This window comes from Fusicatenibacter saccharivorans, assembly GCF_015557635.1.
Lineage (GTDB): Bacteria > Bacillota > Clostridia > Lachnospirales > Lachnospiraceae > Fusicatenibacter > Fusicatenibacter saccharivorans.
Map to the genome: position 1 here is coordinate 1 of NZ_JADNOP010000002.1, position 115,343 is coordinate 115,343.

Sequence of the window (115,343 nt, forward strand, 5' to 3'; positions counted from 1 at the left end):
GCCGCTTCGCTCGACTTGCATGTGTTAAGCACGCCGCCAGCGTTCATCCTGAGCCAGGATCAAACTCTCTGATAAAAGATTTGTTCCAAGTTCAAAATCAACATACTAGCTAATTTATCCCTTTTACTGTTTTAAAGGATCTTTCGATCGTTTTGAATTACTTATTCAGAACTTTCGAGGATGTGTTTCACTGTTTAATTATCAAGGATCTCTGCCGTTCCGACTCGGATCAGCTCGTTTATTTTATCACAGAACTTTTCGTTTGTCAAGAACTTTTTTAATTTATTTTTTGAAGCTCTTTCGAACTTCTTTGCTGTTCTCTCGATCAGCAACTCGTTTATTTTATCAAACTCATTTGCTTTTGTCAAGAACTTTTTTCAAGTTTTTTTGAAGCAGTTTTTCCAACCCGCGGCAGCCACCCGGCTCCGAACTAGATTTTTCTGTTTCAAAGAAACTCATTCGCATCAGCTCTCACTGACAGCTTAGTTATAATAACACCGCCCAAAGCAAAAGTCAACACCTTTTTTCGAATTTTCTTATTTTTAGAAAAATATAGTTAATTCTGCATATTTTATATTTTATCTGAATTTTTTAAAAAAGACCGTACGCATCACACGCCGGTCCTTTTTCCACAACTTCCTTCTAATTTTTCCCCACGCGCAGAATCGCATCCTGAATATTTTCCACCGGAATCAGTGCGATTCCACCGATTTTCTCCACGGACTTCATGCAGACAGCAGGTAAAATCACCCGCTCGAAGCCCAGTTTTTTTGCTTCCAGTACACGCTGTTCCGCCATGCTGACGGCGCGGACCTCACCGCTTAAGCCGACCTCGCCAAATACGACCGTTTTCTCATCGATCACCTGATCTTTGTAGCTCGATACGACGGCAAGTGCGATGCCAAGATCAATCGCCGGCTCATTCATCTTGATTCCGCCTGCGATGTTGACGTAGGCATCGCTTGTCGAAAGATTGACTCTTGCGCGTTTTTCCAGCACTGCCATCAGCAGGTTCACACGGTTGAAATCGCATCCTGCTGCGGTGCGGCGCGGGATTCCGAAATTACTGTGGCAGACCAGTGCCTGAATCTCGATCAGGATCGGGCGCGTTCCCTCCATGGAGCATGCGACAACCGAACCGGAAGCTCCCTCCGGCCGTCCGTTCAGCATGTATTCCGATGGATTTTTCACTTCCACGAGTCCCTCTGTCTGCATTTCGAAGACGCCGATCTCATTTGTAGAACCAAAACGGTTTTTGACGCCGCGCAGAATCCGGTAGGACGCATGACGGTCGCCCTCGAAGTACAGCACGGTATCTACCATGTGTTCCAGCACACGTGGGCCGGCCACATTACCGTCTTTTGTCACATGACCGACGATAAAGATCGAAATTCCCATTCCCTTTGCAATCTGCATCAGCACATTCGTCGATTCCCGGACCTGGGATACACTGCCCGGCGCGGAGCTGACCTCTTCGTTATACATGGTCTGGATCGAGTCGATGACGGCAATCTCCGGCTTCTCTTTTTCCATGACGGCGCGGATAATGTCAAGATTCGTCTCACAGAGCAAGGACAGATTTTCATTAAATTCTCCGATCCGCACGGCGCGCAGTTTGATCTGGCGCAGGGACTCCTCGCCGGAAATGTATAAAACCTGATGTCCTGCTGTGGACAGCATGCGGCACACCTGCAGAAGGAGTGTGGATTTTCCAATTCCCGGATCGCCGCCGACCAGTGTCAGGGAACCCGGCACAATTCCTCCGCCGAGCACCCGGTCGAGTTCTCCGATTCCCGTCGGGATACGCTCTTCTTTTCCTGTTGAAATTTCCGTCAGATGCACCGGCTTTCTGCCCGCTGCGCTGTGGCTTCCGAGCCCCTGGTTTCCCGCCGGTGTTTTGGCCGCCATCGGTTCCTCCACAAACGTATTCCATTCTCTGCACGCCGGACACTGACCCATCCATTTTGCTGACTCATATCCGCAGTTCTGGCAGAAAAAGGCTGTTTTTTTTGCTTTTGCCATAGTTGTGTCTCCCTTATAATTGTCAAAAAAAGCTGCCGCACACGTTCTGCGACAGCCTTCTTTTCTTATTTCATCATGCTTTTACGATTTCTACTGCTACATCCTCTGCTTTTTCCAGCTCTACGCTGAAGGAAAGTTTTCCGCCGAGATTTGTGGTCATGTGGCCAACGTTTACGCCGTCGAGCAGCACCTTGTATTCGGTCTCTGCTTCCATTTCAACGGTGATCTGTGCATCCTCCGGTCCTTCTACTTTGAAGGTCATGCCGTCGTCGAATACGTTCAGATCGGTAACTGCGGTTCCCGGAACGGATTCGTATACGAACAGTCCGTTTCTCTCCAGCTTTGTGATTTCCTTAAAGGTTTTTACTTTATACAGATCTCCTCTGTGCTCAAAATCAGATTTTTTTGCCTTTGCCGCAAGCTCATAATCTCCGAAGCTGATGCCTCCGTCTGCCTCTGTGCGGATTAATTCTTTTACTACTGACATTTGTAAATGCCCTCCTGGTCTTGTCTTTTGTGGTGTTTCGTTTCTTTGTGAAAATCATACCATAATCAAAAAGATTTTACCATATAATTTATGGAATTTTATATTATTTTTTCTCAAGAACCTTAAATGTAATCTCTTTCTTATTCATTCCAGCCGCAACGGTATCGCCTTTTTTCACTTCTCCGTTCAGGATGGCTTCTGCGAGCGGATCCTCAATTTTGCTCTGGATCGCGCGTTTTAACGGGCGGGCACCGTACTTGCTGTCGAAGCTGTTTTCCACGAGATATTCTTTCACGGTGTCACGGACTTTCAATTCAATGTCCATCTGCTCCTTGCAGCGGCGCTCCAGATCTTTGAGCAGAATCTGCAGAATCTTCTTCATATCCGCCTTGGTAAGCTGATGGAATACAATAATCTCGTCGATTCGGTTCAGGAATTCCGGCTTAAACATCCGTTTGACTTCTTCCATCACCTGGCCCTTCATGTATTCGTAGTCTTTCCGCTCATCTTCTGTCGAAAGGAATCCAAGGCGTTTCGGCGCTACAATGTTCTGTGCTCCGGCATTGGATGTCATGATAATGCAGGTCTGTTTGAAATCAACTTTTCTGCCCTGCGCGTCGGTGATATGGCCATCATCAAGCACCTGCAGCAGAATGTTGAAGACATCCGGGTGCGCTTTTTCGATCTCGTCAAACAGGATCACACTGTACGGGTTGCGGCGCACTTTTTCGGAGAGCTGGCCGCCTTCCTCGTAGCCGACGTATCCCGGAGGGGATCCGATCAGTTTGGAGACGCTGTGTTTCTCCATGTACTCCGACATGTCGACGCGGATCAGGGCCTGCTCTGTACCGAAAACTGCCTCGGCGAGTGCTTTGGAAAGTTCTGTTTTTCCGACACCGGTCGGTCCAAGAAACAGGAAGGATCCTGTCGGACGGTTCGGGTCTTTTAATCCGACTCTGCCTCGTTTTACGGCTTTTGCCACAGCTGTCACGGCTTCTTCCTGGCCGACAACGCGTTTATGGAGTGTCTGCTCCAGTCTTGCCAGACGTTTCGATTCTCCTTCCGCGAGACGCTGTACCGGAATTTTCGTCCAGGTGGATACGGTTTTTGCGATTTCTTCTTCTGTTACCTGCAGTTTTTTGTTTTTGCAACGGCGTTCAAAGCGTTTTCGGATCTGCTCCAGATCTTTTTCGAGCTCCTGCTGGCGCGCCTGCAGTTCTTTTGCCTGCTCAAAATCGCCGGCACTGATCGCGGATTCTTTTTCTTTCTGTACTTCGAACAGTGTCTGCTCCTCTTTTGCCATGTTGTCCGGCACCTGGTAGCCGGCGAGCTGTACGCCTGCGGATGCCTCATCGATCAGATCGATGGCTTTATCCGGCAGGAAACGGTCGTTGATGTAGCGGACGCTCATTTTTACGGCTGCTTCCAGTGCTTCATCGGTGATTTCCACGCCGTGGTGGCGTTCGTAGTATGGGCGCAGGCCTTTTAAGATATCAAGTGCTTCGCTTTCCGTCGGTTCTTCTACTTTGACCGGCTGGAAACGGCGCTCCAATGCGGCATCTTTTTCGATGTATTTACGGTATTCTTCGAGCGTGGTTGCACCGATGAGCTGAATTTCTCCGCGGGAAAGGGACGGTTTTAAGATATTGGATGCATCGAGTGCTCCCTCTGCACCGCCGGCCCCGATGATGGTGTGAAGTTCATCGATGAACAGCAGAATATTTTCATTGTCCGTCACTTCTTTGACGACACGTTTGATACGCTCTTCGAACTCACCGCGGTATTTGCTTCCGGCTACCATTCCGGAAAGGTCAAGGACAACAACTCGCTTATCGCGGATCGTTTCCGGCACAATGCCAAGGGCAATCCGCTGCGCCAGACCTTCCGCAATCGCCGTTTTTCCGACACCCGGCTCTCCGATCAGACACGGGTTGTTTTTTGTCCGGCGACTTAAGATCTGAATGACACGCTCAATTTCCTGCCCACGGCCGACAACCGGATCGAGTTTTCCTTCGCGCGCAAGCTCAGTCAGATCCCGGCTGTACTGGTCCAGTGCCGGCGTTTCGCTGGTCTGCGCTCCACCTCTTGTCTGCGGTCCGCGGCCGGTATTTGCATTTCCGCTTGCACCGCCCTGCAGCGGTGCCTCGCCCATGGCAGTAAGGATTGCTCCATATAGTTTCTGAATGTTGATCCCCATGGTAAAAAGCAAACGGGTAGCAACACAGTCACTTTCTTTTAAGATTGCGATCAGCAAATGCTCGGTTCCCACAGCTCTGCTCTTAAAACGCGCTGCCTCCGCTTCTGCATTTTCAAGCACTCTGCGTACCCGCGGAGTATAGCCCGGTCGGGATTCGGTCACGGTGTTTCCGCCTGGTGCAATCAGACGGTCAATCAGTTCGGTAAGCTGTCCGGCATCTACGTGAAACTCAGAAAGCACCATGCCTGCTGTGCCATCCTCCACGTTCAGAAGTCCGATCAGAAGGTGTTCGGTTCCTACGTAATTATGTCCACATTTTTCAGCTGTCCTAACCGCATATGCCAGTGCTTTTTTTGCCTGACTGGTATATCCTTCTCTCATAATACTATTGTCTCCTTCATGTTTCGTCTGCGTAATTGCTGTAAATTTCATCTACAAGCTGATGTACTTCTTCTTTTGATATATTTTTGCAGACGGCTTTTGCAAGAATCACCTGCAGATCTTCGCGCAGTTCCTGCATGGCATACAGTTTATCCGCATCGATAGAGATAACGGCTCCTTTTCTTCGGTCAATCGAAAGAAGCCCCTCCTGCCGGAGTACGCTGTAGGCCTTATTTACGGTATGCATGTTGATTCCGATATTGTCTGCGAGCTGTCTTACCGAAGGTAGAGTATCTCCTTCCTGAATTCTGGAAGTGGCAATACCCAGAATAATCTGATTTCTCAGCTGGATATAGATCGCTTCATCGCTGTTGAAATCGATCTGTATTGTCTCATAATACATAGTTACACCCTGCTTTCTCGTATCGTTTTGTTATACATATGTTATAACAATTCGCAAACTTTGTCAACAAACGGTTTCCCTACCTGTTTTTCTCGTAGATGATCTGAAGACCTTTCAGGAGCAGATTCTCATCGATGATGATGTCATGTCTGCAGTGCGGAATCACAGCTTTCGCCAGACCTCCGGTAGCCACAATCGTGCATTTGCAGCCAAGTTCTTCTTCCATCCGTTCGATCATGCCGTCGATGCTGGCAGCGTTTCCATAAATCATACCGCCTTTCATACAGTCCAGCGTATTTTTGCCAATGACTTTTTTCGGTGCTGTCAGACTGGTCTGGCTAAGCTGCGCGGCATTTGATACGAGAGCATCCAGCGAAGTACGAAGTCCCGGAAGAATCACGCCTCCGATGAAGCTTCCTTTCTGATCAAGTACACTCATCGTCGTGGCAGTTCCCATATCGATAACAATCTGCGGACATGTGTATTCATTCAGCGCTGCTACTGCTACAACAACAAGATCGCTTCCTGCCGTTGCGGGGTCGTCCAGTTTGATATTAAGTCCGGTCTTCACACCGGGGCCGACAACTTTGACCGGCTTTTTAATCACTTTTTCTGCCGCACTCCGGCAGAGCTCTGTCACCTGCGGAACAACGGAAGAGATGATACCTCCTTCGATCTGCTCCACCGGAATCTCATACAGTTCCAGTACATTTTTCAGGCTGACTGCGTATTCCAGCTCTGTTTTTGCCTTGTCCGTGGAGAGTCTTTCGATAAAGTATGTTTTTTTCCCTTCCACACACCCAAGGACGATGTTCGTGTTGCCGATGTCTATTGCAAGGATCATGATTCAGGTTCCTCCTGTAAAAACTATGAAATGAAATTCTTGTGGTTTTATTATACATGGTGCGGCGCTTTGAGACAAGGAAAAAGACAGCAAGAAAAAGACAATTAAGTCGATTTCATACTGTCTTCTGAATATTTCATTTTGAATTATCTATTCTTGTTGTTCACAAAAATAAATTTTACATCATTCTCAAACGTACGATTTAGCAGAATTTGCCCTGAAAATGTTTGAGTACTATACATTTTTACATCATTCTCAAACCATTACTTACAGATTTAGGGGAGGTGGAAAGTTTGAGTACCATACATTTTTACATCATTCTCAAACAGGCGGTGATGGATAGTGAGCAGCGAGCGGTTTGAGTACCATACATTTTTACATCATTCTCAAACTAGAAGCTGTCATTTACGCGCTCAAATCGTGTTTGAGTACCATACATTTTTACATCATTCTCAAACGTCTTTTACGCCGTCATATGACGTTTTCAGGTTTGAGTACCATACATTTTTACATCATTCTCAAACTTAAAACCATCATTCGCACCATATACAGTAGTTTGAGTACCATACATTTTTACATCATTCTCAAACTGGTTTTCGACTTTCACGTTTGTTCCTGATGTTTGAGTACCATACATTTTTACATCATTCTCAAACATCGTCGATGAAGGCTTTTCTGGACAGGGTGTTTGAGTACCATACATTTTTACATCATTCTCAAACTTCATGCCTGCAGAATAGAAATCGTCCTCAGTTTGAGTACCATACATTTTTACATCATTCTCAAACTTTCCTGCAAGTGGAATAATATTAGAACCTGTTTGAGTACCATACATTTTTACATCATTCTCAAACCATGGAGGTATTAGGTATGGCAATCTATCAGTTTGAGTACCATACATTTTTACATCATTCTCAAACCGCATCATCACTCGATAGGAGGTATCTGGCGTTTGAGTACCATACATTTTTACATCATTCTCAAACCTCAAATTTAAAAATGAACTGCTTTCATCTGCACAAAACAGGTACTCAAACATCCGATGGATATTAATAGACATCACATCCATCTTTGTCAATTATATAATATTCTCTCTGATTCGAAAAGTCCCTTTGTATATTTTCTATGAAAAGCAAGGATATTTCATAGTAGCATGCCATTTGGGAGAGTTTGTTTATTTGTGTTTCGTTCAGATAGGATCGAATATTGACCAAAATCACCAGTTCTTTTTGGAGAAGTTCGGCCATAACTTTGATATATTGCGTTAATTTTTCCAGAAGCCCCATCTCTTTTTCGGTTTCTGTCTGAACTCCCATCAATTTTAGGAGTGCGCTCAAATCGATTTCCTCATTTTGTTCCAATTCGTACCCACTGACAGCTTCCAATTGATAGATGTATTTCTTCAGTTCCGCAATAATTCTCTGCGTTTCCAGAAACATTTCTTCATTTTGCGCACTTTTGACCAGCTCTGTAAATAACCGTTTTTGTATTCTGTGATCCGCAAAATCAAGAGAAAAGGGCGTTAATACCAATTCCACATCTCTTTTCATATTCAGCTCTGTGTCAGCTTTAGAAAGTACGAAATTTCCCTTCTCTCCCTGATTTTGTTTTTGCAGCTGCTCCACATATTTTAAAAACAGCTCCGGTGATTCTATAATCCATTCCGTGGGACAGTTCCGATGAATCGCAATAGGTTTTTCCAAGTCCACATGTACCAGTTTCATAAAATCACCAGCCTTTCATCCGTATTCAACACTTCACTCTTTACGTTCCCAACAATCAGATCCATTTTCGCATACTGCTTCTCAGTCACCGTTAAAAGCTGTATCAGACCTTCTTCCGGCTTATTTTTATGAATCTGATCCACGATTCCATTCACTACAGTTGTATTTAACGCAAGCTTACAGTATACGGATTCCTGGAGCATCAGGAATCCGCTTTTCAATAAAAACTTTCGAAATCTCGCATATTCTCTTCTCTGATCGCCCGTCAGCACCGGAAGATCAAACAGTACCAATACTCTCATAAAACGATAACTCATAGGCCATAAAACCGGATCAATGCACTGTCATTCTCATTTAAGGCATCAAATACACTTTTACAGTAAATTTTTATGGCATTATTCACATACTGTGTTTTCCCGTCTATCATGACTTCGTTGTTTAATACATTGACCAACTGTATTTTTTCCTCATGCGTAAATTCTTTCCTCTGCATTTGGATTACTTCCCGGTCAATCAGAACACGGAACGGTTCCATCAAATCGGACGCCAGATTAAACTGATTAAACATATTATCATGAAAGAGTCCGAGCTGTGTAATATAACCGCTCGCTACAATTTCTCTCGCAAACGCAGACAACAAAATGCTATATCCGTAATTCAGCGCTGCATTTTCCGGACAATCCGCAGTTCTGGTAAATGTCATACCGAACAATGCATTAAAATATACCTTTGCCGCATGCCCTTCCCGGTTTGTCTCATCGTTCCAGCCAATCTCCTGTAAATATGATTCTAACAGACCCGCTTCTTCCTTTCCCATATTTTTTAACAGTTCCTTCTGTTTTCGTATTTTTTCCGTCACAATTTCTGTCCAGATCGCTTCTTTACTGTGCCGGCTCCACTGAATCTGCTTTCTGATTTTATTGCTGGTATCATGACTTCCGTAATACCCAACCAGTTCCGACGATGGATTTCTCTTTTCATCGCAAAAAATCACTTTTATTTTCTTTTTTGTCAGCTCTGCCAGCAGACTTGTTGTGACTGTTGCTGCTGTTGACTCAATCAGAATGGTTGATATTTCACTTAAATGTATTTTTGTTACTTCCTCATTTCGCACCACAAGGTAACCAAGCTGATAGTCCAGCTTTGCCCGTTTGGAAATAACCACAATCCGCCAGCTCATAATGCATTCAGGTCTACTGTCTGCTCGTAGATACCGGTTGGCGATTGATGAATCATTTCGATTCGACTGCAATCGGTTATATTTTTGTTGAGACACAAAATTCCTGCTCTTCCAGATCCTCCAATTAATTTCAAATCAGCGGCAGCACTCTGGCACTGGAAAAAATGTAAAACTTCATACAAAACGATACACTTTTCTTCTATGCATAATTCTTTAAATTTTTCTCTTTTTTCCGTTAATGTCTTTGCCTGTGCTCCAAGTTTTTTTGCATATACCGTATTTGTTAATTTATTTAAAAAGGTTTCATACAGCATCACCACCTTCTTTTCTTCTAAATGGTCGGAATCGTAAATTTTCAGTTCTTTATTCTGTTTTTTACGTTCCACGTACTGTACTATTTTTTTCAGTATTTCTGTTTCTTCCTGGGAAAGTACCAGCTGATTTGCACCTTGCATCAATAGCTGATCCCCTGATCTTCCGGAAACCCACATATAAAATCCGTCCACACAAAACAGAGTATCTATTTTGATTTCCGGCACCAGCACTCGCGGATTCTTTAACTGTCTTTCCTCTTCCAGATACCGAATTATATTTTCTTCTGACTTCTGAATTTCCTTTTTCAGACGAATCGGCACATACTCGATTGTTCGTATTTTCTTTCCCTTTTTGCCCTCCGATTCTGCCAGTACAAAGTAAGCTCCCGCCTCTTTGTTATATCCTCCATACTTCTGTATATCACAAAGCCGTTCATCACTGCTCTTGATCGGAACCTGACCTTTTCCTTTTTTGACAATCTGCTGGTCAAACAATGCACCTGTTGCCTCATACGATCTTCGCGTCACAAGAATGTTGTTCTTTTCCATAAACTTTCGGACTGTCACAATGGTTCCGTTCCCGCCTTCCCAGGCAATTTCTCCGTTTCGTTCAATTCTTTCCTGTTCAAACATCTTCTTCAGATTATAACTTCTTCCCGGATTTTCCTTAATGAAGTGAATCGGATTTGATGTGAATTTTACAAAATATGCGTTGCCAACGACAATATTCAAATAAGCATCCTTCGCATGATGATAATCATTCATCTCCCGTACCTTCAGAAATTTAAAATCCTTACGGAACTTTGAAACGGTTGGCGCTTTTACATAAACAATCTGTGTATCCGGGATCACCTGCTGCAGAATACTTGCTGCCGCTTTTGTACTCTGACGAGTTTCCACCAGCTGCCTGGAAATAAATCCAGCCAATTCAGACGGTTCAAATCCATTTCCTCTTATCAGCCGTTTATATTTTTCTTCACTGATCAATCCGGCATCCACTAAAGATTTCCAGAATGGCTGCATTTTTTTCCGAACTGTTTCATCGATCGGATATTTATCCTCTTTCATCTGATTACACTTTTTCTTTACAAGTACCCGGTTATCCAGGCTATCATCCATCACTTTGGACTGTGGAAAAATATGATCAATGTCATACTTCTGATTATCCCACAATTCCTCCAGTTCAATTGTTTCACCGGAATACATGCATTTTCCTTTTTGCGTATAATACAAATACAGCTTGTCTCTTCTCATTTCCGCATCGGAACGCTTTTCAATCTCATCTATCCAGTCTTTTTCTTCCGCTTTACATTTTTTATAAAGTTCCAGCAGTTTCTTTTTTCTTGAAGAGGTTCTTCCCTGATCGGTTTTTTCTCTTGCCATTTCTATAAAAACACGTTTCGGTGGGTTTCCCATCACTTTACAGATTTCCTTTACAATCAAAAGGCTCTGCCAAATCTGCCGCTTCACTGCCGGTGATACGTAAAGCTCCTCGACTAATTCATACGAAATATCCCGTTTTTTCTGTTCGTTTCCATTCTTTTCTTCGATTGCCGATGCAAACAAATATTTTTCGCTAAGCAGTTGCATCAGATTGTCATTCGTCTCCCACAAAGCCCGAATAATAGACCATGCCTCTCCCGTTTCCGGTGCCGGTGCTTCCATCTCTTCCAAAAACACTTTTGAGAGTCTTCCCCAACCACGATACGGCAGTTTACTTATGCTGTCTCTTTGTTTTTCTGTCAACTCCGGAAACAGTTTCTTTAATCTCTGTTTCAGTATCGCTTTATCATCTCCAAACAGCGTTACGTTCAGGATGATGCATTCTTTTTCCGCCTGGTTCAGTGACAGATTTGTTAATTTCTCTTTAAAGTCATGGTATGCCGTAAGAGAACTCTTGAAATCACCATCAATTCCGGTAATTTCAACTTCTTTTCCGGTAATTCCTTCTTTCACTAAATAGTTTTTCAGTTTTTTCTGTGTAACCTTTCTGCTTTTCTGGAATACTTCTTCATATATTTTCTGTTTCTGCTCTACAGATATCTTTTCTCCATCCAAACGCAGATTATTTAATTCATTTAAAACTTCGTATTTGCTGTACAGCAGAGAATACTTTGGTAAAACATCTTCACTTGGCAGATAAGTACATTTATTCGTCATTCTTCGAATAAACTGCTCTGCACTTGCTTCCAAATCTACCATCTCATCGAAGTTCCATGGATATATTTTGCCTTCTTTTCGTACCGCCCAGTTACTCTTCTCCCCTTTTTTTCGAATTCCGTTTAAGGGTCCTACGTAGTACGGAATGCGGAATGTGAAAATCTTTTGAATCTTCTCTCCATTCTCTTTCAGTAGCGGAACTTTATCTTCCAGATTTTTCAGGATTGCATTTAATTCATATAAATGAATCTGATATGGAATGACACTGTTGTCTTTTACAGTCTGTTTCGGAAGAAACGTTCCCATTTCCATTTCCTTCTGCATGCAGGATGCTTTCGTCACATCTGATATCTTGCCCAGAATATTCTTTTTCAGATAACCGTAAAAGTCTTCCTGACTACATTGTTTTGGTGCCTTGATATACGCATAATAATTAGCTTTTTCATCCTTTTTTGCAAACAGTCTCTGATATTCTTCCCTTGAAAGATTCTCTCTGACCAGCTTTTTCAGATCTTTCAGATCTTTTTTATGCTTTTCATAAAGTGCCACTTTTGCCTCTGAAAGAGAAGAATAGTTCTGCAAAATATCAGCCAGAACAGCCCAATCGTACACTGCTTTTGCGTGTTCAATTAATACATATTTTTCTCCCAGCTCTGCTTCGATCTCTCCAGCGTATTCTTCATAACCTGCATCTGCGAAGCAAAGTTTTGGCCGTTCCAGTGTATCCATCTGTTTTTCCCCAAACAGATTTCCCAGTTTTGCTGTTCCACCGGTAATCAATCCCAGCCACTCTTTTTCACAGGATGTTTCTGCCCGCATTGCTTTTACTGCTTTTGTCTTTTTCGCAGATTTGGTCAATGTTCGGTCTTTTAAAATTGCCTCTATTTCCTTGCTTCTTTCCACTCCAATCTCGGAAGAAAAGCCAAGTTCTTCTGCCCGCACTGCTTCAAGGAACTGTTCAAATGTTGTCTGAAATTCTCTTACCTGTTCGATATTTCCGTTTAATAGAAAATGGCCTCTGTGTTTCATCATATGATGCAGAGCAAGATATATCAGGCGAATATCAGGCGTTTCGTCAGTTTCCATTAACCATTTTCTCAGATGATAGATGGTTGGAAACTGTTTATGATATTCTTTGTCTGTGTAATCATCATCCGCAAACAATGCATAGGGAAGTTCCGGACACTTTCCCTGCCTGTCACGCTTATCCTCTGGCCAGTAACGACTCTCTTTCATTCTGCGAAAAAATCCATCATCTATCTTTTCTACTTCTTCCGCAAAAATTTTCTGCAGCAATTCTATTCTCCAATTACGACGATCCAATCTTCGTTTTGCTGTCCGAAACCCTCTTCTCTCTTCTGCAGTCTGTGCACTGTCAAATAGCCGTACACCCCAAAGTGTTTTTCCATGTGCGCGCAAAATTTCGTACTTCTCATTTGTCACAGCCCATCCAACCGAACTGCTTCCCATATCAAGTCCGAGATAATATTCCCCTTTCATCTGTTCTTTCCTCCATTTTCTACATTTTATCTAATTTTACCATATATTTTGATTTTTTACATCTTTTCTTTCCTATTTTCAACAATTCTACTTCCTGGTTCTTGCTGTTCTCACAGTACTGAATCATAACCATGTTTCATTTCTAATTTTAGACAACAAAAAAACTGCTGTCTATGAAGACAACAGTTTTCGTTCCACACACTGTGGACCATCTAACGATGGCGTTTTCGATAAATCGTTATTTGAACTTATGATGTAAAATTTAGTATGGTACTAAACTATCTACACTATACTTCTATTTTTTCCTTTCGTCAATCTTTTTTAGAAAGTTTTTATGATAATTATTCCATTTTTTTCTCTTGCGTCCTTCTTGTTTTTATGGTAAAATATATCTTGTTCTGATTACGAACACTGCCGCTGTGGCGGAATTGGTAGACGCACTTGACTCAAAATCAAGCGGTGAATAACCGTGCCGGTTCGAGTCCGGCCAGCGGCATAGCTAAAAAAGATCTGCAAAAACGAACGTTGATGCAGATCTTTTTTATTGTCTTCCCTTCAAAAAAACAGCTTTTGAAAGAAAGAAAACCCCTTTCGAAGAACCGGCCATCTGCCGCATGGTTCTTTTTGAAAGGGGTTTTACTGTTGTTATTTCTTATTTATTTCCAAACATCTTCTCATACTCCGGTGTTCCATCCAGTGTAGCGAAGTAGTCCTTCGGGGTTTCTGCGCGGCGGATGACTTCAAAGCTGCCGTCCTCTTTTAACAGAACCTCTGCAGATTTTAATTTTCCGTTGTAGTTGTATCCCATGGAAAATCCATGTGCGCCGGTGTCGTGGATGAAGAGGAGGTCTCCGACTTCCACTTCCGGAAGCATGCGGTCGATCGCGAATTTATCGTTGTTCTCGCACAGAGAGCCTGTTACGTCATATTTGTGGTCGCACGGCTGATCTTCTTTTCCCATCACCGTGATGTGATGGTAAGCGCCGTACATAGCCGGTCTCATCAGGTTGACCGCGCAGGCATCACAGCCGATGTACTCTTTGTAGATGTGTTTCTGATGGATGGCGCGGGTAACGAGTCCGCCGTACGGTCCCATCATGAAACGGCCCATTTCCGTGTAAATTGCAACATCGCCCATGCCGGCCGGAACGAGAACTTCATCGTACACTTTATGTACACCCTCGCCAATCACGCGGATGTCATTGCCTTCCTGATCCGGTTTGTACGGAATTCCGACGCCGCCGGAAAGATTGATGAATTTAATCTTCACGCCCGTCTCTTTCTGCAGCTTTACAGCCAGCTCAAACAGTGTTTTTGCCAGAACTGGGTAGTAATCATTGGTTACGGTATTACTTGCAAGGAAGGAATGGATGCCGAACTCTTCTGCCCCTTTTGCCTTCAGAATGCGGAATGCCTCAAAAATCTGCTCGGTTGTCATACCGTATTTGGCATCTCCCGGATTGTCCATAATATCGGTGCTGATTTTAAACAGTCCGCCCGGGTTATAACGGCAACAGATTTTCTTCGGAATGTAGCCTAATGTTTTCTCAAGAAAATCAATATGCGTAATATCATCAAGGTTAATGATCGCACCAAGCTCTGCAGCCAGTTGATACTCTGCAGCCGGTGTTACGTTGGATGAAAACATGATTTTATCTTTCTCAAATCCCATCGCATCGGAAAGCATCAGCTCCGTGTAAGAAGAGCAGTCGCATCCGCAGTCATATTCACCCAGCATTTTGATCAGTGTCGGGTTTGGGTTCGCTTTTACAGCAAAATACTCACGAAATCCCGGATTCCAGGAAAAAGCTTCCTTTACCGCTTTCGCATTCTCACGAATTCCTTTTTCATCGTAAATGTGAAACGGAGTTGGTACTGCTGCTGCGATTTCTTCCAGTTTTTCTTTTGTTACAAAAGGCTTCTTCGTCATTCTCTTTTGTCTCCTTCTTCTGCTTATTTTGCCTGAATAATGTGAAGCATGTTTGTCATATATCCTTCACCCGTCACCTCGTTAGTAGCAGGGTCTCCGGCCGTAAAAATAACCATATCGCCACGTTCTACAAGCTCCTCACGGCGCACCATATACATAGCATGGGAAATGATGTTCTCCGTAGAATCTTCCTCGTATCCGGTCACCGGACGAACGCCCCAGTAGAGCTGCATTTTTCTTCTTGCCCATTCATATGGGGTAACGCCGTAAATCGGTACGCTCGGACGAAGGTTGGAAATCAGTCTTGCAGTCTGACCGGACATCGTCGGAGTCACAATGCAGGCTGCTTTGATGTGTTCTACCATAGAAACGGCTGCACTTCCGACTGCTGCGGAAACATTTAGCTTTCCTTCCAGCGCTTTTCCATCGCGGTAGTCTTCGAATTTCAGATAACGCTCCGTCTGCTCGGCAATCTCTCCCATCATGGTAACTGCCTCGATCGGATATTTTCCGGCTGCTGTTTCGCCGGAGAGCATGATCGCATCCGTTCCATCATAAATTGCATTCGCAACATCGGCTACCTCTGCACGGGTCGGACGCGGGTTCCGGATCATGGAATCCAGCATCTGGGTTGCTGTGATAACCGGTTTGTATTTATGATTGCATTTTTCAATGATGATTTTCTGTACATGCGGTACTTGGCACGCCGGAATCTCTACACCAAGATCTCCCCTTGCAACCATCACACCATCTGCCGCATCGATGATGCTGTCGATGTTCTGCACACCCTCCGCATTTTCGATCTTGGCAATGATATCAATATGCTCTCCTCCGTTTGCCACAAGGAACTCACGGATTTCGTTAATTGCCTCTGCATTCCGGATAAAGGAAGCTGCAACAAAATCAATATCCTGTTCAATACCAAAAAGAAGATCTCCTTTGTCTTTCTCCGTGAGGTTCGGAAGATTGATCGAAACGTTTGGTACATTCACGCCCTTTTTTTCTCCGAGCTCGCCGCCGTTTACTACGGTACAGACAATTTCCGGTGCATTTACTTTTTCTACGCGCAGACCGATCAGACCATCATCGATCAAAATCGTATCTCCCTCTTTGATATCTTCCGTAAGGCCGGTGTAGCTGACAGAACAGTGATTTTCATCTCCGGTCTCCTGAACGGTTGTCAGGGTAAAAGTCTGTCCGGTTACCAGATTCACTTTTTTTCCATCTTTTAAAACGCCGGTACGAATTTCCGGTCCTTTGGTGTCCAGAAGGATTGCCACAGGAGTTTTCAGCTCTTTTCGAAGCTCTTTCAGCATATCCATACGCATTTTCTGCTCATCGTGGTCTCCATGAGAAAAATTAAAACGAGCAACATCCATTCCGGTTTCAATCAGTTTTTTCATCAGGTCACGGGAGTTGGTATTTGGTCCCATGGTGCAGACAATTTTCGTTCTTCTCATACTTTCTCTCCTTCTTTATTTTACATGTTCATGCGTAAACAGGTGATCCTGGCAGTATTCATAGTTTCCGTTGCATCGGGAACAGAAACGGAACTCCAGATTCGGATCATCTTTTTCGGTCCGGCCACAGATCGCACATTTGTGTTTTGTGATCCCGTTCGGATTGCGGTATTCGGCTTCGCCTCTTGAAACGGCCTTTTTAAATTCCTTCCGGCGTCTGTTCTGCTGGAAAGAGCCGCGTTTTCCTTTTCTTGTCATCAGGAAGAACACAAGGACGTTTGCAAGGGAACAAAGAATAACAACACATCCTGCCCAGTTTCCGCTCATGATGCTGGTAATCATGCTGTAGGCGAGAAGCGCTACGTCAAGGTATGCCAGCCATTTGATTTTGATCGGAATAATGAAATACAGCAGTACCTGCATATCCGGGAAGCTGATCGCAAAGCCAAGGAAAATCGAGAGGCTGATGTAGTAAGTGCTGAATGCCGTTCCCATCAGCGACGGATATCCGTTGACTGCATATAAGATTCCATACAGCAGGAAGGAACCGATAATGGTCATCAGAATGCCGGAAAAGATGTAAACATTATACTTGAAATCTCCCCAGGCTCTCTCAAGGCTTGTTCCGATTGAGTAATAGAAAAACAGCATGATGATCGTAAAGATATCAAGGCTGCTCGGCGGAATCAGAATCCAGCTCACCAGACGCCAGATCTGTCCGTGCAGAATATAATATGGTTCCAGTGTCAGATACTGTCTCATAATGGGGGCCGCAAGCGCAATGATATATCCCGCAATGTACGTTACGATAATGTACATCGTCAGATGGCTTAACGCGTATCTCCCATATTTTCGCTCCATTTTGTCTAAAAAATTCATGCACACTCTTCCTTTTTGTTTGTTTTATTTCACTGCCCGAAAATACATTCTCATTATACGTGCTGCCTTTTCGTTTGTCAAACGGTATAACGGTGAATTTCGTCTCTGAAAAAGAGCTTTACGAATGTTTTACTTTCCGGTATAATTTACTGGAAATACTTGTTAATTTTCACTCAGCAGTGAAACATTTACTGTTTCGCTGCGTAAGAAAGTGATTCAGGTGTGAACAGCCCTCCTTTTGCGAAGCAAAACTTTAAATGAGGGCTGCGAATGATACCGTTTACTGGGTACCAGTGAACGGTATCAAATCTTTTCCAGTTATTTTATAAATATACGAAAAAATTCAGGAGGACTTTATATATGGCAGGATCATCATTTGGTACCATCTTCAGACTGACCACCTGGGGAGAGTCTCATGGAAAAGGCGTGGGCGTTGTTGTGGACGGAGTGCCGGCCGGCCTTTCGCTTTCCGAGGAGGATATTCAGTTTTACCTCGACCGCAGGAAGCCGGGACAGAACCGCTTTACCACAAAACGGAAAGAATCCGATACCGTTCAGATTTTATCCGGCACTTTCGAAGGAAAAACGACCGGTACCCCGATTTCCATGGTGGTATGGAATGAGGATCAGCATTCCAAAGATTACAGCGACATTGCTTCCTATTACAGACCGGGCCACGCCGACTATACGTTTGATGCAAAATACGGTTTCCGCGACTACCGCGGCGGCGGACGCTCCTCAGGACGCGAGACGATCGCACGCGTGGCTGCAGGTGCCATTGCCTTAAAAATGCTCTCTGAGCTTGGCATCACCGTTTCCGCCTACACCCGCTCCATCGGTGACGTGGAAATCCAGTCTTTTGATACCGCTGAAATCGCGAATAACGCCCTGAATATGCCGGATGCAGAGGCTGCCGAAAAGGCTTCCGAGCTTTTAACAAAAGCCATGGCGGAAAAAAATTCCGTCGGCGGTGTGGTCGAATGTGTCGTTCACCATATGCCGGCCGGTGTCGGCGATCCGGTGTTTGAAAAGCTCGATGCCAACCTTGCAAAAGCACTCGTCTCCATCGGCGCCGTAAAAGGCGTGGAAATCGGAGACGGTTTCTCGGTCTGCACAGCTACCGGGCTTACCAATAACGATGCCTTCCATGTAAATGCGGACGGCTCCATTGTCAAGCTGACCAACCACGCCGGCGGTATTTTAGGCGGTATCAGCGACGGAAGCGATATCGTTGTCCGGGCTGGTTTCAAACCGACCCCGTCCGTTGCTGCTTCCCAGCAGACCATCAACAAAGACGGCGAAAATATTGCCATCGAAATCAAAGGCCGCCACGACCCGATCATCGTTGCACGCGCCGTTGTTGTCGTGGAATGCATGACCGCTCTTGTCCTGGCGGACGCACTGCTCGTCGGCATGAGCGCCAAACTGGACAATGTAAAGAAAGTCTGGGCTCTGGACGAGAAATAAAGGCCGGACTGCTTCTTTCTGGCTTCAACACAAAAAATGCCTGCGGGATACAGTTCTTCCTGCAGGCATTTTTGCGTTATTTTTTAGTGAACGCCTTTTTTCGTAATCAGAATACAGTTCGGCGTCTCCACTTTCATCGGGCGGCCTTTCTGAACCAGCACGTTTTTCTCATAATCAACGGTAAATGTTGTGATCGTGTTGGACTCATGGTTTGCCACTGCGATATGTTTTCCGTCCGGGAACATTGCAATATCCTTTGGATATTCGCCGCTGATCGGAAGTGCAAACTTCTTCTCCATGCAGCCGGTCTCCGGGTCGATATGGAACATTGCTACGGTATTGTCTCCGGCTGTAGAAGTAAACAGGTAGTGGTGATCCGGGGAAAGGCACATGCCGGATGCAGCGTCGTGCGCCTGGTCCACGTTCGCGGATGTGGTGCTGATCGACTGCAGTTTTTCAAATTCCGGTCCGTTTCCCGTATCACGGTAGCTGAATACATCGACTTTGTTCATCAGCTCGTAAATGACATACGCGTATTTTCCGGATTCACTGAAAACGATCTCTCTCGGACCGGATTCACGCTCACAGCGCAGGATATCCACCAGTTTCAGGCGGTCACGCTGTGTGTTCAGCTTGTACATTTTGATCTGGTCAATGCCGTTGTCGACTGCGCAGACATATTTGTTGTCCGGTGTAGGAACGACACAGCTGACATGCGGGCGGAAGTTACGCTCTGCCACACTGCCAAGGCCCTTGTGGAACACGCCGTCCATCAGACTTCCGAGGCGGCCGTCCTTATGGGTATGTACAACGGTTACTTTTCCGTCATGATAGCCTGCCACGAACAGGTATCTTCCGGTTTTGTCCACCGACAGATAGCAGCCGCGCATGCCGTCGATGTCTACTTTGTTGATCGGGGTCAGGTCTCCGTCATCCTCCACTGCAAACACTGCAACGCCTTCATCTGCAATCGAATACAGGTATTTGCCGTTTAAGGAACGGGCAATGTGGGAAGAGTTGTTGACCGGTATGACTTTTCGCTCTGTCAGAGTGCCTTCTTCTACATTTACATCATATAAATGAATACCAATGCTGCTTCCATGGGTATAAGTGCCTACATAGGCTACGTACTCATCCTTCATGTTGTTTTCATCCTTTCTGCCTTCTCGCACATCGTGTGAATTTTCTAAAAATATTTTAACACAATTTCCGCGCCACGACAACGAGGAAAACGGATTTTTGATATGTAAACGGTAACACTTTATTTTTAGACACAGGATATTCTCCTGCAGAGAATTTTTTAGATATTTCTATTGTTTTTAGATTGTAAGAGTTGAGGTTTCCGCTGCATACCATTTCCATTTTCTACGCTCTCGTCAGACTGATTTCCTGACTCATCATTCCCTGCAGTTTCTTGATTGCGCGGCTGTACTGGCACTGCAGCGCCTGCTCGCTTTTCTTGCAGAATCCGCTGAGCTCTTTGTAGCTGAATCCATATGCTCTCCCCCAGAAAATGCGCTGATCCATCGGATTCAGGTTCTGGATGCAGTTCTGCATCACCATTCGTTCCTCAATCTCGGCTGTCGCGGCCGCCTCCCCTTCATTTCTGTTCTCTTTCTGATACTGTGTATAGGAAACTTCATTCTGATAATAATGTTTTCTGCGCTGATTCTTGATCTTGTTTTTTGCCACACAGAACAGCCATTTCGTCATCTCTTCTCCTTCGAGATCGGCAACGGTTTCAAATTTTACCACCAATACCTCCCATACATCGTTCAGCACATCCTTCGCCGTCTCCCGGTCATTGTTCAACTGACCGCAGATATAACGGAACAGCACATGACTGTTTTTCTCGAATATGATCTGAAAAAATCGTTCCTCCTCTTGTCTCATACACTTCTTTCTCCCTCCTGTTATTTCGCTGTCCTTCTCTTCCGGGCCCGTCATATATGTAATGTGTTGAGACTATCGAAATCTTTCGTTTTTTCAGAATATTTCTACTATTTGACCTTATTACTTTTGTTAATAAAGCAAAATATTGCGTTATAACTGCACCGCGGCGCATAATCAAATTTTTTCTTTCGAAATCAGAAATTACTGTTTCTGACAAAAAATTCCCGCAGAAAGGAGCTTTCTTCCTCTCTACGGGAATCTTCTATTTTGGTTTTATTTTATTTAAAGTAAGCAACACCGGACTCAAAGATCTTCAGATCCTGCTCTCCGTAGATGTTGACTGCTACGCCGTTGTCGCGGCGCTCTGCGTGTGCCATCTTACCAAAGACACGGCCGTCCGGGCTGGTGATACCCTCGATTCCGCAGTAGGAACCGTTGACATTCCAGTACTCGTCGTTGGTCAGGTTTCCGTTGACATCGCAGTAGCGGGTTGCAATCTGGCCGTTTGCCATCAGCTTGTCGATCCACTCTTTCGATGCTACGAAACGTCCCTCTCCGTGGGATGCCGGGTTGGTGTAAACACCGCCAAGCTCGGTGCCTGCCAGCCATGGGGATTTGTTGGTCACAACCTTCGTGTAAACCATCTTGGAAATATGGCGTCCGATGGTGTTGAAGGTCAGAGTCGGGGAATCCTCCGTCTGTCCGAGAATCTCACCGTACGGAACGAGTCCCAGTTTGATCAGTGCCTGGAATCCGTTGCAGATACCAAGGGCAAGTCCGTCTCTCTCATTCAGCAGTTTGGTAACAGCTTCTTTGATCTTCGCATTCTGGAATGCGGTTGCAAAGAATTTTGCTGATCCATCCGGCTCATCACCTGCGGAGAATCCGCCAGGGAACATGATGATCTGCGCCTGGTTGATGGCTTTTTCAAAGGCATCGACAGAACCGCGGATGTCTTCTGCGGAAAGGTTGCTGAATACCTGAGTGATAACTTTTGCACCGGCACGCTCGAAAGCTCTGGTGCTGTCATACTCACAGTTCGTTCCCGGGAAGACCGGAATGAATACGGTCGGCTGTGCCAGCTTGTGGGAGCATACGTGGATGCTCTTTGCCTGATAGCAGCTGTCTGCAACAATTCCGTTTTCGTCTGCTGCTGCCACATTCAGGGCATCTACCTCCGGAAGCTCTGCACCGGATACGGTCTTGAATACTTTTTCCAGCGGTTTGTTCCATGCGGAAACGGCCTCGCGGATGGTGATTTCGGTGTCTTTATAGGAAAGAACCGGTTTGTCTGTCACTTCACCGATGACGGTGTAGGTGCTTGCCAGCTCTCCGACTTTTTCAGCCGGAACTTCGCAGATCAGATCTGCAATATATGGAGTAAAGAGATCTCTCTCGTCTACATTGTGCTCGATGGTTACGCCGAGAGCATTACCGAATGCCATCTTGGATACGGCTGCTGCGATACCCTGACGGTCTACAACATAAGCGGCTTTCACACGGCCGTTCTGCATATCCTCATGCAGTTTTCTGTAGGTTTCCATGACGCCTTCGTACTCTGGAAGCAGATGTGCGTCGACTGGAAGGTGGATCCACACGAGTTTGTCTCCTGTGTTTTTCAGCTCCGGAGATACTACATCTTTTAATTTTGCAACGTCAACCGCGAAGGATACGAGTGTCGGCGGTACATCGATATGGTTGAAGGTACCGGACATACTGTCTTTTCCTCCGATAGACGGCAGGCCGTAGCCCATCTGTGCGTCGTATGCACCAAGAAGTGCTGCGAACGGCTGGCTCCAGCGGTGCGGATCCTCAGTCATTCTGCGGAAATATTCCTGGAAGGTGAAGCGGACTTTGCTGTAATCGCCGCCGACTGCCACGATGCGGGACAGGGACTCGGTTACGGCATAGACTGCTCCGTGATACGGGCTCCAGCTCGATACGTATGGATCAAAGCCGTAGCTCATCATGGTAACGGTGTTGGTTTTTCCATCCGGAACCGGCACTTTTGCAACCATGGCCTGAGTTTCAGTCAGCTGATATTTTCCACCGTACGGCATCAGCACGCTGGCTGCTCCGATGGAGGAGTCAAACATCTCGACAAGACCTTTCTGGGAGCATGCGTTGAGGTCTGACAGGGTGGACAGCCATTTTTCTTTCACGTCGGCAATGTCACCGCTTCTTTTTAACGGGGTGTCCTCTGCTTTTGGAATCTCTACGAAGACATCATTCTCCTGATGTGCTCCGTTGGTATCCAGGAATGCACGGGAAATATTGACGATCTCTTTTCCTCTCCAGGAGAGTACCAGACGCGGGTCCTCGGTTACGACTGCAACTTCGGTTGCCTCCAGGTTCTCTTCTGCGGCATATTTCAGGAACTGCTCACGGTCTTTCGGGTCGATGACAACGGCCATACGCTCCTGGGACTCGGAGATAGCGATCTCGGTTCCGTCGAGGCCGGCATATTTTTTCGGTACTTTGTCCAGATTGATCTTAAGTCCCGGTGCCAGCTCGCCGATGGCAACGGAAACTCCGCCTGCACCGAAGTCGTTGCATTTTTTAATCAGAAGGCTGACTTCCTCGCGGCGGAACAGTCTCTGCAGTTTACGCTCAGTCGGTGCGTTTCCTTTCTGTACCTCTGCACCGCAGGTCTCGATGGATTCTGTCGTATGTACTTTGGAGGAACCGGTTGCACCGCCGCAGCCGTCTCTTCCAGTACGGCCGCCGAGCAGGATGATGATATCACCCGGATCGGAATTTTCACGGACAACGGCACGGCGCGGTGCTGCTCCAAGGACAGCTCCGATCTCCATACGTTTTGCCACGTAGTCCGGATGGTAAACTTCTTTGACATAGCCGGTTGCAAGACCGATCTGGTTTCCATAGGAGCTGTAGCCGTGTGCTGCTTCTCTTACGAGTTTTTTCTGCGGAAGTTTTCCTTCGAGTGTCTCGCTCTGCGGACGGGTCGGATCTGCGGCTCCGGTCACACGCATTGCCTGATATACATAGGTTCTGCCAGAAAGCGGGTCACGGATTGCACCGCCAAGGCAGGTTGCTGCACCACCGAACGGCTCGATCTCGGTCGGGTGGTTGTGGGTCTCGTTTTTGAAGTTGATCAGCCACTCTTCGTCTTTTCCGTCTACATCTACCGGTACGACGATGGAGCATGCGTTGATTTCATCAGACTCTTCCTGATCTGCGAGTTTTCCTTCGGATTTCAGTTTTTTCATTGCCAGAAGGGCAAGGTCCATAAGGCAGATGAATTTGTCGTCACGGCCTTTGTAGAGTACCTCACGGTCGCTTAAGTAGCGGTCGTAGCTTTTTTTCATCGGCTCGTAGTAGTCGCCTTCGCCGAAGGTCACGTTGGTAAGCTCGGTGGAGAAGGTGGTATGGCGGCAGTGATCGGACCAGTAGGTATCGAGTACGCGGATCTCGGTCATGGATGGATTTCGTTTTTCTTCGCCGCGGAAGTAGTTCTGGATATGCAGGAAGTCTTTGAAGGTCATGGCAAGGCCGAGGGAATCATACAGGGCTTTTAATTCTGCCTCCAGCATGTCGATGAATCCGTCGAAGATTTTGACGTCTGCCGGCTCTTCAAATTTTGTCACGAGGGTTTCCGGTTTTTCAAGTCCTGTCTCTCTGGAGTCTACCGGATTGATGCAGTGTGCTTTGACTGCGTCAAACTGCTCATCAGTCATCTCTCCTTCGATAACATACGTAACGGCGGAGCGGATGATCGGCTGCTCATCTTCTTTTAAGAACTGCACGCACTGTACGGCAGAATCGGCTCTCTGATCAAACTGTCCCGGAAGGAATTCTACGGAAAATACTCTCGCACCTTCTGCACGCGGAAAATCTTCCTGATAGCAGATATCAACCGGCGGCTCTGCAAAGACTACTTTACATGCTTTCTCATATGTCTCATCACTGATATTTTCTACATCGTACCGGATCAGCTCCCGTACGTTGGTTACGGTCTGGATGTTCAGATAGTGCTTGATTTCATGCTTCAGATCTTTCGCCTTAATCGCAAATTCCGGCTTTTTCTCCACATAAACGCGTCTGACTGTACTCATTTTTATCCTCCATTTGTCTGAATCATAGTCCCCCAAAAACGGGACAATCTTTCGTTACTTACAGAATAGCATATTTATCTTTATAAATGAAATTAATATATCTTATATGTTTTATAAGTTTTGTTTCTTAATAGACGGACGCATTCCATTTTTCCTGCACTACCATCCCACTCATCACCCATTCTCTCCCGTCCTAAACCGTCAGGCCCGCGCACTTTCTGGTGCTGGGGGATGCTGTTTCGGGGGATAAGAAATACTTAGAGCCTTGGAATTTGCTAAAAATGTTATAAAAAAGTCAAAACTCGCTGCGCTCAGACAGTTGACTTTTTTATAACAACGCAAATTTCAAGGCTCTAAGTATTTCTAAATCCCCCTGCAAATGCATCCCCCAGCACCAGAAAGTGCGCGGACCGTCCGTTTCCGTTTTTACATTCTATATTTCGCTTTTTTCTCACGTGTCCGCAGTGCATTCCCCGCCTTTGCCGGCCGGTACAGCAGCATACAGGTTCCCGCATTCATAACAAGCGCACAGCACACATCCGATACGGAGTGCTGTTTTAAAAACATGGTCGAAAACACAATCAGCACCGTCAGGCCCAGGCAGACGTTTCGGAATACCGGGCGGTTTTTGAGCTGCTCGCTGTGTTCTACGGCAACAGCTACGGCTACGGAATTATATACGTGAATACTTGGGAATACGTTGGTCGGTGTGTCTGTCAGATAAAGGCCTCTGACCAGATCCGTGAAAATGTTCTCCCGTGGGAATACCGTCGGGCGCAGGTTCTGGCCGTTCGGGTACAGATAGGAGATCACGAGGAACGCCGTCATTCCGATTCCCAGGTTGATAATCAGCTGATAATATTCTCTGCGGTTCTTGTTGCAGAGGCCGAAATAAAGGACAGACCATGCAATAAATCCAAACCACATAAAATAAGGAATCACAAAAAACTCACAGAACGGAATCATATCATCAAACGGAGTATGAATCAGATGATATCCTTTCGTAATGTGCGTTTCCAGATATTGAAAACATTTCAGATAGAAAATGCCATAAACCACTACCGGAAGAAAATGCTTATATTTTTTTATTGTCTTCATAGTTTCCCTCCACTTTTCTGACGAGGTTTTTCTCTTCAACCTGCTGAAATTATAGCACACCGAAAACCGAAGTCAATAAGCTTTATTATTTTTTAAGAAACAATTCATCGGTTTCTGAAAACCGTCCTTGGGATGGAAATGTTCAAAGATCGCCGCGTCGAATTTTTTCCGTGTCCGGTTATATACATGCTCATCTTTTACCGTCCATGCAAATGCCGGTGTCCGAAACAGCATACGGTCGATCAGGAAGCCCGGGCAGTCGGCGTAGCGGTGGTCGTAGGCGATAAAATCCGGTTTCCCGATAAAATTCAGCATCAGATGACGCGCCATTATCCGCAGGATCAGATGCACCTTATCATCCTTTGAAAAACGGCCGGAAAGCTGGCCGCGCAGCGTCTGCGGCATGTGGCGGCGGCACCAGCGGAGGGCCAGGCTGTTGAAGGATTCCATGCAGAACATACCGGTGTACCCCTCCATCTCCTTCTGAAATCCCGCACAGACCGCCGTGGAAAGTCCCGGCATCTTGATTTCGATTAAAAGCGGCACGCGGCCGTCTACCGTCTGCAGTACCTCACGAAGCAGCGGAATCTTTTCCGTGCTGTCGCCCAGATGGAACTGCTGGAGTTCCTCATACGTATAATCGCTGATTTTTCCCTCGTTTCCACACATCCGCTTCATCGTGTCGTCGTGGAACACCACAATCCGGCCATCCTTTGTGATCTGAATATCCAGCTCGATGGCATATCCCTGCTCCGCCGCGCGGGCAAAAGCCGGAAGAGAATTCTCCGGAACTCCCTCCGCCGCGTTCCACAGACCGCGGTGCGCATAATTCCATTCCGCAAATTTCAGACATTCCTGCCGTCTCGATGTAGCCGGCAGAATGGAAAAGAAATAACCTGCTGCCAGGACGGCAAGCACTGCAAAAAATATGATCCAGAACATCATCTTTCCATCCCTTCTTTCACCCAGTCGCCCAAAAGGCGGAGACGCTCCGTTTCCAGTCCGATCCTTTCCTCCGTGCGGTGTCCGCCCGATTCTCCGTCCAGGTGGACCGGTTCCGCGCGGTCTGTCTGAAAGGAAAGGCTGCTGCACCGCTCCATATGTACCTCAGGAAATCCCGTGTGGCGTCCAAACAGCGCCATCGGCAGAAGATAGCTGACTTTCCATTTGGCAAGATTGGAAACCACCATCACGTCGAGCAGATCATCTGTTCCGTCCGCCTCCGGGCAGAAGCAGAAGCCGCCGCCCTCGTACGGAAAATTCATTGCCACTGCAAAAAGAACATTTTCAAACGAACGGTGTTCTCCGTTTTCCAGCGCTGCATCCAGTATGAACGGTTCGAGATAAAAGAGCTGCCGCAGTGCAATCATCACATACGTAAGTTTTCCCAGATGCAGCCGGTTCAGCGTATTCTTGATTTTTGATGCCAGCGCCTCGTGGCAGATGCCTGCATCAAAACCGATGCCGGTGCTGACGAGAAATCTCCGCTTTTGGCTGCCAAGAAGCGCCGTTCCAATGTTGATCTCCTTTTCCTCCCCTTTCAGCACAGCTTCCAGCGCCTGCAGCGGATCGGAGGGAATTCCGGCACCGCGCGCAAAATCGTTGCCGCTTCCCGTTGGAATATAACCGAATTTTACATCCGACAGGCTGGTGATTCCATCGACCGCCTCATTCGCCGTACCGTCTCCGCCGATCGCCAGAAGGACATCGTCGGGATTCCATACCCCTTTCGCGGTCAGCCGTGCTGCCGTCTCCCGTGCGCTTCCGCGATACTTTGTCGGATATACACGAAATTCCGTCCTGCGCCGCTCAAGCTCGCCCTCAATTACCGGCCACAGCTTCTCGCCGCGCCCCGACTGCGATTTTTTATTTACTATAATATGATACATTAAAGTCATACCTTCTTTTTTCTTCTGTAAAAAACCACTTCAAATCACCTGAATCATGTTCTTACGCAGCGAAACAGCAAGTGTTTCACTGCTGAGTGAACAGTAACCAAATCAGCCATATTGTAGCAGTTTTCCCCGCAAACCACAACTATCTTCACAAAATCTTAACTTGTTGCCGCCGTAAAAATTCCCGCACCCCTGTCTTTTCTTTCTTGACAGACCTTTTTGTTCTGCTAAAATAAAAAGTACCGCGGTTTCGTCCGCAGAACGTCACTCATTTCTGAGGAGGTTTTTATGAATTTTTACGATATGACACGCGCAGGGAGGATGATACGATGAAGCTCTCCCCCGCATTTCTCGCTTATAAACTAAGCAGCGCTTTTTCGGTTCTTGCACCGGAAAACCTGCCGCTTTCCGGCACACTGGAGCTGCCTGTTCTTTATCAGACAGGCTCCGCAGCCACTGCGCACCGGGTCTTTCTCTGCATAGAAGAACAGATCGGCTTTCTTTCCTCCCTCCCTGAAGAAAGCAGCTCCCTTTTTCTTCTCTGTACCGAAGAACTGCCGGAGGAACTTCCGGCTCCGGTTTCGATCGCCGTTAAGAGCAGCGTATCCGCTGTTTTTTCGTTCCTGCAGGAGCTTTTCTGGACGTACGATTGCTGGCAGAAGGAGCTGATGCAGGCACGGCTCGACGGAAAATCGATCCAGCATCTTTTAAATCTCTCCCTGCCTGTTTTTGCCCACCCGCTGATGGTGGTCGGCATGGATTTTTCCATCATCGCCGCAGCGTCCGAAGAACCTTCCTTTTTTCCCGAGAAGGTGTTTGGCTCCCTTGATGCAACGCGCCCGTTTCTGCTCTCCTTGACAGAAAGCAGCGAATACGCGTCCGTCCGCGATCTCGATGGATGGTTCCGCTTTCCGGATCACGTAACGGGACTTGGTTCCCTCTGCGTCAACATCACGCAGCATGGTCAGAGCGCCTACCGCCTGCTGCTCCTCGACACGAAAAAGGATCTTTCTGATTCCGAAGGCTTTCTTCTTGAATTTCTTGCAGAAATGATCCATCACGCCTTCCTGCACAATGTGATGCAGAAAACCTCGCCGGCGCAGTCGCTTCACACCGTGCTGCTCCGTGCCCTCGACGACCGGATGGCCGACTATATTGCGGTCAGCCAGGCTCTCGATGCGCTCGGCTGGCATTCCCGCCACACCTACTGCTGCCTCTATCTGCAGCTCTCCGATATGGATCAGAAAAACCTGACGGCAAACTCGGTCTGCGCCTATCTGGAAAATATTCTGACCGGCTGCTCCGCGTTTCCGCACGGCGGCGGTATCGTTGCATTCTTTAACCTCACGCTGTCCGATTTTTCCATGACCGATCTGATGGAACGCATGGTGCACTTTGTGGAGGACAGTTCCTTAAATGCCGGCTTTTCGCGCTGCATGAACGGCCACATGAATCTGCGCCGCCAGTATATCCAGGCAAAAATCGCCCTGCAGTTCGGCACGCGAAAATACCCGGACAAGCGGATGCATCCGTTCAACGATATCTCGTTTGACTACATCCTCGATCAGGCAACAAAAAAGCTCCCAGGCTACATGCTGTGCCATGAGAGACTTCTCTTTCTGCAGGAGCACGACGACAGCTCCGGCAGTGACTATATGCGGACGCTCCGCTGCTATCTGGACAACCACTGCAATGTCGTCCAGACGGCTCGTGAGCTTTTTATCCACCGCAGTACCCTGCTCTACCGCCTGGAAAAGATCAAGGAAATTTTAGAATCTGATCTTTCCAGCCCGGATGAAATTCTGTATCTGATGCTTTCGTTCCGTTTTATCGACCTCGAGAATGAAGAAGAAAACCGTTCTGGATCTTCGCAGCCAGAAAAGCACAGATAAAACCAACCGCAATTCCCGCTAGGACATCAGTCGGGAAATGCACAAACAGATACAGTCTGGAAAATGCAATCAGGCAGGCCAGAATCAGTGCGGCAGCTCCTTCTTTTTTGTGCATCACAAAAATAGAGACTGCCGCCGCAAACGAAGCTGCCGAATGGCCCGATGGGAAGGAATAGTCCTTCGGAGCGGCAACCAGCAGCTTTACCTGCTCGTCAATCCAGCACGGACGCGGGCGCGCTGCCAGCGGCTTTAACACCAGATTACATAAAATCAAATCTAAAATCAGCGCAATCGCCATTCTTACACCGCATTTCCGGTATTTCGGAAGGATTAAGAAAACGGCGGTCAGCGCAATCCAGATCCATCCCGCATTTCCAAGTGAAGTAATTCCCACCATCACCCGATCGAGCACTGCATTGTGAAGATGCTGCAGTACATATAAAATTGAAAAATCCATTCTTACCCCTCTCTGTAAAAAATGGGCATTTTTCTGCTGTACATCTGCTGATCGGCGGCCGCCTCGTACAGAAATTCCGCCAGGGCCTCTCTCGAGTATCCAGGCCGGAACTGGCTGCCGTCCAGCGAAATACTGCAGTTCTGCCCTACCTTTTTCACTTTCCCGTCTCTTCCCGCACACGTCCGCACCAGTGTCCAGTTCAGATCGCTCCGTGCCAGAACCTGTCCCATCTTCTGCATATCTTTATAGACACCTGGCCAGAAAATCTGCATGAATTTCGTACTCATTCTCTGGTATTTGTCCTCGCAGTCTCCAAACGCATGAATGCAGACATGGCCTACCGTCACAAACCGCGTTTTTCCAAGCTGCTTCATGGCCGAAAGAATCATCGCGTTTCCGTCAGCCAGCGGTGTCTCCTCTTCTTTTACATGTTTCACACGCATCGGAGTCAGCACGCTGATGACTGCATCCGCTTCCAGCAGTGCCTCCAGCACGCGTTCCCGGTTCTGAAGGCTTCCCTCAATCACGGTCAGATTTTTTCTCGGCCAGATCGCTTTTGCATCCGGCACGTAGGCGGTCACCTGTGCGCTGTGAAGAAGCGCCGTGTTGGTCACATACTGCCCAAGCAGTCCCCCCAGACTGAATATTGTAATTCTCATGAAATCCTCACTCTCATCTGTGTGTCTTTTGTATCCTCCGCAGATTTTTTGACACACTTTCCTAATGTTATCTCCTATTCTAACACACCGCCCGTATACGATACAATGAAATAAAACTAAAAAAAGTATAACCTTTTTCGTCCTTTCTTCATATCGTAAGTAGAACCGTATTTTCAGGAGCTTTGATCTTATGCCCTATACTATCGTAATCGATGCCGGACACGGGGGAAGTGATCCGGGCGCTGTCTATGAGGGACGCAGGGAAAAGGATGACAATCTTTCCCTCGCCATCGCGGTCGGCGAGCTTCTTTCCCGGCAGGGTGTCTCTGTCATTTATACCCGCACAACCGATGTTTATCAGACGCCGTTTGAAAAGGCGCAGATGGCCAATCAGGCGGATGCCGACTTTTTTATTTCTTTTCACCGGAATTCTTCGGAAGAACCGAACCAGTATACCGGCGTGGAAACGCTTGTCTATGACAACTCCGGCATCAAACAGACAATGGCAGAAAACATTAACGGCGCGCTCTCGGAGCTGGGATTCCGGAATCTCGGTGTCAAGGCACGGCCAGGGCTTGTTGTTCTGCGGCGGACGAAAATGCCGGCTCTTCTGATTGAAACCGGCTTTCTGAACAATGAGCAGGACAATACGCTCTACGATGAAAAGCAGGAAGAAATCGCCCGCGCCATCGCGGATGCAGTGCTTGGAACGCTGGATCTCGAGACGGTCACGGAGGCTGACCGGCGCGCTGCGGAAACGGAAACCGCCCGTCCGTCCGTTTCAACAGCGGATACCGTCACTGCTTCCGCTTCGCCCCATCCCACGCCGCCGGAACAGGAAAATCCTTCCGACACACCGGAAACCTTCTACCGTGTCCAGACCGGCCTTTTCCGCATCCGCCAGAATGCCGACCGTATGCTTTACGACCTTCTCGACCAGGGCTATCCCGCTTTTCTTCTCGCCGAGGACGGCTTTTTCAAGGTCCAGGTCGGCGCTTACCGCCAGCTCGGAAATGCCATTCTGATGGAACGCCGCCTGCGCCGCGACGGCTATTCCACCCTGATTACCACCTGAGCGTCTGACGCACCAGTCGAAAAAAGAGCGTGCCGGAATTTTGTTTTCCGACACGCTCTCGTTCTCCTTATAACTTTTTCAGTTTTGCAAACGAAGCAAACATTTTCTTCGTACCAGCCTGGTCGAAGTTGACGGTAACTTCATAATCTCTTCCGCCGTCCACGATATCCGTGACAATGCCGACACCGAACTTGATATGGCGCACCGTATCCCCGATTTCGTAATCGAGTTTCGTCGCCTTCTGCGCGCTGAAGGTTTTCGCCTGCTGCGGCTTCTCGCGGAATGCCTGCTTCATCGCCGCATAGACGCTGCCTCTCGTCGGAATGTCCATCTTCGGCTTCCGGTCTTCGATCTCCCCGCGCTCCCGCTCCAGGGAAATCAGCTCCCGCGGAATCTCTTTGACAAAACGGGACATCTTGTTGTACTGCACTTCGCCGCGGATCATTCTCTGGCGCGCACACGTCAATGTCAGATGCTGCATCGCACGCGTGATGCCCACGTAGCAGAGACGGCGCTCCTCCTCCAGCTCCGACGGATCATCCCCGGTGATCGTCATGTAGCTTGGGAAAATGCCATCCTCCATGCCGGCAAGGAATACGTTCGGGAACTCCAGTCCTTTTGCGGAATGCAGTGTCATCAACAGCACGTAATCGCTCTCCTCATCCACCGAGTCGATATCAGACACCAGCGCAACCTCCTGCAGAAAACCACCGAGAGATGGCTGTTCGGCGCTCTCCTCATAATCCGCAATCTTTGAAATCAGCTCGTCGATGTTCTCGATGCGGGCTGCCGCTTCTTCGGTTCCCTCCGCCTGCAGATCTGCTACATAGCCGGTCTCCTCGATGATTTCATTCAGCAGCTCTTTGACCGACAGATAATCTGCTTTCGCGCGGAGTACCTGTAAAAAGGACGTGAAGGATTTAATCTTATTTAAAGACCGCATCAGCCCCGGCACATACTCGGCCTCGAGAAGCGCATCGTAGAAACGGATGCCCTGCTCTGCCTCCCAGTCCTGCACTTTGTTGATCGTCGCCGCTCCGATACCGCGCCGCGGAACGTTGATGATACGCAGTACCGCAAGGTCATCCTCCGGGTTCTCGATCACACGCAGATACGCCAGCAGATCCTTGATCTCGCGTCTCGCATAGAAGTTGACACCGCCCACGATTTTATATGGAACATTTGCAATCAGCAGTTTCTCCTCAAAAAGACGGGACTGTGCGTTGGTACGGTAGAGAATTGCATAATCACGATACTTCTTTCCCTCCGTGCGGACGCCGCGCGTGATTTCTCCTGCCACGTACTCCGCCTCCTCAAAACCGCTCTGGAACTGCCGCAGATCGATCAGGTCACCCTCCGGGTTCTCTGTCCACAGGCGTTTTGCTTTTCGTCCCTGGTTATTCGCAATCACTTCATTTGCCGCATTCAGAATATTCTGCGTAGAACGGTAATTCTGCTCCAGTTTAATGACCTTCGCATCCGGGAATACATGCTCAAAACTCAGAATATTTTCAATATTCGCCCCGCGGAATTTGTAGATCGACTGGTCATCATCGCCGACAACGCAGAGATTGCGGTATTTTGCCGCCAGAAGGCTTACAAAGCGGAACTGAACCGTGTTGGTATCCTGATACTCATCGACCATGATATAGCGGAACTGCTCCTGATAATAGTCGAGCACTTCCGGGAACTGCTGGAATAATTTTACGGTCTGTACCAGCAGATCATCGAAGTCCATCGCATTGTTTTTCTTTAACTCTGCCTGATACTCCGCATAAACTGCCGCATACTTCTGCAGCTTCCAGTCGATTCCCGCGTCAATCCGGTACTGGTCCGGCTCAATCATCTCATCCTTTGCGGACGAAATTGCCGCCATGATCGCACGGTCGCGGTACAGTTTCGGATCCATCTGGAGCCGTTTCATGATGTCCTTGATCAGCGATTTCTGGTCATCGGTATCGTAAATTGCAAAATTGTTGGCGTATCCCAGACGTTCAGCATGGCGGCGCAGAATCCGCACGCAGCTGGAATGGAAGGTGCTGACCCAGATCCGCTCCGATCCGTATCCCACGATTTTATCGACACGCTCACGCATTTCTCCGGCGGCCTTGTTCGTAAAGGTGATCGCCATAATATTCCACGGATTGACGCCTTTGTCCCGGATTAGGGAGGCGATGCGGTGCGTCAGTACCCTCGTCTTTCCCGAACCGGCACCTGCAAGGATCAGAAGCGGCCCTTCGGTGTACTCCACAGCTTCCATCTGCATCGGGTTTAATCCTGTTTCTGTCTGATTCATGTTCTTTCTCCTTCATCTGCTTCGAATCTTTTCACATGCATCTCAGTATATAACAAATCCGCCCCGGTTACAAGTAAGAACGAACATACGTTGCATTTTTATCATGGAAACTTTTTTCGCAAAGTCCTTGCTATCTGGTATTAAAAACTATATAATGGGAACAGTGAGGTGATAACAAATGACGATAGACTCAGATAAAATTCTTCATGATTTACTGAATTCACTGGATTCTCTCGAAGGCATCCGCCCGGGGGAAATCCCGAACATTGCTTTATATATGGACCAGGTCACGACCTTTATGGACGCACAGCTCGCTTCTTCGCGCCGCTTCGAGTCCGATAAGGTTCTGACAAAAACAATGATCAACAACTATGCAAAAAACAAGCTGCTCCCGCCGCCGGTCAAAAAGAAATATTCGCCGGAGCACATGATGCTTCTGGTTTTTATTTACTACTTTAAAAACATCCTCTCGATCACGGATATCCAGACACTGCTCGCCCCGATCACCGATCGGTATTTCGGCACGGAGAGCGGCTTTTCCATCAAAGATATCTACGACGAAATTTTCCAGATGGAAAAAGAAGAAATTGCATCCGTAAAAGAAGATCTTCTGAAAAAAGCGGATGTATCCAAGTCCATGTTCGGCAGCTCACCGGAGGAGGACCGGGAATTTCTCCAGCTCTTTTCGTTTATCTGTCTGCTGAGTTTCGATGTCTATCTGAAAAAACAGATGCTCGAGCACATGGTGGATGAACTGGCATCCCTCGCGGCGCCTTCTGATCCGAAAAAGAAAAATTAAGAACAAACGTGTAATTAAAAAAGACGGCTGCGTTGGAATCGCACCGTCTTTTTTGATTTTACACATTTTCTTTCTTTTCCATCCGTTCAAACACCATCTCATATCCGTCGTTTCCATAGCTTAAGGAACGGTTCACGCGGCTGATCGTCGCCGTGGATGCTCCCGTCTTTTCGGAGATTTCCAGATACGTTCTCTTCTCCCGCAGCATTTTCGCCACTTCAAACCGCTGCGACAGCGAAAGCAGTTCGTTGATGGTGCATACATCCTCAAAAAAAGTATAGCATTCTTCCTTATTCTTCAGACACAAAATTGCCTCAAAAAGCTGGTCTACTGCTTCTGAATGAAGTTTCTTGTTCATTTCAAACCCTCCTGTACGAAAATTAAGCCCCCATCTCATTCTTATAACTCGGAATACTACCATTTTAGCACAGTAAAGTGTGAAATACAAGTCCTTTTATCCCTGCATCAGCAAAGCCTGTACCATCGACTCCCGCTGTCTGCGGTAATCGCTCGGCGAACAGGCCTTTACCGTCTTGAAAGTACGGTTGAAGGCACTTAAAGAAGAGAATCCGGAATTCATCGCCACATCCGTGATACTCATCTTTTTGTCGTACAGAAGCTCCTCTGCGCGTTTGACGCGTTTAGAATTGAGGTACTCATAGAATGTCATGTTCATGTACTGCTTGAAAATTCTGGTAAAGTGGAACTTGGAAAATCCGCTGACTGCAGCTACTTTCTCAAGAGAAAGATTCTCCATGTAATGGACATTGATATAACGGCAGGCGCTTAAAACAGCCTCTATATATTCCTGCTGCTTCATTGCCCCGAACGTATTCTGCGCGTTGGCATCCGAAAAGCCCTTGCGGCCAAACTCTGAAAAAAGCTCTTTGAGGCCGGTGCAGATTCTGTGCGTCATCACTGCGCCCTCATTATCGTATTCCCGCACCAGTTCCAGAATCTGGCTGCGTAGAAACAGATAGAAGGGATCTTCCTCATCCTCTTTTTTGAAGTAGATGGCCGGAAGCCGCAGGAAAATCGTTTCCATTTCTTCCTGATTCTCCACACAGCCCGGTTCCACCAGCATGACAATCCGTTCTCCCTGGGATACGAATCTCATTCCGTGTACAACGCCGGAATTGATCATAATGATGTCGCCCTCTTTGAGATTATAGCTGTCTTTTCCGACAACAACCTCATATTCGCCTCTGGTCGGCATGATAATTTCAATTGCGGTATGCCAGTGCTCCGGATAGCCTTCTGTCACGGTGTTGTGAAAGATTTCAAACGCCGGCGGGTTTGCTGCATTCCGGTCAAATGTTTTCCCATGTTCCACTTTCTTCATCTTATTTCTTACCTCTTTTTATTGCAGCAGCTCTGTAAACAGATCTTTTACGGTCGGATAAATCTTTGCAAATTTCCGATACTGGCGCTCATATTTCTCAACCAGTTCCGGTTCCGGCTCGATGGTCTCTGTCACACGAACAATTTTTTCTGCCGCCTCTTCTACGGATGAAAAGACACCGCAGGCAACGGCTGCCAGCATGGCTCCGCCAAGTGCCGGGCCTTCCTCGGACTCAATACGGTCCACTTTGATGTTCAGCACGTTTGCGATCATGCGTCTCCACAGCGGGCTCTTTGCACCGCCTCCGCAGATTTTCGTTCTCTCGATCTGGATACCGAGGGATTTTGCTACCTCAAAGGAATCGCGGATCGCAAAGGCAACGCCCTCGAGAACAGCCTGGGTCATATCCTCTCTTGTGGTGTCCATGGTCAGGCCGATGAAGGTTCCTCTTGCATCCGGGTTGTTGTGCGGGGAACGCTCGCCCATCAGATACGGCAGGAAGAATACATTATTCTCGCCAAGTTTTGTGATGTTCTCCTGCTCTTTTGTATATTCTTTTGTGCGGATGATTTCATCCATCCACCATTTGTTGCAGGAAGCTGCACTCAGCATGCATCCCATCAGGTGATAGTGGCCGTCTGCGTGTGCGAATGCGTGCAGGGCATTGTGGCTGTCTACGCCGAATTTGTTGCTGGAAATGAATACGGTTCCGCTTGTACCAAGGGAAACGTTGCACATGCCGTCGCCTACGGTTCCGGTTCCGACTGCGGCTGCTGCGTTGTCTCCGGCTCCTGCTACAACTTTACAGGTCTCCGGCAGTCCAAGTTCTGCTGCTACTTCCGGTTTTAAGGTTCCGACAGCGTCAAAGCTCTCATGGAGCTCCGGCAGCATCTCCAGGGAAATACCGCAGATTTCTGCCATCTCTTTGGACCAGCATTTGTTCTTGACATCCATCAGAAGCATGCCCGATGCATCGGAGTAGTCGCTTACGAATGCGCCGGAGAGACGGTATGCCAGGTAATCTTTTGGAAGCATGATTTTGCAGATTTTTTCGAAGTTATCCGGCTCATTTTCTTTCACCCAGAGAATCTTCGGTGCGGTAAAGCCTGCAAATGCAATGTTTGCGGTGTACTCGGAGAGTTTTTCTTTTCCGATTACGGTGTTCAGATAATCGGTCTGTTTTGCGGTACGGCCGTCGTTCCAGAGGATCGCCGGGCGGATGACGTTATCGTTCTCATCCAGGATGACAAGGCCATGCATCTGGCCGCCGAAGCTGATGCCGGCTACCTGGGATTTGTCTACGTCTTTTACCAGCTCGCGGATTCCCTCTTTGCTCTGCTCCCACCAGTCTTCCGGTTTCTGCTCAGACCAGCCTGGATGCGGGAAATACAGCGGATACTCTCTCGATACAATATTTACAATTTTGCCTTCCTCGTCCATCAGAAGCAGTTTGACAGCGGAAGTACCAAGGTCAACACCAATAAAATACATGTCGAATCTCCTTTTTCTACTCTTTTTCAAAAAGGGCGGCAGCAGACCTAGATCTCTGCTCCGCCCTTTTGCTTATGCGTTACTGCATATCTTTCTTATTTTTCAGTGATTCTTCCGGAACGGATTAGCCCCACGGATTCTCTGTCGGGTAACGAACACCCTTCGGCTGGTTGTAGCCGATCTCATCTACTTCAACACCGAGCATTTTGAATACTTCGAATAACGGTTTTCCGAAGTGTCCGAATGCTACTGCGCCGTGATGCGGATAGTTTTTCTCTACCAGTACGTGACGGTAGAATCTGCCCATCTCCGGAATAGCGAAGATACCGATGCTTCCGAAGGAACGTGTTGCTACAGGAAGAACCTCGCCCTCTGCGATGTATCCGCGCAGTTTTGCGTCAGATGTGCTCTGCAGACGATAGAAGGTGATGTCTCCAGGAACGATATCTCCCTCGAGGGTACCCTGTGTTACTTCTTCCGGAAGGGTTCTTGCCATGATCATCTGATATTTCATAGAGCAGAATGCCAGTTTGGTGGAAGCGGTATTTCCGCAGTGGAATCCCATGAAGGTATCTTTTAATGTGTAATCAAATTTGCCTTTGATTTCGCTCTCATACATATCCTTCGGAACGGTGTTGTTGATGTCGAGGAGTGTTACGGTGTCTTTGGATACAACGGTTCCGATGAACTCGGACAGTGTTCCGTAGATATCTACCTCACAGGATACCGGGATGCCCATCTTGGTCAGACGGCTGTTGACATAGCAAGGAACGAATCCGAACTGTGTCTGGAATGCCGGCCAGCATTTTCCGGTCAGGGTTACGTATTTTCTGGAGCCTTTGTGTGCTTCGATCCAGTCTAACAAGGTGATCTCGTACTGAGCCAGTTTCGGCAGGATTTCCGGTTTCAGGTTTCCTTCGCCGAGCTCTTTTGCCATATCTTCTACGACTGCCGGGATTCTCTCGTCGCCTGCGTGTTTGTTGAATGCTTCAAACAGGTCAAGCTCGGAGTTCTCTTCGATTTCTACGCCGAGGTTGTACAGCTGTTTGATCGGTGCGTTACATGCCAGGAAGTTGGTCGGACGCGGTCCGAAGCTGATGATTTTCAGGTTCTTAACAGCTACAACTGCAGTTGCAACCGGTACGAAATCTTTGATCATGGCTGCTACGTCTTCTGCATCGCCAACCGGGTACTCTGGAATGTATGCGTGCAGGTTGCGCAGTTTCAGGTTGTAGCTTGCGTTCAGAACGCCGCAGTATGCATCGCCGCGTCCGCCTACAAGGTCGTCGCCGGTCTCTTCTGCTGCTGCTACTACCATGCAAGGTCCGTCGAAGTATTTTACAAGCAGGGTTTCCTCGGTCTCCGGTCCGAAGTTTCCAAGGTATACAACAAGTGCATCACACTCTGCTTTTTTCAGGTCTTCGAGTGCGTTCATCATGTCGATTTCATTCTCGACGATGATTGGACATTCGTAGATTTCTCCGTCGTATGCTTTTACGACTGCTTTTCTTCTGTTCTCGGAAAGGCTGTTCGGGAAGCAGTCACGGCTTACTGCAACGATACCTAATTTGATTTCCGGTGTATTGTTGATCATTTTTGAAGATCCTCCTTTTTTTGGTTTTCTTGGTTTTTGGTTTCTTTTTATGTTCAGAACTGCTCTTTTGGGGCAGTGTTTCTGATTTCTGGTTTTGTCTCTGGTTTTATTTTACCGAGAGGTTTTCTCCTTTGATGCCTGCTACGCTTCCAGCGATGTTTGCATCCGGGTGGCTTAAGAGCCATTTGTTTCTGGCGAAGAGCAGGTCGTCTTCCGGGGTGTGTTTTTCTTCCAGGGTGATGTCGGTATTGGTTCCTTTTGGAAGGACTACGACGCATTTGAAGCCGCTGGCTGCCACGTTGCATGGTGCGTAGTGGAGGGTGGTTGCGTAGACTTCAATGGTGGTTCCGGCCGGGATTAAGAAGGCCTCCATTTTGGATGAGTCGTAGGTGTGGTCTTCGGTGATGTCCTGTTCTTTTCCGAGGATCAGGATCAGGTCGGTTACGGCGATGTTGATTTCGCTGTCGCGGTGGTATTCTACGGCGTTCAGTAAATGGTTGTGGCCGTTGCAGTAGCCGATCTGGATCGGCATGCCGCCGTAGAGGCTGTCGGATACGGACTGGGCGCTTTTGCAGGCTTCGAGGCTTTCAATGGAAGGCTCGTAGACTACGTCGTCGGGACATGGGGTCTCGGACATGGCGGTGATGATGTCGCTGACGTCGAGGTCTTTGATGACTTTGCCGTACTGGCGGAATGCTTCGTCTGTTACTTTCAGAATCTGCATTGTGTTGGTGCTCCTTTCGTACAATTAGTTTAATGATTGAACTAATTGTAATATAGCACTTGTATGTACTTCTTGTCAACATGTATTTGGATGAAAAAACGGGTAGGTTGACAAATAAGGGGGAGGTTGGTATACTTTAATACGTTAAAATAATAAGACGCTAGGGGAGCCTTTGGCTGAGAACGTGGGACAGGGATAAGCTCACGGACCCTCACTACCTGAACGGGATAATTCCTGCGTAGGGAAGCTGGAACGTGGTTTCGGAGGTGATTCGGGACTGTGTTTTTATGTGAGCCCCTCCAAGCGGAATGCGAAGGAGGTTTTTTTATGAGTTTTTTTGTTACTGCTGACGGCGGACTGACGACGGCCGGTTATGTTGGATGCGTGGTGCTGATGGTGGCGCTGGTGGTGATTGCTTCGGTTCTTTCTGCTCAGAAGAGTAAGGGGACGGGAATGGATGCAAGGAAGCTGGCGTTTTGTGCGATGGGGATGGCGCTGGCGTTTGTGACTTCGTATGTGAAGGTGTTTGAACTGCCGTACGGGGGATCGGTTACGTTGTTTTCGATGCTGTTTATTGTGCTGATTGCGAACTGGTATGGGGCGAAGACGGGTATTCTCGTTGGTTTTGCTTATGGACTGCTGCAGTTTATCCAGGGGCCGTATGTGCTGTCGCTGTTCCAGGTGTGCTGTGATTATGTGTTTGCGTTTGCGGCGCTGGGTGTGGCCGGATTCTTTGGAAAGAAGAAAAACGGGCTGCTGATCGGGTATATTGTAGCTGTGCTGGCGAGGGGATTTTTCCATACGTTAGGCGGGTATCTGTACTGGATGGATTATATGCCGGAGAATTTCCCGCAGTCTTTGAAGGCGCTGTATCCGATTATTTACAACTACAGCTATCTGCTGGCTGAAGGTGTGCTGACGGTGATTCTGATCTCGCTGCCGCCGGTGAAGAAAGCACTGCAGACGGTTGCAAGAACGGCACATGGTGCAAATTAAATAGGATTACGTGAAAAAATCCGGGAACGCATGATTTTGCGTTTCCGGATTTTTTACGTGGATATCAAAATTTACTGAGCACTCTCCTCTGCGGCTGTGTCGGCGGCGGAGCTCATGGGGGTGATGACGATGTTTTCTACGCCGATTCCGGTTTTGCGGGTTACGATGTCTTCGATCTGGGCACGCTGTTCCTCGGTTACTTCTTTCATCGGAACGACGATGTCGGCGGTTTCGCCGGTCAGGTTTACGACGACATCGTTGAAGCCTTTGGCTTCGAGGAGGAGTTCGGTTGCCGACTCTTTTTCTACGAGTTCCGTCATTTCCACCATGCTCTGGACGGCGCTCTGGCGCTCGGTTTCGGAAAGGTTGGTGTTGTTGATGATTTCGTTTAAGGTGTCTTTGTTCTGGGAACGGATCTGTTCGCGGTCGATTCTGGCCTGGGCCATGTATGTAGATGCCCCGGCAAGGACAGCCTCTCCCGGTGTTTCTGTGATGGTCCGCGAGGAATCACCAGCGGCTCCGGCGTCCACCTCATCGGTGATGTCAGTGTCAAGGCTGGAGATGTCTTTTAATACGGTGCTTGTGTCTGCGGTGGTTCCGTCTGCCGTTCCTTTGGTGGACAGGGTGCTGTCAGCATAGTTGATGTATCCGGCGACGGCGATCATGATCGCAAGGGCGGTGATGATGACCTGGTTTTTCCGGAATTTTTTCTTTTTCCCGGCCGTCTTTTTCGGCGATGGTGTCTCTGCCATTTTCTCAGGTGCATTCATTTCCTGTTCTAATTTTTCCACGCATTTGACTCCTTTACTTCATTTTGACTACTTTAATCTTATTTGCGCCCACCTGAAATAATGCCATCACGGCCTCCTGAATCTCCTGTATCGTCACCGGGTTTCCCCCGCCTTCTGCGATAACGAGCACGCCGCGCACCGCCGGGTACTCCTCGGAAACCACATACGGTGTCTCGGCTCCGTTCTGTGTCTTTTCATAGACAGTTGCCTCATCCTGCGATGAGGATGTAACGCTTCCGGTCTCCTCTCCCTTCTTGTTTTCCTCCGTTGTGCTCCGCGTTGGGACATCTTTTTCCACAATCTTTTTTCCTGTGGATTCCAGCGTCACCACAACATGCACTGCGCCCACACCGTCCATCTGGGAAAGTGCGTCACAAAGGCGCTGTTCCATCTCCTCCTGCACCGAAAGTCCCGCATCTCCCGCCGGACGCGCAGCCGTCTCCTGCGGCTGTTCTGTCTCCTCACCGGTCTTTTTTGTTCCCGTCGGCAGCAGCAGGACAACGCCGATTGCCGCCAGCAGGAAGTACAGCATCCACTGCTCCTTTTTCTGTTTCCGGAAAAACGCCGCTGCCTTTTCCCTCATAGGCCTATTCCGAAATCTCTATCATAATATGCACCGGATCGGTTCCGTAGACCTCACTTAAAACACTTTTGATCTCTGTCAGCTTTTCATCGAGCATTTCCCGCTGTTTTTTCTGTTCTTCGCGGTAAATGCTCGTCTGCCGCATCGGCGCTTCAATGCGGATCTCTTTTGCCTCACCGGTGTTTCCCGGCTCCAGCGTTACCGAAACGGCTGCCCCCGGAATGCCGCTCTCTGACAGATACATCCGGATCTGGCGCTCCGTCTCTTTTTCCCAGGCGCCCACGTAATACTGTTTTTCAAAGCTTTCTGCACGAATCTGTACATTTTCCATTGCTGCTGCCTCCTCTTCCAGCGTCAGACGGTCGAGCGTCTGCGCCATTTTCTGCTCCAAACCTCCCGCTTTTAGCACGGGCTGGAAAAAAATCAGTACCATCACAATTCCAAGAAAAAACTGAACCGGCTTCTTGTCCTCCTTCTCCGGGATCAGGTTCAGCACAGTTGTCATAAAAATCAGAAAAATTGAAATATTCTTAAGCCACTGCAGAATCTCTTCTACCATGCCGCCTCCCGCCGCTGCCTGCCCAACTACACGCTAGAGCGTGTCTGAAAAACCATTTCCGCAAGCTGCAAGCCCCACTTTGCGGTATATTTTACCCTCATTCGGTTGCCGTAGCCCGCTACGCCGCCCTCATTCGGATAAAATCTCCCACAAACTGGGACTCGCAGCTCACGAAAAGCCTTTTTCAGACAAGCTCTAGGAAAAAGTTCCCGCCAGGATTGCAATCGTCAGCAGAAACAGGACTTCTACGGTCAGAAGGAGACGCAGAAGCATCGCATATCCTTTTCCTGCCGCCGCAAGACATCCCGCAATCCGCTTGTCCGAGACGGGCTGCGCCGCCGCGGCGAGAAGGCGGAAGGAAAGACCCGAAACGAGAAGCTGAACGGCGGGGACCATGCCTGCTGCGAGCAGTACCAGCATTGCCGTCACGCCAAAGCAGTTGCGGATCAGCACCGCGGAGCCTGCCACCAACTCGGTTACAGCATTCACCGCATTTCCGATGCCGGGAATCATTCCGGCAGTCCGCCAGAGTGCCATCTGCCGCAGGGAATCGAGCGCCGGTGCGATCAGATTCCGGATCATCTGCATTCCCACAAGTACGCCGAGCGACGATTTTAAAAGGCCGTTCACGCAGGTTTCCAGCAGCTCTGTCATATGGGACAAAATCTCCTCGCCGGAAAGATCGTTTACAAGGGCGATGAGCAGATAGATATGGATCATCGGGAGAACGAGGGCGAGCAGAAGCTTTTCGACAGCCAGAATCACTAGAAGGAGCATCTGATAAAACATCACGGCTGATGATGCGCCACCGGCGGCCGCGGCCGCCAGATAGTAGGATGGCGTCAGTATCCGCATAAAAGCGACCAGCGATGTGATGACAGCTTTTAGGTTTTCCCCGCTCGACTGGAAATTTTTCAGAATCAGTGCAAGCGCAAGCAGATAGACCATATAAAAACTGGCGTCCCTGACCTGTTTTCCTTCAAAGAGAGAGGAAAAACTGCCGAGCACCGCGCCTGCCAGAACGAGGAGAAACAGCTCCTTCATCAGCCCCTTCTGCGCAAGGAATGCTGTTTTGGCACAGGAGAGAACGGCATTTCCGGCACGGAAGGTGCAGAAGGGATCGCCATCCTGCAAAAGAGAACGCACCGTACCGGCAAAAGAAAATTGCTGGCTGGACAGCAGGCTGTCCACTTCCTGCTGGATTGCATCGAAGTCGAGTTCTGCAAGAAGTTCGTCCTGCGCTGCTGCTGCCTGATCCGTTTCGGTATCCGCTGCTTCGATTTTCTGCGTTCTTCCCGTTCCGAAAATGAGACACAGAAAAAGCAGCGCCATGCCCCATCCGGCTTTTTTACAGAAAATCATGAACCGTTTCCAGCAGAGCGAGCAGCACTGGCATACTGACGGCAAGGACCGCCAGGCGGGCGAACAGTTCAATCTGCCCTGCAATGGAAGAATAGCCCGCATCCTTACAGATCCCGGCGGAAAACTGCCCCACATACGTGATCCCAAGCATTTTCAGCAGCGTATTCAGATACGATGAGTCCACCGGGAGATACGATTTCATTTGTGCGAGCATGCCGAGCAGATACTGCATTTTTCCGACGGTCCCGGCAAGAATGCAGAGGCCGGCACCGACCGTCACAAGAAGGGCAAATTCCGGCTTTGCTCCCTTTACTGTGATTCCAAGCAGCACGCCCGCCGTGCCAAGCGCAGCGATCCGAAGTATATCCATATAATCCCCTCCGTTTTTTCTCCCTGCTCTTAAATTGTAAACAGTTGTTTGATGTCCTCAAACAGCGCGGAAATATAGGGAAGAATCCAGAACAGCACCAGCACAAGACCGGCAAGGCTTGCAAGAAATGCCTGTTCTTCCCGGCCGCTGTGTTTTAATACCTGGCACAGGACCGATACCAGAATCCCGACTGCCCCGATTTTAAATAGAATCCCGACCTCCACGCCTGCTCCTCCGTTTTCAGACACGCCCTAAACCAGAATCAAAAATAAAAAAAGGCCTCCCATGATTCCAAGACTCTGACAGAGCCTCTTCCTTTCCGGCAATCCTTTCTGCAGTTCCGCGATCCGCTGCACAAGGCGTGCCTCATACCGGTCCAGATTCGCCTTCTGCATGGCGCGGTCCCCGGTGCCAAGGCTGCATCCGGCCTCCTGCAGCTCTTCTTTTTCTTCTTTTGTAAGGCGTGTATCCGCCAGGTGGACTGCCGTATTCTCTTCCAGAATCGCCGGCAGTGTCTTTCCGTCCGGGCGGCGCATATCCTCGGAAATATCCTGTAAAAAATCCCGGTACGGATCCCGCATCCGCCTTCCCGTCTCCCAGAACGCATCCGGCAGCGGGGAAGCCGCCGTCACAATCTCTCCACGCAGATACTGGATAATTTTCTGCAGTGTTTCCAGATCTTTCACATGGGCCGACAGCGCCGCACTCTTTGCAAAGCCGATCCCGACGCAGGCAAGAGAAGCCGCCAGTAAAACTGCAAGCCGCATCACAGAAACGCCTCCCTTCGGTACAGTGTCGTTCCTCTTCCGTCAAAAATAGCCTGTACACTTCCGGCGTGGGGTTTCGCATCCAGCACGATGTACCGCTCGAAAACGTGGGATTCCACGAGGCGGTTCAGGAGAGGCTTCTGCTTCATATCCTCCATGGAATTGCCATGCACGGTCGCGAGCAGCTTGCACCCGCAGTTAACGACGGACTCGATCGCACGGATGTCCTCGCCCGTTCCGATCTCATCGACTGCCACCACATCGGGCGACATGGCGCGGATCAGCATCATCATGCCCTCCGCCTTCGGACAGCAGTCGAGCACATCGGTGCGGATGCCGACATCATTCTGCGCAACGCCGAGATAGCAGCCTGCGATCTCGCTCCGTTCATCGACCACACCGACGGTCAGCCCCGGATACGGCGATTCCCCGTCCGAAATCTGGCGGATGATATCGCGCAGCATCGTCGTTTTGCCGCAGCCGGGTGCGGAGACAATCAGGGTGTGCAGGAAACGGCCGTCTTCCCAAAGGTACGGCATCACTCGGTCCGCGCAGCCCTTTTTCTCATGAGCAACCCGCACGTTGATGCAGGATATATGGCTGATGCCTTTCACCTTTTCCCCTTCGATTACCGTCTTTCCGGCAATGCCGATCCGGTGGCCGCCCTCCACGGTCAGAAAACCCTGCCGCAGTTCATCCTCGTAGGCGTAGAGGGAAAAACTTCCTATGTAATCCATCGTATCGCGGATATCCGTCGGTGAGACGGGATAACCTTTCTCCCACTCCCCGGTCAGTGCTCCGTCCTGGGTCAGAAAGTACTCCTGATCCTTTGCGACCACCAGAAGCGGCGCGCCGGTCCGCAGACGGATTTCCTGCAGGTCATCGGCCAGCAGATCTGTGTTTTTCAGAATTTTCCGTATATTCGCAGAAAACAGGCGCAAAAGTTCCCTTTGCTCCTGTTTTTTCTCTGGCGTAACAATATCCTTTTGTCTTCCTGTCCTTTTCATCTTCACCACCTCTTATCGTTATATATATGAGATGGCGGGACAGGTTATGCACGGTTTTTATGGTTCTATTCTTTTCATGCAGATTTTCACGGGCTCCGCTGCCCAGACGGCGCCTTCATATCCTTTCTCCGGACTGAAATGCGTGCAGAAGCCCTCTTTCTTTTCCGTTCCAAGAGAACCCGAAAGACCGGTTCCCCTCCACTTGCCGTAGCTCTCCTCCTCGGTCCAGATCCGGAAAAACAGCGTTTCAGCATTCTCCGCTGCGGCAAGGTGTTTCTGGTCTTCGGCGGAAAAATACCGTTCTGCCATGCGCTCCCAGGCAGCGCGGCGGTGCTGCTGCAGATCCATGCCGATCGGAATGGAAGCAAAAGCGCAGGCAGCGTATTCCCCCGAATGAGAAATATTAAAACAGATCTGCGGATGCCCCGGCAGGTACGGTTTTCCGTGCGCATTCCGTTCGATCGTTATCTTTTCTCCATCCAGCCCATACTGTTCCTGCATTCCCATCCGGAACAGCTCCCATCCGCACTGCGAGAGTTCCCGTTCCAGCTCTTTTTTTTCGCCCTCCGGCTGTGTAATTTTTTTCAGATAAACTACCGTCTCCTGCATCCTGCTTCTCCCTCTTCATAGAAAAAGAGACCGCGAAGCCTTTCAACTTTCGGCTCCCCGGTCTCTTCTCGAAAATTCTTTCTTATGCGTTTTTACCGCAGCAATATTTGTATTTCTTTCCGCTTCCGCACGGGCATGGATCGTTTCTTCCGATTTTTTTGCCTTTGATTACAGTGCCGGATTTTTTCTGCTCCATGTAAAGCGTTTTCTTCTGCTCTTCTGTGAAGATCTCATCCCACATCGGCAGGTTGTACAGCCAGTCTGCTTTTGCGTCTACCATGTTTTTGTACAGAAGCTCTTTATCGTAAGCCAGTGTAACAACGGTATCCTCTTCCATCTCCTCGATCGGGTTCGGGATCACAAGGCTGTCGTTGATGCCGTCCAGGAAACCAACCATGGTCATAACGTCCACTTTGTATTTCTCTGCCAGCTCTTTTACGGTTCCTTTTACCACTTCATCCGGGTTGGAAAGAAGCTGCTCGTAAATGTTTTTCTCAATCAGGAAATAATTGGTCCAAAACTGCTGGAGCTGTTTTTTGTCTGCTTCCTGATTATAGGCGATATCACGCCAATTCTGTAATAAACTCATGTTATTATCCATCCTTTATCTGTTTCTCTGAGCGCGTTTTTTCGCGCCGTCCCCTAGCGGGATTCCGGTTTTTGTAACACGCTTTAGTATATCGGAAAGTCCGCAGAAAATCAACCTTTTTCTTCTTCCTGCTCCAGAATCGGGATTCTGGTATCGCCGAGCGGAATTCCTCTGTGTTCCACCGATGTAGAGAACACGATCTGCGTCTTCGTTCTTCCAAAATGCTGAAGCTGGCCGATAAACTGATCCAGCTCAGATGTCGTGTGGAACACAACCTCCATCAGCATCGAATAGTCGCCGGTCACGCAGTTGCACTCGATCACATTCGGACAGTCGGTGATGTACGGATAGAATTCCTTTTTCCGCACCGGCTCAACCTCCAGATTGATGAATGCCTTGATCCGATAGTCGAAAACCTCCGGGTTCACACTCGCGCGGTAGCCGGTGATCACCCCGTCCTTTTCCAGGCGGTCGATTCTCGCCGAAACCGTCGGCGAAGTGAGACTTACCTTGTCTGCAATACTTTTGAGCGGAAGCCTTGCATCTTCCTGCAGCAGTTCCACAATTTTCCGGTCTGCTGTATCCAATTCACGTTTCATTCCCTCTCCTTACGTTCCTCCTGCTCTCCTTTTTCTTTCGGAGGCAGTTTCTTTACCACCGTATTTTCCACGCGATGTTCTTTGACCCGCATGACCTTGATCCAGAGATCGTCGGTCTCGAGTTCAAACTGGCTGCCGTCATCCGGAACCGCACCGAGTTCGCCGAAAATGTAGCCGCCGAACGTTTCATATTCATCGACCGGCAGTTTGATCTTCAGTTCCTCCGCCACATCATCCAACGAGGCACTTCCCATGATTTTCCAGGTGTCTGTGGAAATCAGCTCAATTTCCGATGGCTGCCCGATCTCCGCCTCATCATTCAAGTCCCCGACAAGCTGCTCGATCAGGTTACGCACGGTGATAATTCCATCCATGCCGCCGTACTCATCCAGAACCACGGCAAAATAGTTGCCGGTCTTTTTCATGTTCTGGAACAGCGTGGCAGCCTTGATGTTTTCAGGAACAAAATAAGGCTGTTTGATTGCTTCTTTCATGACATGATCGCGGTCCTTGGTGCGAAGCCGGAAATAATCCTTGGCATCCAGAACGCCGATGATATCGTCCACAGTTTCGCCGCAGACCGGGTAATACGAGTGGCGGCTCTCATGGATGAGCTGCTCCCACTCCTCAATCGAATCCTCCACCCACAGAAGATCCACATCGGTCCTGTGGACGCAGATTTCGTCGATCGTCAGATCATCGAACTCAAATACGTTCTGAATCATATCTTTTTCTTCGTTGTCGATGGTACCTTTTTCGCTGCCGGCATCTACCATCATCCGGATTTCTTCCTCTGTTACCTGATCATCGTCCTCGTTCGGGTCAATGCCGAAAAGGCGCAGGATACCGTTTGTCGATACCGTTAAAAGTCCGACCAGCGGGGCAAAAATTTTCGAGGCGGTGGTCACAAGACCGGATACGCCAAGTGCGATTTTCTCAGAGTTGTGCATCGCAAGACGCTTTGGCACGAGTTCACCGAAAATCAGGGTAATATAGGATAAAAGCAGCGTAATCAGCACGACGGCAATGGCATCCAGCGTCTTTTCCGGGATCTGCACGCCCGCATCCACCAGGACCGAGACGAATCTGCCCGAAAAGTTTTCTGCCGCAAAAGCACTTCCTAAAAATCCGGAGAGAGTGATGACAACCTGTATGGTTGCGAGGAAACGCGACGGCTGCTCCGTCAGACGGAACAGCTTTGCCGCTTTCTTGTTTCCCTCCTGTGCCATTTTTTCCAGTTTAGCGTCGTTACAGGAGACCACAGCGATCTCCGCGCAGGCAAATACCGCATTGACCGCTATCAATACGACCTGCAAAAGAATACTGCCGACTATGTCACTGTCCAAACGATTCAAACCTCCTCATATCTTGCATTAGATTCTTATGCGTTCTTTAAGAATGCTACATAGGCTTTCTTTGCCTCGTAGATATCTGCTTTGCTGGTTACTTCCCACGGAGCATGCATGCTTAATACCGGTACACCGGAGTCGATGACTTCCATGCCGTACAGGGACATGATGTAAGCGATGGTTCCGCCGCCTCCGACATCAACTTTACCAAGCTCTGCGGTCTGCCAGTTTACTTTGGCATCATCGAAAATAGCGCGGAGTGCTCCGACATACTCTGCATTGGCATCGTTGGAACCGCCTTTTCCGCCGGAACCGGTAAATTTGTTGATGACGATACCTTTTCCGAAGAAGGCTGCATTTTTCTTCTCAAATGCTGCTGCATATAGCGGATCAAATGCTGCGCTGACATCAGAAGAGAGCATTCTGGAGGAAGCAAGGCATCTTCGAAGGGCCAGTTCTGTTCCCTCGCCTGCAAGTGCAAGCAGCTCTGCCATGGTGTTCTCGAAGAAATGAGACTGCATACCGGTTGCACCGACGCTTCCGATCTCCTCTTTGTCTACGAGCAGGCAGCAGGAGGTCTTCTCCGGTGCTTCTACTTCGAGCATTGCAACAAGAGAGGTGTATGCGCATACACGGTCATCCTGGCCGTATGCAAGGATCATGCTGGCATCCATACCAAGCTCGCGTGCTTTTCCGGCCGGTACGATCTCAAGCTCTGCTGAGAGGAAATCCTCTTCTTCGATGCCGTATTTGTCGTTTAAGAGTTTTAAGGTCATGGCTTTGACTGCCTCTTTCTCAGTTCCTTCGAGCGGCTGGCTTCCGATCAGAAGGTCAAGGTTTTCGCCCTCTACAACAGTGTTTGCCGGTTTTGTCTGCTGCTCTCTGGAGAGGTGGATCAGAAGGTCTGTCACGCAGAATACCGGATCGTTGTCGTCCTCACCGATCACAACATCAACGACTTCGCCGTTCTTTTTCGCTACCACACCGTGGATGGCAAGTGGAAGGGTTACCCACTGCCATTTTTTGATACCGCCGTAGTAGTGGGTATCGAGATATGTAAATCCGTTGTCCTCATACAGCGGGTTCTGTTTTACATCGAGACGCGGGGAATCGATGTGTGCGCCGAGGATGTTCATACCTTCGGTCAGCGGTCTTGTTCCGATCTGGAACAGTGCGATGGCTTTTTTCATGCATACGGCGTAAACTTTGTCGCCTGGTTTTAATGCACGGTTTTCTTTTACGTAAGTGTCAAGGTTTACGTATCCAGCCTCTTCCGCCTGGCGCACGCTCTCTTTTACGCACTCGCGCTCTGTTTTTCCGTTGTCCAGGAATGCGCGGTAGCCGGCGTTTAATTTTTCCAGCTTTTTCATATCTTTTTTCTTGTACTCATTCCATGCTGTTTTTCGTTCCATAGCTTTTCTCTCTTTCTGTTTTCTTTATCTGATCCGTGCCGTATTTTTCTGAATCTAATCGGGCTTCCGGTCATGATTGCGATCTCTTTCATTATAATCTGTTTTGACAGGAAACACAAGGACTTTCGATGTACGGAAAAGACAAGGAAGACCCCGCGGCGGACCGTTTTTTGCGGCCGCAGCGGGGTCTTTAAGGGGAGGATAAGTATTTCCTTATTCTTCTTTTGTCTGTCTCATCGAACAGGGGAATTTCGATGATAGTCCTATTCTCCCCGGTATTTTTGTTTTTATACACTTCGTTTTCATCAGCAGCAGAAAAATCCCCGTCCGCCGCAGCAGCAGCAATTGCAGATCGCATTGATCGCCATGCACTCGCAGCACCATTTGCCGAGATCGCCGGCGCTTCTCTCATAGCCGTAGCCGCTTCCCATGTCGGAATACCACTGGCCGCTGCCCTGGAGCTGGTTTAAAAGCTGCTGGTACTGCAGATTCCGCGGTTCTAATTTGACTGCCATCTCGGCATCCTGCACGGCATTGATGTTGTTGCCGAGGCGCGAATTTGCGATCGCATGCAGGAAATACCATTTTCCGCTGCGGTCGGAAATGTCGTTCAGCACGTTCATCGCCTCGCGGAAGTGGCCGCTGTTGATGTAGTTGGCTGCCGCCTGCAGCCGCATTTCCTGCTCGGAATTTCCATAATCATTCCGTGCGGAGCCGCCGTTTCCGTACGCGCCGCCGAATGGGTCGAAGCCGCCGAACGGGCCATAGCCGCCGTAAGCATCTCCGCCATACGACGAACCTCCGCTCTGGTACGAGGTGCCGTGCTCGCGTTCATCCATGATCTGTTTGTACGCCTGCTGCACCTGTTTGAATTTTTCTTCTGCTTCTGCTTTATTCGGATTATTGATATTGGCATCCGGGTGATACGTCCGGCTGAGTTTTCGGTATGCTTTTTTGATTTCATCGTCCGAAGCCCCACGGGACACGCCCAGCACCTCATATGGATCTGTCATCAGTCTTTATTTCTCCTCTTTTTGGCGCTCTTTTGCGCTTTTTCGCATTTCGTATTTTTCCCAGATACCAGCATACAATATATTTCGCAGAATGTCTACATTTTCCAGGATCGGAAGTTTTTCAAATGCACGCGACGCTTCCGCCGTCATCATCAGCAGGATTTTTTCTGCGTTTTCCTCGAAGTCCGGCTGATCGGCGATGGACAGAAACGGGTTGTAGTTTCCGCTCTTTTTATCTTTTTCCACGTCATCAAGCGCATCCATCAGGTAAATGAATTTTCCGATGTAAAAGCCGACCTGGCGCAGATCATCGCTCCAGATGTCCTCCTCCGGAATATAGATCTCCGCCATCACCTCTCCGGTATAGCCTGCCGCAAGATCGAGGTCTGGATTGTTTTCCTTCTCGCATGCATGCAGCTTTTCGAGGTAATCCTGCACTGCTTTCGTCTGGCGCGGATACGATGCCTCGATGCGTGTCACAGATTTTTTCAAAGCCTTTGCCGCTGTAAACGCCGCGTAGTTTTTCTCGTCCTCCCAGTCATCCAGCAGATTGTAATAGGCGAGCAGCACGTTCATGTCTGCGCAGTATTTTGTGTATTTATTCCGCAGGCATTTATGTTTTTTGCCGGGATGAAGAAAGCAGTAATGCTCCTCTTCTTTTGTCTCACACTCATAAAGCCCGGTCAGCAGGATGGAAAGAAATGTCATATCAAACGTCAGCATCGCCTGACCCTTTTTTCCATACGCCTCTTTGATATCCTGACACAGACCGCAGTAGTATGCCTGATATTTGTTGTAATCTTTGACTTTCAGGTCATCCTTTCGGATGGTCACATAACCAAACATGAATCGCACTGCTCCTTTTTATCAGGTGTTTTTGATGAATTTTGTTCCGCATTTCGGGCAGCGGATCTCGATGTGGCCTTTTCCTTTCGGCACACGCACCTGCTGATGGCAGGACGGGCAGCGGAAGTAGCAGTGCTCTTTATCCTTGAATGCACGGGTTCCGCCTCGGAAGAATCCGACGACGCGGTTTTTCAGTTCCAGGAATTTCTGGTTTTCCGCATACCGTTTAGAATGGTTCTTGGACATGATGCGCACATCCGCCCAGACGATCAGGACGAGTGCCAGGGTGTAGATAAGGGAGCTCCGTACAACCGCTCCGAAAATCATCATGGCAACTGCCGCCCACATCATAAAATTGCCCAGCTGATCGATGCCGTAGCGGCCGTACATCAGGCGGGAAAGTTTTTCTTTCAGTTTATCCATTTTGTTCTCGTTTCTCCTTTTTCAAAGTATATGCCAATACTCTATCCCTTTTGAGGGAAAAAAGCAATCGAAAGCGCCATTAATTTTTTCTAAAAAATTCTTAAAACTTGCGGTGGATGTTTCTTTTCAACTGTGCTACACTTGGTTATGTTTCTTTATATTTTATTTTCAGTAAACGATCGGAGATTTTTATGAAACGACTCAAACAGATCGGCGCCCTTCTCTCCATCGCGGTCCTGATCGGATTCGGGCTTGGCGCCATGATTTTTGCGTTTATCGACACGCCGTTTGCACACAAGGCGCTGACGGTCTGCCTCTACTGTGCAATTACCGCACCAGTGCTCATCTATGCCATGATGCTGGTTGCCAAGGTTCTGTCGCACCGCGATGAGAACGACAAATCAGACAAAGGAGAAAAACAGTCATGATTGATACCATTATTTTTGATGTAGGCCGCGTACTCGTCAACTGGGACTACGAGTCCTATCTGAAACGCTTTGCTTTCGGTCCGGAAAAGACGAAAGCAATCGCCGCCGCAACCTTCGAAGGCCCTTACTGGCGCCAGTTCGACCGCGGAATTCTCGCACCAGAGGAGATTGTAAAAGGATTCTGCTCCCTCGCCCCGGAATACACCGAAGAAATCAAAGAGGTTTTCGCCCACTGCGAGGAAACCATCACCCCGCTGCCGTATGCAGAAAGCTGGGTACGCTCCTTAAAAGAAAAAGGCTACCGCCTCTACATCCTCTCCAACTACTCCGGAGACCTCTTCGAGCGCACCAAAGAGAAAATGCCCTTCCTCCCCTACATGGACGGAACCCTCTTCTCCTACACCTGCCATTTAACAAAACCGGAACCGGAGATCCACCAGCACCTGATCCAGAAATTCTCCCTCACCCCGGACCGCTGCGTATTCCTCGACGACACCAAAGCAAACGTCGAGGCCGCAGAGCAGGCAGGGATTCATGGAATTCATTTTATGGGATATGAAGATGGCGTAGCACAGTTGAAAAAACTGGGCGTTCTTTAAAAAAACAGGCTGCCGCATTCGTGCGTCAGCCTGTTTTTTAGTATTAACTTACGCTTTCGCCGCCTCTTCCATCAGCCGCAGCATCAGTCCGACGCTGCCGACGTTATATCCGGCATAAGCGCGTCCGCCGATGTTTCCCGGCAATGCGAGGATCAGCAGTGGGAGTTTTTCTGCATCGATTCCCATTTTTTCGGCGATCGCCGGGGCGTCGTCGGATGGGTCGAGGTAGAGGGACATGTTGTGGATTGCTGCGCGGGCTTTCTGGAAAGTCGTGTTTTCCAGGTCGGCTTTCGTGCGGAGCACGGCTGCCATGGCAGCGTCTTTTGCGTTCCACTTCTCTGCGATTTCGATCAGCTCATTCAGAACATGCTCGGTCGGCTCCTCTCCGGTTCCGAGGAAGGCCAGAAGGATCGGGCCGTCTTTGGTGAGATCGTTCAGGGTATGCGCCTTTCCATCCAGATCCTCCAGCGTGATCTCCGGCAGTTCGATTTGCTCTAACAGCTCATCCAGCTCTTTTTTCACGGTTTCCAGATAAATCTCTTTTGCTTCTCCCGCCTTCAGTTCAAACACGCGGTATGCGGCATGCTGGTCACCGTTCGGCATACGCATACTTGTAATCAAACGATAGCAGCCCGGCTCCAGGGTCAGAGCCAGTGTTTTTCCATCGAATGCGATGTCTTCGTAATTCAGCGTCTCAAACACCGTTCCGTTCCACTTTCCGATGGTCCACGTCTGATAGTATTTCCATGCGCTTCCATCCTCCGCACGCAGTGTCAGAACCGCACTTTCCGTTTCCTCCTTCAAAACAGCTGCTTCTGTTTCCACACTGTGGAATTCCCCATCACGGTAATACTCCGGCTCCAGTGTCACCGGGTTCAGTCTTGCCGCTACATTGAGACTCCGGCAGATTGCCACAAACAGAATCTTCTGCGCCAGAGGACTTCCCTGTTTCATCGTAAGGACGCCGACCGGTGTTGCCATGATCGTGTCATACTCTTCTTCTGCATGGAAGGTAATATTCTTCTTAAGATAATCCAGAATCCGTTCCGGCTGCTCCGCAAAGCTGTGTTTTGTCTCTTCCTCAAAAAATCCGCGGATCACGCTCCGATATGGCGTCAGCTCCTCGAGGAAAATACGCGGGCAAAGAAGATCCTTCCTGAAAATCTCCTCCGGCAGATCCCCCTGCTCACAGTTGAGATGATCCTCTAAAACGGATGCCTTCAAGTCCTTCGCATCCTTTAATGCCAGCGAAAACAGCAGCTTCTTCCGGTTCGGATTTTCATCTTTGGAAAGGAATGTATAAACCTCCTCAAAATTCTCTCCTGCCCGGTGGAAAATCTCTTCCGCTTCCGGATACGCAGCAGCTTTTTTCTCATCAAAGCATGCTGCAAACCGTGCCTTCCGAAGCCGTTCCGCCTCTGCCATCCGTGCCGCATTGCGCTCCTTCTGCCCCTTTGTGGCAACGACATTCCGTACCGGCACCTCCTTCGGTGCCCGGATTTCCAGCGTCTGCCACCTGTCATCCGCTTCCGGAACCGCCTCTTCACGAAGCACCAGTTCCAGCGAATCCTCCTCCTCAATCCGCATCATTGCCTCTGCCCGGCGTATTCCGTCAAATGCCCGTACCCGGATATCGCCAAGGCCAAGTGTCATCTGAACTTCTCCGTCCGCATCCGCAATTACCGCTGCAGCCGGGAAAAACTCTGCCATATTCAGGATTTCAACCACAACATGCGCTCCTGCAGCCGGTTTTCCCTTCTCATCCTTCACAAGAATCTTCACCAGCTTCGTTCTGCCATAAAAATCTGTATGGTTAAAGTAGTACAGCGCCCCTTCTTTTCCAAGATACTCCTCGTTACTTTCCTTCACATAATCCGAGAAGTTCCGCGTATGAATCAGAATTGCCCGATTCGCCGGACCCGAGAACCAGCCGGTATCCAGCACTTCTTCCGGCTCACAGGCACCGAGAAAATGCCACTCGCCGTCCACAAACACCTCAACCCACGCATGATTGTCATCACAGTGCGCCCATCTTGGTGTATAGACCTGCCGCGCCGCAATACCGACACTCCGATACGCCGTAACTGCAAACGTTGACTCCTCGCCGCAGCGTCCCTTTCCGCTCCGATACATCGTCATCGGAGATGCCGTTCTGCTGTCCGTCGCCTCATACGTTGCATGCTCCGCACACCAGTAATTAATCTCCAGAATTGCCTCCCAAAGACTCATTCCGGCTACACGCCCCATAATCTGCTCGTAAAAAAACGGTCTGCAGTCCGTAATATCCTCGGAATTGATCCGGTCATACAGCACATAATTTACAAACACATCCTCCGGCAGTTCCTTACACCATGCCACCTTCTCCCGCAGCATCAGCGCATGCTTCACGTACGAAAGAAAAAGGTTAAATCCATATTCTCCCGCATCCCTTACCGGCATCGTACCATACAGAAACTTCATCAGCACAACCTCTTCTTCACTGCACTGTTTCAATTTTTCTTCGATAACAGGCATCACCGGAGCCAGAAGCTCTCTCCGTCCCTCAAATTTTTCCGTTGCATATTTTTTCAAATTTTCTGAGATCATGATTCTATCTATCCCTTTCTCTTTTTTCCTATCCGTCTCCACAACGTACATCCGCCCACCGGCGGCAGACGCCATGTGAAAAAGGATTCCTTGCGATTTTTCAGGAACACCGGAGCGAGGAGCCTTTTCACATACCGGCTGTGGGTCACTACGCTACATATTTTTCTTTATAAATGAAAGTAATTCTCCGCTGGGATCGCATTTATACTCCCAGAACATAATGCCCCCCATGCCCTTTTCTTTCAGGTACGCAATTTTCACCCCAAGTGACTCGCAGTCCTCATAGCTGATAAATGTTTCCCCGTCAAACAGATACGGAACCTTTGCCTGCTCATCCCAATACCGGATAAATCCCCTCTTTCCGATCCAGCTCTCTTTGAGCTCGCCATAGTCACCGCCATATCCTCCAACCGTCTCTGCTTCCATTCCAAGCCCGTTGCGGCATCCGGCGCCTTTTACTCCATCCCATTTTCTGGAATAAAACGGTACGCCAAGGATCAGCTTTTCCATTGGAACGCCTGCATTTGCAAAACCGTTCACTGCCTTCTCCACACATGCATCAAACAAATTTCCCTCACTGTGATACAGCGCCGCATGATGTCCCGTCACCTTCTGGAAACCGCCCTGCAGATCATACGTCATCAGCTGCACATAATCCAGATACCGGGAAGCCTCCTTCATATCTGTCTGCAGTGCAAAGTAAACATCTCCGCCGACTGCTGTCGTTACAAGCATGCCTTCTCTGTACGCGTCCAGTGTCTTCCGAAGCTCCGCCAGAAGCAGCGTATAATTCTCTTTATCCGATCTGTCCGACGCAATTCCTGCCAGCGATGTGCCCGGATACTCCCAGTCAATGTCAATACCGTCCAGACCATACTCCTTCACAATTGCAAGTGCACTCGCAGCAAACCGCTCTCTTCCCTCTTTTGTTCTTGCAGCCTGGGAAAAGCCGTCTGCTCCCCAGCCGCCTACAGACAATACAATCTTCAGCTCCGGATTGCTTTTCCGAATGGATACCATTCCATCCCGTGCATCCTTTGCATCCCATACAACTTCTCCGTCCCGGATCAGACCAAATGCAATATTGATCACGGTAAGTGCCCGCACATCCTCTTCTCGCATATGATTTAAGTCCGCCGTATTTACATAGCCAATTATTCTCTTCATCTCATAAGCTCCTCTGTCCGAATCGTTTTACTCATTAAAGGTTACGACTTCCCCGTGTCCCAGATTGTAGGTGATCTCATCCTCAAGCTCCACCTTCACAACCGTTGCAAACGGATGAATACTCATCTCTCCGGCCCAGATCCAGAGCGTTCCCGGAATACCGCTCCATGGAAGTGAACCTGTGTAGGAGAACCGGAGCTCCTCTCCCGTATGCAGAACCGTCACCCTTTTTACCGGTGTTTTAATGCCTTTCACACACAGTGTCTCCTGCGGCTTATCATAGACGAAAAGATACATCGTCTTCTTATCCGCCGAAATCGTGCTTCCGCCGAGGAAATGATTGTAATCCAGTCCTTTTTCTGTTCCAAATACCGCTTCCTCGTGGTCATGAATCCATCCGCCCAGATCCAGAAGAACTTTCTCCTGGCGTTCATCCAGCGTTCCGTCCTCCTTCGGTCCGATATCCAGCAGCATTCTTCCTCCAAGGGTGATACAGTCGCAGAACATGCGCACAATCTGACCGCTGCTCTTGTAATCATTGTCCGATGGACGATATCCCCAGGAATCGTTGATTGTCGTACAGAATTCCCATTCACCTTTCGGTCCGTACAGCGGAATTCCCTGCTCCGGTGTCTCATAATCTCCATAGCCCTGCATTCTCGAATTCAATACAACGTTCGGATTCAGGGTATGCAGATATTCCCTGAATTCCGGCATCTTCCACTGTGCCGCGCTCCGTTCCCAGTCACCATCAAACCATAAAAGATCCACCGTTCCGTAATTTGACATCAGTTCTTTTAACTGATGATTGTTGAATTCCAGAAACTCCTGCCATTTCTCCGGCTCCTCCTCTTTTCCGGCCGGGGAACCATAGATATCGTTCAGACAGTCTTCTTTTTTCATTCCTTCCGGGTAAACCGTGCGGTACCGCGGATCCGACCAGTCGATCAGCGAATAATAAAGGCCGACCTTCAGACCTGCCTCACGCATGGCAGCTGTATACTCTTTTACCAGGTCGCGCGCTGCCGGTGTTTTCTTCACAACACTTAAATCACTGTATCCGGTATCAAACAGTGCCACGCCGTCATGGTGCTTCGCTGTCATAACCACGTACTGCGCACCTGCTTTTTGAAACAGCTCCGCCCATTTTTTCGCATCAAACTTCGATGCTGTAAAGCCTTCACACTGTTTCATGTAATCTTCATAAGAAATATTTCCGTTGTGGAACGACCATGACTCTGACACATCACCCACCGCATAAATCCCATAATGGATAAAAATGCCCAGCTTCGCGTTCCGAAACCAGTCCTGCATCATCTCTTCCAGCTCCTCCTTTTTTTGTACTCCCGGATTAAAAGACTCCGGGCATAGCTTTTTTATCCGATCTAATTACCCCTTTATTGTTTCTTCCCATTATATCAGTTCTTGCCCAAAAAGAAAGGCATATTACCGTTTTACACTGTAATATGCCTTTTTTCACGCCACAGGAAATATCGTTACCTTTTCCTGTTTATTTCGCGATTTCCTCGATACCCTGAGTTGCTACCCAGTCCTCAAGTCCCAGAGAGTACATACCATCTACATAAGCCTGCCAGTCAGCATCGTTGTCAATGTCAAGCTCGCCGCATACGAACTGCGCCTGCTGCTGCTCAAAGAAATCTTTGATTGCTGTGTTCGTATCAGAGAAGGTATCAATTTTATCCAAGTCAATCCAGTAGGACGGAATAATTTCTTTGGTCAGATTTGCCTCATAAGCTTCCTCTGTTGCTTTTTTCTCATCATACATCGGATGCTCTTCTACAAACTCGAAGTCTACCGGCAGATATTTCGGCAGAGACTGCGGCCACAGATTGCCCCAGGAATATTTTTCCTGATCTTCCTCAGACAGTGTGGTGGTGTCAATCGCATGGTATCCGTCATCCTCTTTGTTTACAATCACACCAACCGGTCCTCTGTTGCAGCCGATGCCGTTCTCCAGTGCGAATGCATTGTCAAACCAGCGGCAGATGATTTCCGGATGCTCTGCCTTGTTTGTGATGACAGCCTGGGTTCTGTATACGCTGAAGCCTTCCGTATCGCGCAGCCAGATTCCGTCTTTGTCTGTGTTCAGAACAGGCATGGAGTCGAAATCGCCTCTTTCCTCTGCAGCCGGGATTCCGGTAAACTCGTTGCTTCCGTATGCGATGGAAACGCCGTACAGGTCCTGATTTCCTTTACCTTCCCATGTGGAGCTGTCCTGTGTGTAAAGCTCTACGTCTACGAGTCCTTCTGCATACAGTTTGTGGAACCAGGAAAGGAACTCACGGTATGTATCGCTGACACCGCCGTAAACAACCTTTTCATTCTGGATTGCAATACCAAGTTTGTTCATCGGAAGTCCGAAGTAACCGGCCATAGCCTCGATATGTTTGTTGTTCGGGTCGGTAGAGAACGGGATTTCATCGGAAGCGTCACCGTTGCCGTTTGCATCCTGCTCTTTGAAGGCTTTCAAGACTGCCTCAAACTCGTCTGTAGTGGTCGGCATGCTCATGCCAACATTCTCCAGCCATTTCGTATTGATGTATGGGCTGTATCCAACGGTTGTATCGGTACATACGTACGGAATTGTGTAGATGTGTCCGTCCGGTGCTGTCATTTTTTCTCTTACACCCGGCAGATCCAGGATCGCAGAAATGTTCGGGCAATATTTCTCAAAATAATCTTCCAGCGGAATGAATACGCCCTGGTTTACACCATAGGTGAGGATTGCATTATCGCTTAAGGTCCATCCGCCGATCACATCCGCGTAATCTCCGGAGTTCAGATCCAGATTCAGTCTCTCCGTTGCTGTTTCGTATGGATAAATTTTCAGGTCAACGTCTACATTGGTCTGTTTTTTGAACTCATCGAGCGTGATAAACTCGCCGGATTCGCTGGAATCATCGCAGAAGATGGAGAAGGTGTAATCTCCCTCGTCTACCAGCGGAAGACCTTCCTGATACATAATGCCGTTTACTTTTCCGTCCTCATCCACGGTGTCGTTTGCTGCGGATGCTGCGGATGCTGCAGAAGCACTCTTTGCCGAGCTGCTTCCATTATCACTTCCACATCCGGTAAACATAGATGCCACCATTACTGCAGTTAAAACTGCTGCGACTGCTTTTCTTTTCATGATTTTTCCCTCCTGTGTTGTTCCGGCGGCATTTTCCCGCCGGAAGCGCTTTTGCCTGTCCGTTGTCCGGACCCTTTATTTACATACCGCCGTTTCCCGTGCGGCAGATAAATCGTTAAAAAAACTTCTTCTTGTAAATCAACCCTTCATGGATCCGATCATAACACCCTTTACAAAGTGCTTCTGCACCAGTGGGTACATAACCAGAACCGGGATACTGCTGATGATGATCAGCGAGTATTTCATAACGTCGATCAGCTGCTGTTTTTCCTGCAGTGCTGCTCTTGCTGCCGCAGTTGTTGCTGTCTGGGACAGCGCGGTCTGGTTTGTGATCAGGATGTTACGCAGAACCAGCTGCAACGGATACTTTGCTTTGTCCGAAATATAAACGAGTGCTGAGAAGTATGAGTTCCAGTGGCCGACACCATAGTACAGAACCAGAATTGCGATGATCGCTTTGGAAAGCGGAAGTGCAATCTGGAAAAAGAATCTCGCCTGGGTACAGCCGTCAATTTCAGCTGCCTCATACAGCTCTTCCGAAATGTTCGACTTGAAGAAGGTTCTTGCCACGATCATGTTGTATACGCTTAAGCATCCTGGAAGAATCAGTGCCCAGATCGTGTTCAGCATCTGCAGTCTCTGAATAACCAGATAGGTAGGGATCAGACCGCCGCCGAAGAACATGGTGATCAGGTAAAAAATGGTGATCGGTTTCTTTCCGGAGAAATTGCTTCTGGAAAGTGCATACGATGTCGGAAGCGTTACGATCAGGTTGACCATAACACCGCAGAAGGTGATGATCAGGGAGTTTAAAAAGCCTCTCATAACCTGGTCGTTTTTAAATACTTCTGCGTAGCCTTTCAGGGTAAATCCGATCGGGTGAAGCAGTACTTTACCACTCGATACGGCGCTTGGCGCACTGATGGATGAAATGATAACCCAGTACAGCGGATATGCCACAACAAACAGAACCAGCGTCAGGATAATGAAGCAGGCTGCGTCAAAAACGACGTCCTCTTTGCAGCGTTTTATTTTCTTTTTTGTCACTGCGGTATTTTCTTTACTCATGTTTTTGTTTCCTCCTACCACAGGCTGTTGCCCGAAAGTTTATCAGATATCGTATTGACAATGATCAGCATAACCATGTTTACGATGGTGTTGAACAGACCGATTGCTGAAGAATACGACATATCGTTGTTGATCAGACCGACCTTATAGACGTAGGTGGAAATGATCTCGGATACACTGGCATTCAGGTTGTTCTGCAGAAGGAAGGCTTTTTCGAAGCCGACGGAAAGAATGCTTCCGCAGTTCATAATCAGAAGAATGGTCGCGGTCGGCATGATCAGCGGAAGGTCGATGTGACGGATCAGCTGTAATTTCGTTGCGCCGTCTACCTTTGCCGCCTCATGCAGCTCCGGGCTGATGCCGGCGAGTGCTGCGAAGTAAATAACAGAGCTCCATCCTGTACTCTGCCATACGCCGGTCCACACATAAATGTGTCTCCAGTAGGCTTTTTTCGCCATGAAGTTGACCGCCGGAATTCCGATTGCTTCCAGTACGTGGTTGATAACACCGACGGACGGAGACAGGAACAGAATGATCATACCGCACATAACTACGGTAGAAATGAAGTTCGGCGCGTAGGTGACGGTCTGGATCACTTTCCGGTATCTCTTATGGCGGAAGGAGTTCAGCATCAGTGCCAGGATGATCGGAATCGGGAATGATACGACCAGTCCGTACAGACTCAGGATCAACGTGTTCTTGATGGTGGATGCAAAGTATGGAGAGTTGAAGAATCTCTCAAAGTAGTACATGCCTACCCACGGGCTCTTAGTGATTCCGGCCGTCGCATTGAAGCGGCGGAACGCGATCTGTACACCGTACATCGGAATGTAGCTGAAGATGAAGGTCAGGATCACACCCGGAACACAGAAAAGCCAAAGCGAGATGTCTCTCTTGAAGGCTCGGATGGTCCGGCCTTTCTTCTTTGCTTTTGTTGGTTTCTCTTTCATTTCTCTCTTTTCCTCCTTTTTAAAGGTTTCGTGTCTTCCTTGATTGCCGCATTTCCGGTCGTGAACATTTTGAACATTTTGCTTTCGCATCATCCTCGCATGCTGCTTCTTTTTTGTGCAACTGCCACAATCAAATCTGTGATTCAAGATTTATCCAACACTGTTTTGTTGAATTTATTTTACCTTTTGTTACCTTATTTGTCAACCATTAATTGAATATATATACCAGTTTGTTACTTTTACGCAATTTAAGCAGGCGTTTTTTAAGCACTTTTCCTATATTTCGACGCGTTTTTCGGTTTTTCTGTCCCTTGCGGCCGTGATCCATGTTATCTTTTTTCGTATTTTCGTCCATTTCAAAGAAACAAAAATGGAGAAAATACGTCGTTTTGTTTCGCAACATATTTTCTCCCTTTGTTCAGTTTTGTTACTTTTTATATTATCTTCCGTCAAACCTTACATTTCAGTTACATTTCCGCTCCACCATTTCTCTGCTCCATCCTCGAGCATCAGCTCATAGTCATGGCAGATCACTTCCGGTTTTCCCGGAATCTGGACAAAGTTCATCTCCTCTTTGGAAAGCTGGAACGAAACTTCTTTTTTCTCACCCGGTGCAAGAGAAATTCTGGTAAAAGCTTTCAGCTCTTTGATTCTCGCTACCACACCGCCAGAACGTTTCCGCACATACAGACACGGAACGGAGGTTCCTGCCATGGCACCGGTGTTCTCTACGGTAAACGAAACGGCAGCACCGTTTTCTTCTTTGTTCACGGAAACATCGCTGCACGCAAACGTCGTGTAGGATTTTCCCTCACCGAACGTATGCAGCGGCTGGCTCGTCATATCGCAGTATGCCGGAACGACGGAGGTACGGTAATTGTAGCACACCGGAATCTGACCGGCGTGGCGCGGCATGGATACCGGGAGACGGCCGGACGGATTCGTGGTTCCGTAGAGCATCTCTGCAACGGCCTTGCCGCCCATCGGACCCGGATAAAACGCATACAGAAGGGCATTCGAAGCATTTTCGATATCCTCGATGCAGTATGCTCTTCCTGCGATCACAACGGTTACCATCGGCTTGCCAAGGCGGGCAAGCTCTGCAACCAGTTCTTCCTGTGCTGCCGGGATGTGAACCTTTGCGGTGTCCATTCCCTCGCCGCAGTCCATCGAACGGCTGCCGGTTCCCTTGGATGCTGCACCGTTTGCATCGAACACAGCTCCGCCGAAACGGGAAGAAGAACCGCCGACAACAGCTACGATCACATCGCTCTTTGCTGCAAGTGCCAGTGCTTTTGCTTTCTCGTCCTCGTCAGCCTCTGAAAATTCACTTCCCATTGCATAGGAAACTTCCACGCCCTCCGGCGCTTCCTGTTTCATGCCCTGAAGGACGGTGACGCACTCGCTTTCCGGAACCGGCGGGGTGTAGTCGCCGAGCATGCAGTAACGGTCTGCTGCGTGATAGCCGATCACAGCTACTTTTTTGTACTTCTTAGCAAGCGGCAGCACACTCTCCTCGTTTTTCAGAAGAACAGCGGACTCCCGTGCCAGGGAAAGAGATACTTCCGGGATCCCGGCTTCTTCCGGGGTGAGCATGTTTTCTTCCATATAAGGATGTTCAAACAGACCCTTTTCAAATTTCAGCTTCAGAACTTTGAGAACAGACTCGTCGATCTCGCTCTCATCGAGAAGTCCCTGCTCTACGGCCTCGCCGAGACGGCTGAACGCTTCATCCCAGAGGCTCACATCCACACCGGCTTTTCTCGCTGCAACGCCTGCATGCAGAGTATCACCCTCGGTATTCTTAAGGAAATCTACAGCCAAACCATCTGCCATCACAATGCCGTCAAAGCCCATCTCGCCGCGCAGAACATCGCGGAGCAGCCATGCGTTTCTGTGGCAGTACACGCCGTCGATCTCGTTGTATGCCGCCATGATGCCTTCCACGCCTGCTTCACAGCACGCTTTTGCAGAAGGAAAATGAATTTCCCGAAGCTCCCGCTCGCCGATTCTTGCAGCACTCGCGTTCACACCTCCGGTTGTCTCGCCCTGTGCGCAGAAGTGTTTTGCCACACTGCCGACACCGGTGGACTGCATACCGGTGACTGCCGCTTTTGCCATGGATGCGGCAAGGCACGGGTCTTCGGAGTAGCACTCCTCACTTCTTCCCCATCTCGGGTCGCGCGCCATATCGAGCGCCGACATCAGCGCCAGATCCACATGACCGCTCTTTAACTGTTTTCCGCATGCCTTGTAGCCTTCGGAAAGAAGTTCCGGGTCGAATGTTGCGCCTGCTGCCAGGTTGACCGGAAGCAGACCGCCGCCGAGCGCCTGATGGCCGTGCGGGCACTCGGTGCTCATCATCATCGGGATGCCGAGGCGGGAATGATCGATCACATATTTCTGTACTATATTATAGGCTTTTGCGGAAAGTTCCAGCACAATGCCGGTCTTCTCATCTTTATCTGCCCACGGATCGGCACGGTACAGGCCGTACAGGACGCCAAGCCCTCCCATGCGCTCTACTTCCTCTTTAAATTCCTCTGTCAGTGTAAACTCCTCACCCTGTCTCTCGTAAATCCGGAATCCGTACAGACGCTGATTTAACTGTCCTACTTTTTCCTGCAGCGTCATTTTTCCGAGCAGGTCTTTTGCGCGCTCTTCCGGGGAAAGGGCCGCATTCTGATATGCTTCCATTGTTTTTGTTTCCTCCTTGTCCTTCTCCTTATTTCAAGTGGCTTTATTGTACCGCATTCTTTTCATTTTGTCCACAGTAAGTTATCTTTCGTTCATTTTTGTTCATTTTAATGTTGAATTTTATTACTTCTGGTGTTATGATACCTTTTGTCGACACGTTTTCCGCGTGTTTTCTAAAAAAGCTTAACAGTAAATATTTGAAAGGGAGATTTTTACTATGAGTACAAACATCACAATTCCGGTTCCGGCAGTCCCGTTCGCACCGCCGGTTTACACCTGCCACCGCGCAAAAAAGCCGTTCGAGTTAGACGGAAACATCAACAAACCATTCTGGGAAGATGCCCCGTATACCGACGAATTTCTCGATATCGAAGGAAGCCACATGCCGCTTCCGCGCTTTGTCACCCGTGCAAAAATGCTCTGGGATGACGAGAACCTTTACGTAGCAGCCGTGCTTGACGGCGATGAAATCTGGGGACACCAGACCGAGCGCGACTCCGTCATTTTCCTCGACAACGATTTTGAAATCTTCGTTGACCCGGATTCTGATACGTACCATTACTATGAGTTCGAAATGAACGTTCTGAACACGGTATGGGATCTGTTTCTTTCCGAGCCATACCGTGACGGCGGAAGCGGCCTCAATGGCTACGACATGCACGGTCTGCGCACCGCTGTTCATGTAGATGGCTCCATCAACGATCCATCCGCAGAAAACAAGTGCTGGAGCGTTGAGGTTGTCATTCCGTTCGCTGCTCTCTATGAGTATCAGAAAGAACGCCGCGCACCGAAAAACGGAGAATTCTACCGTATGAACTTCTCCCGTGTTCAGTGGAAAGTGGACATCAAGGACAACACTTATGTAAAACGTACCAATGAAGCCGGAAACGTTCTCCCGGAGGACAACTGGGTATGGGCTCCGACCGGTGTCATCAACATTCATTACCCGGAACTCTGGTCTTTCGTTTTCTTCTCTGACGACCGCGACGACGCACCGTGTGACATCACGATTCCGGAGGACGAATACCGCAAATGGGAACTCCGCAAGCTGTATTACGCAGAAAACATTCTGTTTGAGACAACCGGTTCCTACAGCGACAGTCTTACCGTCTTACAGGAGACCCTTGCCGCTTACGCTCCAAATGACTTCAACAAAACCGTCAAAGCTCTTGACTACACCATTGAGACCACAAGCCACTCTTACCTGATCACCTGCCCGAGTGCCGACGGAGCACATTTACTCCTTCTGTCTTCCAATGGAAAGGTTGAAAAAGTTACACGTTAAGTGTATAATATGTGTTAGCACTCAAAATTTGTAACAGGATCGGTTTAAACTATGAAAAAAGTAACGTTACAGGAAATCGCGAACTCCCTGGGCATCTCCCGGACTACGGTCTGGAAGGTGTTCAGCGGACACGAAGGCGTCTCCGATTCCCTGCGCACCAAGGTCATCGCCAAAGCCCAGGAACTCGGCTATGCCATCCCGGAGGATTTTCAGTATCCGCAGAGCGCAGAGGAGACCACGCCGGTCAACATTGCAGTTGCCGTCTGCAGACCGGAAACCTCACTTTTCTGGATGACCATCATCCACCAAATTGCAAAAGTATTTTCGACACACAATGTCAATCTCGTTTACACGTATCTTCCGACTTCGGCGGATAAAACGTATTTTCTCCCGCCGACTCTTACAAACGGAAATGTTCACGGCATCATCGTTCTGAATGTGTACAACGAGCGTCTTCTGCGCCTGCTCGCAGAGACACAGATTCCGAAAGTGTTCCTGGACACTTCCTCTCTTGTTGCCCCGGATGAGCTGAACGGCGACCTGCTTCTCATGGAGAGCCGCACCAGTGTCCGCCGCATCACCTGCCATCTGCTCGAGCAGGGACGCACCCTTCCGGGCTTCATCGGTGATATCAGCTACGCACAGTCCAACCGCGAACGATATGAAGGTTTCTGCCAGGCTCTGGCGGATGCCGGTAAAAAGGTGGATTCTTCTCTCTGCCTGACGACACCGCTCGGCATCGATACGTACCGTGAAGAAATCGATACCTTCCTTTCTTCCCTGTCCCGCATGCCGGACGCTTTCGTCTGCGCCAGCGACTACGTTGCCTGCATTCTGATGCAGCTTCTCGAAAAACGGGGCTTACGCGTACCGGAGGACGTTGCAGTATCCGGCTTCGACAACAATACAGAGGATCTTCTGGCAGAACATCTGACGACCGTTCAGGTCTTCAACGAAGAACTCGGCGCACGTCTGGCACTCCAGATTCTGTACCGGATCAAATATCCGAACACGCCGCATGAAATTACGTATCTCGGCACCAACGTGCTGTACCGCGATTCCACCGGTGACTGATTTTATTTTTCATCTGTTTTCAAAAAAGACACCGTCTTCCCTTCCGGGACACGGTGTCTTTTTCTGTTGCTCGGCATATCAACAATTGGTCCAGTGGACCAATTGTGATTTCTATATTTTATTTCTGTTTTCTTACTTCGCGGTGCGGATGCGGATCGTACGGATCTCATACGGCTTGATCGTAAGCTCAATCTCGTTCTCCTTCACACCAAGCGCGCCCTCGATCGGGTTCTCGAGAAGGTCGGTCTCCTCAGCGGATGCAATTGCCTCTGCGCAGTGCAGGGTCACTTTCGTTCTTGCATTCTCCACCTCGTACAGACGAACGATTACGCCGTCGCCGTCCTCTGCCTTCTTCACAGTCTCAAGCACTACGTCGCGTTTGTCTACAGACAGGAATTCCATGCGGTCTTTCTCTGCTGCACCTGCAACTGCTTTTGCCGGTACGTTCAGGTTCAGAGCTTCCTGCTCGGTGCCTGCCTCACGCCATGTTCCTGCGTGCGGATACAGAGAGTAAGTAAAGAAATGCTCTTCCTGGTCTGCGGTCAGGTTCGGCTCAGTTCCGGATTTGATCAGAGTCTGCGTCATCACACGGTTCTTCATGGAATAGCCGTACTTGCAGTCGTTCATCAGGCTGACGCCGTAGCTTCCCTCTGAGATATCAGCCCATTTGTGGCCGCATACTTCGAATCTTGCCTGATCCCAGCTTGTGTTGGTGTGCAGTTTTCTTGTCACATTACCGAACTGGATATCGAAAGTTGCCTCGTCGCTGTGAACGTCTACCGGGAAGTGAACTTTCAGTACATGCTCGGCGAACTTCCAGTCAACGTAGGTTTCGAAGTCGATTCTGCGGTCTTTTGCATAGAAATGGATCTGCTGGCGGATGACGGTGTCCATCACTTCGCGCTCAATTTCCAGTGTTGCGCGGACCGGACCGTTTTCTGTCCACTCCATGCGGCGTACACCCTCCACCTTCCAGGATTTCTCGGTATGGAAGATATCCAGGTTCCATGCGCTGTACTGCAGAGGTTTGTCCTCATAGATACGCAGCTCGTTGCCGGTTGTTCCGCTCTGAAGCACTTCGCGGTCATTCTCTTTATCAAACAAGGAAGTGAATTCACCGTTTGCATCGATCTGGATCGTGTAGAACGGAGTCTCAAGGGTATAGCCCTCTCCAGCTTCTGTTACAGCAAATGGCGTTTCCGCAGCGGCTCCGCTCGTCGGGCGCAGAACCTGATATCCTTTGGACGGCAGGTTTTCTGCATAGACAATGGCTCCGTCTTTCGTCTGCTGTACCGGATATACGGTGGTTCCGTCGGTCATGGCTTCTGCCGCGGTCTCACCGAGTACAACAACGTCGTTTCTTCTGTGGCCGAGAGTGTTCCATACGGTCACGCTCTCGTCTTTTGTTCCGCAGAGTGCTTCCATGCGCTCGCCGATCAGTTTTGCTGATGTCTCCGCAATCTCTGCATATTCTTTCTTCGTCTGCTCATATACCTCATGGATCGAGGAGCCCGGCAGAATATCGTGGAACTGGTTGGTCAGGATCATCTCCCACATGCGGTTCAGTTCTTCGGTCGGGTATGCTTTTCCGGCGTTTTCGGCCAGAACGGACAGAAGCTCTAATTCCATCATCGCGTACTCGCTCTTACGGTTGCCGCGTTTGTTGCGTGCCATCGAGGTGTATGTTCCGCGGTGGAACTCAAAATACAGTTCGCCGATCCAGGTTGGGAGGCGTTTGCTGTCTTTTACCTTCTCATGCAGCTCGTCGAAATACGTTCTCGCAAATGCCTGGCGTACTTTCGGCACACCTTTGATGCCTTTTTCCATACGTTTGGATGTCTCCAGCATTCTTCTGGTCGGGCCGCCGCCGCCGTCTCCGTAGCCGTAGCTGATCAGGATATCGTTGTTGATGTCCTTGTTCTGGTAGCGGTCCCATCCGCCCATGATGGCATCCGGGTGCAGCATTCCGTTGTATGTGGTAAAGAAGCTCGTCTCCGGCTGTCCGACGCCGAGCGTTGTGATCATATGAGTGAATACTTCACTTCCGTCGATGCCTTCCCAGTTCATCGTATCGTACGGCACTTTGTTGAACTCGTTCCATGCCAGTTTGGTCGTCATGAAGTAGTCAATTCCGCATTTTTTCAGAATCTGCGGCATCGCTGCGCTGTATCCGAAGACATCCGGCAGCCACAGGATCTTGTTGTCCACGCCAAACTCTTCTTTGAAAAAGCGTTTTCCGAACAGGAACTGGCGCACGAGGGACTCTCCTGAAGTCAGGTTGCAGTCTGCCTCAACCCACATGCCGCCTTCCGGCTCCCAGCGTCCTTCTTTGACTCTCTGGCGGATTTTCTCGTACACTTCCGGGTGTCTTTCTTTGACAAAGCTGTAGAGCTTCGGCTGGCTCGACATGAAGTGATAGTTCGGATACTCCTCCATCAGTTTTAATACCGTTGCAAAGCTTCGGCAGGATTTCTGACGAACCTGGTCGATCGTCCACAGCCATGCCACATCAATGTGGGTGTGGCCGATGCACGTTGCCACAACTTCGTCCCAGCCGCCCATTTTTTCATAGATCTCTTCCTGGATGCATTTTTCTGCCTCTTCGATGGAAGCGTAGAACTCTTTACTGTATGGCTTGCGCAGGTCCAGCAGATTGATCGTGTTGGTCAGTGCGGTTTCGAGATCCAGACGCGTTTTATTATCCTCGTCCATACGGTTCAGGCCCTGCATCGGAACGATGAGGTCGTAATAGATCTCCTCGATTTTCGCATCATGCTCCTCAAGGTCTGCCAGCAGACGGAACTCGCTGTGCAGCGTTCCGGTGTAGGACTGCAGGTCGAGCTGGATTTTTTCACCGGCCTTTGCGTTTTCTCTTACAAGTACTTCGCGGTGGTTGATATCCATACCCTGGATCACTTCACCGTTTGCAAACAGCAGGAACTGCGGGTTTCTTCCGTCATCCCAGTCGTCCAGTCCTGCATGGACTCTCATCCAGAGATTTTTTCCATCGAAGCTCTCCGGAACGGTGATGGTGGTGCGGAACCAGTAATGTTTGTCCGGTCCGTACCAGCGGTCATTGACCGTATCAAACGATGTCCACGGCTCTTCTGATGCATCGGCCTCTGCCGGTGTGATATAGCATCCGTTTTTCACCTGCATATCGGTGATTTTGATTTTCTGTGAAATCGAAAGTCTTGCCAGTTCCTGACAGATCACGTTCACACGCTCTTTTACAAATTTCATAGTGCCTCCTTATGCTTTCCATGGGGTCATTTTAAAAAAGAAAGTCCACCGGACCTGCAGGCTTCTTTCACCCGTAAGCCTGGCGGACTTGTCGCTTTTTAAGTTATCTTAATAAATCAAAGGCTATTCTCTTTCACATAGTTCAGCAGCTCATCTACGGTTGTGAATGCCATACCGGTTACGGTATCTGCGCATCCGTAGTAGATAGTGATTCTTCCGGTTGCAGCATCGCTTAAGGTCGCACAAGGGAATACAACGTTCGGAACATCACCCATGCACTCGTACTGTGTGAGTGGAGCCATGATGTAGTCTTTGGTTCTGTATTTTACTTTCCACGGCTCGTCGATATCGAGCAGAGCGCATCCCATACGATATACATAGCCGTTGCAGGTTGTGATTACACCGTGGTAGATCAGCAGCCATCCCTCATCTGTCTCGATCGGAACCGGGCCGGCACCGATCTTGGTGCACTGCCATGCGGACTCGTCGCCACGTACCGGACTCATCATGTGGCGGTGTCTTCCCCAGAATTCCATATCCTTACTCTGGCTGACGAAGATATCTCCAAATGGTGTGTGGCCGTTGTCGCTTGGACGGCTCATCATCATGTAGTAGCCGTTGATCTTTCTCGGGAACAGCACGCCGTTACGGTTGAATGGAAGGAATGCGTTCTCAAGCTGAACGAATTTCTTGAAGTCATAGGTGTAAGCAACACCGATGGTCGGGCCGTGATAACCGTTGCACCAGGTTACATAGTATTTGTCGTCAATTTTGCAGACACGCGGATCATAACGATACTCTCTGGTCAGGATCTCCTCGTCAGCGCCCTCGAATTTGATCGGTTCATCCTCGATCTCCCAGTGGATACCGTCTTTACTTCTTCCAACGAAGATGTCCATGCTGATGGAACGGCTGTCGCAGCGGAATACACCTACGTATCCGTCCTCGAACGGTACGACTGCGCTGTTGAAGATACTGTTGGAACGTTTCTGCTCGTAACGGCCGATGATCGGGTTCTGATCATAGCGCCATACCGGCATGTGCTCTCCTGCTGGTTTTTCCTGCCAAGGCATATCCGGCAGATTGTTTCCGATGATTTTACTCATGATTGTTTCCCTCTGTGAAAATTATTTTTTTCTTTCTCTCTTGTCACGCCATACGGACATTTTTGATCTTTCGATCCGATACTTCTATCTTCGTCCATTTCTGCGCAAAAGTCAAGTGTTTTTGTTCACTTTTATGTAAATTTTCGTTTTCTTTGTTACTTTTTATCGTTCATTTATTTTCTATTTGTGTTCATCTTTGTTCACAAATGGATTTTTTCTATTTTTCGTACGGTTTTCTTCCCCGCAGAATGTCGGCATACCAGAATACAATCTCTGAAATGTGGTGCAGATCGCCTTCTTTGCTGATGCTTCTCCAGGACGCTTTATACTTCATAAACCAGGTTTCCAGCCGTCCCGCAAGTGCCGCGCAGGCTGTCTCATCCTTTTCTTTTCCAAGCTCAATGTCACACATTCTCGCGCCCGTCTCATTCCAGATGTCAATCGCTTCCATCGTGAGTTCCAGCACCGGAACCATTGGACGGCAGGATTCTTCCAGAGCACCGGCTGTCTTTTTCAGTTCTTTTTTCAGAGCCGCAATTGTTTCCTTTGCAGCTGCACGCTTCGCCTCATCCTGGATTCTCGCGTCAAACAGCGCATTCCGGTTGTTCGGATGACCGAGCACTTTTTCCTCGTAAACGACGTTGGCATCCCACCAGTCAAAGATGGAGCATTCTGCCGTTTTTGCCATATAGGAAACGAATTTTCCGCTCCGGTCGCCGTAGGCCAGACGGGAAATCTGTTCATTCAGCTCCTCAAAGCTGTCGGTATCGTCTCCCCAGGAGAAGACGGCTCCATAGATCATGCCAGGAAGGGAAAAGTCCGGCTGATTGATGTGGCCGCAGTCACCCCAGTCTGTGTTCAGAACACCTTCCGCATGGTATTTTCTCGCATAGCCGCACATCCGTGCGATATTTTTGTAGCTGTTCTCCACCAGGTTCATCCACTGGTTCCAGCCGCCGACCCCAGGACAGAGATACTGTCTTGCACCAGCTTCCGCCATCACTTTTGCCTCATGCTCTCTCTGCTCGGCTGCATAGCCCCAGGTCAGGCAGACGGTTTCCTCTGGCAGCTCTTTGATCAGCTCCGGCTGTGCGCAGATGATATCGCCCCAGAACATCGGCTTTTTGCCTTTTGCCACGAGAAACTCGCAGAGCTCTTTTACATAGTCGATATACAGGCGGTGAACGCCTTTCTCGTCTGCCAGCGGTTTCGATTTTCCTTTTCCAAGGTCGAACGTTTCGTCCGCGCAGATGTTGAATTTATCCGTGGCAAAAAGCGCCATGTACTCCTCGATCATGGCCTTGATCAGCTCGATCGCTCTGCCGCCGGAGACATCCACCGTGTGATGCTGCATCCGGTCCCAGAAGGAAAACGGCTCTTTCCAGCTGTCTGGGAATTCACAGAGGTCGCCATAGCTCTTTGTGGAGAGCAGCATGTACAGATGGCCGAACGTTGCGATCGACGGCACCAATTCGATATGAAGCTTTGCGCAGTACGCATCCAGCTCGCGGATTTCCTCTGCCGTAAGCGGCGTCTCATCGCGCCACATCTCGGAAAGTCCGGAGAACAGATACGTGTGCTCCACATAGAGCTGCAGCTGGTTCAGCTTGTAGTACGCCATGCGGTCTGCCACCTGTTTTAAATAGGAAAGTGTCAGCACACGGCCTCTCGTCTCATCGAGATAATAGCCGCGCACCGGCAGATCCGGCTCATCCTCGATCCGCACGGCAGGAAGCAGTGCACCGTATTCGTGCATCATCTGGCACAGCGTCTGCACACCGTAGAGCACGCCGGCTCCGTCTCCGCCCTGGATGCGGATTTCCTCCTCTGTCACCTGCAGCACATACTGCTGGCTTTTCCTTGTCTCATCCAGTTCCAGTACAATCGCGCCGGTCTCTTTTCTTCCCGGAACGCCGTATCCGATATCGTACTGCATTCCGGTTTCCTTTTTGATTCCCTTCTGCAGCACTTTCGCATACGTATCCCCATTTCCCAGCAGTCTGCCATCCAGTACAATTCTGCCGTCATAGCAGAGTGCATGTTCCCCCGTCAGGAGTTTTACCTCTTTTGGTTTTGGTAAAAATTTCATTTTCCTTCTCCTCTTGTTTTTTGTTTTCTTTGTAACCATAGAACTTTCACTGAACGTTAAGTAACATTTTGAAACCACTTTTCTCTTCTCCCCCATCCTACCATATTTTTTCCACATATTCCACAATAATTTGTAATTTTCTTCAATTTTTTTCAAAATTTCTTCCTGTTCTGCTCTTTTATATGTAAAGTAACTTTTGTTTCCCATTTTCATTCCGGAACAAAATCTGTTTTTTCGGATGAATGCGATCATCGGCTTTACCGCTCTGGCTGCCGCCCACGTCAATCAGCCGGACCAGGTGCAGGAATACCTGAACAAGATTTCCACCTCCGGCCAGCACCTTTTTCCGCCTGAACCAGATTCTGCTGAATCTGCTGAGCAATGCCACGAAATTCACACAGAACGGCGGCACCATCATTGTCCGTATTATTCAGAAACCGTACTATAAAAAAGGGTATGCGCTCTACGAATTCCACGTCCGCGACAACGGCATCGGCATGAGCCGGGAATTCCAGGAGCACCTCTTTGAATCGTTTACACGCGAGGAGACTTCTACGGTCAGCGGCATTCAGGGTACGGGACTTGGCATGGCGATCAACGTCAGCCATATGGTACAGGAAATCGCGATGGAGCTCCTTTCGAACGCCGGATTTTCCGTCAGCCTTGCAGACGACGGCGATGTTGCCGTTGAGACACTCCGCACCGCAGCGCCGGATCAGTTCGATCTGGTGCTGATGGATATTCAGATGCCGAAACTCGACGGATACTCTGCAACGCGCCAGATCCGCACGCTGGACAGCGCCATTGCCAAAGTGCTTGGCTGATTCCCCTTTCTTATCTGCCGGAACCGTGAATTTTCTCTTACTCGAAAAAGAGGAGAAAAAGTTCACGGCTCCGGCAGATTTTTTCTTGCATTCTTTCGGGGAAGTGTGCTAGAGTGAAGATATCATATTTTATAAGAGGTGCTTATTTTGGATATTAATTACGAGTTATATAAGGTTTTCTATTACGTTGCCACCACACTCAGTTTTTCCGAGGCCTCCAAGCTGCTTTTTATCTCGCAGTCGGCGGTCAGCCAGTCGATCAAGGTACTGGAGAAAAAGCTTGGAATCACGCTCTTTATCCGCAGTACAAAGCGCGTGCAGTTAACGCCGGAGGGAGAAACGCTGCTGCGCCACGTAGAGCCTGCGATCAACCTGATTGCGCGCGGTGAAGCACAGATTATGGAAGCGGGAACGCTTGGCGGCGGCCAGCTCCGCATCGGCGCGAGCGACACAATCTGCCGCTATTTCCTTGTTCCGTACCTGAACCGTTTCCACCGCTCCTTTCCGAATGTCCACATCAAGGTGACAAACCAGACTTCGACCCAGTGTGTCGATCTGCTGGAATCCGGCCAGGTGGATTTCATCGTGACCAATTATCCAAACTCGCATCTTTCCAGCCGTCTTCACACGATTCCGATTCATTCGTTCCACGATATCTTCATCGCGAACGGCGAATATTACCCGGAACTGGAAAACAGGCCGGTTCACTTAAAAGAGCTGCTGCAGTACCCGATTCTGATGCTCGACCGCAAGAGTACGACGAGTGAGTTCCTGCACAGCCAGTTTCAGCGGTTCCAGCTCGACCTCGTGCCGGAAATTGAGCTTGGCAGCAACGATCTTCTGATCGACCTGGCGAGTATCGGCCTTGGCATCGCGTTTGTGCCGGACTACTGCCTTGTAAAAGAGACGGCGGCCTTCCAGCTCGACCTCGTGGAGGAGCTTCCGCCGCGCCAGCTTGTCGTTGCCCACAGCTCCCATCTGCCGATCCCGCAGGCGGCAAAAGAGTTCATGAGCATGCTGGAAAAAGGCGCCGAATAACTTTTTCCGATCTATACGTCAAAAGAGGCAGGATCCTCAAGAAATTTCTCTGGATCCCTGCCTCTTTTTCTGTTTTTATGATCCGTTCTGGATTTACTGCTCGCTGCCGTCTTTCTGCACCGGTTCGGATGCTTCCGCTTTTTCCGGGCTTTCTGCATCCGCTGCTGCCTTTCCGGCTTCTGCTTTCAGATACTCTTTGAGCTCTTCCGGGCTGGAGATCTGAATGTTGCGGTTTACTTTTGCATCGTACGTATCGGCTCTCATGATTTCGGAGAGATCGACACCGGTCGCCTCTTTCATCGACTCAAACAGCTTTGCCATCACCACCGGCACATTGCCCGCTACGGAGCCGATGCCGTTGTCCTCGCTTCCGCCGCCGATGATCGTAATCTTGTCGATCTGGCTGAGCGGCTCTGCGATCTTTCCGGCGATCTCCGGCAGAACCTTGATCATCATCTCTGCCATTGCGGCTTTGTTGTAGCGCTGGTAAGCCTCGGCTTTCTTCTCCATACCTTCGGCCTCTGCAAGTGCCTGGGCGCGGATGGATGCGGCTTCCGCCTCACCTTTTGCCTTGATACCGAGTGCTTCCTGCTCCATCGCATAGCGCTGGGCTTCTGCCTGGGCTTTCTTTGCCTCCGCCTCGCGGATTTTTTCGAACTGGTCTGCCTCTGCGTCTTTCTGACGGCGGTACAAATCTGCCTCTGCCTGCTGCTGTTTTGCGTAACGCTCGGCCTCGGCTTTCTTCTTAACTTCTGCCTCGAGGGATTTCTCGGTTACTTCTACTTCTCTGGCACGGAGCTCAACCTCACGCTCCTGACGGGCGATGTTCGCATTCGCGGAAGTGATTTCCAGCTCTTTTCTCTGCTGCTCTTCCTGAATTTTGTACGCTGCATCTGCCTCTGCCTTTTTGATATCGGACTCTTTTTTCAGCTCTGCCGACTTGATTGCCAGATCGTTGTTTTTCTTTGCGATCTCGGTCTCGGCAAGAACGCGCTCATCGTTCGCCTCTTTATTTGCACGCGCCTGGGCAATTTTGATTTCTTTCTCGGAATTGGCACGGGCGATCGCCGCGGATTTCTTGATTTTTACGATATTGTCGATACCGAGGTTTTCAATGACCTGATTGGAATCGACGAAATTCTGTACGTTGAAGCTGATGATGTCAAGTCCCATCGCAGCCAAGTCCGGTTCTGCATTTTCTTTGACCAGCTCCGCAAACTTCTGACGGTCGGAAACCATCTCTTCCAGACGCATCTTTCCAACGATCTCACGCATGTTTCCTTCAAGGACTTCTCTTGCAACCTTGGCAATATATTCGCTGTCGCGGTTCAGGAAGTTCTGGGATGCTTTCTGGAGCTTCTGCGGTTCGTCCCCGACTTTGATGTTGACGGCTGCATCCACCTGAATATTGATGTAGTCAGCGGTCGGCACAGCGTCGCTCGTCTTCACATCGATCGCTACCAGCTTCAGACTCAGCTTGTCCAGCCGCTCAAAGAATGGGAGCTTGATGCCGGCTTTACCGATCAGGATCCGCTGGCCTTTTTGGAAACCGGAAATAATAAATGCGGTATCCGGCGGCGCCTTCACATAACCGCTCGCCAGAATGGCAAGAATGATCACCACAACAGCGATCACGGCAATCATGGTTGCATGTTCGAATACAAATTCCATCTTGTTTCCTCCCTTTTTTCTGCGGATGCTTTTCGCTCCGCGTTCTGCTTTTGTGTCTGTGTTATTTTCACTATAGCATTTTTTGCGGGATAGATACAACTGCATTATTATTACGATTTTGTAAGATTTCTGTTCGGGCAAAAACAATCCGCTGGAGCAGATTCTGATATGCCTTGCAACAAAAAAACGAAGGAGCTTCTTTTTACAGAAACTTCTTCGCCTTTCCTTTTTTTCACTGATCCTGCTCTTATGCTCTTTCGACAATCTTCTCCAGCGCTTTTGTGATCGCTGCTTTCAGCTCCGTCTGATCTGCCGGTGTCTTGACGGCCAGCTGACGGATCAGTGCTGTTACGTGATCGTCTCCAACCTCACCAAGGCTCGTAACGGCCGCGATTTTTACGTCCACATCGTCTACTTCCAGAAGAGAAGTCAGAATATTAACAGAACCATCATTTCTCGAAGCTGCACAGGCTTTTGCAAGCGCTACCTGCGTTGTCTTGTCCGAATCCAGATACTGTTTTCTTAATTTGTCCCATTTTCCTTTTTCCACCATTTTTTTCAGCTTGTCTTCCGATGCCTCTTTTGAACCAAACATTGTAAATCCTTCTTTCTTTTTGCTTTTATTTTTGGTGGATGCAGCAACTGCCGCGGCGAATCAAAAAGGGGCGTAGTGTTTTTGCTGTCGTCCCTGTCATGTCCGTCACATTGTAACCATGCTCTCGTCCATAACAGAGATTATACTCCTTTTCTTCTGGTTTTTGAACAGAAATACTATAAAATTTTTATAAAAATTGTTATTTTTTCACAGATTTTTCTTGTTGTTCTGCTTTTTATTTCAGATATCCCGTATATTCCGCCGTATGCAGCAGTTTATTGGCGTTTTCCACGCGCTCTTTGGTCGGCGGATTGATGCCTTCGAGTTTGTATGGGATTCCTAAGGTTTCCCATTTGAATACGCCGAGGGTGTGGTATGGGAGAACCTCTACGCGCTGTACGTTGTGCAGGCTGTGTAAAAACTCATCGAGGCGAATCAGATATTTGTCGTAGTCGCTGCGTTCCGGGACGAGGACGTGGCGGATCCAGACTGGTTTGCCGATCTCGTCAAGGTAGCGCGCCAGGTCGAGGATGTTCTCGTTGGTGCAGCCGGTCAGCTCTCTGTGCGCCTTGTCGTCAATCAACTTGATATCGAGCAGCAGCAGGTCGGTGTATTTCATCAACTCATTAAATTTGCTGAAATACGGCTCCTCTCTTGTGAACGGATTTCCACTGGTATCCAGCGTTGTGTGAACGCCGTTCTTTTTTGCCTTGCGGAACAGCTCGATCAGGAAGTCGATCTGCAGCAGCGGTTCTCCGCCGCTTACAGTAATGCCGCCCTTTTCGCCCCAGTAATTTTTGTAGCGGAGCGCCTTTTTCAGCACCTCATCTGCGGTCTGCCAGTCGGCATCTTTCATCGTCCAGGTATCCGGGTTGTGGCAGAACTGGCAGCGCATGTTGCAGCCCTTCACGAAAATCACGTAGCGTACGCCAGGTCCGTCGACGGATCCGAAGCTCTCGATCGAATGGATCGCGCCCTTTACCGGGCCATTGTTATTCTGATTCATTTCACTCATATTTTTTCCTCTTCTTTCCAACTTACTATCTTTCTATTTTTCTGTATTTTCCGGTCAAATTTCAGGGTTCTGCTTGATTATACGGAAATCCGCGGTTCTTTTCAAGGCTTTTCCATGTACAAAATCGAACACATGGCAGGATAAAAATTTGGTTTGCTATATTGCATTATGATATAGTCTGTGTTATGATCTACTCAACAAGGAGGTGTTCATATGAATCCACAACTCAAAAAGGGCGTCCTCGAGCTCTGTGTCCTCTCCCAGCTGACAAAAGAGGACAAATACGGCTATGAGCTGACAGACGCCATTTCCCGCGAAATGTCCATCGCCGCAGGAACGCTCTATATGATTTTAAAACGACTCAAGGAAGCCGGTTACGTGGAAACGTATCTGCAGGAATCCGCATCCGGCCCTGCCCGGAAATATTACCATCTGACTGAAGCAGGAACAGCTTATCAGCAGGAGAAAAAACAGGAATGGCTGGATTTCACCCAGCAGATCAACCGACTGATTTCAGATGAAACGATCTGACGATAGAAAGGAAAATCATGATGAATACAACGTATGAAACTTATATGAATGCATTGAAACAGGGCCTTGCATCCTTTGATTCTGCCGCCGCAGAGGAAATTTTAAACGATTTCGAATCCCATTTCGCCGACGCCCGCAGCCAGGGTCTCTCCGATGAGGAAATCTGTGCGGAACTCGGTAATGTCGACGATGTCCTCGAATTTTTCCGTCAGGAATATGCCACAACGGAGCAGCCTGTTGCAAACGTGCTGCCACAGGAGAAAACCCACTCCCATTCTGAAGAAACACATCCGAACTACCCGTACGCCCCTTCCACCGCCATCACCGCTATGGAAATCTCCCTGCGGAATGCTTCTGCCGACTTTGCTCCGGGCACTTCCGCTTCGGTTGAGTTTGACTTTTCCGGCGACTTCGATCCGGACCGCTTCGAGGCAGGCATTGAGGGCAATACGTTCTGTCTGCGAGAGAAAAAGCTCATCCCTTCCGTATTCTGGAAACATCTTTTCTGCAATAATCACCAGAAAGAGGTGTTCTCCTTCCAGGTGCCGTCCACCGTACAGAAGCTGACGCTCCGCTCTTTGAACGGCGCGACCGGGCTTGATACCCTCTCCCTTACTACGCTCGAAATTTCCGCCACAAACGGCAAAATCACCGGTGATTCCCTTTCCGCATCCAGCTGCCGCATACAGGCTGCGAACGGAAAGATCGTCCTGACCCGTCTGCGCACAGACAGCCTCGATGTTTCCGCCACAAACGGCAAACTTGAAATCACCGGCGACTGCTCCCGCGCATCCTTAAACAGTGTCAACGGCAAAGTCCTCTTCGAGGGAACCTGTTCCGAGTACCTGACAGCAAAATCCGTCAACGGTTCCGTGAAACTCCATCTCCCGCACGACCTTGCCGATGCGTCCATTCATGCATCCACGACAACCGGAAAAATCCGCCTCGTCTCCAATGGAAGAACGGAATCCTACACAAAAACATTCACCCGCTCCGGTATTTCTGCATTCATCATTCAGGCAAGTACCGTCAACGGAAATGTCCTGCTCTCTGACTTGCCGGCAGAAAACTGACAAAAAGAATGGACTGGATAAAATGTTTTTCTTTAGTCGACTGATATGTAAGAAGAACACTGACTACAAAATCAGTGTCCTTCTTTCTTCCTTTACATATATTTCATAATAGTCGGCAATAATACATTCATATCTATTGGTTTTGCAACATGATCATTCATGCCACTTGCCAAAGCCATCTTCTTATCTTCTTCAAACGCATTTGCTGTCATTGCAACAATTGGAATCTGCGATTTGTTACCGTCTTTCAGTTCTCGAATTCTCCTGGATGCTTCATATCCGTTCATAATCGGCATCTGAATATCCATCAGAATCAGACTGTAGTAATTTTGCTTTGCTTTGTTAAACATATCAATACATGCAACGCCGTTCTCCGCTCTTTCTATCATGATTCCCTCTTCCGTCAAAAGTTCCGTTGCAATTTCTGCGTTCAAGTCATTATCTTCTACCAGAAGAACCCTTTTTCCTTCCAGTTTTTTGATATTCAACTGACCGTCTGCATGTTTCGGATTCCTTTCTTCCGCATTTGCTATTTTTAATGGAAGCGTGATTGTAAAAGTAGAACCTGCTCCCGGTTTGCTCTGAACTGTGATCTTGCCATTCATTAAATCCACCAGTTTCTTCACGATTCCCATGCCAAGTCCGCTACCTTCTATTCCGCTGTCTGACGAAGATCGTTCCTGTGAAAATGATTCAAAAATATGTTTTTGGAATTCTTCTGACATTCCGATTCCGTTGTCTGCTATGATAAGCTCTAATACACTCCAACCTTCTTTTTCGCCGGGATATTGGTTCAATGTACAGCTTATGTTACCGCCTTCACCCGTGTATTTCACAGCATTACTCAAAATGTTAATCGTAATTTCAGATGATCTTGCATCATCCATATGCAGATATGGATATCGAATGTTCTTATTGACTTTCAGTGTTTGATGTTTTTCTTCTATCGGTTTCCTAAACATATCAATGCATAAATCAAAGTTTTTAGAAACATCTGTTATTGTTTCATCCAGCGTTGCTTGGTTGTTTTCGATTCGTGCTAATTCAAGAATGTTATCAATCAAATGCAGCATTTTCTTTCCGCACAATAATATTTTTTCAAAGTAATCCTCTAATATAGTTGGCTCCTTTAAATGTTTCTCTCCCAATTCTGCATATCCAATGATTGCATTCATAGGGGTACGAATATCATGAGACATATTAAATAGAAATGTTGATTTTGCTTTATTAGCTGAATCAGCCAGTCTTGCAGCTTCCTGCAACAGTTTTTGCTGTTTCTGCTCATTTTCTTTTTGCTTCTTATATACAGAATATCCACAGGTACATAATATTACCAAAATACACGCTGTAATGCATCCCAGTACAATACTTAACTTATTCGTCTTCTCAACCATTCCATACGCTTTCTGCATATCCATTTCTATGCAGAAAGCACCTATCACTTCATTAGATTCATCTTCCGCTGTCACAGGATAACAGGCTGTAAAAATAGGTCCCCATGTTGTATCAACAATATCCTGAGAATATACTGTTTTTCCAGAAAGTGCTTTTTCTATATAAGGAACCATCTCCTTTTCAATCGGATCTCCCGGATGTCTGACGTCACCAGCCGATGGATCCAGTCCGTCTACAACGTAAATCAATCTACCGTCTTCATTTCTGGTTGCTGTGTAAATATATCTCGTAGAATTCAGCGTTCTGATTTCATTCATATATGTCGACATATTCTTGAATAGTTCTGTATTCTCATCAGCTTTACTTTTTATTTCATTAAAATCTTTTCGTCCCAGTCTGTCATTTACCAGCTTATGAACCGCATCTGCACTGGAAATATCTCGTTCAATTTCTGTTTTCAGAGCAGTTTTGGTATATGCTTGTTGTAAAATAAAAGTATATGCAACAACAGCCAAAATCACCATTGCCAGAAGGAATACCAACCGTCCCTCAAAAATTTTCCAATGATTTACCGGATTTTGATCTTTTCTTTTTTGTTTTATATAGTTATGTTTCATCATCGTATTTCACATGCCTTTTATCTAATTTTAATTTAATACAAAAACGTCTCAACTCTTCACGTATTTTACAAACATGGGTTACATTTCCAGACTCATCCCTTTTTTTACAGTAAAAAGCATCCTGTGCCAACTGCCATCACACATACAGTATTCTGTGGAAATGCATTCTTCCGCCTTCAATCTTGCTGAAAGTGTAGAGATATCCAGAAATGGACGGATCAGCGAGCGGTATTCAGATGCAGCCATTGTATCACAAAACTGATACAGTTTCTCCGATGCACATCCTCTGTTTCCTGTCTGCTTATCCCATGCACCTGGAAGGCTCCTGATTGCTGCGGTTGCCTCATAATCATTCATGACAGGCATTTTGCTTTCTCAACTCTTCGCTTATGGTCTGCTTAATTTTTTCATCATCCAACGGCTTTGCAAGATGTGCGTTCATTCCTGCTTCCATACACTTTTCTGCATCTTCCCTGAATGCGTTTGCAGTCATAGCAATGATAGGGATAGTTTTTGCATCTTGCCGATCCAGAGCTCTTATTGTTCTTGTAGCTGTAAGACCATCCATCACCGGCATCATAACATCCATTAAAATAACATCGTATGTTCCCGGTTCGGAAGCTTCAAAATGCTGAACAGCTTCTAACCCATTGTTCACTGTTTCTACTTTAGCTCCATTTTCCGTCAGCATAAATTCTGCTATTTCCACATTCAGCTCATTATCTTCAACCAGCAATACCCGGATATCTGATATATCTGCATCAAAATCTTCTTTTTCTTCTGGCCGTGCATTCGTATCAATTTTAAATGGAAGTATTACAGTAAAACAGCTTCCTTCACCAAGCTTGCTTTCAACTGTTATGGTTCCGCCCATCTTTTCTACAAGTTGTTTCACAATAGGCATTCCCAGACCTGTCCCATTATAATCAGAACGTGGGGAATTATCTGCCTGTACAAATGGAGTAAACAATTCATTTTTTATAAATTCTTCTGACATTCCAATTCCATTATCTCTTATTTTAAATTCACATGTCATATGATCTTCTGATCTTTCAATCGTTCTCATACTCATGTAAATAGAACCATTCACCTTATTGTACTTCATACTGTTTGTAAACAGATTCATCAATACTTTTTTCAGATGAACTGCATTGCTCCAAACATATATACCACTGTAATCATCATGTTCTCCTATAACATGAAGTCCTTTTTCTTCTGCCTGAAAGTATAGCGACTCCGTGATTTCTTTACATACCTGATCCAGATTGATGGATTCATCACCAAAAACCACGGTATCCGATTCTAACTTTGCCATATCCAAAACATCATTTACCAATGATAATAGCAGTTTCGAAGACTCATTTATTTTATTCAGGCAATCTTTTGCCCGCTCACCATCATTTCCGCTTTTTTCAAGAATCGTAAGCATGCCCATAATGCCATTGATCGGTGTCCTGATGTCATGGGACATGTTATTTAAAAAGGAAGTCTTAGCCTTATTGGCACTCTGTGCTTCTACAAGTGCATTTTGTAATTCCTGCCGTTTTTCTTCCAGTTCCTGATTCAGTTTTAATGCCTGTTCAGCAGATTTCTTGAATCTTTCCTCCGCACGTTTTGACTTCTTCCAAGAACGAAGAATGATACACAGAACAACGAAAAAAGAAATTCCAACGATAAGTGAAACTGTCAGTAAATTATCCTGAATAAAATCCCTCACTGTAACTTTTCGTGAGGAAACATTATACGAAACTACTGCACCCGAAAATTGAGCTGTAGGCATAGATGTCAGTGTTTTATTCAGAATGGACAAAAGAACCGGTTCTCCCTGCTGAACAGCAAATGAAACATCAGCTTCTTTTGTCAGGAAAGCGCTATGAAGCTTATTATTTTTCAAATAGTTTGAAACAGTACCTGAATTGCTTACAATACAATCTGCCTCCCCTTTCTGCATTGCTTTTACTGCTGCATCTGATGTCTCATATTCCATAACCTTCCATTGTGGATAATTGTATGAAAGATATGCTTTCAATACAAAATTATCTTTTTCAACAGCAGCTACATTCTCTTTATTCTCATCAAAAGAATCCTTTGCCGTAATTGCTGCCATATTGAGAGTCAACAGCGTATCCGACAAAGCAAATCCATTTGTTTCCGCAAAGTATGGATTCTGGTTTGCATGAAAAATCAGGTCTATTTTTCCATCCTGCAATGCCTGAAGCAGTTCACTTCTTGTATCATACCCCTTTAATTCAAATTCCAGAGTCTGACCTTGCAGACAATTTTCTGCAAGATCCACATAATCTGTAATAACACCTGTCAGTTTACCTGTTGATGGATCTACACTGCTGATACCTCCATCCTGATTCAGATACCCTATCCGGATTGCACCATGCTGCCCGATCCACTCACTTTCTTCTTTTGAAAGAAACGAGCTGCTCTGTGCAGAAAGATAACGCCTGTAGAGATCATCTGTGTAAAATGGGTTGTCATCCTTGATTCTGCGCATAGCACTATCCAGTGCTTCTTTGATATCCGGACGTTCTGGATTTATAACGAAATAGATTTCTGTCTCTCCAATACTTGTAATCGGTGAAATATCCGATTCTTCCCAACGGGATTCTTCTACCGAAACGAAGCAGTCAATTTCATGTTTCGATAGTTTGTCCATAATTTCTGTGGTTGTAGAAACATTGATATGCTTCGTATGCAGACCATATTTTGATTCCCATTCATTAAGCACATCCTCCACTATATTATCTTTAGACACACCAATATTTTTTCCCTCAAAAGAATCCAAATTTCCTGCTGTAAGATCCATATTGGATGCATCCGTATAGATGTAGTATTTCTCTTCCCCCATAGGCATATCGGAAAAAAGCATATTTTCAGCACGTTCGTCTGTATAGGAAATGCCACCAAGAATATCAATCTCTCCATTTTCCAACTGTGTAAAGCAGTTTTTCCAATCACTTGTTATGTATTTATATGTCCATCCTGCATAACCTGCAATATCTTGAAGATACTCATAACCATAGCCGCTTCTTTCTCCCTTTTCATTGACTACATTATAAGTTTCCTCAAAAGATCCTACCCGGATAACATGATCAGAATTTTCTTGGGCAGATGTGGAAACAGGAAAAACAACCAAACATATCATTATGCAAAATATAAAATAACAAAATTTGAAATTTCTTATATTCTGTACTAATTTGCACTTCTTCATCTTTCTCCCACCCTCCAGGCTACAGTCGCTTGCTTGCTTGCAGATTTTAATTTTACATTCATTAATGTTCAATACCTCCACAACATTTTTATAAATATCTTTGCGACAGCTTCTGCTGTACTTTTACTATAATTATACTCTACAGCCAACTTGTGTCAATTTACTAACAAAGTAATTATATTCTTTTACTCTTTATTTATATAATTCAATTGTATGTTCACAAATCGTTTTTTTCACTTTTTCAATATCCAAAGGTTTAGCTAAATGTGCGTTCATTCCTGCATCTAAACATCTTTGTACATCTTCTGCAAAAGCATTGGCGGTCATTGCAATAATCGAAATTATTCCTGCATCTGGTCGATTTAATGCCCGAATTGCTTTAGTCGCTGTCAATCCATCCATTACCGGCATCATAATATCCATAAGTATTGCATCAAATGTACCCACCGGATTATTATTAAATAATTCGACAGCCTATCCCGAAAAAGCATTTGGAAAACCGAAAGCACTAAGGGCCTTCCTTTGCATGGATGTGTCTTTATCCACAAATGAAATCCTGGACAATTACGTATGCAGGTGGCCAATTGAGGTGTTTTTCCGCCAATGTAAGGATAAACTGGCGCTGGACAGCTATCAAATCCGTTCTGCACAGGGAATCCGAAGATACTGGTTGATTATGTCATTTGCACACTATATGTGTGTTGTTAGAACTGGCAAAGTCTGTCCTTTTGAAACAGGGTATCGCAAGATCAGTGACATAATCCAGATGGAAAAATATCTCACCCTCTATCAATATGCGAGGGAATGCATTGGTTTTGACTCCTTTGTAAAGGTCGTGGCGTAGTTTTGTGCATTTTTTCAAATTTGCTCATTTATAGCTATATATATCATTTCAACAATACTGTCTGCATCAATGTCAGATGTAATAATTTTTTCATTAAAAACTGATGAAAAATCCTTTTCTCTCCACCATCTACGCATATCTTCTTCACCAAATTCCTGTTTTTTATCTCGTGTATTATGCCGCCTGACCGTCTCTTCAAATGGTATATCAAAATAGTACGCATATATATCCATTCCATACAATTCATTTGCCGTTTTGAACAAAGGACTATACCACTCATCATACATGATGCCCTCTAAAATAACCACATCACAATGCTCATACCCATATTTCATAAGTTCTATCATAAGTGGTAATGCCTTAGTATCAACGCCATCTTTAACCCACAAGATATTTCTCCTAATCTCATCTTGTGAAATCACCATTGTATTGTATCCAAATTTCTTTTGTAACGCTCTAGCTACTGTTGTTTTTCCACTTCCAGAGTTACCTCTTAATATAATTATCTTTTTCATAATTTCTCTCTATTCTTTTTAGTGCATGTTCAACAAAAGGCCTTGACTTTTCTGAACAGTTAATAAGCTACATATATCTACAAAATAGAGTTTTCTGGATATGAAGTGACTTCATGGAGTCCATTTCTGATGATTTTAGGTACAAGAAATAAAACGTCTTTGTTTCTTCTTATGAAGGCCTTCCTGTTTCCCAAATCCACCTACAGTAACTAACCTCTCATGTCTACCAGGATCACCATCCTCTGACGGGTCCTAAATTCCTTCGTTCTGCTTATCCATAGTTGGGTGCTGCTCATGCTCCTTTAGCAGGGTCGTTGCCCTATAGAAAATGTCAATGCAGCTACTGGCTCTACTTTGTCTTATATATTTTGCATTCCTGTTTCACAGCACCATTGATGGCGGACGCTTTCCTGTTTACAGTACTTTTTGCTCAGACAGCTATTATGTCGCTTTTTCGGTGGATATCTGACATCATTTTAAATCTGTCATACTCCACACCTTTCGTTAATACCGCATAAAACACTCGGATCAACTTACAGCTGACGGCAACCATTGCCTGCCTTCGTTTCAGCGGATTCTTTACACGGGTTACATAGTAATCATAGATTCCACGGAACTCCTTGTTTCTTGCAAGCAGCGGTACCATTACCTGATACAGGATCTTTCGGAGTTTCCTTCTCCCGCGTTTGCTGATCCTCGTCCTTCCTTTATGCTTTCCTGAACTGTTTTCTAACAGTTCCAGTCCTGCATACTTCTGGATCTGTTTCGGTGAATCAAAGCGTCTGATATCACCTACCTCAGCTATGAATCCTGCTATTGTGATGCTCCCTACTCCTTTAATGGCGAGTAACTTCTCCACATGTGGTACTTTTAGGATCATTTCCTCAAGTACTTTATTGACGGCTTCTAACTGCGAAGTCCATAAACGATGCTCTTCAAGCAGCATATATAATTCACTTTTTGTTCCAATCCCTCCGTCAAGTCCAACACTGTTGTGCGCAGCTTCAACCAGGGTCTTTGCCCTATCTTCAGTAACTCCTCTGCCACGCATCTTTTTATCATGCCAGATCTTTCGGATCCCATTTACTCCAAGCGCGATCACATCTTTTGGCAATGGTGCTTTTTCAAGCACTGCCAGGCCGCTTATTGCATCAAATCGTGTGTATAATCCCAGATATTCCGGGAAATGTATTGCAAGCCATCTCTGGATCCTGTTTGCAGATATGTTGTGCTGCTTCATGATCCTATCACGGCTGTATACCAGGTCTCTTATTTCGGCATAAATTCCTTCTGGCATGTATGGGATTGAATATCTCCCATCCACAACCAGTTTTGCGATTGTTTTTGGATCTTTTGAATCTGTTTTCTTTGGACTGTTATCATCAAGTTCCTTGATCTTCTCCTATAGATAATTCAAAATGTCAGATAGGTTATTAACTTCAATATCGGCTTTTTCACTCTCTTCCATTACAGTCCACAAACTTCCAAATCCCTGTTTTATCCATATCGTTTTCATTCCTAACTGTTTTGCTGGTACAATATCATTATCAATGCGGTCACCAATCATTACAGCATTTTCCGGCTTACAGCCACTTCTTTCCAAAGCAATTTCAAATATACGTCTGTCCGGTTTTGAAACACCTTCTTCTGCTGATGCAATGACTAAATCAATATATTTTCGCACTCCGAGATTTTCTAATCTTTCAGAAGTTCCTAATGGTTGGTTTGCGATTATACCAATTTCATAATTTCTGTTTAACCTTTTCAGGCAATCTTCAGAATCTGTATACAGCTTTTCATATTGTGATTCCCATTTAGGTAGTTCTATCCCCAATTGTTTTGCTATCTCTAAATCACCTTTTTTATTTCTCCTGTATAATGATATCGCATGTTCATAAATTTGTTGCGAAGTTAGACTAGATAATTCAGCAATTTTTTTCATCCTATCTTCATAAACTCTACTTTCATCAACCAGCGTCGAACCAACATCAAAAAATAACCATTTTATTTCATCCTTCTTAGGCAAAAATCCTCTTTGTCTCGCTTCTTCTAGCAGTCTTGGTTGAATTTCCGGATATGTCCAATTAAGCGGTAGTTCATTCATAATTGCTATTTTCTCTATCTCACTATGTAAATCTTTTTCAAACGTATGTATCTCCGCGAAAAATAACTTTCCAAAGGTTTCTTTCCCATCAAAGTTGTCTGGCGCCGTCACAGAATAAATACATATCGGATTTATCTCAAAATTAATGGCTCCTGTTTCCTCATACAATTCTCTCTTTGCTGTTTCAAGAATATCCTCACCTTGTTCTCTATGTCCTCCCGGCACTTCCCATGTACTTCTTTCTCTATGCTTACAGAATACCCATTTTCCATTATGTTTTGCAATAATAACTGCAAACTTTAGCATTGAATCATCAATGCTATCATAAAAATTCACTTTCGTCATATAATGCTCCTTATTAAATTTCTTCTATTTATCATTTATTGTTCCCACAAATAGAGCCAAACCAGAGCCATTTGATAAAACAAATGCCGGAAGCCCGCATAAATACAGGCTTTCGGCATTTTAATCTGTTATTCAAACTCGCTCCTGTTAGATGTTTTCTAAACAGATTTGCTTATGAGATTTCGCTCAGAGTATTGGTATTCTTTTCATTATTCAGATAGTAGAGGCTATCTGATTTTTTGTTGCCATTGTGTTGCCACATTATTGGTGTTAATCTACTATCCCTAATTCTTTTAGGAAGATCGGAGTACCACTCATCTACTTGTCTCATTTCGTACTTCCTTTTTAACGATATGTACTACAATTCGTGTACAATATCCTGATCCAACACTTGCTTCCGTTCTTTCCAATCTGGCATATAATTTGAAAGAAACATATAAAACTGCTTGCTGTGATTTGGATATAAAAAGTGGGTCAACTCATGCAAAACCACATAGTCAATATATGGTATACCAGCTTTAATTAAGTAGAAATTTAGCGTTATTATTCCACGATTTACGCTGCAACTGCCCCACAAAGTTTTCATTTTACGGACTGAAACCTTTGGCATAGGAATACCGTATTTTTCAATAATAGGGTACCAATGTTCTGTTCGTTCCTGAAGGAGCGCCTTCGCCTGTTTTCTCCACCAATTTTCAAACTGTCTCTGAATTTTTGACTGGTCATTCGCATCCTGGCAACAGATATGAATGATCTTTCCTTCTGAATATACTTTTTCTTTTTCACATTCAGTAACAACGAAAAGCATATCTTCACCAAGAAACTTAATTGAAAATCCATCTCTGATTTCATCAGTCGCTGCATATCCAACAGTTTTCCGAAAAGCATCTAGTTTTGATTCAATCCAGGTACCCTTATCCACTAAAAACTCTTCAGCCCACGTGGTCGGAACTGTTTTCGGCATAGACAATACAATTTCCTGAGATGGGTAAACCTTTAAACGACAAGTCTTCATAGATTTTCGATCCAACTTGACACTGACTATCTTTTTAGATGATGGTAATGTAATACTAACCGTTTCCATGCTTAATAGCCCTTCTTAGCCACCATCATAATTTCATCAATGATGATATCAATAGTGTCTAAGCTCCATTCCAGCTTATGGTCTTCCATATAATCAAAGAGAAGATCATCAAGTGCCTTTTTAATGTCTCTGTGTACAATGACATTTTCTCGCCAGTCACGTTTTGTATGTTTTACAATAACGGCTTTGATATCCAATGCCAATTGTCCTAATTCCTCCGAAATTTCTACATCTGTTGCTCCAGTTGATTTTTTAATACCAGCACAAACCGCACCATAGAAAGACTTTGCATCGCTGTCATCCATGATATTTTCAGGATATTTGACAGAATTTCGACCTGCCCGGTAATCTTCTGCCATCTTTTCCATTGAAGACAGATATTTTTCACTATCGCGCTCTTCCATATAGTCAGCAATTGTCTTTTTGATGCGCTCCATGAAGGTCATATAACGAATCGGATCCACATACCGCTGACTTTCCAAGACCTCAACCTGTCGGGTCTGGATTGCTTCAGCCTTGGCCTCGTTAGAACCCAGTCGTGCCAATTGTTCCTCCATTTTCTCCTTGTTGGTAATATCCAGAGGTTCAATCAAAATCTTGGCATCTTCCGCATTCACATAGGCATTCAGAAGCTGACGAATGCCATCTTCATACCGTGAGAAGTCTACACGATCATTAAAGCGCAGAGCTACACTATCTTTTAATTTCTTGAAGAACAAATAGTCCTTGCGATAGGCCTCTGCCTGTTCAAATCCAACGGCTTTAAACAGTTCATAGCTGGAGTACATGAAGTCCACCATTTTTGCAAATGCAGACAGTTTTTCGTAAAAGTCCTTACGCACATCATACTCTCTCAGGCGTTCCTGCCAGACATTGGCGCTGGATTCATCAGGAGCAATTCCCTTAAAAATTTTCCAGAGCTGCTGATGGACCTGAGCGAGTTTGTCCTTTTCTTCCGCAACAGCAGAGATAGCCGCATGGATTTCAGACTTGTTGAACAGGTTCATACCGGACTGCTCATCGCTATACAGATCCAGAGCAGAATTCAGCTTTTTGAAAATTCCTATATAGTCCACGACCAGACCGAAATCCTTATCCGTGTACACTCTGTTCACACGGGCTATTGCCTGTAAAAGGGTATGATCCTTCAGTTTTTTATCCACATACAGGACTGCTGCAATAGGGGCATCAAAGCCGGTGAGCAGCTTATCTTTCACTATCAAAAGGTCAATATCTCCTTCCGGATCAATAAACTGTCCTGTTACGGAGTCTTCATATGCATCGTAGTTATTTTTGAAAAGCGGATCAATCTCTTTGTGAAAGAACTCTCCAATAATTTTTTCAGTCTGAGGCGTATTACTCTCGTCATCGCCTTCTCTGCTGGTATTAGGTGTAATCACAACCGCCGGGGTAATGCCGCCAAGATCCCGCAGCTTGTAAAAAAGCTGCACTGCTTCAGCACGGGAAGAACAGGTCAACATCGCTTTAAATCCTTTAGGTTTCACAAAACCAATAAAGTGCTCATGCAAGTCAAAAGCGATCATATTCAGACGAGCTTCTGTCTGAGCCAGTGCCACAAAACGGCTGTATTTGACTTCTAAATCCTTTTTAGCCTCTTCATTCAGCCCTACGGTAATGTACTTTAAGTGTGTATTGATTTGTTCACTAGTGACCGTCTGAGGAATCACACGGCCTTCATAGACAATGGGGACCGTTACCTTGTCATCGATGGCATCCTGCAGGGTATATTTATCAATCAGGGGGCCGAACTTGGCGTAGGTATCTTTGGCTGACATAACATCTCGCTTATCGTCCTTGGGCTTCTTCTGCATCAGAGGGGTGCCTGTAAAGGCAATCTTGACTGCATTGGGTAGTACCCTGTTCATGTAGATGTTCAGCTTACCGTACTGAGTTCGGTGGCCTTCGTCGATGAAAACAAAGATATTTTCACTGTCGTTGCAGTATTCCTGCTTTACGGCAGCCTCAAATTTGTTGACCAGAGCTGTGATAACGGTATTTCCGTCTTCCTTCAGCAACTCGATCAGACCCTTGCCGGTCTTGGCACGGTGAGGGCTCATCTGTGTATGAATAAAGTTATCCCGGATCTGTTTATCCAGATTAATGCGGTCAGTTACCATCACAAAGCGGGGCCGCTTGATGCTGCTGCCAAGCTTCATGCTCTCCCGCAGAATCATCTTGGTCAGCATAATCATAGTGATGGTTTTGCCGCTGCCTTGGGTATGCCAAACAACACCATTTCGAGTATCAGCACCATCCTGAAGCAGAATTCGCTTCATGCACTTTTTAACCGCAAAATACTGCTTGTAGCGGCAGATCTTCTTCACATTGTTATCGTAGATGATAAAATTGCGGATTAGATCCAGCAGCCGATCCGGGTGCAGCAAGGAAACCAGAGCACGATCCTGCTCCTTGATCTGACCATCCGGAGAACACTTGCGACACCAGTTATTCAGCCACTCCTTATCATCCTCATGCCAGGATACAAAGTACTTTGCAGGAGTACCGCAAGTACCATACAGAACCTTGTCCGGATTCATGGCCAGCACCAATTGAGTGTAACGGAAGAGGTGTGGGATGTATTCTTCGCCCCAGTTGCGGATATTTTGGTTGACACCTTCCATCACATCCACACTGGATTTCTTACATTCAATGACCACAAGGGGGATACCGTTAACCAGTACCACAATATCTGGGCGGGCAAATTTTCCGTTGGGGCGCTCCACTTCAAACTCATCAGTCACCTGGAATGTGTTATTTTCCGGGTGTTCAAAGTCGATAAAACTCAGATCAAAGGACTGACGGGTTCCGTCAGGCAGATCCTCTTCCATGCTCTTGCCGGCACAGAGCAGCTCATAGATTGCCTTGTTTTCAGCATACAGTCCGGCAACACTAAACTGATCCACAGTTTGCATGGCCTTGGCAATGGAGCCTCCAGAAAAGTATCGTTCTTCTGTGCCAAACTGATACATCTGGTGGCTCAGAAAAGACTGCAGTTCTTCCGTAAACAGCACAGCCCGGCGAGAGCCACGTTTTTTCTCCGCTTCACTACGGGGGACAATCGTATATCCCAGTTTTTCAATGACTTTCAGAGCACGATCCTGGGATTCCGGTCGTTCATTAAAAATTGTATGGTTTGGCATAGGTTTTCCTTCTTTCATGAGACTTGTGCTGCTTAACAGAAATATCTGCTATTTATGTAGGTACGCGGACACTGCCTGTGAGCAACAACTTTGCCAAGCTCTTTTTCTTTTTCTTCGTTTCTTCTAACTCTCGCTGATGAAGAGTGATGAGGTAATCGATGGTTATGAAATAATCACCAATTCTTTTTTGCTCCTCTAATTGAGGAACGAATAAGTCAACATCACTAAAAGTTGTTTTGTTTACAATTGGTACAGCTTGTTGAGCTGATAATGCTTTAATTACTGGAGAGAAATTTTCAAATGCTGTAAACACAAAATTATTATCATAATTTGAACTTGGTACGACAGCATTTATTTGTTGATTTGATATTGCAAAGTCTTTTATTTGAGCCACTTTTCCGATGGTAGAACCAATGCTAACAAACAATGTACTACCTGGATTAAGTTTTCTGCCAAAATTAAATCCTTTTTCTGTTAACGTGGTAATCGTATTCTCTACATATCTGTTTCCTTGTATATCAGCAGGACTAACGAACAAGTATGAACCATCATAATTGTCTTTATCTTTTGTAGGTGGAGTACTACCAGTTATTACTTCACCTAATTCAGAAACCTTACGCTGTTCCCAAGCGTCAGAAAATTCTGGAAAGCGAATGACCGGTTCGCTGTGTCCTTTCGCAGGGAACATAGCTTGGAGAAAACCACTTTTCAACCGTTGCAGTTCTGCAATAAGCTGCTGCTTTAACTCGATTACCCTGTCGCAACATGAAAGAATTTCTGCAATCTTTTTCTGCTCATCAACGGGAGGAAAAACAAGTGCCGCAGAGAAAAACTCAGGAGTAGATACATTTAGCAGGCCGTGGTTTCTTGCGCCTTCCTGGGCAATCTTGTATATCTCCCGATTAAACATTCCGGCTTCAAAATACTGTCTGTAGAAATCAGTATTTGTGCCCTCATTAGCTGAGAAGCAGATATATAACGGAGAAACAATGCCTTTATCATACTTCTCCAGTTGCTTGATTGCACCATACGCGTAATCCGCAGAATAGCTCTTGTTATATGCGAAATTACCTTTTTGAAGAAGAAAATACCCAGTCTTATCTTCACTGGCGTAGGGCGTATTATAATAATCAAGCTGGCTGATTAGTCCTTGCTGTGCAGAAATGGTCAGAACATTTTGATTGTTTTCAGTATTTTTCTGTGTCAATCGATGGAAACATTCGTTGAAATGAACGACTTTCCACTCTTTAGGAATCACATAGCCGTGTTCCAGTTTATATCCTTCTGGTACCTGCCCAGCGGCAATACCAGAGTATATCTGTTTGGTCATGTACTTGACCTCCTATATTATAGCCCAAGTTCTTTCAGATAGGCGTCCATCTGCTTCTCAGCCTCTGCAATCTCTATTTTCAGCTGGGCAATATTGGACTGAACCTGCTGAAGATCAATCGGATCTTCCTCTTCAAAGGTATCCACATAACGTGGAATATTCAGATTGTACTCATTCTCTTGGATTTCGTCCAAGGTTGCTACATGTGCAAATTTATCCTTTTCTACACGGTTCTGATATGCTTCCACAATGGCATCAATATGTTCCGGTGCCAATTCGTTCTGATTGCTTGCCTTGATATAACGAGGATTACCATCCTCGTCCTTCCTGCTGGCGTCGATAAAAAGCACATCCGTGTTGGGGCGATTCTTCTTAAACACCAGAATACAGGCCGGGATAGAAGTACCATAGAACAAGTTTTCAGGCAAACCAATAACCGCATCCAGAAGATTTTCCTCAATAACTTTTTGGCGGATACGACCTTCTGCTGCACCACGGAACAGAACACCATGAGGCGCAACAGCGGCAATTCGGCCATTGACGGAGAGGCTGTTGATCATGTGCAACAGGAATGCCCAGTCACCCTTACTTGCAGGAGGGACACCCCAGTCGAAACGATGGAACTTATCCAGAGTGGCTTCCATCTTAAACTCTTTTTTGCCCTTGCCACTGGACTCACCGCCGGGATTAAAACCGGATGCCCACTTATCCTTCGAGAAAGGCATATTTGCGACAATGGCATCAAAGAGAAGCAGATTACCGTCAGCATCCAGGAACACCGGGTTTGCCAGAGTATCACCCCAGCCAATCTTTGCATCCCTGATTTCATGGATATACATATTCATCTTGGCCATTGCCACGGAAGACCCGTTGACTTCCTGACCATAAATGGAGACTTCCTTGCTGTTCTGCTTTTTCGCAGCCTTGATCAACAGAGAACCAGATCCGCAGGTAGGATCATACACACGCTCACCGGGCTGGACATTCACAATGCGAGCCATTATTTCGGAGACAGCTGCCGGGGTATAGAAGGAACCAGCCTTCTTACCTGCCATGCTAGCAAACTGGCCAATCATGTACTCATAGGCATCACCAATAACATCGGCAGGGACTTGACCAGGCTTCACCTCGATATCCGAAGGGCGAAGGCTCAGCGGCTCAAAGTCCTCCAGTAGATCCCGAAGGATTGCCTTTTTGTGTTCTAGTGTGCCCAGTGCATTTTCGCTGTTGTAGTCCACGGTGTTCAGAACACCGGCCAACTGTTGGTTGTTATCCGCCTCGATTTTGCGCATAGCGGCATTGATCAACTGCCCAATCTTGTCAGAATATCTCTGGTCATAGAGAGACTGGAAGGAGCACTCTTCCGCAATGATAAAGGGCAGATATCGCTTCTGACGCTCCAGACGGATGCCGGAATACTCCTTTTTCAATTCGTCCAGAGCATCTTCATAGGAATCACTCAGATACTTTACGAACATAATCGGCAGTACGTAGTCTTTATAGTTGGCTGCATCGATGGTATCTCGCAGAGTATCTGCGCCACGCATCAATGCATTTTCAATATCCTTCTTAGTCGTCATTGGTTGGTTCCTCCAATCATCTTTTCAATAAGATGTTCTGTTAATATACGTTCATTTTCGATCAGCTCACGATACATACGTTCTCGTTTTCTGCTTAACAGGTCAATCTGCGCCGCTTGCCGTTGAATATGCAAGGGCTGTAAGGGGACTTCCAAATCCAAGACTGTTTTGATTTTTACGGTCTTCTGGGCTGTCCCGCTTTCCAGGCTGAGAATTCGTTCCTCCACACTTTTTTGTGCCAGACACAATCGAAGGTACTCCGGCATAACCTTTGCACAGTCTTTTACTCGAAGTATCGCAAATTGAGAGGGGACGAGAATATTTTCATAGTCAGGCTCGATAGACGCCGGGTACATTGGAGAGACCAGCCGAATTACAACATCTCCTACCTTTGTAAATAAGGCATTCTCCAGACTCTCACAGGCATGAAAAATCTCCAGCTCTGATCTATTAATATTTCCATTTTCATCGAATGCTCTAAGCGTAAGACGGCTGTACTCGAAAACGCTTTCCTTCTGATTTTTAGCCTCTTTTCGGCTTAAAACTATTCCGCCTTGCACATCTGCAAGATCTGAAATTTTAGCGATCATCTTTTCGCCTCCAAAGAAAAGCGATCCGCCCATAAATGGGCGGGCCACCTTATCATGTTATCTGGTGTGACTTTCAGGGCAGCAGTGCGCACAACCGTCTACACAGTTGTAGTACTTGCGTGCTTCCTGAACAGCCGCCTGAGAGGTGTAAAACTCGCCCAGGTAGATTCTGTTCGCTACGTCAGGCAGCCATGCGCAATCTGCACGATGTACCTCATGCTCGCCAGTCCACTGCTCATTCTTATTAACATAGAACTTCATTGGCTTGTTCTCCTTTCATTGAAAGTACAAGCCCACATTGACATTCCTGAGAATATCTGATATCATAATGATGTATAACTATGATATTTGCGTGGGAAGCTCTCAGAACAGTTGCCGCTGTATCTGGGAGCTTTTCTCTTGTCTGAAGATATAGTACCATACGGCTTGCAGGTTGTCAAGTTTTTCAAAAAAAATATTTGTAATATTCAAATATGACATTTTTTCTGTTTGTGTCTTAACCTAGGATTTTATACTCTATCACTGCTTTCAAATAGACTTCTAGCTCACCATTTAAAATTAGATTGACATACTCCAACGGAGCGTTATAGATCAGCCCGTCTAGTTCTGACCGCTGGTACATACTGTTTGCCACCTCGTTCTCCACAGCGGTGCAGTCGATGGCGAGCAGTGTCCCATCATCCAAACACAGCTCCACGCAGGCGGTGTCCAGGTTGAACTCACAGGACAAAATCTTTCTCATAGTCGTTACCTCCTGACGTTTAAATTTCGGTAGATTTTTCACAGAGGCACAAGGTCTGTTTCGTTAATTTTAGAATCTGGCAAGCAATGCGTGTGGCTATCCACACACAAATCCGGCAAGCAATGCGAGCGTTAATACACACTCACATTCCCTGCCGTCTGCTTGTTGAGGGCAGCGCCCCCAAGCTCCCTCTGAACACAGAATTTCATTCTGTGGCTGCGCGTTCTGCTAACGCGTTGAAGGGGTCCGGTTGATCTCGTCCGCTGATTTCCAGTGTGGCCTTTCCGTCAGTTCGTTTTTCTTTCTGCATAATGAGTGCCCCATCTGCACAGCCCGACAGTCCGGTGGTGCCGGAAATCTTCTCAAAGCTATCTCCCGCGGGCTGCTTTCTAGTGTGGTGGACAATCAGGATGCAAACTCCATGCCGGTCTGCAAATTGTTTCAGTTTTCCAATCACCTCATAGTCGCTGGAATAGCTGTAATTATCGCTTACCATCTCCCGGACTTTTTGCAGGGTATCCACGATAATCAACTTGGTGTCACTGTGTTCCCGGGCAAATTTTTCAAGTTGTTCATCCAGACCGCTGCCGATCATCTTGGCACTGGTAGCAAAGTGGAGAGCGTTTGTCCCCTCCACACCGAACATGCGGAACATCCTGCGCTGCAAACAGCTTTCATCATCTTCCAGCGCAAGATAGAGGACTGTTCCCTGATGAACCTTGTAACCCCACAAATCCTGCCCAGTGCTGACATGGTGAGCAATCTGCGCCCCAAGAAAAGATTTACCGATTTTTGGAGCTCCGGCAAGGATATATGCTCCAGTATAGAGCAGGTTTTCAATCACCGCAGACTTTACCTCAAACACATTGTCCATCAGCTCGTCCAGGGTTACAGTGTGCAAGTAAGCCGGGTCGCTCATGCGCTGTATCCTGCGGTACATTTCTTCCAGGCTTTCCTGCGGATTTACAACTTCATCGTTGATTTCTCCCTTAGAAGTGGTTATACTAATGTCAGCGTTTTTAGAGATTGACTGCCCATCGTCTGCGCCAACAGATGAGTCCTGGGCGGTCATTTTCTTTTTTTCATCGGTCATAGGCAATATCCTCCTGCATTCCTTTCATAATGGTTGTGATCATCTGAATGGTGTCCAACAGTTCCTCGTTTACGCCTTGCCCGGCTTCAATCCGGCGTAGCTCGTCCAGCACAGCAGCCAGCTGATCTCGCAGTGCCTTATAGACTCTTGGATTTCCCTGAACCACCACATCCCGGCAGATCAGCCGATGGATGATATAATCCTGCTTGGTCAGTCCGGTGAGCTTGACTGCTGTTTCAATCTGGGCATCCTCCTCAGGGGAGACCCGGAAAGATACGGCCTTGTTTCTCCAACGGTTGTGCTTATCCAAATTCTTTGCTGACATTTTTAATTGCCCCTTTCCATATTCAATTTATCTGCCATTTCCGTTTGTTTGGACGGAAACAGGTGCGCATAATTTTAAGTGATGTCGATGCTCTCGTGTCCCACCCGGTCTGCGATGGCTGTGGCTGAGAACCCCATGTCGATGAGAAGCGAAACCGCACTGTGACGAATATCGTGGATTCGGATACGCGGGACTCCAGCCTCTTTGGAACCTCTATCCATCTCCCGGTGGAGATAACTCTTGGTAACGGTGAACATTCGGTCATCTGCTCCAATTCCGTAGAGCATTTTGAGGTAATCCTGAATTTCCTCTGCCAGAAACTGCGGCATAGTAATGACACGATTACTCTTTTCGGTTTTTGGAGTGGTGATCAGATCCTGCCCATTCAGCCGCTGGTAAGACTTATTGATGGTGACAGTGCACTTCTCAAAATCAAAATCTGCCGGGGTCAAAGCCAGAAGTTCTCCCTCTCGAATGCCGCACCAGTAAAGCATCTCAAAGGTGGATATCTTTCGCCTGATGAGTATGAAAAACAATACAAGAATAAACTATTAGAGCTGGAGCAAAAACTTGCCGGCTAAGTATGCTGGCAAGATGGAAAAAAGTCATTCTTAATTTGTACTTTTTCTTGACATAGGATCAACCTCCCAAAAATAGCGACAAAAACCCTTAGCCATGAGTTTTATACCCACAGCTAAGGGCTTTTTAGATAAATATGGATTTATTTGTTGCACAACCACCTGTCAATTATTCTCTAACCCTAAAACCACCGGGTTACAAGAATAATGGCTCTCATGCAACTGTTATCAATTTGTTATCAAAAGACTTTTAAAAGTGCCGCAAACCCGCATAAACGCTGGGTTTACTAAGCATTTTTGTTTACTCAAACTCGATGGTTGCCGGTGGTTTTCCTGTGCAATCATACATAACGCGATTGATGTGTTTTACTTCGTTTACAATTCTGCTCGTTGTTTTTCCGATGACATCCCACGGAATTTCTGCGCTTTCGGCTGTCATGAAATCGGTAGTGGTTACGGCACGGAGGGCAATGGCATAATCATACGTTCTTTCATCTCCCATGACTCCGACGGAGCGCATGTTGGTCAGGGCTGCGAAGTACTGGCCGATTTCGTGGGCGATTCCGGCTTTGTCGATTTCTTCGCGCCAGATCGCGTCGGCGTCCTGTACCATTTTGACTTTCTCGGCGGTTACTTCGCCGATGATACGGATGCCAAGTCCCGGGCCCGGGAATGGCTGACGGAATACGAGGTATTCCGGAATGCCGAGCTCAAGGCCGGCTTTTCTTACTTCGTCTTTGAAGAGGTTGCGCAGCGGCTCGATGATTTCTTTGAAATCTACGTAGTCCGGCAGTCCTCCGACGTTATGATGGGATTTGATGACGGTGGATTCTCCGCCGACGCCGCTCTCTACAACGTCTGGGTAGATGGTTCCCTGTACCAGGAAGTCTACAGCACCAATTTTCTTTGCTTCTTCTTCGAAGACGCGGATGAACTCTTCGCCGATGATTTTACGTTTTCTCTCCGGCTCTTCTACGCCTTTTAATTTTGCATAGAAACGCTCCTGTGCGTTAACGCGGATGAAATTCAGGTCGTATGGGCCGTCCGGTCCGAAAACTGCTTCTACTTCATCGCCCTCGTTTTTACGCAGCAGGCCGTGATCTACGAATACGCAGGTCAGCTGGTTTCCGACTGCTTTGGAAAGCATAACAGCTGCTACGGAGGAATCGACTCCGCCGGACAGTGCGCAGAGGACTTTTCCGTCGCCTACTTTTTCGCGGATAGCTTTGATGGATTCTTCTACGAAGGAGTCCATGTGCCAGTCGCCGGCGCAGCGGCAGACATTGTATACAAAGTTGGAAAGCATTTTCTTTCCTTCTTTGGTGTGCAGAACTTCTGGATGAAACTGGGTTGCATAGAGGTTTTTCTCTACGTTTGCAACGGCTGCTACCGGACAGTCATCCGTATGGGCGATGATTTCGAATCCCGGAGCTGCTTTGGAGATGTAGTCGTTGTGGCTCATCCAGCAGATGGTTTTTTCGGATACGTTCTCAAACAGTGCGGAACTGGTATCTACAGTTACCTCAATTTTTCCATATTCTCTGACCGGTGCTACTTCTACTTTTCCGCCGAGCAGATGCATCATCAGCTGTGATCCGTAGCAGATGCCGAGGATCGGGATTCCAAGTTCAAAAATTTCTTTTGTATAAGTCGGGGAATCCGGCAGATATGCGCTGTTCGGGCCGCCGGTGAAGATAATACCTTTCGGCTGAATTTCTTTGATCTTTTCGATGTCTGTTTTGTAAGAATAAATCTCACAGTAAACGTTGCACTCACGTACACGTCTTGCAATTAACTGATTGTACTGACCGCCAAAATCAAGTACGATAACCGTTTCTCTTTTCAAGAACGTTCCCTCCTGTTTTTTCTTCTGTGCATGATGAACTACATGCGTTTTTTGGGTTTGATGCTAATTATAGTAAAGAAACCGTAAAATTTCAACCCCCGAAGTACAGGAATCGTGTTCTTTTCGCTGTACTTCGGAGGTTTTTCTTTTTTTCGGGTCCTTATTCTCCGATGGTGATGGTGTAGCCTGCCTGGAAGGTTTCACCGGCTTTCAGGTACTGTTCGCCGTATTTGTCTTTTAATTCGCCGTCAAAGCCGACGTTGTCGCAGCGGCCGATCCATGGCTCGAGGCACACGAACGGGGCATCTGCTTTTGGCTTGGACCATACGCCGACGCTCGGGAAGCCTTTGCAGGTGAGAGTGACATACGGTTTTCCATCCACTTCTACGCCGACGCGCTCGACTTGGGTGTTGTCGAAGATCAGGGCGTCCTCGTCGAAGAGGGTTCTGGTGTACGGGATTCTGCCGTCCTGAAGTTTCAGTTTTCTCGGATGTGCGGCATCGACGCCTGCTGTTTCCGGGTCGATCAGGATGTATTCGAGTTCGGTCTCGGTGTGGTTTTCCAGGCCTTTGTTGAAGACGATGTCATACTGTTCCGGAATCATGAATGCAGGATGTCCGCCGACGGAGAAGTACATGTCATCATCACCGGTGTTTTCTACGTTCCAGGTTATGGTCAGGGTTCTGCCGGAGAGTTCCTGGGTTACGGTGAAGGCAAAATCGAACGGGTAGACTTTTTTTGTTTCTTCGGTCGATACCAGGCGGTGTACGGTTTTGTTTTCGGTGTTTTCGATGCACTCGAATTCGTTGTCGCGGGCGAAGCCGTGCTGACCCATCGGGTATTTGACTCCTTTATGGGTGTAGAAGCCGCCGTTTACTTTTCCGACGAACGGGAACAGGACCGGTGCGTGGCGGTTCCAGAAGGCCGGATCGCCGGTCCAGACTGCCTCACGGTCAGCCGCTTTATCGTAGATGCTGCTAAGTTCTGCGCCGTGATCGCTGATCTGCACGCGCAGATTTTCGTTTTCCATGGTTCTCATGTTTTGTTTTCCCCCTGTGTTATTTTTTATGGTTTATTCTGGATAGATGAGACGGGAGTCGTCGATTCCGTACAGGACTTCATCCAGGTATTTTTTGCCGAGGTAGTTGGCCATGGAGAGGTTCATGTCCAGATAGTTTCCGCAATCTTTCGGGGATGCGCCCGGAACTTCGCCTTTGAAATCGCGGATGAATTCATACATTTCGGTGACGAGCGGGACGATGTCTCTGGAGGTGTAGTCTCCTGCCAGCAGCAGGTAGAAACCGGTGCGGCAGCCCATTGGACCGAAGTATACGGTTTTGTCTTTCCACTGCTCATGGTTACGGAGGAAGGTGGCTCCGAGGTGCTCGATGGTGTGGACTTCAGCGGTGTTCATGACGGGCTCATCGTTTGGGGAGGTCATTCTCAGGTCGAAGGTGGTGATGATGCTGTCACCTACGTGGTCTTTTCTTGAAACGTAAATGCCTGGTTTAAGTTTGATATGGTCGATCGTAAAGCTTGCAATTTTTTCCATGACTGGTATTTTCCTTTCTTTCTGTCCTTTAATAGCTGCGGAGTTCATCATCGGTATCCGCAGTGTTTTCGATGGATTTGATGATGAGATCATAACTATAGGCATCGCTTACTTTTACAGTGACGCGGTCGCCGACTTTATGACCAAGAATGGCTTTTCCTAATGGCGAGTCGATACTGACGTATCCTTTGAGAGAATTACCACGAACGGTGGTGACAAGTTTGTAGGTTTCTGTCTCATCATCTTCTTCGATGTAAACCTGGACGGTATTGTTGATGCCGACTTCGTCGTCCTTTGAGGTATCTGAAACAACGTGAGCGGTTTTGATCATTTTTTCCAGATAGCGGATGCGGCTTTCGTTGCGGTTTTTGTCCTGTTTGGCAGCTTTGTATTCAAAGTTTTCGCTGAGATCGCCCTGGGCACGGGCTTCTTTTACAGCCTCGAGTTCTTTTGGACGGACAACCAGTTTGCGGTAGTCGATTTCTTCCTGCATTTTTTTAATATCGTTTTCGGTCAGTTTATCATACATGATTTTTCTACCTCTTTTCTTGTGAGGTTATTTTAGCACAGAATACGGCAAATTGGAAGTAGGAAGACAGCCACGGTAGAATCATGAGTAGAATCACTTTCTTACGCACCGGAACAGCAAATGTTCCGGTGCTGAATGAACTATAACGGTTCACTCAGCCGTGTCGCTTGGTTTTGAAGGCGGAGTTCCTTTGTTGTCGCTGTTATTTGGCATTTTTCCACCTTCGGAATCGCTCATCGTTTTAACAGACCGGGTTCCGGCGGTGGTGATGATGTCCGTGAGGGTGATCTCTTCGTTGTCGGTACCGGCAGCCAGAGTATACGTTGCGTCCAGTTTCATTTCTGGGCAGGTCAAAACGATGCTGGCGTAGGCTTTTTCGGGTGTGACCGTGAAGAGGGCACTTCCATCGCTGTCTGTCAGTGTGATGATAGTGTCAGCGGACTGGGTTTCCGTACAGTAATAGGTGATAACGGGCTGGGTGGAAGCTTCGTCGAAGCTTTCCGTCATGCCGGCACTGCCGATAGCAGCTAAGGTTCCGCCGGTCACAATTGCACTTCCGTCGTAATCGAGGGCACTGTCACCATCGCTGGTCGGCCCGTACACGATCGTAGTTCCGCCGGTCACGAGAAGACCGCCGTTGGAATCAAGACCATCACCATCGGCGGATACAGTCAGGGTTCCGCCGGTAATTTTAATGTAAAGCTCAGAGTTGCCTCCGCCGCCGGGGCCTCCCTGCATCTTCTGTGGAGCATCGCCGTCAGACGGAGCATTCCCCGGATCGAAGTTCTGCGGCGCATTTCCGCCAGACGGAGCGTTCTCCGGATCGAAGTCCTGCGATGGCTGCATATCGCTGCCGTTTTCTGTATCAGGCGGCATTTGCGGAGGTTCCTTTCCGTCTGCCGCACCGGATATGCTGCTATCATCACCGGAGTTTACGGCAGCACTGCTATCGTTGTTTGAGCTTGCGGCATTGCTGTCATCGTCACCGGAACCGGCCGCATTGGCGCCATCGTCGCTGGCATTTACGGTAATGTCACCACCATTGACCACGACGCGTTTTCCTTCCAGGCCTTCGTTGCTTTTTTCAACAAGGATCGTTCCGCCATGGATGACGGTGTCGAGCTCCGCATGGAAACCGTCGTCACCAGAGTTTACGGTGATGGTTCCATCATCGACAACGATGCTGCCGGTTGCATGGAATCCATCCTGTTCCGCCTCGATCGTAAAAATCCCACCAGCAATATAGATATTTCCAAGCTCTGCGTCATCCGTATTCTTCGCTTTGACCGCACTGTTTGCAGCATCAATGTCAAAGCTTCCGTTCAGAATTTTAATCTGATCTTTGGCTGTGATCCCGTTGTCCGCAGCGGCGATTTTGTAGGTTCCGCCGGTAATCACAAGGTCATCTTTGGATACAATCCCGTGCTTGTAGTCTGCCTCGATGGTCAGACTTCCTGTCCCGTTGCAGACAAGATTTGATTTGGAGAAGATAACGCCGTCTACCGTGTTGTCGTCAATCTGAGTGTACTCGTTTCCACCGCCAAGCGTGTTGCTGCTGTTTTCAGCAAGCGTGATGAAAACTTTGTCCGCTTCGCGAACGTAGATGGCAGCATTCGTCTTACAGTTGATATGGACTCCATCGAGTACGATCTGAACCTTGTCGGAATCGGATGCGTCTACGATAATCTGGCCATCCTCAAGTGTTCCGCTTACGATGTAAACGCCTTCTTCCGTGATGGTAATTGTGCTGCCATCTGCTTTGACTCCGCTGCCGGAGACGGTAGCTGTCGTCTTATTAAGTGTAATTTTTACGGCTTCCGACGCTTTGTAGCTTCCGCTCTTCTCACGGTCTGTGAATTCGGTGTCGATAGTGGATTCGGTCAGTTCCAGATCAAAATTAATATCGGAAGCACTTTCCATTGCATTTTCCGAATCTGTGCTCTCTGATGTGGTATCCGCGTTGTCGGCAGATGTTTCGCCGGTTGACTCTGTACGGGCAGATTCGGCATTTACAGAGCTGGAAGATGTCACTGCTGTGCCGCATCCGCCGAAGGCCAGCGATGATGCAAGAAGCAGGCTGACGACTGCGCCGGTCTCTTTTTTTCTGTTTTTTTTCTTTCTGTTTCGATTCATTATAATTCCTCCCTTCCGGTCTGCGCACGACTGCACAGGATTTCAAGGTTTCCGTTTCTGCAGCGGAGCTGGTCAATCATGTTTTTCTCTTCGCCTTCCTCGCGGAATACGATGCGATACTCCAGCTTGAAAAGACTTCCCATATTCGTGGTTTTTGCCTGTACAAGCTCGCAACGGGTCAGATACCTGGCAAAGATATCGTCAAAAACACTGGTATAATCAAGGGACTCCGGTTCCAAGATTTCCATTGACGAGCATGATCACCATCTGTACGATCACAGGCATCAGAACAAGCGTGACAGCAAGGCTTTTGGTGCATTCGCTTTTGTACCTGTAAACAGCAGCGATCAACAGTCCCTGAATCAGAGACACTGCTGTGCAGGCAAAGAACTGACCAAAGGTGAAGGCGGCGGTTGTTTCTGTAAAAACGGAACTGAATATTGTGTTAAGCATAGCAAATTCCTCCCAGAATTTTTTTATTTTCTTGTCTATTCAGAGCCCCATCTCGATTCCGCTTACGCTACATCGCGATGTTGCTTCTCGCCATATGAAGTTCCAGAAAAACCGCTCATTCATGCAAGCATGATTCGCGATTTTTCTTCTATTTTGCATGGCTCTGAATAGTTACATTTTCTTTTTTTGTGAAGCAGACTATGTTTGAAAAAGGCTTTTCGCAAGCTGTGAGTCCACCCACTGCTTCTTGCTTTTCGCAATGGCCGCAGAGGACTTACCTGATTCAGCTAACGGAATGCTGTTTTTGATACGGTTTGCCGGATATCTGTGAATGGTATGAAAGCTTTTTCTTCTGATGCTTTCTGATTTTCGATTTGATAGGCAAAGCCGTATTTAGAAAATGATGCCGGATAGATTGCAAGATCATCCAGAATTTTGCTGAACCATAGGGGCACAGCACCTGGTGTTTTCACCTCCATGAGATACCAGCCTGGTTCTAAAAGCCTGGTTCCTTCCGTTGGACCGTCAAGACACAGATTGTCGGTACGCCATCGGATATTGGTGTCGAAGGTAACACGAAAGTTCCTGTCTTCCGTGCCGAAGCAGGCGATGCGGTCGTAGGCGATGTACATAGCGGGAACAAGCCCCCGGTAGTAGTTGCGAAACCAAGTGATTTCGTGGAGAATCTGGCTGTCGAAGCCTGGTTCTGATTTTCCTGCAAGATAGGGAACCGCTTCTGATAATATCATGCGCTCGCGGCGTTTGTAGACGATTCCTTCATATTTTTTCTTTAGTTCTACGTATATGGGGCTGGTCTCTTTGGCCGGACCATAACTGCGGAGTCGCAGTTTTTCTTTGTAGACGGGTTTTTCCAGCGAACGGCGGATGAGCTGGTGATCCGGGGTATCGTAATAGAGGCTGCAGATGGTATCAAGGCCGTATTCATCCATCTGCAGATGACCCGGAAGGCTCTTGCGAAGCTTGCGAGCCATGATCGGGGAAAGCATGTATTTTGTTTCATACCGTTGGAAGGTCATGGGAATCTGTTGGCTTTGCATCATAATCGATTGATCCTTTCGTTTGATTTACTTCCGGAAATGTTTTTTACATTTTTAAGTATAATGAGGAAACTTTAAAGGAACCTTAAAGAATGGACGGAAAATGTGAAAGGTTTGTGAAAAGACGAACCTCTGTAATCCAGATCGCTTTTTGAATACCATATAAAAAAGAAAGAGCCCGTTTCCGGACAAATTCGTTGGAAACGGATTTGTTCGGAACGGACTCTTGTAGCCGATATGTAAAGTCATGAAACATATAAAATAGGAAAAGCGTCAAAAATCATCTTGGCCAGCGCTCTTTTCTGGACATGAGTGGCGCGAATGGTACATGAGGATGCGTCTGGTACCAGTAAGCTGTGGTAGCGACATCATCCTGACGTTCAAAGAGACCTCCATGACTGACGCCAATCTGCTGAAGGGTTACCTTAAGATCCTTCTCAAAAAGGATAGGATCAAGAAGGTGCCAGCGGTAGAAGCTGCGCTGTGGCATCTGATCATCATTGTGGTAATCATTATGAAGGAAGGTATCGTGGGTAGAGTAGTAAGGATATCCAAGATACGGAGTGCAGTACTGATTTTCAACAGTTTGGCCATTTTGCTGTGTTGCAAAGCTCCAGGCACCGCCGAAGTAATCTTCTGTTCCGGTTCCGCAGATGGTTGGATAATCCTTGTCTCCATCGATGTAGAATTTCATCTCACCTTCTCCGTACCAGTAGCGTTCGAGGCTGGTCAGTGCAAGATAAGTTCCAACGTACTGGCCTTTCCCTTTGATGTTGTCGAGGACAACGTAGTCTTTTGCCTTTTCCGTGATGCGCTGACGACGCCACTGGGCATGGAAATAGGCAGCATCCTCCGGAACCGTTGTCAGGCAATAGTCGATCTGATAAAAGAAGGCCGGAATCGGCTCATCACACTGATTTTCAATGGTAATACGGGCGTTTTTACGGAACGGCATCGGGAAATAGCTGTTGAAACCACGGGTCGGATTGACAGCAATCGGGACGGAATTTACCTGATAGGAAACACCGAAACCGCAGCAGAAGAAATCGCCAAGCGGGCATTCAACGGATGGGAATTCTTCATCGTCCCAGTACATGCGCAGAACAAGATCCCGCAGAACATAACGGTTGCGTTCACTGGTACGGTCTGTGACGGTGATCCAGATGTGCTGAATGATGCCTTCTCCCTGGATCTCACCAAGTGTTACGGTCTCTCCTGCTTCTATTTTCGGGATGCACGGGGAACCTTTTCTGGACGGACCAAGATCGCTGGATGCCATGCCGCCTTTTCCTTTTTCTCCGTTCCGGTTTTCCCAGTTGATGGAACGGGACTGTCCGTTTTTCAGCCGGAAAATATTCTGTAAACCACAATCAAACATCATATATTCCTCCTTTTGTTTTCTTTTGTTTTGTTTTTTCTCTCTTGAAAGCTTTCGATTTCTGCTTTTTTGTGTGTCTTCCTCTCCTGCTCTGCTGTCATTTTTTCCATTTTTCCGGAATTGTGTTTCTTTCATCCTTTTGCCGGAAAGACTGCTTTAAAACAGATGCCATCTTGTGTCCGCTCTGCGGTGATTTTTCCCTTATGTGCCTTTACAATTGCAGCAGCCACGGAAAGGCCGATTCCATAGCCGCCGCTTTCCCTGGCCCGCGACGCATCCGCACGATAGAAGCGGTCAAAGAGGCGGTTGAAATCACCTTCCGACAGGATATCGCAGGTATTCTGCACCGAAAATTCTGCTTTTTTGCCGTTTTTTCGACAGAAAATGTGGATTTTTCCACCCTCCGGAGTGTATTTAACGGCGTTATCCACAAGAAGAGAAACGAGCTGGTGGATTCTTGCGGCATCCCCTTCCATATGGAGTTCTTCTGCAATATCGCTCTGCAGCGCGATCTGTTTCGTAACCGCATGGGCTTCAAATGACGTTACGGCATCCATGATGGTTTCTGACGCATTCCATGTTTTCAGCTCCAGTTTTCCGCCACCTTCCTCCATTTTTGCAAGCGTCAGAAGCTGTGTTACAAGACTGTTCAGACGCTCAATCTGGTGATGAATGCTCTCCGTCCACTCGCTTAAGACCTCCAGCCCGCTTTTTCCCGGCATCATAATATCCAGGATCATGCCGTCATAGTTTCCGCTCTCTGCCCAGTCCGCAGCATCAATTCCATTATAAACAACATCTACAGAATAATGGTTATGTGTAAACACTGCTTCCAGCGCGTGCGCCATCTCTTTTTCATCTTCTGCCAGCAGCAGTCTCATATCGGTTCTCCTTATTTTGGTAATTTTCAGGATTCTCCGCCGGCGACGGGTCGCTTCAGCGACATAATTCCCCCTCTGCCGCAGTGCGATCCTGCCCGGAGGGCTTTTTGAATTTACAGGAAAATTCAAAAACATCCGACCGGCACTTTTGCATGGGTGCTCGCAGCCGGATGTTCGGTTTGCATTCATTTTCTTTTTTTCTCTGCCCGTCTCCGCAGAAGCTCTTTTGCGCCTGCATACAACAGAAAATATACCGTCAGAATCATAACAACTACAATCCTGTTATCTTTCAGGCTGAAAAAAGAGGTCACATTGACTGCCGCCAGAAACAGCAGCAGTGACACACTGAGATCAATTTTTTCTTTTCTGTCGGCCAGCACCATTCCTGCGGCCGCCAGAACCAGAAGAACGGCAATTCTTGCAATCAGATTTGCCATTTTGACGCCTCCTTACTGTTTCCGGAAGGTAATTTCCCCGGTTTTATCATCCATACCATCGACGATGGCAAGAGATTCCAGATGAATGCCGCGGTCACGCAGCAGTTTTCCTCCGATCTGGAACCCTTTTTCGATGACAACGCCTGCTCCTACGAGCTCTGCACCGGAATCCTGTACCAGGGTTGCCAGTCCTTCCAGCGCTTTTCCATTTGCCAGGAAATCATCGATCAGGAGAACTTTGTCTCCTTTTCCCAGAAATTCTTTGGAAACAATGATATCATAAACTCTTCCATGGGTGAAAGATTCTACTTTTGTGGTATAAACATCGCCGGCGATATTTTTGGTCTGTGTTTTCTTTGCAAACACAACCGGAACATTAAAAATTTCAGCCACAACACAGGCAATTCCGATTCCAGATGCCTCGATGGTCAGGATTTTCGTGATCTCCTCTCCCGCAAAACGACGCTGAAACTCTTTTCCGATTTCCCGGAACAGATTGACGTCCATCTGATGATTTAAAAAGCTGTCCACCTTCAGGACATTTCCCTCGCGTACTTTTCCGTCTTTGCGGATTCTGTCTTCCAATAACTGCATTTTTTGAAGCCTCCCGAATTTTTATTATACCCATTGTACTTACTTCTCACTGGAAATGCAAGTCCAAATCCATCAAATTTCGCACTGTCTCAAATTTTATTCATGGCAGCCGCCGGTGTCTCTGCATCAGAGATCCTCTTTCCGGTCCAGATCCTTTAATTCCCACGCGGCTTCGACCCGGAACAGAATTACCGATTCCCAGTGCCGTTTCAGCACCTTTTTTCCGCCGCAGTCGCCGGAAAGTTCTTTTAGTTCTGAAAAATAAGGTTTTGAGAACCACGCCGGATTGCCGCTCTCGCCGCCGCAGAAAACGCAGCCAAGTGGAGCCTTCTGCCTCTCCATGGATTCCAGAAAGCGCTCCGCCGTCTCTTCCTTCAGGTATGGCTGATCCGCCACAAAACACGCACAGGCATCGGCATTTTGCTTCTCCGCCGCCTCGATTCCCGCGCGGATTGTATAGGAAATTCCTTTTTCGCTGTCCGGCGAAAACACCGTCTGCAGACGCCCGGCTTTTACCAGCAGCGCAAGCTCCTCCAGAATTCTTTCATACTGCGTCACAACCAGCAGTTCCCAGTTCTCATGCCTTCCGGCAATTTGGGCCAGCCGGTCCAGCAGATGGCGGTACACCGCCTTTCCATCCAGCGGATAGAGCAGCTTATTTTCCCCGAACCGTCTGCTGTTCCCGGCTGCCAGATAAAGTATCGTTACTCGCATTCTTTTTCCGCAATTCCCATTGCAATCTGCTCGCTCGTGATCGGCAGTTCGCGGAACCACAGACCCGTCGCATTGTAGATTGCATGTGCCAGCGCCGGAGCCGGTGTGTTGATGACGATCTCGCCGATCGATTTTGCACCGAACGGACCGGTCGGCTCGTAGCTGCTCCGAAACTCGACGCGCAGCTTGCCCATATCGAGGCGGGTCGGCACTTTATACTGCATAAACGAATTATTGATCATCTGACCCTTGTCCGTGTACTGGATATTTTCAAACAGCGTCATGCCGATGCCCTGCACCAGACCGCCCTCGACCTGTACGCGCGCAAGGTTCGGGTTGATGACGGTTCCGCAGTCGACAACGGCGGCATAATCGAGAATCCTGACCTCGCCGGTCTCTTTATCCAGCTCGATCTCGACCGCACCAGCCATATAAGGCGGCGGCGATACCGGAGAGCAGTTGCTTTCCGTCGCTTCCAGCGCGATGCCGTTATTGCACATGGCCGCTGTTGCGATTTCTTCCATCGTCATGCTGCTTCCGCTCTTTTCATGCACGACGCCGGTACCGGTAAATTCTGTCTCATCTTCCGGCACGTTCATCCGCTCTGCCGCCAGGGCACAGATTCGTTTCCGAAGCGTCATGCAGGCTTTTTCCACCGCTTTTCCGGTAATATACGTCGTACTCGATGCATAGGAACCGGAGTCATACGGGGACGTATCGGTATCTGCGCCGACAACAGTAATGTCATCCACATCACACTCCAGACACTCTGCCGCCATCTGGGACAGAATCGTATCGCAGCCGGTTCCCATATCGGCCGCTGCAATCAGCATCGTATAGCCGCCGTCGTCGTTGACTTTGATCGTTGCCGATCCGACATCGAGATTGGAAATACAGGAGCCCTGCATCGCCATCGCAATGCCGACGCTGCGCACCTTTCCATTTCCCATATCACGGCACGGATATTTCTCATCCCAGCCGATCATCTCTTTCGCACGCTCCACGCACTGGTCAAGCGCACAGCTGTTTGCCGTTTCGCCATAGTAAGCCGGCATGAACTGTCCCTCACGGACCATGTTCTGCTCCCGGATCCGGATCGGATCGATGCCAAGACGCGCTGCCATCTCACTGACAGCAGATTCTACGGCAAAGATACCCTGCGTCGCACCGTATCCGCGGTAAGCACCGGCTGACATTACGTTGGAATACACAACATCATACGCAAACCGGTAAGCCTCAAGAGATCCATACATCGGAATCGATTTGTGGCCGGAAAGGCCGACCGTTGTCGGTCCATGCTCGCCGTATGCACCCGTGTTGGAAAGTGTATACAGATCGATCGCACGGATTCTTCCGTCCTTCATCGCACCGAGGCGGATCGTTACTTCCATCTCATGGCGCGGTGTGGATGCTGTCTGGGACTCTTCTCTCGTAAAGATCATTTTCGACGGTTTTCCGGTTTTCCAGGTTACAAACGCCGGGAAAATTTCGGCAACCACCGTCTGCTTCGCTCCGAATCCGCCGCCGATTCTCGGCTTGGAAACACGGATCTTCGATTTCGGAATGCCGAGTGCATTGGACAGAATGCGGCGCGCATGGTAAACGATCTGGGTCGAGCTCAGCACATTCAGCCGTCCGTAGGTATCCATAAAGCAGTATGTCCGGAACGTCTCCATCATCGCCTGCTGGGCTGCGCGTACATGATACGTATGCTCTACGACCTCATCGCACTCTGCGAGCACGGCTTCCACATCTCCGTTGTGATCTTCTGCACTTGCACAGAGATTTCTCTGATTGTCCGCACCGACCGGACAGAGCGATTTCCAGCTTTCCTCCGGATGCACCAGCAGTTCATTATCCTTGGACTGATGAAAATCCAGAATGGCCGGAAGCACTTCGTACTCTACTTTCAGGAGCTTCCGCGCACGGTCCACGCATTTTTCATCTTTTCCGGCAATAATCGCCACCGGATCTCCCACGTAGCGCACATGCTGATCGAGGATCAGACGGTCATACGGGCTTGGTTCCGGGTAGGTCTGTCCTGCCATTGTAAAACGCTGTTTCGGCACATCCTCCCAGGTATAAATCGCCTCAATGCCCGGAACACGCTCTGCTGCCGTCTTTTTCACGGATTTTACGATTGCATTGGCATGCGGACTCCGCAGTACCTTGACAATCAGACAATCCTTCGGCGCCAGATCATCTACATAAACCGGCTTTCCGGTTACCAGCGCGAGGGCATCCTTTTTGATCACCGGTTTATTCACACTGCAGAGCTGATCGGTTCTTCCCGACCAGTCCGGTTCATAGATATGATTTTCTCTGCTCATGACGCACCTCCCTGCTGCTTTTTCCAGGCAAGGAAATTCAAAATTCCCCGAAGCTGTCCTTCATATCCGGAACAGCGGCAGAGATTTCCCGCCAGATATTCTTTAATTTCTTCCTCACTCGGATCCGGATTTTCCCGGAACAGCGCAATCGCATTCATAATCATCCCCGGATTGCAGAACCCGCACTGCTCGGCGCCCTGTCCGG

The 115,343-nt window shown here is 47.7% G+C and carries 97 protein-coding genes, 1 tRNA gene, 1 rRNA gene, 4 pseudogenes, 1 CRISPR repeat array and 1 riboswitch (1 of these 105 running past the window's edge); of the genes and pseudogenes, 15 read left to right on the forward strand and 88 right to left on the reverse strand.

The genetic code is table 11. From position 1 onward, the window contains the following. From I2G42_RS01945 to cas9, 10 genes are all read right to left on the reverse strand, one after another. Nucleotides 1-75: ribosomal RNA gene (locus tag I2G42_RS01945) — 16S ribosomal RNA — on the reverse strand; the annotation flags it as partial. 567 nt (nt 76-642) lie between these two features. After that, nucleotides 643-2,022: a DNA repair protein RadA gene (gene radA, locus I2G42_RS01950; RefSeq protein WP_055221439.1), complete on the reverse strand. Its 1,380-nt coding sequence runs from the start codon at nt 2,020-2,022 to the stop codon at nt 643-645. A gap of 73 nt (nt 2,023-2,095) precedes the next feature. Further along, entirely contained in the window at nt 2,096-2,509 is a 414-nt protein-coding gene (locus I2G42_RS01955) for a hypothetical protein (RefSeq protein WP_055221437.1), read from the reverse strand. 103 nt (nt 2,510-2,612) lie between these two features. Then, nucleotides 2,613-5,087 (reverse strand): ATP-dependent Clp protease ATP-binding subunit, encoded by a 2,475-nt coding sequence (locus tag I2G42_RS01960; RefSeq protein WP_117510239.1) that lies wholly within the window; start codon nt 5,085-5,087, stop codon nt 2,613-2,615. A 16-nt stretch (nt 5,088-5,103) separates the two neighbouring features. Continuing rightward, nucleotides 5,104-5,490: a GntR family transcriptional regulator gene (locus I2G42_RS01965; protein ID WP_117510240.1), complete on the reverse strand. Its 387-nt coding sequence runs from the start codon at nt 5,488-5,490 to the stop codon at nt 5,104-5,106. 79 nt (nt 5,491-5,569) lie between these two features. Beyond that, nucleotides 5,570-6,334, reverse strand: coding sequence for a type III pantothenate kinase (locus tag I2G42_RS01970; protein WP_117510241.1), 765 nt, complete (start codon nt 6,332-6,334; stop codon nt 5,570-5,572). A gap of 225 nt (nt 6,335-6,559) precedes the next feature. Further along, nucleotides 6,560-7,320: a CRISPR direct-repeat array (repeat unit 36 nt; unit sequence GTTTGAGTACCATACATTTTTACATCATTCTCAAAC). Between the two features lie 63 nt (nt 7,321-7,383). Beyond that, nucleotides 7,384-8,058: a type II-A CRISPR-associated protein Csn2 gene (csn2, locus tag I2G42_RS01975; protein WP_117762144.1), complete on the reverse strand. Its 675-nt coding sequence runs from the start codon at nt 8,056-8,058 to the stop codon at nt 7,384-7,386. Continuing rightward, nucleotides 8,055-8,360, reverse strand: coding sequence for a CRISPR-associated endonuclease Cas2 (cas2, locus tag I2G42_RS01980; protein WP_117762145.1), 306 nt, complete (start codon nt 8,358-8,360; stop codon nt 8,055-8,057). Before cas2 ends, csn2 begins: the two co-directional genes overlap by 4 nt. Before the next feature lie 11 nt (nt 8,361-8,371). Beyond that, nucleotides 8,372-9,223 (reverse strand): type II CRISPR-associated endonuclease Cas1, encoded by an 852-nt coding sequence (cas1, locus tag I2G42_RS01985; RefSeq protein WP_243038344.1) that lies wholly within the window; start codon nt 9,221-9,223, stop codon nt 8,372-8,374. Between the two features lie 11 nt (nt 9,224-9,234). Next, complete coding sequence (cas9, locus tag I2G42_RS01990; RefSeq protein WP_117762147.1) at nt 9,235-13,212, reverse strand: type II CRISPR RNA-guided endonuclease Cas9; 3,978 nt, start codon at nt 13,210-13,212, stop codon at nt 9,235-9,237. A 413-nt stretch (nt 13,213-13,625) separates the two neighbouring features. On the opposite strand from cas9, the gene I2G42_RS01995 reads away from it, so the two are divergent. Continuing rightward, nucleotides 13,626-13,708, forward strand: a tRNA-Leu gene (locus I2G42_RS01995). A gap of 156 nt (nt 13,709-13,864) precedes the next feature. Here I2G42_RS01995 and I2G42_RS02000 read toward each other — a convergent pair. From I2G42_RS02000 to I2G42_RS02010, 3 genes are read right to left on the reverse strand one after another with little or no spacing between them, the layout of a single operon-like run. After that, nucleotides 13,865-15,142, reverse strand: a complete 1,278-nt coding sequence (locus tag I2G42_RS02000) for a diaminopimelate decarboxylase (protein WP_055221426.1) — start codon at nt 15,140-15,142, stop codon at nt 13,865-13,867. A gap of 23 nt (nt 15,143-15,165) precedes the next feature. Beyond that, nucleotides 15,166-16,602 carry a pyruvate kinase gene (gene pyk, locus I2G42_RS02005; protein WP_022463218.1) on the reverse strand — a complete coding sequence of 479 codons (1,437 nt, stop codon included), beginning with the start codon at nt 16,600-16,602 and terminating at the stop codon, nt 15,166-15,168. A gap of 15 nt (nt 16,603-16,617) precedes the next feature. Then, nucleotides 16,618-17,481 (reverse strand): rhomboid family protein, encoded by an 864-nt coding sequence (locus tag I2G42_RS02010; RefSeq protein WP_055228519.1) that lies wholly within the window; start codon nt 17,479-17,481, stop codon nt 16,618-16,620. Between the two features lie 360 nt (nt 17,482-17,841). Here I2G42_RS02010 and aroC point away from each other — a divergent pair, with 360 nt between their 5' ends. Continuing rightward, nucleotides 17,842-18,948: a chorismate synthase gene (aroC, locus tag I2G42_RS02015; RefSeq protein WP_117762148.1), complete on the forward strand. Its 1,107-nt coding sequence runs from the start codon at nt 17,842-17,844 to the stop codon at nt 18,946-18,948. An 83-nt stretch (nt 18,949-19,031) separates the two neighbouring features. On the opposite strand, the gene I2G42_RS02020 is transcribed toward aroC, so the two are convergent. From I2G42_RS02020 to I2G42_RS02045, 6 genes are all read right to left on the reverse strand, one after another. After that, nucleotides 19,032-20,090: a lactonase family protein gene (locus I2G42_RS02020; protein ID WP_117762149.1), complete on the reverse strand. Its 1,059-nt coding sequence runs from the start codon at nt 20,088-20,090 to the stop codon at nt 19,032-19,034. A gap of 223 nt (nt 20,091-20,313) precedes the next feature. Then, nucleotides 20,314-20,841, reverse strand: coding sequence for an RNA polymerase sigma factor (locus I2G42_RS02025; RefSeq protein WP_158568381.1), 528 nt, complete (start codon nt 20,839-20,841; stop codon nt 20,314-20,316). A gap of 278 nt (nt 20,842-21,119) precedes the next feature. Next, nucleotides 21,120-24,917, reverse strand: coding sequence for a phosphoribosylformylglycinamidine synthase (locus tag I2G42_RS02030; protein ID WP_195530664.1), 3,798 nt, complete (start codon nt 24,915-24,917; stop codon nt 21,120-21,122). A gap of 426 nt (nt 24,918-25,343) precedes the next feature. Continuing rightward, nucleotides 25,344-26,015 carry a phosphatase PAP2 family protein gene (locus I2G42_RS02035; RefSeq protein ID WP_022463212.1) on the reverse strand — a complete coding sequence of 224 codons (672 nt, stop codon included), beginning with the start codon at nt 26,013-26,015 and terminating at the stop codon, nt 25,344-25,346. Nucleotides 26,016-26,087: 72 nt separating this feature from the next. Continuing rightward, entirely contained in the window at nt 26,088-26,960 is an 873-nt protein-coding gene (locus tag I2G42_RS02040) for a glycerophosphodiester phosphodiesterase family protein (RefSeq protein ID WP_022463211.1), read from the reverse strand. Next, on the reverse strand, nt 26,957-27,904 hold the full coding sequence (locus tag I2G42_RS02045; RefSeq protein ID WP_022463210.1) for a diacylglycerol/lipid kinase family protein: 948 nt from the start codon (nt 27,902-27,904) through the stop codon (nt 26,957-26,959). Before I2G42_RS02045 ends, I2G42_RS02040 begins: the two co-directional genes overlap by 4 nt. Nucleotides 27,905-28,239: 335 nt before the next feature. On the opposite strand from I2G42_RS02045, the gene I2G42_RS02050 reads away from it, so the two are divergent. Next, the gene (locus I2G42_RS02050; protein ID WP_022463209.1) at nt 28,240-29,802 is read left to right on the forward strand and encodes a PucR family transcriptional regulator; all 1,563 of its coding nucleotides are present in this window, start codon (nt 28,240-28,242) and stop codon (nt 29,800-29,802) included. Here the strand turns inward: I2G42_RS02050 and I2G42_RS02055 are convergent. Both I2G42_RS02055 and I2G42_RS02060 read right to left on the reverse strand, forming a co-directional pair. Beyond that, nucleotides 29,738-30,259 (reverse strand): phosphatase PAP2 family protein, encoded by a 522-nt coding sequence (locus I2G42_RS02055; RefSeq protein WP_022463208.1) that lies wholly within the window; start codon nt 30,257-30,259, stop codon nt 29,738-29,740. The genes I2G42_RS02050 and I2G42_RS02055 overlap by 65 nt on opposite strands. Before the next feature lie 2 nt (nt 30,260-30,261). Then, nucleotides 30,262-30,918 (reverse strand): NAD(P)-dependent oxidoreductase, encoded by a 657-nt coding sequence (locus I2G42_RS02060; RefSeq protein ID WP_022463207.1) that lies wholly within the window; start codon nt 30,916-30,918, stop codon nt 30,262-30,264. Nucleotides 30,919-31,108: 190 nt separating this feature from the next. Between I2G42_RS02060 and I2G42_RS02065 the strand changes: the two genes are divergently transcribed. Then, complete coding sequence (locus I2G42_RS02065; protein ID WP_119221927.1) at nt 31,109-31,993, forward strand: N-acetylmuramoyl-L-alanine amidase; 885 nt, start codon at nt 31,109-31,111, stop codon at nt 31,991-31,993. A gap of 67 nt (nt 31,994-32,060) precedes the next feature. On the opposite strand, the gene pcrA is transcribed toward I2G42_RS02065, so the two are convergent. Further along, the gene (gene pcrA, locus I2G42_RS02070; RefSeq protein ID WP_195530665.1) at nt 32,061-34,289 is read right to left on the reverse strand and encodes a DNA helicase PcrA; all 2,229 of its coding nucleotides are present in this window, start codon (nt 34,287-34,289) and stop codon (nt 32,061-32,063) included. A 178-nt stretch (nt 34,290-34,467) separates the two neighbouring features. Between pcrA and I2G42_RS02075 the strand changes: the two genes are divergently transcribed. Then, nucleotides 34,468-35,088, forward strand: coding sequence for a DUF1836 domain-containing protein (locus tag I2G42_RS02075; RefSeq protein WP_022463204.1), 621 nt, complete (start codon nt 34,468-34,470; stop codon nt 35,086-35,088). 58 nt (nt 35,089-35,146) lie between these two features. On the opposite strand, the gene I2G42_RS02080 is transcribed toward I2G42_RS02075, so the two are convergent. The 5 genes from I2G42_RS02080 to I2G42_RS02100 form a co-directional block, all read right to left on the reverse strand. After that, nucleotides 35,147-35,446: a YerC/YecD family TrpR-related protein gene (locus tag I2G42_RS02080; RefSeq protein ID WP_022463203.1), complete on the reverse strand. Its 300-nt coding sequence runs from the start codon at nt 35,444-35,446 to the stop codon at nt 35,147-35,149. Between the two features lie 96 nt (nt 35,447-35,542). Then, nucleotides 35,543-36,430, reverse strand: coding sequence for an AraC family transcriptional regulator (locus I2G42_RS02085; protein WP_022463202.1), 888 nt, complete (start codon nt 36,428-36,430; stop codon nt 35,543-35,545). 18 nt (nt 36,431-36,448) lie between these two features. Continuing rightward, nucleotides 36,449-37,921, reverse strand: a complete 1,473-nt coding sequence (gene xylB / locus I2G42_RS02090; protein ID WP_173830025.1) for a xylulokinase — start codon at nt 37,919-37,921, stop codon at nt 36,449-36,451. 124 nt (nt 37,922-38,045) lie between these two features. Continuing rightward, on the reverse strand, nt 38,046-39,512 hold the full coding sequence (locus I2G42_RS02095; protein WP_055221457.1) for an L-fucose/L-arabinose isomerase family protein: 1,467 nt from the start codon (nt 39,510-39,512) through the stop codon (nt 38,046-38,048). A 109-nt stretch (nt 39,513-39,621) separates the two neighbouring features. Then, complete coding sequence (locus I2G42_RS02100; protein ID WP_055221409.1) at nt 39,622-40,239, reverse strand: DUF4867 family protein; 618 nt, start codon at nt 40,237-40,239, stop codon at nt 39,622-39,624. 152 nt (nt 40,240-40,391) lie between these two features. After that, nucleotides 40,392-40,501, forward strand: a riboswitch (TPP riboswitch). A 65-nt stretch (nt 40,502-40,566) separates the two neighbouring features. On the opposite strand from I2G42_RS02100, the gene I2G42_RS02105 reads away from it, so the two are divergent. Further along, entirely contained in the window at nt 40,567-41,235 is a 669-nt protein-coding gene (locus I2G42_RS02105) for an energy-coupled thiamine transporter ThiT (protein WP_055221407.1), read from the forward strand. A 71-nt stretch (nt 41,236-41,306) separates the two neighbouring features. Here I2G42_RS02105 and I2G42_RS02110 read toward each other — a convergent pair whose 3' ends face one another. The 3 genes from I2G42_RS02110 to I2G42_RS02120 are packed head-to-tail and all read right to left on the reverse strand — an operon-like array spanning nt 41,307 to nt 43,168. Beyond that, complete coding sequence (locus I2G42_RS02110; protein ID WP_243030613.1) at nt 41,307-42,026, reverse strand: SpoIIIAH-like family protein; 720 nt, start codon at nt 42,024-42,026, stop codon at nt 41,307-41,309. A 13-nt stretch (nt 42,027-42,039) separates the two neighbouring features. Further along, nucleotides 42,040-42,609, reverse strand: a complete 570-nt coding sequence (locus I2G42_RS02115) for a hypothetical protein (protein WP_055264760.1) — start codon at nt 42,607-42,609, stop codon at nt 42,040-42,042. Between the two features lie 4 nt (nt 42,610-42,613). Continuing rightward, the gene (locus I2G42_RS02120; protein WP_195530666.1) at nt 42,614-43,168 is read right to left on the reverse strand and encodes a stage III sporulation protein AF; all 555 of its coding nucleotides are present in this window, start codon (nt 43,166-43,168) and stop codon (nt 42,614-42,616) included. A 14-nt stretch (nt 43,169-43,182) separates the two neighbouring features. On the opposite strand from I2G42_RS02120, the pseudogene I2G42_RS16775 reads away from it, so the two are divergent. Continuing rightward, nucleotides 43,183-43,311, forward strand: a pseudogene (locus tag I2G42_RS16775) (DUF6783 domain-containing protein); the annotation flags it as partial. Here I2G42_RS16775 and I2G42_RS16780 read toward each other — a convergent pair. From I2G42_RS16780 to I2G42_RS02185, 14 genes and pseudogenes are all read right to left on the reverse strand, one after another. Continuing rightward, nucleotides 43,261-43,392: pseudogene (locus I2G42_RS16780) on the reverse strand (DUF6783 domain-containing protein); the annotation flags it as partial. The pseudogenes I2G42_RS16775 and I2G42_RS16780 sit on opposite strands and share 51 nt — an antisense overlap. Then, complete coding sequence (locus I2G42_RS02125) at nt 43,364-44,530, reverse strand: stage III sporulation protein AE (protein WP_195530667.1); 1,167 nt, start codon at nt 44,528-44,530, stop codon at nt 43,364-43,366. The pseudogene I2G42_RS16780 and the gene I2G42_RS02125, both read right to left, overlap by 29 nt. Further along, a complete protein-coding gene (locus tag I2G42_RS02130) occupies nt 44,517-44,900 on the reverse strand; it encodes a SpoIIIAC/SpoIIIAD family protein (protein ID WP_055221401.1) in 384 nt (127 codons plus the stop codon). Before I2G42_RS02130 ends, I2G42_RS02125 begins: the two co-directional genes overlap by 14 nt. A 29-nt stretch (nt 44,901-44,929) precedes the next feature. Beyond that, nucleotides 44,930-45,124 (reverse strand): stage III sporulation protein AC, encoded by a 195-nt coding sequence (spoIIIAC, locus tag I2G42_RS02135; protein WP_022463192.1) that lies wholly within the window; start codon nt 45,122-45,124, stop codon nt 44,930-44,932. A gap of 27 nt (nt 45,125-45,151) precedes the next feature. After that, the gene (locus I2G42_RS02140; RefSeq protein WP_055221399.1) at nt 45,152-45,667 is read right to left on the reverse strand and encodes a stage III sporulation protein AB; all 516 of its coding nucleotides are present in this window, start codon (nt 45,665-45,667) and stop codon (nt 45,152-45,154) included. After that, a complete protein-coding gene (spoIIIAA, locus tag I2G42_RS02145) occupies nt 45,667-46,674 on the reverse strand; it encodes a stage III sporulation protein AA (protein WP_195530668.1) in 1,008 nt (335 codons plus the stop codon). The genes I2G42_RS02140 and spoIIIAA overlap by 1 nt, the downstream gene beginning before the upstream one ends. A gap of 57 nt (nt 46,675-46,731) precedes the next feature. Then, nucleotides 46,732-47,283, reverse strand: coding sequence for a 4'-phosphopantetheinyl transferase family protein (locus tag I2G42_RS02150; RefSeq protein WP_055228502.1), 552 nt, complete (start codon nt 47,281-47,283; stop codon nt 46,732-46,734). Nucleotides 47,284-47,365: 82 nt separating this feature from the next. Then, nucleotides 47,366-47,872 (reverse strand): SEC-C metal-binding domain-containing protein, encoded by a 507-nt coding sequence (locus I2G42_RS02155; RefSeq protein ID WP_055221393.1) that lies wholly within the window; start codon nt 47,870-47,872, stop codon nt 47,366-47,368. A gap of 110 nt (nt 47,873-47,982) precedes the next feature. Continuing rightward, nucleotides 47,983-48,459, reverse strand: a complete 477-nt coding sequence (locus tag I2G42_RS02160) for an Lrp/AsnC family transcriptional regulator (protein WP_055221452.1) — start codon at nt 48,457-48,459, stop codon at nt 47,983-47,985. Nucleotides 48,460-48,467: 8 nt separating this feature from the next. Continuing rightward, the gene (locus tag I2G42_RS02165; RefSeq protein ID WP_179973095.1) at nt 48,468-49,817 is read right to left on the reverse strand and encodes a hemolysin family protein; all 1,350 of its coding nucleotides are present in this window, start codon (nt 49,815-49,817) and stop codon (nt 48,468-48,470) included. Nucleotides 49,818-49,852: 35 nt separating this feature from the next. Next, the gene (locus I2G42_RS02170; RefSeq protein WP_055264766.1) at nt 49,853-51,232 is read right to left on the reverse strand and encodes an aminopeptidase; all 1,380 of its coding nucleotides are present in this window, start codon (nt 51,230-51,232) and stop codon (nt 49,853-49,855) included. 305 nt (nt 51,233-51,537) lie between these two features. Continuing rightward, nucleotides 51,538-52,245, reverse strand: coding sequence for a J domain-containing protein (locus tag I2G42_RS02175; RefSeq protein WP_055264768.1), 708 nt, complete (start codon nt 52,243-52,245; stop codon nt 51,538-51,540). 6 nt (nt 52,246-52,251) lie between these two features. Then, entirely contained in the window at nt 52,252-53,091 is an 840-nt protein-coding gene (locus tag I2G42_RS02180; RefSeq protein ID WP_055264770.1) for a DUF5685 family protein, read from the reverse strand. Nucleotides 53,092-53,112: 21 nt separating this feature from the next. Beyond that, nucleotides 53,113-53,514: a zinc ribbon domain-containing protein gene (locus I2G42_RS02185; protein WP_022463182.1), complete on the reverse strand. Its 402-nt coding sequence runs from the start codon at nt 53,512-53,514 to the stop codon at nt 53,113-53,115. A gap of 191 nt (nt 53,515-53,705) precedes the next feature. On the opposite strand from I2G42_RS02185, the gene I2G42_RS02190 reads away from it, so the two are divergent. Beyond that, entirely contained in the window at nt 53,706-53,942 is a 237-nt protein-coding gene (locus tag I2G42_RS02190; RefSeq protein WP_055264772.1) for a hypothetical protein, read from the forward strand. Next, nucleotides 53,939-54,541, forward strand: coding sequence for an HAD family hydrolase (locus tag I2G42_RS02195; RefSeq protein ID WP_195530669.1), 603 nt, complete (start codon nt 53,939-53,941; stop codon nt 54,539-54,541). Before I2G42_RS02190 ends, I2G42_RS02195 begins: the two co-directional genes overlap by 4 nt. 48 nt (nt 54,542-54,589) lie before the next feature. Here the strand turns inward: I2G42_RS02195 and I2G42_RS02200 are convergent, their stop codons facing one another. The 7 genes from I2G42_RS02200 to I2G42_RS02230 all read right to left on the reverse strand — a co-directional run bounded on the left by I2G42_RS02200 (nt 54,590) and on the right by I2G42_RS02230 (nt 66,160). Further along, nucleotides 54,590-57,127, reverse strand: a complete 2,538-nt coding sequence (locus I2G42_RS02200) for a transglutaminase domain-containing protein (RefSeq protein WP_195530670.1) — start codon at nt 57,125-57,127, stop codon at nt 54,590-54,592. Nucleotides 57,128-57,280: 153 nt separating this feature from the next. Continuing rightward, on the reverse strand, nt 57,281-58,294 hold the full coding sequence (locus tag I2G42_RS02205) for a glycoside hydrolase family 18 protein (protein ID WP_173830034.1): 1,014 nt from the start codon (nt 58,292-58,294) through the stop codon (nt 57,281-57,283). Nucleotides 58,295-58,321: 27 nt separating this feature from the next. Then, complete coding sequence (locus I2G42_RS02210; RefSeq protein WP_330589120.1) at nt 58,322-59,674, reverse strand: alpha-L-fucosidase; 1,353 nt, start codon at nt 59,672-59,674, stop codon at nt 58,322-58,324. A gap of 130 nt (nt 59,675-59,804) precedes the next feature. Then, the gene (locus I2G42_RS02215; RefSeq protein WP_195530671.1) at nt 59,805-61,445 is read right to left on the reverse strand and encodes an extracellular solute-binding protein; all 1,641 of its coding nucleotides are present in this window, start codon (nt 61,443-61,445) and stop codon (nt 59,805-59,807) included. A 138-nt stretch (nt 61,446-61,583) separates the two neighbouring features. Further along, entirely contained in the window at nt 61,584-62,513 is a 930-nt protein-coding gene (locus tag I2G42_RS02220) for a carbohydrate ABC transporter permease (protein ID WP_022463175.1), read from the reverse strand. 14 nt (nt 62,514-62,527) lie between these two features. Continuing rightward, nucleotides 62,528-63,463 (reverse strand): ABC transporter permease, encoded by a 936-nt coding sequence (locus I2G42_RS02225; protein WP_022463174.1) that lies wholly within the window; start codon nt 63,461-63,463, stop codon nt 62,528-62,530. A gap of 456 nt (nt 63,464-63,919) precedes the next feature. After that, nucleotides 63,920-66,160 (reverse strand): glycoside hydrolase family 3 N-terminal domain-containing protein, encoded by a 2,241-nt coding sequence (locus I2G42_RS02230; protein WP_022463172.1) that lies wholly within the window; start codon nt 66,158-66,160, stop codon nt 63,920-63,922. 217 nt (nt 66,161-66,377) lie between these two features. Between I2G42_RS02230 and I2G42_RS02235 the strand changes: the two genes are divergently transcribed. Together I2G42_RS02235 and I2G42_RS02240 are read left to right on the forward strand one after the other, a co-directional pair. Beyond that, complete coding sequence (locus I2G42_RS02235; protein WP_022463171.1) at nt 66,378-67,445, forward strand: carbohydrate-binding family 9-like protein; 1,068 nt, start codon at nt 66,378-66,380, stop codon at nt 67,443-67,445. Between the two features lie 51 nt (nt 67,446-67,496). Next, nucleotides 67,497-68,519, forward strand: coding sequence for a LacI family DNA-binding transcriptional regulator (locus tag I2G42_RS02240; RefSeq protein ID WP_022463170.1), 1,023 nt, complete (start codon nt 67,497-67,499; stop codon nt 68,517-68,519). Between the two features lie 132 nt (nt 68,520-68,651). On the opposite strand, the gene I2G42_RS02245 is transcribed toward I2G42_RS02240, so the two are convergent. The 3 genes from I2G42_RS02245 to I2G42_RS02255 all read right to left on the reverse strand — a co-directional run bounded on the left by I2G42_RS02245 (nt 68,652) and on the right by I2G42_RS02255 (nt 74,957). Then, complete coding sequence (locus I2G42_RS02245) at nt 68,652-71,762, reverse strand: alpha-mannosidase (RefSeq protein WP_022463169.1); 3,111 nt, start codon at nt 71,760-71,762, stop codon at nt 68,652-68,654. A 116-nt stretch (nt 71,763-71,878) separates the two neighbouring features. After that, nucleotides 71,879-72,868 (reverse strand): glycoside hydrolase family 130 protein, encoded by a 990-nt coding sequence (locus I2G42_RS02250; RefSeq protein ID WP_195530672.1) that lies wholly within the window; start codon nt 72,866-72,868, stop codon nt 71,879-71,881. Nucleotides 72,869-73,085: 217 nt separating this feature from the next. After that, complete coding sequence (locus I2G42_RS02255; protein WP_117762250.1) at nt 73,086-74,957, reverse strand: beta-N-acetylhexosaminidase; 1,872 nt, start codon at nt 74,955-74,957, stop codon at nt 73,086-73,088. A 374-nt stretch (nt 74,958-75,331) separates the two neighbouring features. On the opposite strand from I2G42_RS02255, the gene I2G42_RS02260 reads away from it, so the two are divergent. Together I2G42_RS02260 and I2G42_RS02265 are read left to right on the forward strand one after the other, a co-directional pair. Further along, nucleotides 75,332-75,781, forward strand: coding sequence for a response regulator (locus tag I2G42_RS02260; RefSeq protein ID WP_243105447.1), 450 nt, complete (start codon nt 75,332-75,334; stop codon nt 75,779-75,781). A 147-nt stretch (nt 75,782-75,928) separates the two neighbouring features. Further along, nucleotides 75,929-76,819 carry a LysR family transcriptional regulator gene (locus tag I2G42_RS02265; protein ID WP_022463164.1) on the forward strand — a complete coding sequence of 297 codons (891 nt, stop codon included), beginning with the start codon at nt 75,929-75,931 and terminating at the stop codon, nt 76,817-76,819. A gap of 93 nt (nt 76,820-76,912) precedes the next feature. On the opposite strand, the gene I2G42_RS02270 is transcribed toward I2G42_RS02265, so the two are convergent. From I2G42_RS02270 to pflA, 3 genes are all read right to left on the reverse strand, one after another. Then, nucleotides 76,913-78,490: a flotillin family protein gene (locus I2G42_RS02270; RefSeq protein WP_226906392.1), complete on the reverse strand. Its 1,578-nt coding sequence runs from the start codon at nt 78,488-78,490 to the stop codon at nt 76,913-76,915. Between the two features lie 247 nt (nt 78,491-78,737). Then, the gene (locus I2G42_RS02275) at nt 78,738-79,085 is read right to left on the reverse strand and encodes a HEAT repeat domain-containing protein (protein WP_022463162.1); all 348 of its coding nucleotides are present in this window, start codon (nt 79,083-79,085) and stop codon (nt 78,738-78,740) included. A gap of 235 nt (nt 79,086-79,320) precedes the next feature. After that, nucleotides 79,321-80,100, reverse strand: coding sequence for a pyruvate formate-lyase-activating protein (gene pflA / locus I2G42_RS02280; protein WP_330415499.1), 780 nt, complete (start codon nt 80,098-80,100; stop codon nt 79,321-79,323). 213 nt (nt 80,101-80,313) lie between these two features. On the opposite strand from pflA, the gene I2G42_RS02285 reads away from it, so the two are divergent. Together I2G42_RS02285 and I2G42_RS02290 are read left to right on the forward strand one after the other, a co-directional pair. Next, on the forward strand, nt 80,314-80,631 hold the full coding sequence (locus I2G42_RS02285) for a PadR family transcriptional regulator (RefSeq protein WP_022463160.1): 318 nt from the start codon (nt 80,314-80,316) through the stop codon (nt 80,629-80,631). A 17-nt stretch (nt 80,632-80,648) separates the two neighbouring features. Then, on the forward strand, nt 80,649-81,704 hold the full coding sequence (locus I2G42_RS02290; RefSeq protein ID WP_195530673.1) for a DUF4097 family beta strand repeat-containing protein: 1,056 nt from the start codon (nt 80,649-80,651) through the stop codon (nt 81,702-81,704). 92 nt (nt 81,705-81,796) lie between these two features. Here I2G42_RS02290 and I2G42_RS02295 read toward each other — a convergent pair whose 3' ends face one another. From I2G42_RS02295 to I2G42_RS02440, 31 genes and pseudogenes are all read right to left on the reverse strand, one after another. Next, complete coding sequence (locus I2G42_RS02295) at nt 81,797-83,719, reverse strand: hybrid sensor histidine kinase/response regulator (RefSeq protein WP_195530674.1); 1,923 nt, start codon at nt 83,717-83,719, stop codon at nt 81,797-81,799. 78 nt (nt 83,720-83,797) lie between these two features. Further along, nucleotides 83,798-84,076, reverse strand: a complete 279-nt coding sequence (locus I2G42_RS02300; protein WP_195530675.1) for a hypothetical protein — start codon at nt 84,074-84,076, stop codon at nt 83,798-83,800. After that, entirely contained in the window at nt 84,069-86,942 is a 2,874-nt protein-coding gene (locus tag I2G42_RS02305; RefSeq protein WP_195530676.1) for a response regulator, read from the reverse strand. The genes I2G42_RS02300 and I2G42_RS02305 overlap by 8 nt, the downstream gene beginning before the upstream one ends. A 192-nt stretch (nt 86,943-87,134) precedes the next feature. Then, nucleotides 87,135-87,416, reverse strand: a pseudogene (locus I2G42_RS02310) (response regulator); the annotation flags it as partial. Nucleotides 87,417-87,800: 384 nt separating this feature from the next. Further along, nucleotides 87,801-88,301, reverse strand: a complete 501-nt coding sequence (locus I2G42_RS02315; protein ID WP_118742237.1) for a kinase — start codon at nt 88,299-88,301, stop codon at nt 87,801-87,803. 430 nt (nt 88,302-88,731) lie between these two features. Then, nucleotides 88,732-89,697 (reverse strand): IS110 family RNA-guided transposase, encoded by a 966-nt coding sequence (locus I2G42_RS02320; RefSeq protein ID WP_330611268.1) that lies wholly within the window; start codon nt 89,695-89,697, stop codon nt 88,732-88,734. Between the two features lie 6 nt (nt 89,698-89,703). Beyond that, nucleotides 89,704-90,750: an HAD-IA family hydrolase gene (locus tag I2G42_RS02325; RefSeq protein WP_195530678.1), complete on the reverse strand. Its 1,047-nt coding sequence runs from the start codon at nt 90,748-90,750 to the stop codon at nt 89,704-89,706. 358 nt (nt 90,751-91,108) lie between these two features. Beyond that, on the reverse strand, nt 91,109-91,834 hold the full coding sequence (locus I2G42_RS02330) for a M48 family metallopeptidase (RefSeq protein ID WP_195530679.1): 726 nt from the start codon (nt 91,832-91,834) through the stop codon (nt 91,109-91,111). Nucleotides 91,835-91,836: 2 nt separating this feature from the next. Next, nucleotides 91,837-95,013, reverse strand: coding sequence for a type I restriction endonuclease subunit R (locus I2G42_RS02335; RefSeq protein ID WP_243277117.1), 3,177 nt, complete (start codon nt 95,011-95,013; stop codon nt 91,837-91,839). A gap of 34 nt (nt 95,014-95,047) precedes the next feature. Then, complete coding sequence (locus I2G42_RS02340) at nt 95,048-96,325, reverse strand: restriction endonuclease subunit S (RefSeq protein ID WP_195530680.1); 1,278 nt, start codon at nt 96,323-96,325, stop codon at nt 95,048-95,050. A gap of 17 nt (nt 96,326-96,342) precedes the next feature. Then, nucleotides 96,343-97,905, reverse strand: coding sequence for a type I restriction-modification system subunit M (locus tag I2G42_RS02345; protein WP_195530681.1), 1,563 nt, complete (start codon nt 97,903-97,905; stop codon nt 96,343-96,345). Then, nucleotides 97,902-98,495: a restriction endonuclease subunit S domain-containing protein gene (locus tag I2G42_RS02350; RefSeq protein ID WP_195530682.1), complete on the reverse strand. Its 594-nt coding sequence runs from the start codon at nt 98,493-98,495 to the stop codon at nt 97,902-97,904. Before I2G42_RS02350 ends, I2G42_RS02345 begins: the two co-directional genes overlap by 4 nt. A gap of 496 nt (nt 98,496-98,991) precedes the next feature. Continuing rightward, nucleotides 98,992-99,237, reverse strand: coding sequence for a DUF6061 family protein (locus I2G42_RS02355; RefSeq protein ID WP_195530683.1), 246 nt, complete (start codon nt 99,235-99,237; stop codon nt 98,992-98,994). 205 nt (nt 99,238-99,442) lie between these two features. Further along, nucleotides 99,443-100,330, reverse strand: a complete 888-nt coding sequence (locus I2G42_RS02360) for an AAA family ATPase (RefSeq protein ID WP_330611264.1) — start codon at nt 100,328-100,330, stop codon at nt 99,443-99,445. Next, the gene (locus I2G42_RS02365) at nt 100,320-100,655 is read right to left on the reverse strand and encodes a plasmid mobilization protein (RefSeq protein WP_195530684.1); all 336 of its coding nucleotides are present in this window, start codon (nt 100,653-100,655) and stop codon (nt 100,320-100,322) included. The genes I2G42_RS02360 and I2G42_RS02365 overlap by 11 nt, the downstream gene beginning before the upstream one ends. A 2-nt stretch (nt 100,656-100,657) precedes the next feature. After that, nucleotides 100,658-101,155: pseudogene (locus tag I2G42_RS02370) on the reverse strand (site-specific integrase); the annotation flags it as partial. Nucleotides 101,156-101,534: 379 nt separating this feature from the next. Next, nucleotides 101,535-103,079 carry a glutamine-hydrolyzing GMP synthase gene (gene guaA / locus I2G42_RS02375; RefSeq protein WP_117801446.1) on the reverse strand — a complete coding sequence of 515 codons (1,545 nt, stop codon included), beginning with the start codon at nt 103,077-103,079 and terminating at the stop codon, nt 101,535-101,537. A gap of 160 nt (nt 103,080-103,239) precedes the next feature. Further along, nucleotides 103,240-104,118 (reverse strand): aldose 1-epimerase family protein, encoded by an 879-nt coding sequence (locus tag I2G42_RS02380; RefSeq protein WP_195530685.1) that lies wholly within the window; start codon nt 104,116-104,118, stop codon nt 103,240-103,242. 33 nt (nt 104,119-104,151) lie between these two features. Next, nucleotides 104,152-104,631, reverse strand: a complete 480-nt coding sequence (locus I2G42_RS02385; RefSeq protein WP_173815863.1) for an S-ribosylhomocysteine lyase — start codon at nt 104,629-104,631, stop codon at nt 104,152-104,154. Nucleotides 104,632-104,659: 28 nt separating this feature from the next. Beyond that, nucleotides 104,660-105,160: a GreA/GreB family elongation factor gene (locus tag I2G42_RS02390; protein WP_173815865.1), complete on the reverse strand. Its 501-nt coding sequence runs from the start codon at nt 105,158-105,160 to the stop codon at nt 104,660-104,662. 150 nt (nt 105,161-105,310) lie between these two features. After that, the gene (locus I2G42_RS02395; RefSeq protein WP_178817934.1) at nt 105,311-107,293 is read right to left on the reverse strand and encodes a carbohydrate-binding domain-containing protein; all 1,983 of its coding nucleotides are present in this window, start codon (nt 107,291-107,293) and stop codon (nt 105,311-105,313) included. Next, complete coding sequence (locus tag I2G42_RS16620) at nt 107,293-107,541, reverse strand: hypothetical protein (protein WP_330592040.1); 249 nt, start codon at nt 107,539-107,541, stop codon at nt 107,293-107,295. The genes I2G42_RS02395 and I2G42_RS16620 overlap by 1 nt, the downstream gene beginning before the upstream one ends. Beyond that, a complete protein-coding gene (locus I2G42_RS16625; RefSeq protein ID WP_330592041.1) occupies nt 107,513-107,746 on the reverse strand; it encodes a hypothetical protein in 234 nt (77 codons plus the stop codon). The genes I2G42_RS16620 and I2G42_RS16625 overlap by 29 nt, the downstream gene beginning before the upstream one ends. 287 nt (nt 107,747-108,033) lie before the next feature. Continuing rightward, a complete protein-coding gene (locus I2G42_RS02405) occupies nt 108,034-108,807 on the reverse strand; it encodes a polyphosphate polymerase domain-containing protein (RefSeq protein ID WP_173815869.1) in 774 nt (257 codons plus the stop codon). A gap of 277 nt (nt 108,808-109,084) precedes the next feature. Further along, a complete protein-coding gene (locus I2G42_RS02410; RefSeq protein ID WP_118750303.1) occupies nt 109,085-110,182 on the reverse strand; it encodes a glycoside hydrolase family 172 protein in 1,098 nt (365 codons plus the stop codon). Between the two features lie 131 nt (nt 110,183-110,313). After that, the gene (locus tag I2G42_RS02415; RefSeq protein WP_195530686.1) at nt 110,314-111,063 is read right to left on the reverse strand and encodes an ATP-binding response regulator; all 750 of its coding nucleotides are present in this window, start codon (nt 111,061-111,063) and stop codon (nt 110,314-110,316) included. A gap of 185 nt (nt 111,064-111,248) precedes the next feature. Further along, nucleotides 111,249-111,500 carry a hypothetical protein gene (locus tag I2G42_RS02420; protein ID WP_022462118.1) on the reverse strand — a complete coding sequence of 84 codons (252 nt, stop codon included), beginning with the start codon at nt 111,498-111,500 and terminating at the stop codon, nt 111,249-111,251. 12 nt (nt 111,501-111,512) lie between these two features. Continuing rightward, nucleotides 111,513-112,094, reverse strand: a complete 582-nt coding sequence (locus I2G42_RS02425; protein WP_055218716.1) for a xanthine phosphoribosyltransferase — start codon at nt 112,092-112,094, stop codon at nt 111,513-111,515. Between the two features lie 126 nt (nt 112,095-112,220). Then, on the reverse strand, nt 112,221-112,808 hold the full coding sequence (locus tag I2G42_RS02430) for a nucleotidyltransferase family protein (RefSeq protein ID WP_195530687.1): 588 nt from the start codon (nt 112,806-112,808) through the stop codon (nt 112,221-112,223). Beyond that, nucleotides 112,799-115,138 (reverse strand): xanthine dehydrogenase family protein molybdopterin-binding subunit, encoded by a 2,340-nt coding sequence (locus I2G42_RS02435; RefSeq protein ID WP_082424482.1) that lies wholly within the window; start codon nt 115,136-115,138, stop codon nt 112,799-112,801. Before I2G42_RS02435 ends, I2G42_RS02430 begins: the two co-directional genes overlap by 10 nt. After that, nucleotides 115,135-115,343 carry the 3' portion of a (2Fe-2S)-binding protein gene (locus tag I2G42_RS02440; RefSeq protein ID WP_022462114.1) on the reverse strand. It continues 262 nt past the right edge of the window, so 209 of the gene's 471 nt are visible here — the last part of the coding sequence; the start codon falls outside the window, past its right edge; the stop codon is at nt 115,135-115,137. The genes I2G42_RS02435 and I2G42_RS02440 overlap by 4 nt, the downstream gene beginning before the upstream one ends.

What these genes read in the sequence shown, in the direction of transcription:
- I2G42_RS16620 (WP_330592040.1), bottom strand. Translation starts at nt 107,541, where the DNA reads ATGGAAATCTTGGAACCGGAGTCCCTTGATTATACCAGTGTTTTTGAC.
- cas9 (WP_117762147.1), bottom strand. Translation starts at nt 13,212, where the DNA reads ATGAAAGGGGAATATTATCTCGGACTTGATATGGGAAGCAGTTCGGTT.
- I2G42_RS02200 (WP_195530670.1), bottom strand. Translation starts at nt 57,127, where the DNA reads ATGATCTCAGAAAATTTGAAAAAATATGCAACGGAAAAATTTGAGGGA.
- I2G42_RS02430 (WP_195530687.1), bottom strand. Translation starts at nt 112,808, where the DNA reads ATGCGAGTAACGATACTTTATCTGGCAGCCGGGAACAGCAGACGGTTC.
- I2G42_RS02140 (WP_055221399.1), bottom strand. Translation starts at nt 45,667, where the DNA reads ATGCGGCTTGCAGTTTTACTGGCGGCTTCTCTTGCCTGCGTCGGGATC.
- I2G42_RS02390 (WP_173815865.1), bottom strand. Translation starts at nt 105,160, where the DNA reads ATGTATGATAAACTGACCGAAAACGATATTAAAAAAATGCAGGAAGAA.
- I2G42_RS02225 (WP_022463174.1), bottom strand. Translation starts at nt 63,463, where the DNA reads ATGAAAGAGAAACCAACAAAAGCAAAGAAGAAAGGCCGGACCATCCGA.
- I2G42_RS02115 (WP_055264760.1), bottom strand. Translation starts at nt 42,609, where the DNA reads ATGAGGGAAAAGGCAGCGGCGTTTTTCCGGAAACAGAAAAAGGAGCAG.
- I2G42_RS02045 (WP_022463210.1), bottom strand. Translation starts at nt 27,904, where the DNA reads ATGTATCATATTATAGTAAATAAAAAATCGCAGTCGGGGCGCGGCGAG.
- aroC (WP_117762148.1), top strand. Translation starts at nt 17,842, where the DNA reads ATGGCAGGATCATCATTTGGTACCATCTTCAGACTGACCACCTGGGGA.
- I2G42_RS02305 (WP_195530676.1), bottom strand. Translation starts at nt 86,942, where the DNA reads ATGAAGAAGTGCAAATTAGTACAGAATATAAGAAATTTCAAATTTTGT.
- I2G42_RS02035 (WP_022463212.1), bottom strand. Translation starts at nt 26,015, where the DNA reads ATGAAGACAATAAAAAAATATAAGCATTTTCTTCCGGTAGTGGTTTAT.
- I2G42_RS02060 (WP_022463207.1), bottom strand. Translation starts at nt 30,918, where the DNA reads ATGAGAATTACAATATTCAGTCTGGGGGGACTGCTTGGGCAGTATGTG.
- I2G42_RS02270 (WP_226906392.1), bottom strand. Translation starts at nt 78,490, where the DNA reads ATGGAATTTGTATTCGAACATGCAACCATGATTGCCGTGATCGCTGTT.
- I2G42_RS02385 (WP_173815863.1), bottom strand. Translation starts at nt 104,631, where the DNA reads ATGGAAAAAATTGCAAGCTTTACGATCGACCATATCAAACTTAAACCA.
- I2G42_RS16625 (WP_330592041.1), bottom strand. Translation starts at nt 107,746, where the DNA reads ATGCTTAACACAATATTCAGTTCCGTTTTTACAGAAACAACCGCCGCC.
- I2G42_RS02125 (WP_195530667.1), bottom strand. Translation starts at nt 44,530, where the DNA reads ATGATTTTCTGTAAAAAAGCCGGATGGGGCATGGCGCTGCTTTTTCTG.
- I2G42_RS02075 (WP_022463204.1), top strand. Translation starts at nt 34,468, where the DNA reads ATGACGATAGACTCAGATAAAATTCTTCATGATTTACTGAATTCACTG.
- radA (WP_055221439.1), bottom strand. Translation starts at nt 2,022, where the DNA reads ATGGCAAAAGCAAAAAAAACAGCCTTTTTCTGCCAGAACTGCGGATAT.
- I2G42_RS01960 (WP_117510239.1), bottom strand. Translation starts at nt 5,087, where the DNA reads ATGAGAGAAGGATATACCAGTCAGGCAAAAAAAGCACTGGCATATGCG.
- csn2 (WP_117762144.1), bottom strand. Translation starts at nt 8,058, where the DNA reads ATGAAACTGGTACATGTGGACTTGGAAAAACCTATTGCGATTCATCGG.
- I2G42_RS02435 (WP_082424482.1), bottom strand. Translation starts at nt 115,138, where the DNA reads ATGAGCAGAGAAAATCATATCTATGAACCGGACTGGTCGGGAAGAACC.
- I2G42_RS02340 (WP_195530680.1), bottom strand. Translation starts at nt 96,325, where the DNA reads ATGACCAAACAGATATACTCTGGTATTGCCGCTGGGCAGGTACCAGAA.
- I2G42_RS02240 (WP_022463170.1), top strand. Translation starts at nt 67,497, where the DNA reads ATGAAAAAAGTAACGTTACAGGAAATCGCGAACTCCCTGGGCATCTCC.
- pflA (WP_330415499.1), bottom strand. Translation starts at nt 80,100, where the DNA reads ATGAGTGAAATGAATCAGAATAACAATGGCCCGGTAAAGGGCGCGATC.
- I2G42_RS02315 (WP_118742237.1), bottom strand. Translation starts at nt 88,301, where the DNA reads ATGAAAAAGATAATTATATTAAGAGGTAACTCTGGAAGTGGAAAAACA.
- I2G42_RS02395 (WP_178817934.1), bottom strand. Translation starts at nt 107,293, where the DNA reads ATGAATCGAAACAGAAAGAAAAAAAACAGAAAAAAAGAGACCGGCGCA.
- I2G42_RS02100 (WP_055221409.1), bottom strand. Translation starts at nt 40,239, where the DNA reads ATGCAGATTCTGAAAGTAACAGACGAAGCATTCCGCCAGTACGGCAAA.
- I2G42_RS01955 (WP_055221437.1), bottom strand. Translation starts at nt 2,509, where the DNA reads ATGTCAGTAGTAAAAGAATTAATCCGCACAGAGGCAGACGGAGGCATC.
- I2G42_RS02055 (WP_022463208.1), bottom strand. Translation starts at nt 30,259, where the DNA reads ATGGATTTTTCAATTTTATATGTACTGCAGCATCTTCACAATGCAGTG.
- I2G42_RS02185 (WP_022463182.1), bottom strand. Translation starts at nt 53,514, where the DNA reads ATGGATAAACTGAAAGAAAAACTTTCCCGCCTGATGTACGGCCGCTAC.
- I2G42_RS02000 (WP_055221426.1), bottom strand. Translation starts at nt 15,142, where the DNA reads ATGACGAAGAAGCCTTTTGTAACAAAAGAAAAACTGGAAGAAATCGCA.
- I2G42_RS02195 (WP_195530669.1), top strand. Translation starts at nt 53,939, where the DNA reads ATGATTGATACCATTATTTTTGATGTAGGCCGCGTACTCGTCAACTGG.
- I2G42_RS02335 (WP_243277117.1), bottom strand. Translation starts at nt 95,013, where the DNA reads ATGAAAGAAGGAAAACCTATGCCAAACCATACAATTTTTAATGAACGA.
- I2G42_RS02300 (WP_195530675.1), bottom strand. Translation starts at nt 84,076, where the DNA reads ATGAATGATTATGAGGCAACCGCAGCAATCAGGAGCCTTCCAGGTGCA.
- I2G42_RS02350 (WP_195530682.1), bottom strand. Translation starts at nt 98,495, where the DNA reads ATGATCGCTAAAATTTCAGATCTTGCAGATGTGCAAGGCGGAATAGTT.
- I2G42_RS02365 (WP_195530684.1), bottom strand. Translation starts at nt 100,655, where the DNA reads ATGTCAGCAAAGAATTTGGATAAGCACAACCGTTGGAGAAACAAGGCC.
- I2G42_RS02380 (WP_195530685.1), bottom strand. Translation starts at nt 104,118, where the DNA reads ATGAGAACCATGGAAAACGAAAATCTGCGCGTGCAGATCAGCGATCAC.
- I2G42_RS02410 (WP_118750303.1), bottom strand. Translation starts at nt 110,182, where the DNA reads ATGTTTGATTGTGGTTTACAGAATATTTTCCGGCTGAAAAACGGACAG.
- I2G42_RS02250 (WP_195530672.1), bottom strand. Translation starts at nt 72,868, where the DNA reads ATGAGTAAAATCATCGGAAACAATCTGCCGGATATGCCTTGGCAGGAA.
- xylB (WP_173830025.1), bottom strand. Translation starts at nt 37,921, where the DNA reads ATGTATTTTATTGGTGTTGACCTTGGTACTTCCGCTGTCAAACTGCTT.
- I2G42_RS02325 (WP_195530678.1), bottom strand. Translation starts at nt 90,750, where the DNA reads ATGACGAAAGTGAATTTTTATGATAGCATTGATGATTCAATGCTAAAG.
- I2G42_RS02085 (WP_022463202.1), bottom strand. Translation starts at nt 36,430, where the DNA reads ATGAAGAAAGTGGAACATGGGAAAACATTTGACCGGAATGCAGCAAAC.
- I2G42_RS02215 (WP_195530671.1), bottom strand. Translation starts at nt 61,445, where the DNA reads ATGAAAAGAAAAGCAGTCGCAGCAGTTTTAACTGCAGTAATGGTGGCA.
- I2G42_RS02290 (WP_195530673.1), top strand. Translation starts at nt 80,649, where the DNA reads ATGATGAATACAACGTATGAAACTTATATGAATGCATTGAAACAGGGC.
- I2G42_RS02030 (WP_195530664.1), bottom strand. Translation starts at nt 24,917, where the DNA reads ATGAGTACAGTCAGACGCGTTTATGTGGAGAAAAAGCCGGAATTTGCG.
- I2G42_RS02420 (WP_022462118.1), bottom strand. Translation starts at nt 111,500, where the DNA reads ATGGCAAATCTGATTGCAAGAATTGCCGTTCTTCTGGTTCTGGCGGCC.
- I2G42_RS02080 (WP_022463203.1), bottom strand. Translation starts at nt 35,446, where the DNA reads ATGAACAAGAAACTTCATTCAGAAGCAGTAGACCAGCTTTTTGAGGCA.
- I2G42_RS02295 (WP_195530674.1), bottom strand. Translation starts at nt 83,719, where the DNA reads ATGATGAAACATAACTATATAAAACAAAAAAGAAAAGATCAAAATCCG.
- I2G42_RS02405 (WP_173815869.1), bottom strand. Translation starts at nt 108,807, where the DNA reads ATGATGCAAAGCCAACAGATTCCCATGACCTTCCAACGGTATGAAACA.
- I2G42_RS02120 (WP_195530666.1), bottom strand. Translation starts at nt 43,168, where the DNA reads ATGGTAGAAGAGATTCTGCAGTGGCTTAAGAATATTTCAATTTTTCTG.
- I2G42_RS02235 (WP_022463171.1), top strand. Translation starts at nt 66,378, where the DNA reads ATGAGTACAAACATCACAATTCCGGTTCCGGCAGTCCCGTTCGCACCG.
- pyk (WP_022463218.1), bottom strand. Translation starts at nt 16,602, where the DNA reads ATGAGAAGAACGAAAATTGTCTGCACCATGGGACCAAATACCAACTCC.
- I2G42_RS02415 (WP_195530686.1), bottom strand. Translation starts at nt 111,063, where the DNA reads ATGAGACTGCTGCTGGCAGAAGATGAAAAAGAGATGGCGCACGCGCTG.
- I2G42_RS02285 (WP_022463160.1), top strand. Translation starts at nt 80,314, where the DNA reads ATGAATCCACAACTCAAAAAGGGCGTCCTCGAGCTCTGTGTCCTCTCC.
- spoIIIAA (WP_195530668.1), bottom strand. Translation starts at nt 46,674, where the DNA reads ATGAAAAGGACAGGAAGACAAAAGGATATTGTTACGCCAGAGAAAAAA.
- I2G42_RS02050 (WP_022463209.1), top strand. Translation starts at nt 28,240, where the DNA reads ATGAAGCTCTCCCCCGCATTTCTCGCTTATAAACTAAGCAGCGCTTTT.
- I2G42_RS02025 (WP_158568381.1), bottom strand. Translation starts at nt 20,841, where the DNA reads ATGAGACAAGAGGAGGAACGATTTTTTCAGATCATATTCGAGAAAAAC.
- I2G42_RS02065 (WP_119221927.1), top strand. Translation starts at nt 31,109, where the DNA reads ATGCCCTATACTATCGTAATCGATGCCGGACACGGGGGAAGTGATCCG.
- I2G42_RS02105 (WP_055221407.1), top strand. Translation starts at nt 40,567, where the DNA reads ATGAGTTTTTTTGTTACTGCTGACGGCGGACTGACGACGGCCGGTTAT.
- I2G42_RS02245 (WP_022463169.1), bottom strand. Translation starts at nt 71,762, where the DNA reads ATGAAATTTGTAAAAGAGCGTGTGAACGTGATCTGTCAGGAACTGGCA.
- I2G42_RS02275 (WP_022463162.1), bottom strand. Translation starts at nt 79,085, where the DNA reads ATGTTTGGTTCAAAAGAGGCATCGGAAGACAAGCTGAAAAAAATGGTG.
- I2G42_RS02010 (WP_055228519.1), bottom strand. Translation starts at nt 17,481, where the DNA reads ATGAATTTTTTAGACAAAATGGAGCGAAAATATGGGAGATACGCGTTA.
- I2G42_RS01965 (WP_117510240.1), bottom strand. Translation starts at nt 5,490, where the DNA reads ATGTATTATGAGACAATACAGATCGATTTCAACAGCGATGAAGCGATC.
- I2G42_RS02255 (WP_117762250.1), bottom strand. Translation starts at nt 74,957, where the DNA reads ATGAAATTTTTACCAAAACCAAAAGAGGTAAAACTCCTGACGGGGGAA.
- I2G42_RS02230 (WP_022463172.1), bottom strand. Translation starts at nt 66,160, where the DNA reads ATGGAAGCATATCAGAATGCGGCCCTTTCCCCGGAAGAGCGCGCAAAA.
- pcrA (WP_195530665.1), bottom strand. Translation starts at nt 34,289, where the DNA reads ATGAATCAGACAGAAACAGGATTAAACCCGATGCAGATGGAAGCTGTG.
- I2G42_RS02360 (WP_330611264.1), bottom strand. Translation starts at nt 100,330, where the DNA reads ATGACCGATGAAAAAAAGAAAATGACCGCCCAGGACTCATCTGTTGGC.
- I2G42_RS02355 (WP_195530683.1), bottom strand. Translation starts at nt 99,237, where the DNA reads ATGAGAAAGATTTTGTCCTGTGAGTTCAACCTGGACACCGCCTGCGTG.
- I2G42_RS02155 (WP_055221393.1), bottom strand. Translation starts at nt 47,872, where the DNA reads ATGAGTTTATTACAGAATTGGCGTGATATCGCCTATAATCAGGAAGCA.
- I2G42_RS02205 (WP_173830034.1), bottom strand. Translation starts at nt 58,294, where the DNA reads ATGAAGAGAATAATTGGCTATGTAAATACGGCGGACTTAAATCATATG.
- I2G42_RS02180 (WP_055264770.1), bottom strand. Translation starts at nt 53,091, where the DNA reads ATGTTTGGTTATGTGACCATCCGAAAGGATGACCTGAAAGTCAAAGAT.
- I2G42_RS02425 (WP_055218716.1), bottom strand. Translation starts at nt 112,094, where the DNA reads ATGCAGTTATTGGAAGACAGAATCCGCAAAGACGGAAAAGTACGCGAG.
- I2G42_RS02220 (WP_022463175.1), bottom strand. Translation starts at nt 62,513, where the DNA reads ATGAGTAAAGAAAATACCGCAGTGACAAAAAAGAAAATAAAACGCTGC.
- I2G42_RS02175 (WP_055264768.1), bottom strand. Translation starts at nt 52,245, where the DNA reads ATGACAGATCCATATGAGGTGCTGGGCGTGTCCCGTGGGGCTTCGGAC.
- I2G42_RS02130 (WP_055221401.1), bottom strand. Translation starts at nt 44,900, where the DNA reads ATGGATATACTTCGGATCGCTGCGCTTGGCACGGCGGGCGTGCTGCTT.
- I2G42_RS01970 (WP_117510241.1), bottom strand. Translation starts at nt 6,334, where the DNA reads ATGATCCTTGCAATAGACATCGGCAACACGAACATCGTCCTTGGGTGT.
- I2G42_RS02345 (WP_195530681.1), bottom strand. Translation starts at nt 97,905, where the DNA reads ATGACGACTAAGAAGGATATTGAAAATGCATTGATGCGTGGCGCAGAT.
- I2G42_RS02190 (WP_055264772.1), top strand. Translation starts at nt 53,706, where the DNA reads ATGAAACGACTCAAACAGATCGGCGCCCTTCTCTCCATCGCGGTCCTG.
- I2G42_RS02170 (WP_055264766.1), bottom strand. Translation starts at nt 51,232, where the DNA reads ATGGAACGAAAAACAGCATGGAATGAGTACAAGAAAAAAGATATGAAA.
- I2G42_RS02020 (WP_117762149.1), bottom strand. Translation starts at nt 20,090, where the DNA reads ATGAAGGATGAGTACGTAGCCTATGTAGGCACTTATACCCATGGAAGC.
- I2G42_RS02040 (WP_022463211.1), bottom strand. Translation starts at nt 26,960, where the DNA reads ATGATGTTCTGGATCATATTTTTTGCAGTGCTTGCCGTCCTGGCAGCA.
- cas2 (WP_117762145.1), bottom strand. Translation starts at nt 8,360, where the DNA reads ATGAGAGTATTGGTACTGTTTGATCTTCCGGTGCTGACGGGCGATCAG.
- I2G42_RS02150 (WP_055228502.1), bottom strand. Translation starts at nt 47,283, where the DNA reads ATGCAGGAGACGGTAGTTTATCTGAAAAAAATTACACAGCCGGAGGGC.
- I2G42_RS02330 (WP_195530679.1), bottom strand. Translation starts at nt 91,834, where the DNA reads ATGGAAACGGTTAGTATTACATTACCATCATCTAAAAAGATAGTCAGT.